The organism is Rhizobium sp. RU36D (genome assembly GCF_900176345.1).
Lineage (GTDB): Bacteria > Pseudomonadota > Alphaproteobacteria > Rhizobiales > Rhizobiaceae > Allorhizobium.
In genome coordinates, this window is the sequence record NZ_FWXU01000004.1 from 228,901 (window position 1) to 321,631 (window position 92,731).

The window sequence follows — 92,731 nt, forward strand, 5'->3', positions numbered from 1 at the left end:
GCGGCGACATCGAGGCGCGATAACGCGCCCGCGAGGTTGCGAGAGGTCAAATGCCCTGGTTGACGGTGTCGCGCGCCATGCGCACGCCGTTGATCACGAACTTGCCATCCGGCTGCCGAACCAGATCGTAAAATGCCGCCCAGCTGACGCCCTTGGGATCCGAGATCAGGACTTCCTGGAAGACGCGACTGCCATCGGCGGCGGACTGGTTGCGGCCGAAGGCATAATTGCCGGGCTTGTAGACCGGCCCATAGCTCTTCTTCACCATGCCGAAGAAGGTCTCCGCATCCGGAAAGCGTGACTTGATTTCCGGAGAGGCGAAGGCATAGGCCGCGCTGGCATCGTCCTTCAAGAAGGCGGCGATCTGGCCGGAGATGATTGTCTGGGCCTCGCGGACCGCATCACCGGCCTGGGCTGCAAATGGCATGAACAGTGTCACGAGAACGCAAACGACGAAACGTGGAAAGCGCATCAAGGATCCTCCTGTAGGATTTGCTAAACAAGAGTAGCGCATGTGGGGCGTTAGGGAAGGGGCCGGCAACAAACTTTCCCGTGACGACAGTTCTAACCCTAGGCGCAGCGGCTTGCGCGTAACCTGCGACTATGCGAGGCATCCCTATCACGCGTCGCATGCACGAATCTCCCGGCGACCCTCATCCTGTGAAACCTGATGCCGCTCCTGCTCTCGCCAGCCTTGCTGTTTTTCTGCAATGCGCTGTTGTTTATCTCCATGTTCACGCGGCTGCCGCAGCTCAGGGAAGGGCTGGGCATCGACAAGGCGACCCTGGGAACGGCCTTGCTTGGTTTCGCGCTGGGAACGCTGTTGGCGTTGCCCGTCGCGGGAAAGCTGACGAACAGACTGAGCCCAAGGCTCGCCGCCACCATATCGCTTGCCATCTATGCCGTACTCACACCTGCCGTCGCCGTCCTGCCCCTTTGGGGTGTCGTGGCGATCTTTATCGCCATCGGCTTCGTCAGGACGATCTTGGACGTGGCTGAAAACATGGTGGCAACGGGCATAGAAAGCCGCAGCGGCGTCAAGGTCCTGTCGCGCAGCCATGGTTTCTGGTCGGTCGGCCTACTGGCCGGCGCTGTAGCGTCAGGCTGGATGGCCAGGGAAGGCATCACGCCGGCCACGCATCTCTCGATCGCGGCACTGGTCGTTCTGGCATTGTGTGCCGTTGTCTGGCGGGTCACGCCGAAAGACGCGGCCTTGAGCCAGAGCGTGTCCGGGGCGAGGGCGCCGGTCTTCGTCATCCCCGACAGGCCGATCGTGCTGATTGCGGTGATGGTGATCGGCATCGGCATCTGCGAGGGCGCCATCTATGACTGGGGCATCTTCTTCCTGCGGGAGCGCATCGTGGCGGATGAAGCCATCGCTGGCGTGCTATACGCATGCTTCACGATCGGCATGGGGATCACACGCCTGGTGGGTGACCGGCTACGGGAACTGTTTGCGCCCGTCGCCTTGGTCCGGGCTTCGGCGCTGAGTGTCGCAACCGGTCTTGTGGTGCTTCTGCTGGCAGACGGAAGCATCATGGCGGCGGTCGGTCTGACGCTGATCGGAGCCGGTGTGGCGCTCAACATGCCGATCGCGGTAGCGACCACGATCCAGTTGACAGGGAACCGCAGTCCAGCCGAAAATCTGGCGGCGCTGTCTTTGACCATGCTGCTCTCGACCATGGGGGTGCCGCCCTTGCTGGGCTTTGTCGCCGATCACTGGGGTATTGCCGCCAGCTTCGTTGCGGTGCTGCCGTTGACAGCGCTGACATTTTTGATGGCGCCGGTGGCTGCCGGAAAACCGGTGGCCTTCTGGCGCAGGAAGTCCTGAATGATCCCGCCTGACGACGAAAACCCGGACGTCTTGCCAACACCGAGGATGCTTGCCTGGGCGCGCAATTCGGCTGCATACCGGTTGTCCCGCAAGATGATGACCGAGCGTGAACTCGCAACGGCCATCGAGCGAAAGGCGCGGCAGAAGTTCGAGGGGATATCGGCCAGCCAACTCGCGGCGCTGTCGGCTGCCGCCATCGATTTCGGCCGACAGATGCTTGTTCTGGATGACAACACCTATGCGGAGGTGAAGGTGCGCTCCGCCGTCTCCAGCGGCAGGTCGAAACGGGTGATCGCCCAGAAGTTGGCGCAAAAGGGTGTCGCGCGCGACATCGTCGAAGAGAAGCTCGCCGACACGGACGATCTGCGGGCGGCCCTGATCTTTGCCCGCAAACGCGCTTTCGGACCGTTTGCCCGCAAGGTGGTCGATGATATCAGCCGAAACAAGGCGCTGGCGGCCTTCGCGCGTCAGGGCTTTGGCTTCTCGCTCGGCGCCCGGGTCATGGCGATGGACCTTGAAGAGGCCCAAGCCGTGCTCGAAGAAACGGGCGGTTCCGGCGGCTGGTTCTGAGCGACGACGAAGGAAATCGGGGACGACAAAACACGCGCCCCCGAAAGCAAAGTCCGATCACATAAGATAGATTATGGAACTAAAACTGATGCCGGACTGACTGGAGCGCCTTGGACCGGCTCAGGCATCCGTTGACAGCTTCATCATGACAAGACCCGATACAATCAGTACCGCCGCCGCAATCCGCATCGGCGTTGCCTGTTCGCCCAGGACGACGATGCCGACGACGAATGCGCCGATCGCGCCGATGCCGGTCCAGATCGTGTAAGCGGTGCCAAGCGGTAGCGTGCGCATCGAGATCGACAGCAGCACGACACTGGCAATCATGGTGACGATGGTGATGCCGGCAGGAACGATGCGGGTGAAGCCTTCCGACTGCTTCATCGTAAATGCCCAAATGACTTCAAGAATGCCGGCGGTGACGAGATAGACCCAGGCCATGAGAAACTCCGTATCTGCTCCGGGTCGTCCCGGCCATGGGAATCGTGTCGAGGTCGTCCTCAGCCACGTATTCTATCCACGAACTCACCTAAGGCAAAATATATTATATAATACTAATTTATATAGTATAAATCAGTGAGTTGCGGGTGTTCCTGAAATCTCGTCGGCGACCTCGATCTCGATGACCATCTGATCATAGGCCGGTTCAACATGGTCAGGCGTCTCGGCCTGAACCGTCGCATAATCCAAGGGCGTGTGCATATGCGTGAGCACAGCGCGTTTCGGAGCGAAGCGTTCAATCCATCCCAGCGCTTGTTCCAGAGAGAGATGGCTGGGATGGAATTTGTACTGCAGCGCGTCGATGATCAGCAGATCAAGGCCGGAAAGCTTGTCTACGGTCGCCGCGGGAAAATCACTGACGTCGCAGCAATAGGCAATGTCGCCGATCCGCAGGCCAAGTGACCTGATATCGCCGTGCTGCTGGACCAACGGCTGCAGCGAGATGGGACCACCCGGCCCTGTTATCACGATCGGCGCTTCCAGATCGGCGATCACATGGGGCTCGACGATTGGCGGATAATTGCTGCCAGGCGGTGTCTCAAGGCAATAGCCGAAACCCTGTCGGATGCGCTCCATGGTCAGGTCATCGGCGAAAATCGGAACCCGCGCCCGCTGCGTGACAAAATATCCGCGGAGATCATCGATGCCATGGAGATGGTCGGCATGGGCATGGGTGTAGATGACCGCGTCTACACGCTCGACCGCAGAGCGCACCATCTGCTCGCGAAAGTCGGGCCCGGTATCCACTACCACGGTCGTCACGCCGCCATCCGGACCGATCTGCTGGATCAAGAACGAGGCGCGGCTGCGCCTGTTCTTCGGATTGGCAGGATCGCAGGCGCCCCAGTCGCCATTGATGCGCGGCACGCCCGGAGACGATGCGCAGCCAAGGATGGTGAAGCGACGGCGATAGCCCATGGCTCAAAGCCTCGGCATTTTGGAAAAACAGCGGAATGCATTGGCCGTTGTGATCTCGGCCATCTCAGCGTAGCTCACGCCCTTCACGTCAGCCAGAACCTCGGCGGTGTTGACCACATAAGACGGTTCGTTGCGCTTTCCGCGCCAGCGTTTCGGCGCCAGATACGGGGCATCCGTCTCGACCAGCAGGCGGTCCAAGGGCACATCCCGGGCGATATCCCGCAACTCGGTGGATTTCGGAAAGGTCAAGATGCCGGAGAAAGAGATGTAGCCGCCAAGTTCGACACCCGTCCTGGCCAGCGCCTCGCCGGAGGAAAAGCAATGGAGAATAAAGGGGAAAGCCCCCTTCCCCATTTCCTCCCGCAGGATCGCCGCCATATCGTCATCCGCACTGCGGCTGTGGATCACCAGCGGCAGCTGTGTCTGGCGCGCGGCCTCGATATGCACGCGGAACCCGGCCTGCTGATCGGCGGGCGTTTGCGTATCGTAGAAGTAGTCTAGTCCCGCTTCGCCGATCGCCACGATCTTGCCGTGTGCCTCGGCAAGCCGCACCAGATCCGCCGCCGTCACATCGAGTTCGTCGCCGGCATTGTTTGGATGCGTACCGACAGAGCAAAACACGTTCGGATAGCGCTCCGTCAGGGCCAGCAACGTATCCAGCTTCTTCACCCGCGTGGAGATCGTTACCATCTGCTTGACGCCGGCCGCACGGGCGCGCTCGATCAGTTCGTCGCGCTCCGCGTCAAAATCGGCGAAGTCGAGATGGCAATGGGTATCGATCAACATCCACTCAAGCCTTAGCCGTTTCCGGCGCAACATAGCGTGGGAAGACCGGCGAAGGGGCCTCCAATTCGGTGCCGGGCGACAGGCGACCTGCCTCGCCCAGGAAGGCAAAGCTGCGCCGGTCGGCGGGTACCGCCACGAGATCCAGGAGCTTGGCCGCGGAATCCGGCATGACAGGCTGCAGCAGGATGGCGATCTGGCGCACCACGTCGGCGGTCACATACAAGACCGTGGCCATGCGCGCGACATCGGTCTTGCGCAGGACCCAGGGCTCCTGGGCGGCGAAATAGCGGTCGGCCTCGGAGACTACGTTGATGATTGCGGCGACAGCCTTGTGGATCATCACGCGGTTCATTTCTTCCCGGCAGATGTCAATGGCAGCGTCGGCGGTCGCCAGCATGGCCTTGTCAGCCTCTGTCAGCGCACCAGGTTCCGGAATTTTGCCATCGCAATTCTTCACGATCATGGAGAGCGACCGGCTCGCCAGATTGCCGATGCCGTTGGCGAGGTCCGCATTGATGCGGGTCGCGATCCCCTCTTCCGAATAGCTGCCGTCCTGTCCGAACGACACTTCGCGCAGCAGGAAGAAGCGCACCTGGTCCAGCCCGAAATGGCTGACGAGATCGAACGGATCTACGACGTTGCCGACCGACTTCGACATCTTCTCGCCCTTGTTGAGCAGGAAGCCGTGGGCGAAAACCTTTTTCGGCAGCGGCAAGCCGGCCGAAAGCAGGAAAGCCGGCCAATAGACCGCGTGGAAGCGGATAATGTCCTTGCCGATCATGTGGATGTCCGCCGGCCAGTACTTGGCGCGGGGGCCATTCTGGTCCTCCACATATCCGGTCGCGGTGATGTAGTTGGTCAGCGCGTCGACCCAGACATACATCACGTGCTTCGGATCATCCGGCACCTTGATGCCCCAGTCGAAGGTCGTGCGCGAAATCGAGAGATCCTTGAGGCCCGACTTGACGAAGGAGATCACCTCGTTGCGGCGCTCATTCGGGCCGATAAAGTCTGGCTGATCTTCGTAAAGCTTCAGAAGCCGCTCTTCATAGGCGGAGAGGCGGAAGAAATAGCTCTCCTCCTCGACCCACTCGACCGGTGTGCCCTGGGGACCGTAGCGCACGCCGTCGGCGCGTACTTGCGTTTCCTCTTCCTGATAATAGGCTTCGTCGCGCACGGAGTACCAGCCGGCATAGCTGTCCTTGTAGATATCGCCGTTTGCGGCCATCCGCTTCCAGACAGCCTGAACGGTCTGATGGTGGCGAGCCTCCGTCGTGCGGATGAAATCGTCGTTCGATGCATTGAGCAGCTTGCCCATGTCGCGGAAGGCATCCGAATTGCGCTTGGCCAGTTCTTCCGGGGTGATTCCTTCGGCGCGCGCCGTCTGCTGCATCTTCTGGCCGTGCTCGTCCGTACCGGTGAGGAAGAACACGTCCTTCCCGTCGAGCCGCTGGAACCGCGCCATGGCATCGGTCGCGATGAGCTCGTAGGCGTGACCGATATGCGGCCTGCCATTGGGATAGGAAATGGCTGTCGTGATGTAGAAGGTTTCGCTCATGGCCGGCCCTGTGTCCGTTTCCGGTATTTGGATTGAAAAGTCTTGGCCGCTCTTAGCGCAAGTTCCCGCTTTGCGAAACACCAAGTTTCGCCGCCGGTGTTTTTGCGGCGACAACCACGCGCCAGGCGCTATAGCTCGGCGAGGTCCGTGAAGAGATCAAGGATCGTTTGCTTGCGGTCCAGGTTGTAAGCCGAACTGATCGTCAGGCGCTCGGCAATCCCCGAGGAAAAGCGGGCCAGCCGATCCGCTTCATCAAGGGCGCCGGCATGCGCGGCAAGGCGCGCCCTCTCCATCAGGTGTCCGCCCAGATGGTCCATGAAGAAGCCGAAGGCGACGTCGCTATCCTTGCCGCTCAGCACATCGGCGAGACGATGGGTAGCCTTGCGAGCCGCCGGCCCTTTCTCTCTCAGCGCCTCCTCAAAGGCCGCGATGATGTCGAGCCCGCCGTAATTCAGCACCTTCAGCGCCTGGGAAACGCTGCCGCCTGATATCTTCAGGAGGTCGGCGGCTTTCTCAGGGTCCATGCGCAGGCCGAGATGGGCGAGGGTCTGGCTCATGGCTGCATCATCCAATGCGGTCAGGCGCAAGGTCTGGCAGCGAGAGCGGATGGTCGGCAACAAGCGGCCGGGCGCGTGGGAAAGCACCAGGAACATGGCGCGTTTCGGCGGCTCCTCCAGGAGCTTGAGAATGGCGTTTGCGGCATTGCGGTTGAGATCATCGGCCGGATCGATGATGACGATCCGCCAATTCCCCGTCCCCGACGTGGTCCCGAAGAAATAGCCCGCCTTGCGCACCTCATCAATCGTGATCGCGGACTTCACCTTGCCCGATTTTTCGTCCACCGGCCGCGTCAGATAGAGCAGGTTATGGCTGGCGCCGGACGCAAGCTGACGGCTGACTAGCGACTTCGGGTCGGGATCCTGAAGATGGTCGGGTGCGCTCAACGGATCGGGATGGCTCAGCACATGATTGGCAAAGCGAAAGGCCAGCGTCGCCTTGCCTATGCCCTCAGGCCCCTCGACGAGAATGGCATGGTGCCCCTTGCCGGATCGATAGGCCTGGGCCAGGAAGTCCTCCGCTGCCTCGTGACCGAAAAGACGCGTATTCAGTTCGGGTGCGATTGCCCCGTCCAGCAAGCCGTAGCGTTCGTCTGTCATTGGGCGATGACCGGGCGGCGCCGGACGCCAAAAAGGCCGGATTTTGCCAGGGGTTCCACCAGTTTTATCACAGCGGCAGAAACGGCATCCTCGTCCATCATGGCATCGATGACCTTGCAGCGCTGCGGCTCGGCGGCGGCAATATCCAGAAAGGCCTGGCGGCGCTTTTCGTGGGTCTCGACCTCTTCCTTCTCGAACCTGTCGGGCGTTTGTGCGGAGCGTCCGCGTTTCGACGGTTCTGCGCCACCGCGGCGACGGTTGGCCCGTTCCAGCCCCTTGGCAGCGGGCAGATCAAAGATCAGGGTGAGATCGGGTCTGACGCCCTCGACAGCGACCCGCTCGAGCGCGTCGATAAAATCCGACGAGAGATTGCCGGTCACCCCTTGATAGACCCGCGAGGAATCCATGAATCGATCGCATAACACGATCGAGCCCTTTTTCAGGGCCGGCAAAATGACGGTTCGGACATGATCGTTGCGCGCGGCCGCAAACAGGATGGCCTCCATCCTGACGCCAAAGGCTTCTGCTGCTCCCGACAGAAGAACGTGCCTGAGCGCTTCGGCGCCCGGCGAACCGCCAGGCTCGCGCGTGGTGACGACCTGATAGCCCTGCTGGTTCAGGCGATCGGCAAGCCGGTTGATCTGGGTCGACTTTCCAGCCCCCTCGCCGCCTTCGAAACTTATGAAGAGCCCTGATCCGATAGACACTATCACTTTCCCTGCGCCCGACCGATGCTTGGCCGGATCACCTGTTTATCCCAAGTTCAACCCGCGCGAAACTGGATTGCCGGGCGCTTGGTTCGCTGTTCGCTGCTAATTCCGGCGGATTAATGCCTGAATGCAATGGTTACAGCCAGAAAAACATCAGTTCCAGCAAGGCATCGGTGGCGCGCTGACGCAATGTTCCGACCTCGACCGAACTCGCCGTCGCCAAGGGCACCTCTCGCAACAGCGATTCGCCCGAGAAAATCCTCAGAGTGCCGACTTGGCTGCCGCTTTCGACCGGTGCCCGCAGCGGCCATTGATAGACGATGCGCGCCGACAGCCGTTCCGGGTTGCCGATCGGCACGAACACCGAGACCGGTGCCTTCGCCACCAGGTCGACACTGCCGGTCGCCCCGCCATAGATGCTGGCCGCGCCGATCACCTCGCCTGCATCGAAGAGCTTCAGGCTCTCGAATGCGGTCTGCCCCCAACCCAGCACCCGCGCCGTCTCCTCGGTACGCTCCTTGTCGGTCGCAATCCCGCTTAATGCAACGAAAAGCCGCGTGCCATCTTTCAGGCCCGAGGCGACGATACCAAAACCGCCCTCCTCGGAATAACCCGAGGCGAGACCATCGATCCCGAGATCGAAGGACAGCAGCGGATTCCGGTTGCGCTGAAAGATCTTGTTCCACTCGAATTCAGGAATCCGGTAATACTGATAGAGCGTCGGATAGGTGGCCTCGATATGCCGGGCCAATTTGACGAGGTCCTTCAGCGTGGTGCGTGCATCCGGATGCGGCAAGCCGGTCGAATTGGCAAAATGCGATCCGGTCAGGCCAAGCACCTTGGCCCGCTCATTCATCCGCTCGGTGAAGGCTGCCTCCGACCCTGCCATGCCCTCTGCAAGGATAATACATCCGTCATTGGCCATCTGCACCATGACGCCCTTCAGGAGGTCGTCGACCCTGATTCGCGACTTGAGCGCCGCGAACATGGTGGAGGTCCGCGATGGAGCGCCGCCGGTGCGCCAGGCATATTCGGACACCGCATATTCCGTGTCGAGCGTGATCTCGCCGCGTGTAAGCGCGTCGAGCACCAGTTCCACCGTCATCAGCTTGGCAAGTGAGGCGGGCGGAAAGGGTTTGTCGGCCGCCTTGGAGAGCAGCACGGTTCCGGTCGATGCCTCGATCATCAGTGCCTGGGCTGCCTTCGTCTCGAACCCGACCGGTGGGGTCTGTGCCGAAGCGGCAGAGATCGCGCCAAGCAGCATGATGAGGAATGTGACGATCTGCTTGAACATCAGCGCTTCGCGTAGTCCTTGGGAAGATGGCGGGAGGAGAAGAAACGGCGCAACAGCGCCGACCCGTCGTTTGCGGTCGACGGTTCATTGTATCCCGATTCGGAGCCATGTCATCGGCTTGGCCTGAGGTTTGCCGGCGGGTACCCCTCGCTCAGGGTTTCGACTGGGTCCCAGCCCGCCGCGCGGCAAAGGCCTCGATCGCCTCGGGCGTGAGGCCATCATTGCGAACCAGGATGGCATCAAAGACCATTGCGCTGTCATTCGATCCGACAACCGCATAGGCAGACGCGAAGCTGCCACGGAGCTTCGGCGCGCTCGATGGTAAGGGACGCTCGATCAGGTGTGGCCCGTACTGCGGGAGCATCAGGAACTGCTCTAAAGCAGCAGCGGCTGGAGCGGTCGTATCAAACGAACCGTTGGGCGTCGGTCCGCTGAGGCTGGTCTGGATCGCCGGCGCGGGCGGCGGCACGCGCAAGGTTTGTGGTTGTGATTGCGGGGCTGCCATGGGCTCAGCCGAGGCCACCATCACGCCACTGGCAATCTGCCCTTCCGGGTTGATCCGTGGGAAGCGATCGCCCTTCTGCGAGAAAGACGCCATGAGGAATGGCATGTCATGGCCATCCATACGTGCTGGACCGACATATTGCACCCGGACTTTTCCGGTACCGCTATGGGACATGTCGAGCAGATCGGCCGTCTTGTTCGAGAGGTCGATGATGCGGCCGGCATGGAACGGCCCGCGATCATTGACACGCACGATGACCGAACTGCCATTTTCGAGATTAGTCACGCGAGCATAGCTTGGCAGCGGAAGCGTCGGATGGGCAGCCGAAAGATGATACTGGTCATAGAGTTCGCCATTGGCGGTCTGACGACCGTGAAATGCGGAACCATACCACGAGGCAATGCCGACCTTGTCGTAATTGGGATTGTCTTTGGGCACATAGACCTGGCCTTTGACCGTATACGGCCGGCCCACCATGTAGCGACCGCCGCCCTTGGGCACCGGGCCGCTATGCACGAGCCGAGGACTTGCCTTGACGCCGTATTCCGACTCCGCGAAGTATTCCTTGCTCTTGTTGGTGCGCTTCTTGCCGTTGCCGCCGCTCGTCGCGCAAGACGCAACGCCAACACACAGAAGCGACAGTGCAAGCCACTTGGCGGCCATCCCCATCGCCGGTGCGCAATTCAGTAACTTCATGTGCCCCACGTAACGCCAGAACAACTCCGCGGCCAAACACACCGACCACGTCCAAAAGTCAGAAACCCGCCCGGTTTCCTCCCGTTAATACCACGGAAACTATCGCCGTCACAACATGGCGAAAGTTGGTTGCAGTTCAACTTGTTTCCCACCATTGACTGATCTTGGTTCAGTAATGGTTAATTTCCGTCGCATCGCCCCGTTGTTGCGGCCCTGAATTTGTACTTGCGCGCTGCCGAAGACCACGCGTAGCACGTTGACGTGCCGATCAAAGCTGCTAAAAGCCGTCACGGAACGATGGTTTGCTGCTGTCGAGCCCTTGGGAAGAGTGTCCGAGTGGTTTAAGGAACCGGTCTTGAAAACCGGCGTGCGTGAAAGCGTACCGTGGGTTCGAATCCCACCTCTTCCGCCAGATATTTTTAGCGAATTCTGTGATCGCCCATCCCCCGCGCCGTGTCCAACGAGTAAACCTCGCTCCGCGCATTACCAATATTTCACTGTCTTTTCAGCTGCATATGTGTGAGCGTCCGGCGAAATGGGATGTGCGCGCGAACCTGTCTTGATCGAAGTCAAGCAGGTTGAGTGCTACCTATTGCATGAAACATCAGACGCGAACTCCAGGGCTGACGAGGTCATGACGAATAAAGACGACAAGTTGGGATCTTTGGGCGCTGCAGCCAGCGCGGATCTTGCGGCCGTGCTGGCGACGGCATCGACGCGAAAATCCGGTTGGCGCTGGCTGTGGAGGCTGGTCGTGGTCGCCGCGCTCGCAGGCGGCGGTTATGGCTACTATCTCTATTCGCGCGACAACAGCGCGCCGAGTTATGTCACAACGACAGCAAAGACCGGTGACCTCACAGTGATCGTCACAGCGACCGGGTCGGTGGAACCGACTGTTCAGGTCGATGTGTCGAGCGAGCAATCGGGCACGGTGCGTGAGGTACTGGCCGACTTCAACAGCCAGGTGCGCAAGGGCGAGGTCATTGCCCGGCTGGACACAGCCAAGCTGGAAGCTGATGTCAAGAATGCCGAGGCCAAGCTGCAATCTGCAAAGGCGACCGTCGCCAAGACTGATGCCGATCTGAAGGCCGCCGGAGCGAGCCTTGAACGTCTCAAGACGCTATCGGCAAATCGGGTCTCGACCCAACAGGATCTCGATGAGGCGCAGTATAAGTATGACGCTGCAATAGCCACCAAGGAGAGCGCTGAGGCAGATGTCCTTTCCGCCGAGGCCTCCCTTCAATTGTCGCGACTGAGCCTGTCCAAGGCGACGATCATCTCGCCGATCGATGGCATTGTGCTGTCGCGCGACGTGGATCCGGGAGCAACCGTCGCGGCGTCGCTGGAGGCGCCGACGCTGTTTAAGATTGCCGGTGATCTGCGCCAGATGGAATTGCAGGTAGCGATCGACGAGGCCGATGTCGGACAGATCGCGGTTGGCCAGAAGGCCAGCTTTACCGTCGATGCCTTTCCGGACAAGCAGTTTCCGGCTGAAATCACCGCGGTCCGCTACGCGTCGAAGACGGTCAACGATGTCGTGACCTACCTGGGGATCCTTGCGGTTCGCAATGACGAGATGCTGCTGCGCCAGGGCATGACGGCGACCGCCGACATCACGGTTCAGGCCATCAACGGGGCGCTTCTGGTGCCCAACGCCGCCCTGCGTTACACCCCGCCACAAACGGCGGCAGCTCCAAGCAGCGGCGGCGGCATGTTCAGCCTGTTTCGGCCGCCACGCATGGGCTCCCTCACCGCTCCGGAGCCGGTTGGCAAGGAGCGAACGGTGTGGGTGCTCAAGGGCGGCGTGCCTGCCGCCGTCAATATCGAGATTGGCGCCACGGATGGTCAGAACACCGTGGTCACGAAAGGCGACATCGCGCCCGGCGCCCTGCTGATCACCGATACCCAAACCAAGCGAAATTGAGGGCCGTCGGATGAGCAGCCCTCCCCTCATCGCCTTCAGCAAGGTGTCGAAGACCTATGGGTCCGGCGAGGCCCGGATAAAGGCGCTTGACGCGGTGGATCTGACGATCGACCGCCATGAATTTGTTGCGATCATGGGGCCGTCGGGCTCGGGAAAATCGACGGCGATGAACATCCTGGGCTGCCTCGATGTGCCGAGTGCCGGAGACTATCTGTTCCAGGGAATACCAACGTCAAGCCTGAACCGCGCCCAGCACACGTTGCTGCGGCGGCACATGCTGGGCTTCGTTTTCCAAGGCTTCAATCTCCTCGCCCGAACCTCCGCGCTGGAAAACGTGGAACTGCCGCTGATCTATCGCGGCATGGAGACGCGCGAGCGACGGCGGCTTGCACAGATCGCCCTGTCGCAGGTCGGGCTGGCGGGCCGCGAGAACCACACGACACAGCAATTGTCGGGCGGCCAGCAGCAACGTGTGGCCATTGCGCGTGCCATCGTCACCAATCCCGCCGTGCTGCTGGCGGATGAACCCACCGGCAATCTCGATACCCGGACGAGCGTCGAGATCATGGACCTCATCACCGGTCTCAATCGCGATCACGGCATCACCGTCATCATGGTCACCCACGAAAATGATATCGCCGCCTATGCAAAGCGGATCATCCGCTTTGTTGACGGACGTATCGACAGTGACAGGCTGAACAGCGAGGGCCGGGCCGATGTTCTTTGAAACCCTCAAGCTGGCACTCCGGGCCATCAGCCGCAACATGCTCCGCTCGTTCCTGACGGTGCTTGGCGTCGTCATCGGTGTCGCGGCCGTCATCGCCATGGTGACGATCGGCAATGGCACGACGGCACAGGTGAGCGCCGAGATCTCCAAGCTCGGCACCAATCTCCTGTTCGTCCGCCCCGGCCAGTTCGGGCCGGGCCGGGCAAGCGCCGACGCCAAGAAATTTACGGAGAAGGACGTCGAGGCCATCCGGACGCAGGTGACAGGCCTTCGCGCGGTGGCCGGCGTCAACCAGTCCCAGCAGACGATCATTTTCGGTGGCCAAAACCACAGTTCCAGCGTCATCGGCTCGATCGGCGACTACCTCGTTGCCCAGAACTGGGAGATCTCAGAGGGCCGCAGCTTTTCCGGATCGGAGGAGCGTGGCGGGCAGACGGTCTGCATTATCGGCGAAACCCTGCGCAAGGAATTGTTCGGTTCCACGCCCGCGATCGATCAGAAAATCCGCGTTGGCGGCCTGTCCTGCGATGTGATCGGCACGCTTGCGAAAAAGGGCCAGAGCGGCATGGGCACCGACCAGGACGATATCGTCATCATGCCGCTTAAGGTCTTCCAGCGCCGTATCGGCGGGTCGAACGACGTGTCCAGCCTAGTGCTGTCGGCCCACGATGGTGTGTCGACCTCCAAGGTGCAGGCCGATGTGGAACGGCTGCTGCGGGAGCGGCGCAAGATCGTCGGCGGCAAGCAGGATGATTTCACGGTCAACGACATGTCGCAGATGGCCGCAACCCTGACCGGCACCACCACGCTGATGACCGGCTTGCTGGGCGCTGTCGCGGCGGTCAGCCTGCTGGTCGGCGGCATCGGCATCATGAACATCATGCTGGTTTCGGTGACGGAGCGGACCCGCGAGATCGGCATCCGGCTTGCGATCGGTGCCCTGGAGCAGCAGGTGCTCACCCAGTTCCTGGTGGAGGCTATCACGCTCTCGGTCTTCGGCGGCATCGTGGGTATTCTGACCGGGCTCGGACTTGCCTATGCGGCCGTGAGCTTCATGAACGTGCCGTTCGTGACAAGCCCGTCGATCATCGCCCTTGCCTTCTTCTTTTCGGCGGCAATCGGCATGGTCTTCGGCTATTTCCCGGCCCGGCGCGCGGCACAGCTCAACCCGATCGAGGCGCTCCGGCACGAATGACAAGGGGCGCCGCAGCGCCCCGAACGAAGTCTTGTCGATCTGTAGTGCTCAGACGGCGGGCAGTACCGGACGGCTGGCCAAGGCCTTCTCGATGATCGCGGCGACACGGGCGCGGTGTTCGCCCTCAAGCGGTAGGCGCGGCTCGCGCACGCGGTCGTTGGAATGGATGGCGAAGACTTCGGCGAGCTTGATCTGCTGCACCAGGAAGGTCGATACATCAAGGTCGAGCAGCGGTCGGAACCAGCGATAGATCTCGAGCGCTTCGGCGATCCGGCCGGCCTTGGCGAGGCGGTAGATGGCAACGGTCTCCTTCGGGAAGGCGACGACCAGGCCGGCTACCCAGCCATCCGCACCCATGACAAGGCTCTCCAGCGCCAGGTTGTCCACCCCGGTAAACACATCGAAGCGTGTGCCGAAGGCATTGATCACGTCGGTCACGCGGCGAATGTCGTCGGTCGATTCCTTCATCGCGACGATCAGGTCGTTCTTGGCCAGCTCCTCGAACATCGGCACGGTGACATCGACGCCGTAGCCGATCGGATTGTTATAGACCATGACCGGCAGCCCGCCGGCAGCAGCGACGGATTGGATGTGGTTCAGCGTCTCGGCCGGTGCGGACTTATAAGGCACGCCGGGAAGGATCATGAAACCATCGGCACCGGCCTGGGCAGCGGCTACGGCTGCCTTGCGGCCACGGGCGGTGGCGCTTTCGCAGATGGTCATGAGCACAGGCTTGCCCGCCGCAACGGATTTGGCAATGCGCAGGATTTCCAGCTTCTCTTCCGGCTCCAGCGCCATGTTCTCGCCGAGCGAGCCGCACACGATCATGCCGTCTACGCCGGCTTCGAATTGCAGCGCAAAGCAGCGCTCCATTTCGGCCTTATCAAGTCCTCCGTCCTGGGTGAACTTGGTCGTTACGGCGGGAAATACGCCCTTCCACATGATAGCCTCCATAGCTGATATATCAGTGGAGCTTGCCATCTTGTTCGCGACATGTCAATCTCTGATATATCAGGAGAGCAAATATGCCCGGATTGGACACCTCGCTTAGCCACCTCGCCTATCTTGAGCTGGAACGGATGATCGTCACCCTGCAGCTCAAGCCCGGGGCCATGGTTACGGAAAAGCAGCTGATCGATAGTGCCGGCCAGGGCCGCACGCCAGTGCGCGAGGCCATTCAGAAACTCGCCTGGCAGGGGCTGATCTTGGTTCGTCCGAGGGTGGGCATGCAGATCGCCGAGATCGGTCCTGACGATCACCAGCACATCATGGCCGTGCGGCTGCGCCTGGAGCCTCTTGCAGCGGCTCTGATGGCGGAACATGCGGGAGAAGAAGTGCGCCAGGATCTGCTGGCCTGCGCTGCGGCCATGACGTCTGCAGCCGTCAGCGGCGATATCCTGGCGTTCCTGGCCGCTGACAAGCAGTTTGACGACATCGTTGAGGCGGCCTGCCCCAATCGCTTCGTGACCTCATCCCTGTCTCCCCTGCAGACCCATTCGCGGCGGCTGTGGTTTTCAACGGCCACGCCGGAAAAGATGGATCGATCGGTGTCGCTGCATGTCGCGGTCATCAGGGGTATCCAGAAGAGCGATCCCCAGCAAACGGAGAAGGCAATGGCCGCGTTGATCAACGCGCTCGCGGAGCGGTAATAGGAACCGCCAGGGCGTCCGAGCGCCGGTGATCCCACAGAAATGCCACAAAACTTTAAGCTATGTCGGCAAATGCCTATCGGCCCCCTCGATTCCCGCCCTTCGCCTCACGTCCACCCCTCCAGAACCTCCAGCAAGAGAGCACCCATGGCACAGCCGCAGCCGAACGAACGCATCCAATATGTCGTGGAGGGAGGCTTCAGGCTGCAGGGCCGAATCGAACCGAGCGGCAACAAGAATGCGGCCTTGCCGATCGTCGCCGCAGCACTCCTGACCAGCGAGAAGGTGGTGCTTAGCAATGTTCCGCGGATCCGGGATGTGGAGGCACTGGTGGAACTCATCCAGTCCGTCGGTGCGCAGGCCCGCTGGCTCGATCGCAATACGCTGGAAATCGAGGCACGGGAATTGCGGCCGGCAGACCTTGATCCCGAGCTGTGTTCCCGCATTCGTGCGTCCATTCTCCTGGCGGGGCCGATGCTGGCGCGGTGCGGAGAGGTGACGCTTCCGCCACCGGGAGGTGACGTCATCGGCCGGCGCCGTGTCGACACCCATTTTCTGGTGCTGCGGCAGCTTGGCGCCGACATCGAGGTCGACGGCTCCTATCGATTCCGGGCGGACAAGCTGACGGGCGCCGATGTATTCTTCGACGAGCCCTCGGTTACGGCCACCGAAAATGCGCTTTGTGCGGCGGTCGCAGCACAAGGGGTCACGATCCTGCGCAACTGCGCGTCGGAGCCCCATGTGCAGGATCTCGCGAGATTCCTGATTGCCATGGGGGCCGAGATCGAGGGGATCGGCACGAACACGATGACCGTGCGAGGCGGGCGACCACTGCGCGGCGCCCATCACCGGATAGGGCCTGACCATATCGAGGTCGGTTCGCTGATTGGTCTCGCCGCCGTCACCCGGTCGGAAATCATCATTGCCAATGCCGGCGTCGAGCATCTGCGCTCCACGCTCATGAACTTCGAGCGGCTCGGCATCAGCTGTCGTATCGAAGGCGACGACCTGATCGTGCCGTCCGAACAGAGCCTGAAAATCCAGGCGGATTTCGGCGGCCATGTGCCGAAGATCGAGGATCAGCCTTGGCCGGCCTTCCCGGCGGACACCATGTCGATTGCGATCGTCACGGCGACCCAATGCGATGGGATGGTGCTGATGTTCGAGAAGATGTTCGAAAGCCGCATGTTCTTTGTCGACAAGCTGATCGCCATGGGCGCGCGCATCGTCTTGTGCGATCCCCACCGGGCGGTGGTGTCAGGTCCTGCAAAGCTCACCGGCGCGCGGGTCGAGAGCCCCGACATTCGCGCCGGCATGGCGATGCTCATCGCCGCCATGTGCGCTGATGGTCGCAGCGTCATCGAAAACGCCCAGCAGATCGAACGTGGCTATGAGCGGATTGATGAGCGGCTGAATGCCCTCGGTGCCAGAATCACGCGCATTCCGCCGCGGTCATAAGCGGCATCGCTCGTGCTGAAACGAAAACATCCGCCGCAGACCCTGCGACGGATGTTTGACGATACCGACGAAAAGCTGCGTCCGCCGATCAGCCGACGAAGGCGCGCTCGATGACGAATTCGGCCGGCTTGTTGTTGGCGCCCTCCGTCAGGCCAGCCTTTTCGAGCTGCGCCTTGGTGTCCTTCAGCATGGCAGCCGAACCGCAGATCATGCCGCGATCAACGGCCGGATCAAGCGGCGGCACGCCGAGATCGGTGAAGATCTTGCCATTTTCCAGGAGGTCGGTGATCCGGCCCTGGAACGGGTAGTCCTCGCGGGTCACGGTGGCGTAATGCTTCAGCTTGTCACCGACGATTTCGCTCAGCATCTCGTCATTGCGGATTTCCTCGATCAGGTCGAAACCGTATTTCAGTTCCGCCACCTCGCGGCAGGTATGGGTGAGGATCACTTCCTCGAACTTCTCATAGGTTTCCGGATCGCGGATCAGGCTCGCAAACGGTGCGATCCCGGTCCCGGTCGAGAACATGTAAAGCCGCTTGCCGGGCGTTAGCGCATCGAGCACCAGCGTGCCGGTCGGCTTCTTGCGCATCAGCACCTGGTCGCCAGGCTGGATCCTCTGGAGATGCTGCGTCAACGGGCCATTCGGCACCTTGATCGAGAAGAATTCAAGCTCCTCATCCCAGGCCGGGCTTGCGATCGAATAGGCACGGTAAATCGGCTTGCCCTCGACCATCAGGCCGATCATCGCGAATTCGCCCGAGCGAAAGCGAAAGCCGGCGGGGCGGGTCATGCGGAAGCGGAAGAGGTGGTCGGTATAGTGTGTGACGCTGAGCACCGTCTCGGCATAGACGCCGTCGGGCACGACCGCAGCCGGCGCCGGAGCGGCGGAAGCGTTGGCCTCTAGAACATCGGTCTTGGCTGGAGCATTCATGCGCTGTCGTTCCTGTAATCTCGTCTGTTGTGGGGCTTATACGAAAAGCGGCATGTCTGAAAAGCCAGCAAGACAAATTTGTCTTGCCGGCTCAGGACAGCCACATTGCGCCCAAAGCCTTGATGTCTCAATGGCCGAACCGTGGATGCAGCGATTTGACACGTCTCGTCCAGGCCTCCTGCGGCGTTAGCCGCGCCCGATCCGGCGCCAGCTATATCCCTCGACCGCGTTGTCCTGCGCGGCCGCCGGCTGGTAGTGCTGGGGAATGCCCGGCAGCCGCCCTTCCCCGAGCCGCTTCAGCGCGGTCGCATTCGTAACCGCGAAGCTGTCGAAGCCGGTCCGCAGCATCAGGGGAATCTGGTCGATCAGCACGTCGCCCACCGCCCTGACCTCGCCCTTGAAGCCCAGGCGGCTGCGCAACAGCGATGCATGGCTAAAGGCACGCCCGTCATTAAAGGCCGGAAACGCCAGCGCCACGACCGCGATCCGGTCGAGATGCGGCTCAAGCGTCCTGACATCGTCGGCGGGCGCGATCAGCACGCCAAAATCGCCTTCATTGCTTTCTGTGGCGGCTTCGAGGAACGCCTTGAGCGGCAGAAGCGCACGCTCGCCCTCGCCTGCCTTGCGGTCCTCGGTTTCGATAACCCAGCTGTCGCCCTCGACGAAGCCGGTTTCTTTCCAGATGCGGGTCATCACAAATCCTCAGGCCGCTTCGGCCGCTGTGCCATAGAGAGCGGCCTTGAAAGGCTGCGGTCCCACGCGGCGATAGGCTTGAAGGAAAGTCTCGTCCTTGGACAAGCGCAGGCCGAGGTAGGTGTCGACGATGGTTTCCACTGCATCGGTGACCTTCTCGGGCTCGAAGCCACGGCCGATGATCTCGCCGATCGAGGCATTCTCGTCGCCAGAACCGCCGAGCGTGATCTGGTAAAGCTCAGCACCCTTCTTCTCCACGCCCAGCAAGCCGATATGGCCCACATGGTGGTGACCGCATGCATTGATGCAGCCGGAGATCTTGATCTTCAGTTCGCCGATTTCCGCCTGCCGGGCCTGGGAGCCGAACCGCTCCGAGATCGCCTGGGCGACGGGAATGGAACGGGCATTGGCGAGCGCACAATAGTCGAGCCCGGGACAGACGATCATGTCGGTGATCAGGCCGGCATTGGCCGTCGCCAGCTTCGCCGGAAGCAGTGCGTTGTACAGCGCCTCAAGGTCCGCGCGGGCCACATGCGGGAAAATCAGGTTCTGCTCGTGGCTGACCCGGATCTCGTCAAAGGCGAAGCGTTCTGCCAGATCGGCGACCAGATCCATCTGCTCATCCGAGGCGTCGCCGGCAATCCCACCGATCGGCTTCAGGGAAATCGTAACGGTGGCGTAGTCGGGATGATGGTGCGCACCGACATTGCGCTGCACCCAGTCCGAAAAACCGGCATCCGCCTTGCGGGCTCGGGTCAGTTCGGCCCAGCCCTCCGGCCGCTCGGGCAGTGCCGGCGGCGCGAAATAGGTTTCGATGGCGCGGATATCCTGCTCCGGCAGCTTCAATTCGCTATCCCGCAGGTGAGCGAATTCCGCCTCGATCTGACGGGTCAGTTCCTCGACGCCTGTCTCGTGTACCAGGATCTTGATGCGCGCCTTGTACTTGTTGTCACGGCGGCCGTGGAGATTATAGACGCGCACGATCGCGGTCACGTAGGACAGAAGGTCCTGCTCCGGCAGGAAATCCCGCACCTTCTTGGCGATCAGCGGCGTGCGGCCCTGCCCGCCGCCAACATAAACGGCAAAGCCCAACTGACCATTGTCATCCTTCTTCAGATGCAGGCCGATGTCGTGGACCTGGATGGCGGCACGATCCGCCGGCGCCCCGGTCACGGCGATCTTGAACTTGCGCGGCAGGAACGAGAATTCCGGATGTACCGAAGACCACTGCCGTAGAATTTCAGCGTAGGGCCTGGGATCGGCCACTTCATCGGCGGCAGCGCCGGCAAAATGATCGGCCGTCACGTTGCGAATGCAATTGCCCGATGTCTGCAGCGCATGCATCTCGACGCTGGCAAGTTCGTCGAGGATCGCCGGCATGTCTGACAGTTTCGGCCAGTTGAACTGAATGTTCTGCCGCGTCGTGAAATGGCCGTAGCCACGGTCATAGGTGCGTGCCACATGCGCCAGCATCCGCATCTGCCGGGAATTCAGGGTGCCGTAGGGAATGGCCACGCGCAGCATGTAGGCGTGAAGCTGCAGATAGACGCCGTTCATCAGCCGCAGAGGCTTGAAGGCATCCTCGCTGATCTCGCCTGCCAGGCGCCGCGCGACCTGGTCGCGAAATTGCTCGACGCGGTTGGAAACGAAGGCGTGATCGAATTCATCGTAACGATACATAGGTGTCCTCAGGCTGCAATGAAGTCGGGATCGGCAAAGCCATGGCCCTCGGCATAGGCCATCGTCGGTCCGCCGGCGCGAATGCGCTCGCGCAGCCTCAGCGGCCACAGGATGCCATCGCGCTCCTCGATCTCGATGACATTGACGTCGACGACGAGGTTGTCGGCATAAGCCTTCTTGCCTGTCGCTTCAAGGGCAGCCACTGCTTCGGCATGACGGGCCACGAAAGCCTGCTGCAGGTTTTCGTTCCAGGTGCCGGCGGCATCGAGCCATACGGCGATCCCGTCGCTGAGCCTGTTGGCGGTCAAAACCTTGTCAACCATTGTCACGTCCTCGCAAGCATGTCGGCGTCGACGGATACGTCGTGCAACGCCTGTGAATGTTCAAAGCTGGCCCCAGCCACCGCATCGCCGATGATCACCATGACGGGTCCTGTTAGGGAGACCATTTGTTCCAGTCGGGGCAGTTGAGCAAGCGTGCCGTGCATCAGCCGCCGCTCTGCCCGTCCCGCATTTTCCACCACGGCTACGGTGGTGTCCTCCGCCAGGCCCGCGCGGATCAACCGCCCAGCCACAGCCGCTGCATTCGAGCGGCCCATATAGACGGCGACGGTTGCGCCAGACAAGGCAAGGCGTGCCCAATCCGGAAGGCTGTCGCCATGCAGGTCATGGCCTGTCGTAAACACCATGGAAGAAGCAACGCCACGCAGTGTCAGCGGCAATTCGAAGTCCGCGGCAGCCGCTAGCGCCGAGGTGATGCCGGGGATGATCTCATAAGCGACACCGGCGGCACGCAGCGCCGCCATCTCTTCCCCGGCCCGCCCGAACACCAGCGGATCACCAGATTTCAGCCGCACGACACGCTTGCCTTCGCGGCCAAGCTCGACCAGGAGATCGTTGATTTCGTCCTGGGTCTTGGAATGGCAACCCTTGCGCTTCCCCACGGAAATGCGATGCGCATCACGCCGGCCCATGTCAACGATTGCCTGTGGCACCAGGGCGTCGAACACAATGACGTCGGCTTCCATCAGCACGCGATGGGCGCGAAGCGTAAGCAGGTCTTCAGCGCCGGGCCCTGCACCCACCAGGAAAATCCGACCCTCGGCTGCCTGACGTGCACCCTTCAGAAGACGCGTTGCCTCCCGGCGGGCCTGGCTGAGATCACCGGCCTCGACCGCGTCAGCCACCCGCCCCTTGAAGAACGAACGCCAGTACAGGCGACGGGCAACGCCGCGCGGCACAAGCTTTTCGACGGCGCTGCGATAGCTCTCCGCCAGCCGGCCGAGACGCCCCAGCGAGCGCGGCAGCAGGCGATCGATGTCCGCCCGGATCATCTGCGCCAGAACCGGTCCTACGCCTTCCGTACCGATCGCCACGGCAACGGGCGCGCGGTTGATCAGGGCGGGCGTGAAGAAATCGCAGTAGTCCGGCTGATCCACGGCATTTGCGGGAATCCGCAACGCCCGCGCCGCCGTGACGATGGCGCGATCCTGCGCGGCATCACCGGTCGCGGCGAAGACAAGCCGCGCTCCATCCAATTGCGCCGGATCAAAAGGGGCGGCGACAACCGGGATAGCCTTCTCCAGCAGAAACGCGCGATAGTCAGGTTCGGCATCTTCCGCATAGGCGGTGATGCAGGCCTTGGTGTTTGAAAGAAGGCGCGCCTTGGCGAAGGCCTCGTCGCCAGAACCGAACACAGCCACACCCTCTCCCGCCACGCGGAAAAAGGCTGGGAAAACCCCAAGCTGCTGTTCATTGATGTCCATAAGCCGATCCTGATGCCAAGCCCGCCCAATATCCGGTTTTCTCATCAAAAAATGAAGGAACAGGAATCCGATCACTGTCGCCGCATGATATTTCTGTTCTAGGTGAGCCTTTATCCAGAGCAAATCTCACCGGAAACCCGCTTACCGTTCTGTCTTGGTCCCCGTAACATCGTCGAATCTTACGGTCACCCCGTTCTCATCCCTGTGATTTACAAGCCTGGAGGTCACCGCTACGGTCGCAGCCTAAATCCCCGCTATTTCCAAGGTGTCGTCTTGTCCCAAAAGCCTCTCGTTTCCCGCCTGCTTGACGTCATGGAGCAGGATATCCTTCCATTGACAGCCAAGGGCGTTTCAGCCGGGAACAAGGTCTTCGGCGCGGCGATCCTGCGCAAATCGGACCTCTCGCTCGTTATCGCCGAAACCAACAACGAACTGGAAAATCCGCTCTGGCATGGCGAGGTCCACACCCTTAAGCGGTTTTACGAACTTGGCGAGCGACCCGCGACCTCGGATCTGATTTTCCTTTCCACCCATGAGCCCTGCACCATGTGCATGTCGGCGATCACCTGGGCCGGGTTTGACAACTTCTATTACTTCTTCAGCCATGAGGATAGCCGCGATGCCTTTGCCATTCCCCACGACCTGAAGATCCTGAAAGAGGTATTCGGCCTGGAGCCCGGCGGCTATCGCCGGTCCAACAGCTTCTGGAACTCTTTCTGGACCGCGGACCTGATTGCCGTCAGCGAGGCACCGTTGAAACAGCAGTTGCTCGCCCAGTCCGACCGCATCAAGAGTGTGTATGCCGCACTTTCGGACAGGTATCAGTCGACGAAGTCTGATAACGACATTCCGCTGAACTGACATTAGGGGCGCTTGCCCTTCATCGGGAACCACGGCCATGGAAGCTTCCAAGGATATTTCGCGCCTGATCGAGATCATGGCGGCGCTGCGCGATCCTGACACTGGCTGCCCATGGGATATCGAGCAGTCCTTCGAGACCATCAAGCCCTACACGATCGAGGAAGCCTATGAAGTGGCAGACGCGATTGAGCGAAACGATCCCGACGACCTGTGCGAGGAACTGGGCGATCTTTTGCTGCAAGTCGTATTCCACGCCAGGATTGCCGAGGAGGCAAAACTCTTCTCCTTCGGCGACGTCGTCGAGGCGATCACCCGCAAGATGATCCGCCGCCACCCCCATGTATTTGCCCGTTCCGACGCCGATACGCCCGAAGCCGTGAAGGCGCAGTGGAGCGAGATCAAGGCAGTCGAAAAGGCCGAACGCGCCGCACGCAGAACGGCCCGAGGCGTGACGGAGGATTTCAAAGCGGGCTATCTCGGCGACGTCCAGCGTTCATTCCCTGCCCTTACGGAAGCTCTCAAACTTCAGGAAAGGGCTGCCAAAGTCGGCTTCGACTGGTCGGATGCAGAGCCGATCCTGGACAAGATAGAAGAAGAGATCGGGGAACTGAGGGAAGCGCTGGCGGCAGGTCGACGCGAAAAGGTCGCTGACGAATTGGGCGATCTGATTTTCGCTCTGGTCAATATCGGTCGCCACGTCGGTTCAGAGCCGGAACAGGCGCTTCGCGGCACCAACACCAAGTTTCGGCGCCGTTTCGGATTCATCGAAAATTCGCTGAAGGCCAGTTCACAGACACTGGAGGGCGCAAGCCTGGAGCAGATGGAAGAATTGTGGCAGGCCGCTAAGGCGACCGAGCGGTAGGGTCTAGGCGCTTACTCCCGCTCCATTTAGAGCCTCGATCGGTGCAGGCCTCGCCAGCAAATAGCCCTGCCCCAAACGCACCCCGAGCCCTTGAAGGGTCAGCAACTCCTGCTCTGTCTCGATGCCTTCGGCGACGATCTGGCAGCTGACATGGCCGCCGAAACTCACGATCGCCGCAGCCAGGGCCTGCCGCACCGGGTCCATGTCGATGGAGCGCGTCAGGCTCACATCCAATTTGATGATATCGGGCCGGATGCTGAGGACGTGACGGAGGCTCGCATAGCCCGAGCCGGCATCATCGACGGCGATCCGCAAGCCCTTGGAGCGAAGCCCAGCGAGCGCCTTCATCAACGGCTCGTAGTCCTCCACCTGTTCATGCTCTGTTAGCTCAAGCACGATGCGTTCCAGGGGATAGCCAGCGAACACCTCCGCGAGATCGCTTTCGATCACGGTCTGCGGCGAGAGGTTGAGTGCGAGATAGGCGCCGTCTCCCCAGAGCGGCTTGTATCCCTCAAGCGCCTTCCGCACCGCCGCGATTTCCATCGCCAGGCGCATGCCGACCGTCGCGGCATCGGCAAACCAGCGATCCGGTCCTTGCTGCGGCGGCCCTGAAAAGCGGGACAAGGCTTCGCATCCGGCACGCGTCATGCCGTCGAGCCGCATGATCGGTTGGTAGACGATGTCAGGCTGGCCGCGTGCCATGGCGCCCGAGATGCGGTCGCTGAGAGTGTCCCGCTCGCGCCTGACGGCAACTTTCTGCTCCACCTGCCGCCCCAGCAGATCGGCAACGGCGCGCATCGTCTGCAAGTCGCGCGTGCGCAACGAGGTGTCTGGAAAGGAACTGAAGCAGCAGAGCGTCCCGTAAACACTGCCGTCGGTCAGTCGGATCGGCACGCTGATATGCGAGCCGATCGGCAACAAGCTCGTCTCGGGAATGCCAAGCGCGGCGGGGATGAGAGAGGTATCGGGAATGAGCTCCGGCAATTCGCCCGAAACGACCTTCCGACAATAGCCGCTGTCCATCGACAGGCGCTGGCCTTGGAAGAGAGGCGGCTTGGCGAGGATACTATCGACGCGGCGAAAGATGCGCTCTTCTCCCTGAAACTCCGACACAAACCCGACCTCCATCCCCAGATGGGAACGGACAGCCTTCAAGGCGTTTTCGATATCATGATCAGGAATATCGGCGACTTGTGCCTCGTTTGACTGCAACAATAGTGCATCTGCCAATGGGGATTCGAACCGCATCAACGCCTCCGTGACGAAGCAGCACTATATGAGAACGAGTTTAGATTTGGCAAATGTCATGCAACAAGAAATTGAGCATATTGCATTCTGATGCCCGTTCACGCAGCAGCCATGGCCTTGGAAAGACGATCGTAGATTGTTTGGTCCATCATGAAGCCGACATTGAAGCGCATGAAGTTAGTCGCAGTCTGCGCTGAACTGAAGACATTTCCAGGGGCCAGGACGAGCCCTTCCGCCAGTGCCGCCTGAGCAACCCGGCCTGAATCGAGGTTCCCAGGAAGCCTGCACCAGAGATAGAAGCCACCCCGCGGCTGTATCCAGGGCTCGATGTCCAGCCTCGAAAGGCGCTCGGTGACATCGCGGCGCGCCCGCGCCAGCTTGCGGCGCAGGTCCTCCATATGCTTGCGATAGCTTCCACCGGACAGGATTTCCGACAGCAACTCGGCCGCCAGCGGGCTCGGTCCGCCGAAATTGGTGGCGACCTGCAAGTCCACCAGCCCTTCGATCCAGTTACTCTTGGCTGCGATATAGCCGCATCTGACCGATGCGGATAGCGTTTTTGAGAAACTGCCGATTCGAATGACCCGTTGAAGCCCGTCGAAGGTCGCCAGACGCGATGACGGTTCCGGTTCGAAATCGGCGAAGATATCATCTTCGACAATGGTGAGGTCATGCCGGGCGGCAGAGCTGAGCAATCGATGCAACGACTGCGGCGATGGCGTTGCTCCGGTCGGATTGTGAAGACCGGTATTAGTCAGATAAAGCTTTGGCCTCTCGGCCGCCAGGAGCGCCTCGAAGGCTGCGGTGTCAGGGCCTGATGGCGTGTAGGGCACCGAGACAAGGCGGACCTGGTGCACCTTGAGCATGGCCTGGAAGTTGAAGTAGCAGGGGTCATCGACAACAACCACATCGCCCGGCCTTAGTAGGAAGCGGCAGACCAGATCCAGGGCCTGGGTGCCCGTGTTGGTGAGCATCAGGTTGTCGGGCTCGGCTTCCAGACCCTCCTCGGCCAGACGAGCCAGCAACAGCCGTCGCAGCGTCACCGAGCCCTTCGTCGATCCGTAAAAGGACAGCAGCTCGTCGCCGCTCCGTGCCGCATGCCGCAAAGCGCGGCGCATCGCATCATTCGGCATCCAGTCCGCCGGCAGCCAACCGCATCCCGGCTTGGGCATATCGGGTTCCGCATCGAGCGACAGCCGCGAAACCCAGAACGGATCAATGGCCCGCGCCTGCGGGGTTGACGCCTGCGTGAGCGTCAACGGCGGCAATGCCTGGCCGGAAACATAGAAGCCAGAACCTGGTCGCGCCTTGATCAGTCCCTCGGCCGCCATCAGGTCGTAGGCACTGACAACGGTGGAGGGTGACACGCCGAGCGTCGACGCAAGGCTGCGGATGGACGGGAGCCGGTCGCCCTCAACAAGAGCTCGACTGCCGATCCGCCCCTTGATTGCCCTGATAACGCTGTCGGTGCGGGTTTCCTTCAAGTCACCAGTCATCATTCCGCCGATCGTACTGCTCAACGTATCCATACAGATTGTCGAGATTGTATGGCTTTGTGTCTGTCATTGCCAGCCCCCGAAGAGTAATTCTGGCGCATCGACATCATCGTGCCGCCGGATCTTGTGGCGCGCGGCCAGCGAGGCATCATGAAATCTTCCCTTGAAGGCTGGGGCAGCGGACTGCTCGGCGTGATCATTTTCAGCGGCTCACTTCCTGCCACGCGCGTCGCGGTGACGGATTTCTCGCCGCTCTTCCTCACCTCCGCGCGCGCCGTCATAGCCGCGACCCTGGCATCTGCCTTGCTGTTTGCGCTTCGTCAGCAACGGCCCCACGGCTCCGACATGCGCTCGCTGGCCATCGTGGCGCTCGGTGTCGTGGTGGGCTTTCCGCTGCTGACGGCTCTGGCCCTGCAATCCATTTCGGCCGCGCGATCGATCGTCTTCATCGGCATGCTGCCGCTTGCGACCGCGATCTTTGCCGTTCTGCGCGGTGGCGAGCGGCCAAAGCCCCTGTTCTGGCTTTTCTCCGTCGCCGGCAGCACCATCGTCGCTGGCTATGCGCTTGGCGCAGGCACACATGCTGATCTGCTCGGCGATGGCCTTATGGTCGCGGCGGTGATCGTCTGCGGCCTTGGTTATGCGGAGGGAGCAACGCTGTCACGCAAGCTGGGTGGTTGGCAGGTCATTTCCTGGGCGCTGCTTTTCTCCCTGCCGGTCATGGCCGCCATCGCCATCTGGACCTTGCCGGAAACATGGACAGGGATCGCCATGTCCTCATGGATCGGACTTGGCTATGTCTCCCTGTTTAGCATGCTGATTGGTTTCGTCTTCTGGTACCGAGGACTGGCGATCGGGGGCATCGCGAGTGTTGGCCAATTGCAACTGCTGCAGCCCTTTCTCGGGCTTTTGCTTGCGGCACTGTTGCTGCATGAAACGGTGAGCCCGTTGATGGCCGTAACGACCCTGGCCGTCGTGGCGTGTGTAGCCGGCGCGCGGAAATTCGCGCGCTAGGCTGGAGGCGGTAAGTATGACGACCTACCGCTCCCAGTCTTCCTTGTCCCGCTTGCCGCCGCCAAGGCGCCGCTCCAACTCGTCGGCCTGCCGCGCCGTCAGGCGCACATCCAGGCTGACGGAGCCGTCTTCATGGTCTTCGCGCCCAGTCACCACGGCGTTTTCATAGGCCCAAGAAATGAGCGCATGCTTGTCGGGCGGAAGTGTGACCGTCGCCTCCGTCAAAACACCGGACAGCCGTCCGGATATAACGTCAAGAAGCCTGTCCACACCCTCCCCCGACGCGGCGGAAACGGGAATGACGTTCTCACGCGCCGAGGCCTTCTGGATGATGGCATCATGAGCCTCAGGCTCCAGAAGATCGATCTTGTTCCAGACCTCGATGATCCGCTCTTCCCGCTCCTTCTCGTCGATCCCGAGATCGGTCAGGATGCGCAGCACATCACCGGCCTGCGCGCTGTTGTCAGGATCGGCCAGATCGCGAACATGCAGAATAAGGTCGGCTTCCAGCACCTCTTCCAGCGTCGCGCGGAAGGCGGCAACAAGGTGCGTCGGTAGATTGGAGATGAAACCAACCGTATCGGACAAGATCACGGTGCGGCCATGCGGCAGCTTCATCCGCCGAAGCGTGGGGTCGAGCGTGGCAAACAGCATGTCTTCGGCCAGAACACCAGCACCGGTAATCCGGTTGAACAGCGTGGACTTTCCGGCATTGGTATAGCCGACAAGCGCAACGATTGGATGGGGCACCTTGCGGCGCTTGGCCCGATGCAACTGCCGGGTCCGCACCACCTGTTCCAGTTCTTTCTCCAGCCGGACGATACGATCCTGGAGAAGGCGGCGGTCGGCTTCGATCTGGGTTTCGCCGGGGCCGCCCATGAAGCCCGCGCCGCCGCGCTGCCGCTCAAGGTGCGTCCAGCTTCGAACCAGCCGGCCCTTCTGATAGTTCAGATGCGCCAGTTCGACCTGCAGCGTGCCCTCCTTCGTGGAGGCGCGGCGACCGAAAATCTCCAGGATCAGACCAGTACGGTCTATAACCTTGGCGTTCCATTCCTTCTCGAGATTTCGCTGTTGAACCGGAGTCAGCGGATGATCGACGATCACAAGTCCCGCGTCATGCTCGTCGAGCAATGCCGTGATCTCGGCCATCTTGCCGGTACCGAGCAGCGTCGCGGGCCGTGGCTGGCTCACCTGAACGATCATGCCCTGCACGATGGTTAGATCGATGGCGCGCGCGAGGCCAACGGCCTCTTCAAGACGGCTCTCGTTGGAGCGGCTGGACTGCGGAGTTTCGCTCGGTGCCGCCTTGCCCTGCTGCTTGAGGACCGGCACGATCACCAGCGCCCGCATGTCATCGCGGCGCTTGGTCAGCTCCGGGATGATGGAATCATTCGTTGTGTCACGTGTCGTGATTTCAGTCTGTCCTATCAGGGCCTTCGTTACGAGGCGCTTTCCTCGGTCTCGAACATCTGCATCGGCTGACCCGGCATGATGGTCGAAATGGCGTGCTTGTAAACAAGCTGCGAATGTCCGTCACGACGCAGAAGCACGCAGAAATTGTCAAAAGAGGTCACGACGCCCGTCAATTTGACGCCGTTGATCAAAAAAATTGTCAGGGAAATCTTTTGCTTGCGAACCGTATTGAGAAATAAGTCCTGCAGGTTCTGAGAACGTTCCGCCATCGCGCCGCTTCTTTCTTATTTGCCGGCCTACCCGCCGGTGGAATTGTATTGTGAATATAGGAAGTGAGTCGGATTGCCCCAAGATACCCCGCCCCCGAAGCTTGGTATCAAATCGCAGTCTTTTCCGCAATGTCGAAAAAGTGACCGCGGATCTTCTCGGAAACGCCGCCGGGATGGCCGTTGGCGATGGTCTCGCCATCGATCATGACGACCGGAAAGCAGATGCTTGTCGCCGCCGTTATGAACACCTCGCGTGCCTCCAGCATCTCCTGCCGGGAGAAGCGCCGTTCAGCGGTGGGTATACCAAGTCTTTCAGTGACATCGAGCAGGGTTGTGCGGGTGATGCCGCGCAGGATGCCGTGCTCCGCCGGCCGCGTGACCAGAACGCCGTCCTTGTCGACGATCCAGACATTGGTCGCCGCCCCCTCAGTCACCATGCCCTCGGCATCGATATAGATGGCCTCCTGAGCGCCGGCTTCCTTGGCTTGCTGCCGCGCCATCGCGTTCGGAAGCAGTCCAACGGTCTTGATGTCCACGCGGTCCCAGCGATTGTCCGGCAGGGTCACGGCCCGAATGCCGAGGGCGTTCTTGCGCGCGATGATCGAGGGGTCGGTGCTCTTGGCCGTGATGACGAGGCTCGGCGTCACGGAAGCGTCGGGGAACACATGGTCACGGCGAGCAACGCCTCTCGTGACCTGCATATAGAACAGCCCGTTGCGGACGTGGTTTCGCCGCAGCACCTGGCGGATCACCTGGATGAGAGCGGGCCTTCCCATCGGTTGGGCGATGCGCAGTTCCGAAAGCGACCGGTCGAGACGGTTGAGATGGCGCGTCAGGTCCACGATCATCCCGTGGCGGACTTCGCACACCTCATAGACGCCATCAGCAAACTGGTAGCCGCGATCCTCGATATGGACGGCTGCGTCCCCATGAGGGAGATACCGTCCGTTGACATAGGCTATCCTGGGCATGGGCGCACCGCAAATCTGGAAAATGAATGGTCTGGGCTGAGATAGGATTAGAAGTACTGGATCGACACGCGGAACATCTGCTCGACATCGCGCACGGCCGCCGATGTGACAAATAAAACGACGCGGTCCTTCGCCTTGATCTTGGTATTGCCATTGGGCCGCAGGACCGTCTTGTCCCGATAGATCGCGCCGATCCGAATGCCCTCGGGCAGCTTCAGGTCGCGGAATGGAATGCCAACCAGCGGCGAGGTTTCGAGCGCCTCCGCCTCGATGACTTCCGCCGTGCCCTTCTGCACCGCGTAAACAGAGCGAATTCGACCTTTTCGCACATGCTGGAGCACGCGGGATATGGTCACCGCCCGCGGATTGATATGCGCATCGATGCCGATCGAAGCCGTCAACTCCTGGTAGGAGGGGTTGTTGACCAGCGCCATAGCCGATTTGCAGCCGAGGCGCTTGGCCATGGCGGCGCTGAGGATGTTGGTCTGGTCGTTATTGGTCAGCGTCACCATCAGGTCTGCATCCTGGATGTCGACCTGGCTCAGAATGTTCTGATCCAGGGCCGAGCCGTGCAGCACGATGGTATTGCTGAGCTGGTCGGAAATGCTTGCAGCCCGCGTCCGGTCCGCCTCGAGAATCTTGATGCGCGTCTTGGGTTGAACCTGCTCGATGGCGCGGGCGACGAAGTATCCGATATTGCCACCGCCGGCGATCACAATCCGGGCCGCCTCCTGCTCCTCGTGTCCGAAAAGACCAAGGGTGCGGCGTGTGTGGTCACGCTGGCAGATGACATAGGCGAGGTCACCGGGCAGCAATTGATCGCTTGAGCGCGCCACATAGAGTTTGCCGTTGCGATAGATTCCCGTCACCGTCGCCATGAGATCGGGGAATAACTCGCTCAGCTGATGCAGCGGCGTGTTGAGAACGGGGCAGTCTTCCATGCATTCGATCGCGACCATGGCGATGTGGTCCTCGGCAAACCGCACGATATCGGTGGCGCCGGGGAAGGAAATCCGGCGCAGGACCATCTTGCCCACCTCGATCTCGGGCGAAATCGCCACGTCGATCGGCAGGTTCTCTCGGCTGAACAGGTCGGAATACTCAGGCAAAAGATAGTTCTGTGCCCGAATGCGCGCAATCTTGGTCGGCACGGCAAACAGCGAATGAGCCACCTGGCACGCGATCATATTGATTTCATCATACAACGTCACCGCAATGATCATGTCGGCCTGGTCCGCCCCGGCCTTGGCCAGCACATCGGGATGGGCGCCGTGGCCGACATAGCCGCGCACATCGAGCGTGTCCATGATATGCGCGATCAGCGAGGCTGACGTGTCGATCACGGATACATCGGCATCTTCCTGCGCCAGCTTCTCGGCAATACCGTAGCCGACCTGTCCCGCCCCGCAGATAATGACTTTCATTTCGGTTCTTTCGTGCGATGGAAATCGGCGGTGCCGATTGAGCCGCGAGTGAGATCGAAGTCGCCTAGACCCCGAGCGACTTCAGTTTGCGATGCAGCGCCGAACGTTCCATGCCGACGAATTCCGCGGTACGCGAAATATTGCCGCCAAACCGATTGATCTGCGCAATCAGATAATCGCGCTCGAACATTTCGCGAGCCTCGCGTAGCGGCAGCGTCATGATATGGCTGTCATTGCGGGTAGAAACCTTTGGCAGCATGTCGCTCAGGTCAGTCGGCAGCATCTCGGCCGAGATCGGCGCTTCCGGACCATCCGCGCGGCTCAAGATCATCAGCCGCTCGATATTGTTGCGCAATTGCCTGATATTGCCAGGCCAATCATGTGCCTGAAGCACCGCCATGGCGTCATCGCCGATCTTGCGCTGGCGAATGCCAGCCTGCTCGGAAATCTGCCGCATGAACATATCGATCAGGAATGGAATATCCTCGCGCCGCTCGGCCAGGGCCGGGACGCGAACCGGCACGACCGCCAGGCGATGATACAGGTCCTCGCGGAATCGTCCCTCGGCGATCTGGCTCTCCAGGTTGTAGGCGCTCGATGAGATGATGCGCACATCCACCTTGACGCGCTTGCTGCCGCCAACCCGCTCGAACTGCTGGTCCACCAGAACCCGCAAGATCTTGTTCTGGGTTTCGCGCGGCATCTCGCCGATTTCGTCCAGGTAGAGAATACCGCGATGGGCTTCCTCCAGGGCTCCGATCTTGCGGGCCTGTCCGGGCGATCCTTCGGTGCCAAAAAGCGCGATTTCCATGCGCTCCGGCGTGATCGTCGCTGCATTCAATGTCACAAACGGACCGCCAGCCCGGCTCGACCGCTTGTGGATCATGCGGGCCACCAGTTCCTTGCCCGATCCCGAAGGACCGACGATCATCACGCGGCTATTGGTCGGAGCAACCTTTTCGATGGTTTGCCGCAACTGGGAGACGGCAACCGACGTCCCGATCAGTTCCACGGCGTCGCCGGTGCGCTTCTTGAGTTCGCTGACCTCGCGCCGCAGTTTGGAGTTTTCCAGGGCCCGTTCGGCAATCAGCAGCAACCGGTCGGACTTGAACGGCTTCTCGATGAAGTCGAAGGCGCCGCGCTTGATCGCCGAGACCGCTGTCTCGACATTGCCGTGACCTGAAATCATGACAACGGGCAGATCGGCATGCCGGCTCTTGATTTCATCAAGCAGGGCCAGCCCGTCCAACCGGCTTCCCTGCATCCAGATGTCCAGGAAGACCAGACGTGGCACGCGGTCGGAAATTGCCGCAAGCGCGCTGTCGGCATCATGGGCGGTCCGGGTCTCATGCCCCTCGTCGCTCAGGATGCCGGAGACGATCTCTCGAATATCCTGCTCGTCGTCCACCACCAGAATGTCAGAAGCCATAGGCCATTTCCTTGTCATTTTCAGTGGCGGCGCCAGAACCGATATCGGCGCGCGGTAGGGCAATTCTGATCATTGCCCCCTTGCCCCTGTCGAATTCAGCTGGCGCGTCATGCAGTTCCAACTGCCCGCCATGTTCTTCTATGATCTTCTTGACGATCGCCAGGCCGAGACCGGTGCCCTTCTCGCGCATCGTCATATAGGGTTCCAGAATGCGGTGCCGGTTTTCAACCGGTAGCCCCTTGCCGTTGTCGATCACGTCAACGACGTAGCGATCGCTTGCAGCATCGAAGCCGGCGCGCACCAGAACCTTGCCCTTGGGCGGACGTTCGTCGGCCGGCACAGCCTCGATGGCTTCCACGGCATTCTTGATCAGGTTGGCGAAGGCCTGTCCCAGCATGCGCGCATCGAACTGGCCAACCAGAGGCTCATTGCCAAATTCCCGCAGGAATTCGATCTCGGCGCCCGCCATCTCCCGCAGGAACACGGCGTCGCGCAGGATGTCGCGCAGATCGGACGATTGCTTCGATGGCTTTGGCATCCGCGCAAAGGCCGAGAACTCGTCGACCATCCGGCCGATATCGCCCACCTGACGCACGATCGTATCCGTGCACTGATCGAACACTGCCCGGTCACCCTCGTCGATCTGCTTGCCATAGCGGCGCTTGAGACGCTCTGCCGACAACTGGATCGGGGTCAGCGGGTTCTTGATTTCGTGCGCGATGCGCCGTGCAACGTCAGCCCAGGCGGTAGAGCGTTGGGCGATGACGAGGTCTGTGATGTCATCGAGCGTGATGACGTAGGAATCGCTGGAATTGGTGGTTTCCTCCCGCGTCACCTGGACATTGAGCGCCCGCTCCTTGCCGCCCCGCACGAGATTGATCTGCTTACGGTAATCGTTCCTGTGCCGCGACGATGCCTCCGTCAGGACCTGGTCGATCTCCGGCGCAATCTTGCTCAGCTTCTCGCCCATCAGCTTTTCCGCCGGGAGGTTCAGGAAAAGCTCGGCGGAGGGATTGACGATGGTGATGGCGCGATCTTCTTCCACACCTATGACGGCCGCGGTCACGCCCGACAGCACTGCCTCGATGAAGCGGCGCCGGTCGTCGACTTCGTCCTTGGCCTCCAGGATCTGGTCCCGCTGCGTTCGGATCTCGGAAATCATCTTGTTGAAGGTGCGTGACAGCGATGCCACGTCGCCATCTGCGGCGCGTACGGGAACGACCACGTCCATATTGCCCGAAGCGACGCTATCGGCCGCACTGATCAGCAGGCGGATCGGCCGTACCAGCCGGTCCGCAACCGCAATGGCCGTCCAGATCGCCGCCAGCAGGACGATCAGCGTGAAGCCGAGATAGAGCACGGCAAAGGCGAGTTGCAGCGGCCCTCGCCCGGCCTCCATGGCCTTATAGGCCGCGGTGTTTTCCTCCATCAGCCGCATGGCCGACATGACTTTCGGATCGACAGCGCGGATGGTGTAGAGAAACCCGCCGGATATTGAATCCAGCTTGATGATGGCGCCAACCAGATTCGTGACACCAGGCGGGATCAATGTTGGTGTGCCGGCGGCAGCGCTTTCCAGGGCATCGGTGGGGATGGCCGGAAGCGGCTTGTCCGTCGAGATATCGGCTTGCGTCATCACCGACCCGTCGTCACGGACGATGAAGGCGCCGAGCATGCCGCGCCCCTTGGCCTGGCGGGTCAGCAAATGCACGAAACCGGTGCGATCCAGGTAGTAGAGCGCCCGGTTGCGGTCGAGGTCGTTGGCCATGGAAATCGTCTGGCCCTGCAGATAGCTGGCATTTTCCAGCATATAGGCCTGCGCGACGTTCATGGACGAACTGACGATCGACTGCGTTCGTAGCGAGAACCATCGGTCCAGACCGACATTCAACGTGATCGACGCGAAGATGGCGACCAGGATCGCGGGCGAAATCGCCACAATGGAAAACAGCACGACGATCCGCACGTGAAGACGCGCGGCCGCTCTGCCTCGGGTACGGGCCTTGATCAGGCGCGACACCTCGCGGCCGATGAGAACTAGAAGCCCGACAACAAACAGCGAGTTGATAACGGCCGACGCAATGACGACGTTCGACGTCGGCTCGATCGATGTCAGGCCAAGCAGGATCGGCAATGTCAGGACGGCACTTGCAAGTGCGCCACCCGCCAAGACGAGGCCGGGCAAGGCAAAGGACGCCCGCCGGTCTTGCGCCGATGCGGACATGTCGTCCGCCACCTGCGCTACTCGTTGCCTCGCCATTCCGATGTCACTCCTTGACCGACCGCGTTGGGCCGTCGTCTCGTCCTAGTCGTTGCGCACCGGTTGCTACCGCCCGCAAGCGTTCGTCATGTCGCGTGAAAACCCGTCTGCTGCTGTGGCAAGCAGACAAGCAACGCGGCCCGAAAACGCCTCGTGGCTTTTGAGCAACGCATTGTGGCGAAATTGCAACGCGAAGCCCGGAGTGTCAAGCAGAACGGGAACTGCGATAAACCGAAACGCCCAGTTCACGGATTTTCTTGCGCAGCGTATTGCGGTTGAGGCCGAGAAGATCCGCTGCCTTGATCTGGTTTCCACGGGTTGCGGTGAGGGCGGCAAGAATCAGGGGATATTCCATTTCCGCCAAAACCCGCTCATACAGGCCTGATGGCGGCAGCCCGTCGCCGAAGCTCGCAAAATAGCTTCGCATGTTTTCCTCGACCGCCTGCGCGATCGTCATCGAGCCCGAGGCCACGCCGACCTTCGTGATCGGACTGTCACTGATGTCGGCCCGCAATTCCTGCTCGACAATCTCTCGCGAAATCACGTCCTGTGGATAGAGCGCCATCAGGCGGCGCACGACGTTTTCCAGTTCGCGGACATTGCCCGGCCAGGCATAGGCCTTCATTACCTCAAGCCCTTCATTGTCGAAGCGCTTCGGATCCAGTCCCTCCTTTTCGCCCTGCTGGATGAAGTGGCGCACCAGGTCGGGAATGTCTTCCGCACGGTCACGCAGAGGCGGAAGCCGCAGCGGAACGACGTTCAGGCGGTAATATAGATCCTCGCGGAACAGGCCCTGGTTGATGGATGTCTTGAGATCCTTATTGGTGGCAGCGACGATGCGCACATCGGTGCGGATCGGAGTGCGTCCGCCGACCGTGGTATACTCGCCCTGCTGCAGCACGCGCAAAAGGCGGGTCTGGGCATCCATCGGCATGTCGCCGATTTCGTCGAGAAACAGGGTTCCGCCTTCCGCCTGCTCGAAGCGTCCCGTCGAGCGGGTCTGGGCGCCGGTGAATGCGCCCTTCTCGTGACCGAACAGCTCTGATTCGATCAGATCCCTAGGGATGGCCGCCATATTGATGGCGACGAACGGGCCGTTACGGCGCTTGCCATAGTCGTGCAGCGCGCGGGCAACCAGCTCCTTGCCGGTGCCCGATTCGCCGGTGATCATCAGCGTCAGGTCGGTCTGCATCAGACGCGCCAGAACCCGGTAGATTTCTTGCATGGCGGCGGAGCGGCCGACCAGCGGCATGCCGTCTTGCATGTCGTCGTCAAGGCGCGCCGGGCGGCGTTTCGGCTCGGCAAGCGCCCGTCCGATGATCGCGATCAGCTCGGTCAGGTCGAAGGGCTTCGGCAGGTAGTCATAGGCTCCCTTTTCGGACGCCTTGATCGCCGTCATGAAGGTGTTCTGCGCGCTCATGACCAGCACCGGCAGATCCGGCCGCGCCTTCTTGATCCGAGGCAGCAGGTCAAATGCATTTTCGTCGGGCATGACGACATCGGTGACAACAAGGTCGCCCTCGCCGGCCGAGATCCAGCGCCAGAGGGTCGCGGCATTCGACGTGATGCGCACGTCGTAGCCGGCACGGCTGAGGGCCTGGTTCAAGACGGTACGAATGGCTGCATCGTCGTCTGCGACAAGGATCGTGGCAGTCATCAATTGCTTCCTGTGGATTGCGCCGGATATCGGTCGTCCTGTGCGATGTCCTTGGAGACGGGCATCAGCACGCGAAATGTGGTGCGGCTGGCCTGGCTGTCACATTCGACAATGCCGCCATGCCCGCCGATGATCTTGGCAACGAGGGCAAGGCCGAGGCCGGAACCGTTGGTCTTGGTGGTAATGAACGGATCGAAGAGATGCGGAAGAAGGTCCGAGGGCACCCCCGGTCCATTGTCGTGCACGCAGAATTCCAGGGGTAGTGAGATCTTTTCCCGCGACCCGGCCACCGACAACCGGATGCCCGGTCGATACGCCGTCGTCAGCTGGATTTCACCATCCACCTTGTCGCCGACCGCCTCTGCCGCATTCTTGATCAGGTTGAGAAACACCTGCACCAGCTGGTCACGGTTGGCATAGACAGGCGGCAGCGATGGGTCGTAGCTTTCGACAATCTTGATGTTGCGGGCAAAACCCGCCTTGGCGATCGCCTTGACGTGATCCAGCACCGAATGGATGTTCAGCGCCGCCCGGTCCACCGGCCGCTCATCCGAGAAGACTTCCATCCGATCGACAAGCGACACGATCCGGTCGGTCTCGTCGCAAATCAGCCGCGTCAGGGCCCTGTCTTCATCTTCCACCGAGGTTTCGAGCAGCTGGGCAGCGCCGCGAATACCGGAGAGCGGGTTCTTGATTTCGTGGGCCAGCATGGAAGCGAGACCCGTCACTGAACGGGCAGCAGCGCGATGCGTCAACTGACGATCGATCTTGTCGGCCATGGAGCGTTCCTGGAAAACGACCACGACCGAACCCGGTTCGCTCAACACGGGCGCGACATAGAGATCGACGAGCTTGTCCTGGCCGAGACGCGGAGAGCTCAGGTCCACCCGGTACTCATTGACCGGTGCCTTGCGCTCCCGAACCTGGTCGATCAATGCCAGCAGCGGACTGCCGAAGGGAATGAAAGTGGAGACGCGGTAGCGCGCCAGATGGCTGGCGCTGGCGCCAAAAAAGGCTTCCGCCTCCCAATTGGCGAAGGCGATGTGACCGGCGGCATCCACGAGGATAACCGGGTTCTGGATGGCGTTGAGAACGGCCATGGCAAGCGCATTGCCACTGCCGAGAGTTCCGGAGCTCATGCCGCCTCCTTGCTATTGGTCGTCCATGCGCCGTCCAGATGTCGCCGCAGCGCCTCGGCCACAAACCGAGAATCTCTGGAGGTCATGATGGCTGCTTTGTCTTCAACCGCCAGATTCGGCACAAACCGTTCCAGATACCAGCCGACATGTTTGCGGGCATGGCGCACGCCGACCTCTGGTCCATAATGCTCAAGCATCATTTCGTAGTGTTCGGCGGCGATAGAGCCAAAGCTTGCCGGTGGCGGCGCCTTGGCGCCGGCAAGCACGCCCGGATGCCATGGCCGGCCCTGGGCCGCACGTCCCAGCATTACCGCATCGGCACCGGAGCGCCGCAGGATCTCCTGCGCATCCTCTTTCGTCTCGACATCGCCATTGGCGATCAGCGGAATGCGGATCACGTCACGAACAGCAGCAATGGCATCCCAATCCGCCCGCCCCTCGTAAAACTGCATGCGGGTGCGGCCATGAACAGTGATCAGCTGCACCCCCGCCTGCTCGGCGCGTTTTGCGATATCAGGCGCGTTGATGGACTTCTCGTCCCAGCCAAGCCGCATCTTGACCGTGACCGGCACCGACACCGCCTTCACCACCGCCTCGATCAGCGACAGCGCATGATCAGGTTCCCGCATCAATGCGGAGCCGGCATAGCCGCCGATCACTTTCTTTGCCGGACAGCCCATATTGATGTCGATGATATCTGCGCCATTGTCAGCAGCAATCCGTGCGGCTTCCGCCAGCCAATGCGCTTCGCGGCCTGCCAACTGCACCATGTGCGGCTGGAAGCCGGCGGTCTTCAATCGGCTCCATGATTCGGCCGCATTGAGCACCAGTTCACGGCTGGCGACCATCTCCGTCACGACCAGCCCGGCGCCATAGCGCATCGCCAGTTTCCGGAACGGCAAATCGGTCACGCCGGACATGGGCGCAAGCACCACGCGGTTGGCGACAGCGATCGGCCCGATGGAAAAAGGCGTATGAAGTGCGGCGGACTGCAACTGATTATCTTTCGGGCACATGGGATTTCTGCACTATTTTTAGACAGTGTTTTACGCCTTGCCAAGTGGATTCCGTTGGCAAAGGCAAATTATCGCGCGACTGCTGGAAAATCTCTGGTTCTGCGGTTAGACCCTGCTCCCATGGCTCCACTGTCTGGGATTTTCTGTGCAGATGCAACATAGCAAGGCAACAACCACAGCCATTCTGATCGTTGCCGCCGGCCGCGGGGAACGGGCCGGTGTCTCGGTCGAAGGACCCAAGCAGTACCGCATGATTGGCGGCAAGCCTTTGATCGCCCACACACTTCAGGCCTTCGCGACGCATTCGAAGACATGGCCGATCGTCGTGGTGATTCACCGGGATGACGAACAACTCTTCGAAAAGGCATTGGCCTATCTGCCTGACAGGCACCGCGTCACCGTCACCCATGGAGGCGCCACGCGGCAGGAATCCGTTCTTGCCGGGCTGAAGGCGCTGCAGGCCTTCCATCCTGATTACGTATTGATCCAGGATGCCGTCCGACCGTTCTGCGACGCACCATTGATCGACCGCGTGCTGCAATGCCTTGATACCGGCCCCCAAGGCGTCCTGCCCGCCATGCCCGTGACTGATACGCTGAAGCGCGCGGAAACTAACGGCAAAGTGGCAGCGACTGTGTCGCGCCAAGGCTTGTTTGCGGCCCAGACCCCCCAGGGCTTTGCCTTCGCACCCATCCTAGCAGCGCATGAAGCAGCGGCGGCCAGCGGCAGGACCGATTTCACCGATGACGCCTCAATTGCGGAATGGGCTGGATTGACCGTTGAACTGGTCGAAGGCTCGCCCGATAATGTGAAACTCACCGTACAACGGGATATCGCCATGGCCGATGCCAAACTGTCCGCCGCCCTTCCCGATGTCCGCACAGGCAACGGTTATGACGTTCATCAGCTTGAACCGGGTGACGGCGTCACGCTCTGCGGCATCTTCATTGCCCATGACCAGGCGCTGAAGGGGCATTCCGATGCCGATGTCGCCTTGCATGCCCTGACGGACGCGCTGCTGGCCACCTGCGGCGCCGGCGATATCGGCGATCATTTCCCGCCTTCTGATCCGCAATGGCGGGGCGCTGCCTCCCGGATCTTCCTGGAGCACGCCGCCAAAATCGTTCGCGATGCCGGTGGCACGATCATGAATGCGGACATTTCCCTGATCGCCGAAGCACCGAAGATCGGCCCACACCGCCAGGCCATGCGGGAAAAACTGTCGGAAATCCTGGGGATCTCGCTTGACCGTTGCTCCGTGAAAGCCACAACCAACGAGAAGATCGGCTTCGTCGGCCGGCGCGAAGGAATTGCGGCAATCGCAACGGCAACCGTCGTCTTTGCGGGAGTTCGCCCATGAGCCTGTTTCCAGCCGAAATCGAAAAGCTGGCCGCACAGGTCATCCAGGCCTATTCCATCAGGAATTTCACCATATCGACCGCCGAATCCTGCACCGGCGGGCTCATTTCAGGTGCCTTGACGGAGATCGCCGGCTCCTCGCAGGTGGTGGATCGCGGCTTCGTGACCTATTCGAACCAGGCGAAGATGACCCTGCTCGACGTGAAGCTTGATACGCTCACGCGCCATGGTGCCGTTTCGCGCGAAACCGCAGTCGAAATGGTAAGTGGTGCCTTGCTGAAATCCGGCACGACGCACGCCGTCGCCGTCACGGGCATTGCTGGCCCCGGTGGTGGTTCAGCGGAAAAACCGGTGGGGTTGGTACACCTGGCGGCTCAGTCGCAGGATGGCAGATTTCTCCACCGGGAGATGCGCTACGGAGACCTTGGCCGCACGGACATCCGGCTGGCCACGGTGAAGACAGCGCTGGAAATGCTGCTTCAACTCACGGAATAGCCGCAAGCGGCTGCTCACCCATAAACCTTGTCGGCCCTAGCCTCGAAGGCTTCGGCAAACATGCGGAAGGCGCGGTCGAACATCGACCCCATGAGGGCGCCGAGGATGCGGCTCTTGAACTCATAGTCGATAAAGAAGTGAACCGAGCAGCCACCGTCGGCTGACGGTTCGAAACGCCAGCGATTGTCGAGATATTTGAACGGCCCTTCGATGTATTTAACATCGATCACCCGTTCGGCCTCGTTCAGCAGCACCTGGGTGGTGAATGTCTCGCGGATCGCCTTGTAGCCGACCGTCATGTCGGCCACCAGCAGCACCTTTCCATCGCGCTCCTTGCGCGAACGCACGTTGAGCGCCTCGCAGAGCGGCAGGAATTCAGGATAGCGCTCGACATCGGCAACGAGGTCGTACATCCGGTCTGGAGAGTGCTTGACGGGGCGGCGGGTTTCAAATTGCGGCATAGGCCGGACTTAAGCAGGCAGGCCGGCAAGATCAAGGAGTTTGCGGGCTTGCCTGCGTGATTTCATCACGAAAACCGGCACATCTGGCCCATGTTTGTCCAATCCGGCAATGATGCGCGGTGTCTGCACGGCTTCGAACGTCCATATATATCGGAGGAACTGCCATTCCAGCCGTTCCGGACAACCCGGCGCCATATCGGGTCGCGAGCGTCTGGCATATTTGAACCGACGACTGATCACGCCCCACAGACACAGCCAGCGCGGCATCCGCACCCAGATCACCAGATCAGCCCGTGGCAGTCTGAGGTCGAAGGACGAGGTGCTGGTGCCATCGGTAATCCACCGTTCTCCCTTCACCGCCTCGGCAATCAGTTCCCGCCGCTCGCTCGCCGGGCGTTCCTTCCAGCCTGGCAGCCAGATGACATCACGATCGAAGGACACGTATTTCAATTTGAAATGCGCGGCGATCTTCTGCGCCAGGGTACTTTTCCCGCCACCGGAACAACCGATCACAACGATTCGGCGCGCCTCGCGAAGCGTTTCCCCAGCGGTGGCGATATCAATATGGGAGGGCATGGCTGGCTCCATGAAAAAAGCCACCCATACCGCCGCGATGACGAAAACTCTATGACGCCGGAACGAAAAGCTTGCGCTCCCGCGCCGCCTTAAGCCGGGCAAAATCATCCCCGGCATGATGTGAGGAGCGTGTGAGCGGGCTGGACGACACCATCAGGAAGCCCTTGGCATAGGCGACCGTCTCGTAGGACTTGAACTCGTCAGGTGTGACGAAGCGGTCGACCTTATGGTGCTTGCGGGTCGGCTGCAGATATTGGCCAATAGTCAGAAAGTCGACATCCGCCGTGCGCAGGTCGTCCATCAGTTGCAGCACTTCGTTGCGCTCCTCGCCCAGGCCCACCATGATGCCGGACTTGGTGAACATGGTTGGGTCGAGTTCCTTGACCCGCTGCAGCAGCCGCAGCGAATGGAAGTAGCGCGCGCCGGGACGGACCGTCAGGTAATTGCCAGGTACCGTCTCCATATTGTGGTTGAAGACGTCGGGCTTGGCAGCAACGACCCGCTCCAGGGCGCCCGGCTTCTTCAGGAAGTCGGGCGTCAGGATCTCGATAGTGGTGGAAGGCGAAGCGGCACGGATCGCCCAGATCACCTTCTCGAAATGCTCCGCGCCACCATCGTCCAGATCGTCGCGGTCGACCGACGTGATGACTACGTGGCTGAGACCCATTTCCCGCACGGCCTTGGCCACGTTTTCGGGCTCTGCCATGTCGAGCGCATTCGGCTTGCCGGTCGCGACGTTGCAGAAGGCGCAGGCCCGGGTACAGATCTCGCCCATGATCATGAAGGTGGCGTGCTTCTTGTCCCAGCACTCGCCGATATTCGGGCAGCCGGCTTCCTCGCAGACGGTGACGAGCTTGTGCTCCTTCACGATCGAGCGTGTTTCGGCATAGCCTTTCGACGTCGGAGCCTTGACGCGAATCCACTCCGGCTTGCGCAACACCTCGGTGTCGGGCTTGTGCGCCTTTTCCGGGTGGCGGACACGCTTTTCGTCCAGATTGGTCCTGTCGAGGATCGTTACCATGATGCCTAATCCGATTGGGCCGCGTCTCGCGACCTGTTTATCGCCGTACGAGCTTCACGACGAAGAGAAGAATGGACGAGCCGATGAAACTGGTGATCAGATAGCCCAGCCAGTCGCCTTCAACGCCGATACCGAGCCTACGGAAGATCGCGGCCGCCATCACCGCGCCAACGATGCCGATGATGATGTTCATGACGATGCCGAACCGCATGTTCATGAACTTGCCGGCCAGCCAGCCGGCAAGGCCGCCCACCACGATCGTCACGAACCAGCCAATCTCAAATCCGCTCATCTTTATCTCCGCACGACACGTCCCGCACGCCTATATAAGCCGCGGGACTGGCTCTCACAACGGCTCAGGCGTTGAGCACCCGGCCATAGGCGTCCAGCACGCTTTCCTTCATCGACTCCGAAATGGTCGGATGCGGGAAGATCGTGTGGATCAGGTCTTCTTCCGTCGTCTCAAGGTTCATGGCGACGACGAAGCCCTGGATCAGTTCGGTCACCTCGGCGCCAACCATGTGAGCTCCAAGCAGCTCGCCCGTCTTCTTGTCGAAGATGGTCTTCACCAGGCCCTGGTCCTCGCCGAGCGCCACGGCCTTGCCGTTGGCCGCAAACGAGAAGCGGCCGACCCTGATGTCGCGGCCTTCGGCCTTGGCCTTGGCTTCCGTGAGGCCCACCGACGCGACCTGCGGATGGCAATAGGTGCAGCCAGGAATCTTGGCCTTGTCCATCGGATGGACGTTCGGAAGTCCGGCAATCTTCTCTACGCAGATCACGGCCTCATGCTCGGCCTTGTGCGCCAGAAGCGGCGGACCGGCGACGTCGCCGATCGCGTAGATGCCGGGAACGCTGGTCTTGCCATAGCCATCGATGACGATGAAGCCGCGATCGGTCTTGACGCCGACGCTCTCCAGGCCGATGCCCTCGATATTGGCCTGGACACCGACAGCCGAGATCATCCGGTCGGCGGTGATCTTCTCGACCGTGCCGTCCTTCTTCTCGACATGGGCGGTGATGGAATTGGCAGCCTTTTCGACCTTGGCGACTTTGGCTTCCAGCAGGATCTTCATGCCCTGCTTTTCAAACTGCTTCTTGGCGAGCGCCGAGATCTCCGCGTCCTCGACCGGCATCACCTGACTCATAACCTCGACGACGGTCACATCGACGCCCATGGTGCGGTAGAAGGAGGCGAATTCGATGCCGATGGCGCCCGACCCCATGACGAGCAGCGACTTCGGCATTTCCTCGGGCTTCATTGCCTCGAAATAGGTCCAGATCAGCTTGCCATCCGGCTCCAGGCCCGGCAGCGCACGGGGACGCGCACCGGTCGCGACGATGATGTGCTTGGCTGTATAGGTGCCCTCGCCCAGCGTGTTCTTCGGCACAGGCCCCATTGGCTCGACGGGCTTCTTGGTGGTCTTGCCGACGACGATCTCGCCCGGCTTGGTGATTTTGGCTTCACCCCAGATGATGTCGACCTTGTTCTTCTTGAACAGGAAGCCGACGCCGTTGTTCATCCGGTGCGCGATGCCGCGCGAGCGGGCGACGATTGCCTTGACGTCGGGCTTGATGGTGCCCTCCAGCGTCAGGCCGTAGTCTTTGGCATGGGTGGCGGTGTGCATCACATCGGCCGAGCGCAGCAGCGCCTTGGTGGGGATGCAGCCCCAGTTGGAGCAGATGCCGGCCAGATGCTCGCGCTCGACGACGGCAACCTTCATGCCAAGCTGTGATGCCCTGATGGCGGCGATGTAGCCGCCGGGCCCGGAACCGATTACGATGACGTCATATGCGTTTGACACTGGTCTTCATCTCCTCTTGGTCGGTTGAGGTCCCCGGTCAAGGGGACCCGTCCCGGCGGGATGGAGACGGATGGGTCACGCCCGCGTCAGCATCCCGTAAATTTCGTCCTTCAGAACCATTCGCTGCTTGCGCATGTTTTCCATATGCGCGTCGCCAACCGGCTCCACATCCGTTTCCGCACGATGAATGGCCCGGTTCACATCGTGGTATTCGTCAAAGAGCCTGGCGAAGCGGGCATCCCCGGTCTTCAAAGCGTGCATCTTGTCCAGATGCTCGGGAAATTCCTGCGCCAGTTCGTGGGGCGTGTTCGACATCCGATATCTCCTCTATGGTCGGTTGATATCGTCAATCTAGTCCGCGAACGCCCCTTCTCCTTGATCTCAATCAACAATCCGGCCTTCAAAGGCCGAGCATCATCCGCACCACCGGCTCCAGCCCGCGTCCCACCGCCCGGGTATTCTCTGCATCCAGATGGATGCCGTCGAGCGGCGTGGTCTTGGCAACCGAGCCGGCATCGAAAAAGCCGCAGCCGAGTTCATCCGCCAGATCGCGATACATGCTGGCCAGCATGACCGATTCCTCGACAGCACCGCGAAACATCGCGGCGAAGAAGGCATTGGCCGTTTCGCAGGCGGGTGGCGGGGACACGATCAGGATTTCGGGTCCCTCGAACTCGAAACCCCAGTCGTGACTGCGCACCAACCGCACCAGTCGCTTCATGCCACTCATGGCGAGGATCGCAGAGCCTGCGATCCCGCGTTTCATGTCGTTGGTCCCGAGCATGATGATCACGAGGTCGAGCGGCTTGTGGCTTTCCAGCACACTCGGCAACAGCTTGACCCCGTTGCGCTCGCAATCCGCGAGATGGTCGTCATAGGCCGTGGTGCGCCCGTTCAGGCCTTCCGGAATCACCCGGACCCCGTGTCCGAGCGCCTTCTGCAATACACTCGTCCAGCGATCCTCATAGGCATGACGACCCAGGTTCACCGGGTCGTATCCCCATGTCAGGCTGTCACCGAAGGCTAGAACGGACTTCATGCGACCGCCCCTCGGTTAGACCAGCATGCCCATCGGATTCTGGATATGCCGCTGGAAGGCCGAGGCCAGTTCGGCACCCAGCGCCCCGTCGATCACGCGATGGTCGAAGGCGAAGGTCGCCGTCATCACGGTGCCGATCTCGATCTTGCCGTTGCGGACAACGGGCTTTTCGACACCGGCGCCGATCGAGACGATCGAGGCCTGCGGCAGGTTGATGATCGAGGTGAAGTTGGACACGCCGAACATGCCGAGGTTCGACACGGAGGTCGTGCCGCCCTGGTATTCCTCCGGCTTCAACTTCTTGTCGCGCGCGCGCTTCGCCATATCCTTCACCTCGTTGGAGATGGTGGACAGCGTCTTGGTCTCGGCCTTGCGCACGATCGGGGTGATCAGCCCGTCCGGAATGGAAACAGCCACGCCGACATCCGACTGCTTGTGCAGAACACGCGCAGTCGAGGTCCAGGAGGCATTGGCCATTGGCACGTCCCGCAGGGCCAGCGCCATCGCCTTGATAATAAAGTCGTTGACGGAGAGCTTGAAGGCCGGAACCTCGCCCTTGTCGGTCTTCTTCATGGGCGCCGACGCATTGATCTCGGCACGCAGCCTCATCAGCGCGTCGAGTTCGCAGTCCATGGAGATGAAGTAGGACGGTACCGTCTGGCTCGACTCGGTCAGGCGGGAAGCAATGGTCTTGCGCATGCCGTCATGCGGCAGCAGCTCGTATGAGCCTTCGGGGAAGAGCTTCAGCACGGCATCGTCGGATGCACCCTTGGCCATGGCAGGCGCTGGCGCAGCCGCGGCAGATGCGGGAGCAGCAGACGGAGCCGGGGCAGCATTACCCGTACCCCCGGCAACGGCCTTTTCGATATCGCTCTTGACCACGCGACCATGCGGGCCGGAACCAGACACCGCCGAGAGGTCGATACCCGCGTCCTTGGCGATACGACGCGCCAGCGGCGAGGCAAAGACCCGCTCGCCGGATTTCGCAACCGGAGCCGGCGTAGACGGCGCGGGTGCCTTGTCCGCAACAGGTGCTGCTGCGGCCGGTGCGGCTTCGGATTTCGCGGGCGCTACCTCGGCCTTGGCCGGCGCAGCCGCGCCGCCACCGCTTGCGGCAGCGGAAACGTCCTCACCGTCAGCTGCGAGAATCGCGATCAGCGCATTGACCTTGACCGCTTCGGTGCCTGCCGGCACCACGATCTTAGCAACCGTGCCTTCGTCAACGGCTTCGACTTCCATCGTCGCCTTGTCGGTCTCGATCTCGGCGATCACATCGCCTGACTTGACCTTGTCGCCTTCCTTGACCAGCCACTTGGAGAGATTGCCCTCTTCCATGGTCGGGGAAAGTGCCGGCATCGTAATGTTGATCGGCATGACTACGACCTCCCGTTACTTGTAGCAGACGGTTTTAACCGCCTCGACCACTTCGCCGACATTCGGCAGGGCCAGCTTTTCGAGGTTCGCCGCGTAGGGCATCGGAACGTCCTTGCCGGCAATCGTCAGGATCGGCGCGTCGAGATAATCGAAGGCCTGCTGCATGACCCGCGTGGCGATTTCCGTGCCAACGGAAGACTGCGGATAGCCCTCTTCAACCGTTACGAGGCGGCCGGTCTTCTTGACCGATTCGATCACGGTCGGCAGGTCCATCGGCCGGATGGTGCGCAGGTCGATCAGTTCGACATCGATCCCGAGCTTGGCCAGTTCATCGACAGCCTTGACCGAATAGGTCATGCCGATGCCCCAGGACACGATGGTCGCGTCCTTGCCGGTCTTGTGGATGCGCGCCTTGCCGATCGGCAGCACAAAATCGTCCATCTTCGGCACTTCGAATGAATGACCGTAGAGGATTTCGTTTTCCAGGAAGATGATCGGGTTCGGATCGCGGATAGCAGCCTTCAGCAGACCCTTGGCATCAGCCGCCGTATACGGCTGGATAACCTTGAGGCCCGGAATATGGCTGTACCAGGCCGCATAATCCTGGCTGTGCTGGGCGGCAACGCGTGCAGCCGCGCCATTGGGGCCACGGAACACGATTGGCGCTCCCATCTGGCCGCCGGACATATAGAGCGTCTTGGCAGCGGAGTTGATGATCTGGTCGATCGCCTGCATGGCGAAGTTGAAGGTCATGAACTCAACAATCGGCCGCAGGCCGGCCATGGCGGCACCCACACCGATACCGGCAAAGCCGTGTTCGGTGATCGGTGTATCGACAACGCGAGCAGCGCCGAATTCCTGCAGAAGGCCCTGCGTGATCTTGTAAGCGCCCTGGTATTCAGCGACTTCCTCACCCATGATGAAGACATCGGAGTTGGCCCGCATTTCCTCTGCCATGGCTTCGCGCAGCGCTTCACGCACCGTCATCGTCACCATCTCGGTGCCTGCAGGAATATCGGGATCGGAGGCAACCTCGACCTTGGGCGCAGCCGGAACACTGGCGGCATCCTTGGTCGCGGTGGGCTCGGCAGCTGCTTCGCGCGCCTTGCCACCGGCAGCATCAGAGGCTGCAGGTGCGGCCGGAGCGGCGGCCTTGACGTCGGACGCGCTCTCGCCATCCTGCAGCAGGATCGCGATCGGCGTATTGACCTTCACGTTCTCAGTGCCGGCGGCGATCAACAGCTTGCCAAGCACGCCCTCATCGACGGCTTCGACTTCCATCGTCGCCTTATCGGTTTCGATTTCGGCGATCACATCGCCTGATTTGACCGTATCGCCTTCTTTCTTGACCCATTTGGAGAGGGTGCCCTCCTCCATCGTCGGGGAAAGGGCCGGCATCAGAATTTCAATGGACATTGGCTTCGCCTCCCCCAATCAAAGCAGGATATCGGTGTAGAGCTCGGATACGTCAGGCTCCGGATCGGCCTGGGCGAAATCGGCGCTGTCGGCGACGATATCGCGGACATCCTTGTCGATCGCCTTCAACTCGTCCTCGGAAGCCCAGCCCTTTTCGAGAAGCCGTGCGCGCACCTGCTCGATCGGGTCGTGCTCGGAACGCATCTTCTGCACTTCATCCTTGGAGCGATACTTGGCCGGATCGGACATGGAGTGACCACGATAGCGATAGGTCAGCATTTCCAGGATGATCGGGCCCTTGCCGCTGCGGCAATGCTCAACGGCCTGCTCGGCTGCGGCCTTGACGGCGCGCACATCCATGCCGTCAACCTGAAGGCCGGGAATGTTGAAGGACACACCGCGCTGCGAGAAATTCGTCTGGGCGGAGGCGCGGCTAACGGCCGTGCCCATGGCGTAGCGGTTGTTCTCGATCACGTAGATCACCGGAAGCTTCCACAGCTGCGCCATGTTGAAGCTTTCATAGACCTGGCCCTGGTTGGCCGCACCGTCGCCGAAATAGGCAACGGAGACATTGTCATTGCCGCGATAGCGATTGGCGAAGGCAAGGCCCGTGCCGAGCGACACCTGGGCACCGACGATGCCGTGGCCGCCATAGAAATTCTTTTCCTTGGAGAACATGTGCATCGAGCCGCCCTTGCCCTTGGACAAGCCGCCCCGACGCCCGGTCAGTTCTGCCATAACGCCGCGGGCACTCATGCCGCAGGCCAGCATGTGGCCGTGGTCGCGATAGCCTGTGATGACCTGGTCGCCATCCTTGAGGGCCATCTGCATGCCGACAACGACAGCTTCCTGGCCGATATAGAGGTGACAGAAGCCACCGATGAAGCCCATGCCGTAGAGCTGGCCGGCCTTTTCCTCGAAGCGCCGAATCAACAGCATTTCGCGGTAGGATTTAAGCTCGGACTCGCGATCGAACTCGGCGATCAAGCCTTCGGTCAGATCTTTTTTTGTAGCAGCAGGTTTGGCTGAAGTCTTGCGGCCGGCAACAGACGCGGATTTTCGCGGCGCCATTCGTTCCTCCCCGTGGGTTCGCTTCGTCAATCGTCGGGCGTCAGGATAAGCAAGAAACGCCCACCCCGCAATGCCAATTATGCATGGCTAACATTCCTATTAATCAACTGATAATTAACAGGAAAACGGCATTAACCTGATTTCGGTTAATTCGTTTGTGTGTTGAAAATGACGATCTCGTCAGGGCGCGAAAGATTGAGCTGATAGCGCGCCTTCTCATCGAGCATGTCGCGCTCAAGAGAACCATCGCTCAGCAACTGAACCTGTTTTTCCAGTTTTTCACGCTGCGCCACGAGCCGCGCCAACTCCGCACTCCGCTCGAATCTCTGGCGCTCGAATCCCTCCGCAGCCTTCAGTCCGAAATCCCCCTCAAGGGAATGGTAGCTGAAATAGGAGAGAAAGGCGACGGTCAAAGAGGGAAGAATGAAGCGGCCGAATTTTCGCTTTTTATGGTGCCTGGTCCACATCAGGGGCATCGCCTTCACACGCAGTACTGTATGTCTCAAGTTAGAGCCTATTGCTTAACCAAGCGTTGACCTTGCCCCACCCGCATAAAAAATGCCCGCCGCCAGGTTTCCCCGGCGGCGGGCTAGAGATCTCTGTGCGCGAGCCTACTTAGGCGCGCAGGATCGAGGTGCCGGCGTAGCGCGCCTGCGGGCCAAGGCCCTCCTCGATGCGGATCAGCTGGTTGTACTTCGCGGTGCGGTCGGAGCGGGCCAGCGAGCCGGTCTTGATCTGTCCGCAATTGGTAGCAACGGCGAGGTCCGAAATCGTCGAGTCCTCGGTTTCGCCCGAGCGATGCGACATGACGGCGGTATAGGCTGCGCGGTTGGCGGTCGAAACGGCATCGAGCGTTTCCGACAGCGAACCGATCTGATTGACCTTGACCAGGATCGAGTTGGCGACACCCTGCTTGATGCCATCACGCAGGCGGGCCGAGTTGGTGACGAACAGATCGTCGCCGACCAACTGAACCTTCTTGCCGATCTTGTCGGTCAGCGACTTCCAGCCGGCCCAATCGTCTTCGGCCATGCCGTCCTCGATCGAGAAGATCGGGTATTTCGAGGCAAGCTCGGCTAGGTAATCGGCCATAGCTTCGGGCTCGAGCGTGCGGCCCTCGCCTTCCAGTACGTATTTGCCGTCCTTGAAGAATTCGGTCGAGGCGCAGTCGAGCGCGATATGCATGTCCTCGCCCGGACGATAGCCGGCCTTCTCGATCGACTTCATGATGAAGTCGAGTGCGGCAGGAGCCGATGCGAGTCCCGGCGCAAAGCCGCCTTCATCGCCGACATTGGTGTTGTGGCCATCGGCCGCAAGCTGCTTCTTCAGCGTGTGGAACACTTCCGAACCCATGCGCACGGCGTCGCGGATGGTGTCGGCGCCGACCGGCACGATCATGAATTCCTGGAAATCGATCGGATTGTCGGCATGTGCACCGCCGTTGATGATGTTCATCATCGGAACCGGCAGCACATGGGCGTTCGGGCCGCCGATATAGCGGTAGAGCGGCAGGCCGGAAGCCTCAGCAGCAGCCTTGGCCACGGCCAGCGAGACGCCGAGGATGGCATTGGCGCCGAGCCGTGACTTGTTCGCCGTGCCGTCAAGCTCGATCATGATCTGGTCGATCTGGATCTGGTTTTCGGCTTCGAGCCCGCCGATCGCATCGAAGATCTCGGTGTTCACGGCTTCGACGGCCTTTTCGACGCCCTTGCCCAGATAGCGCTTGCCGCCATCACGCAATTCAACGGCCTCATGCGCACCCGTCGAAGCGCCCGAGGGAACCGCCGCGCGGCCCATGCTGCCGTCTTCGAGATAGACATCAACCTCAACGGTCGGATTGCCGCGGCTGTCGAGAATTTCGCGGCCGATAATGTCGGTAATGGCAGTCATGTTCGCTTCCTGATGGCTTGAACGATTGGAACCTTCACCGCCCTCTCATAATCCAAGGGACAGAAAATACAATGGCAGCTTCATGAAAGTGGCAGAGCCGGCAGGGAGCAGAGCAGCTGCCGGGTACGTGCACCTTCAAATTTAGTAGCACTGGATTAATCTATTTTAAATCATTGGTAACCTTGCGCCTTGTAGGCTGCAAAGACATTCAGCCGGCCAAAATGCGCGGCGCTTCATTGGTTTGGGGGACATATGAAGATCAGCATATCGCAGAGCATTACGTTGTTCGGCTGCGTCGTGGGCGCCGGCATCTTCCTCGCAGTAGGGAGCAACCAGTATACGCTGCGTGAGTTACAGGTGAACGGCCCAGCCTACCAACAGATCGTTTACGGCAAAGACCTTATCGCCGATATCCTGCCGCCGCCACTTTTTGTTATCGAGGCTTATCTGCTGGCCACCGAGGGCGCCTATCATTCAGAACTGGCGCAACCCAACCTTGAAAAGATCCGCGCCCTGAAGGCCTCCTACGACCAACGTCGCGACTTCTGGGATGCATCCAATCTGGCGCCTGCGCTGCGGGGGAGCCTCAAGAAGAATGCCATCGAGACTGCCGATCGACTATGGGTGATGATCGAGACCCAATATGCGGGTGCCGTGCAATCGAGTGATCCGGACGTCAAGATGGCGGCGCTCGACAGTATGATGGATGCCTACAGAGCCCATCGCGATGCCGTAACCGTCCTCGTCAACGAGGCAAATACCTTCCTGGCCAACGCCGAACAGGATACTGCGACCAAATCCGAGCGGTTGACCCTGATTTCAGGCGCCTTGGCGGGACTGTTGGGCATCATTCTGGTGGGTGGTCTCTTGGTGCTTCGCCGCCGTGCTGTCACGCCGCTGAACGCGATGAAAGCCTATATGAGCAACCTCGCCCGTGGAGATTACTCAAAACCCGTCCCCTACGTAGACCGAAGCGACGAAATCGGCCAGATGGCCTCCTCGGTCCAGGTCTTCCGTTCGGCCGCGATGGAACGCAAGGCAATCCGTGAGCGTCAGGAAGCCGCGCAGACTTTGACAATCGAGCGCGAACGCGCCGAGATGGAGGCGCGGGCGGCCGAGGACCAGCAGCGTGCACGCGTTATCGACAGCATCAGTAAGGGGCTGGAACGGCTTGCGGCGGGCGATCTTACTGCAGAAATCGCTGATCCCTTCGCCCCGGATTACGAAAAGCTCAGGGTCGAGTTCAATTCGAGCATCCGATCCCTGGCACAAACCATGGCTGAGATATCCGGAACGGTTGGTAGCGTGCGTTCTGGCACGGACAACATTGCCAGCGGCACCGACGACCTTGCAAAACGGACCGAAACGCAGGCGGCCATGCTCGAAGAGGCGGCATCTGCTCTCGACGAGATCACCGCGACGGTTCGGACTTCTGCCGAGCGGGCGCGCGAAGCCAACGCGATGATGACGCGGACGAAAGAAAGTGCAGAAGTCTCGGCAGCTGTTGTCCGCGACGCTGTCATGGCGATGGCGAAGATCCAGGAGTCCTCGGCCCAGATCGGCCAGATCATCTCGGTGATCGACGACATCGCATTCCAAACCAATCTTCTGGCTCTCAACGCCGGGGTCGAGGCGGCGCGTGCCGGGGAAAGCGGCAAGGGGTTTGCCGTGGTCGCGCAGGAAGTACGTGAACTGGCCGGACGATCAGCCAGTGCCGCAAAGGAAATCAAAGCGCTGGTGGATGCTTCCTCGACACAAGTGGGAGCCGGCGTTTCGCTGGTCAACCGTACCGGCGATGCCCTAACGACGATAGACCAGCAGGTTCAACAAGTACACAAGCTGATCCATGCCATCGAAATGTCGGCGGCAGAACAATCTGGCGCGCTTGCCGAGGTCAACGAGGCGGTCAACCGGATGGACCAGGTCACGCAGCAGAACGCTGCCATGGCGGAAGAAGCAAACGCAGCCTGTCGCGAGTTGAACGGGGAAGCAGAGAACCTCGGACGCATGCTCGTTCGCTTCGTACTCACCGGACGATCATCAGCGCGGATCCACACGCCCGCGCCCGAATACCGTCAGGCTTCCTGATCCATCACCACGCGCTGCCGTCAGGCCGCCTTGGCGATATCATCGAAAGCCATCAGCTTTTCCAGCAAGGCCGGCATGCGATCCAGCGGCACCATGTTCGGACCGTCGGATGGCGCGTTATCAGGATCCTGATGCGTCTCGATGAACAGACCCGCCACCCCGACCGCAACGGCCGCCCGCGACAGGGTCTCAACGAAGCGCCGGTCGCCACCCGTCGATCCGCCCTGCCCGCCGGGCTGCTGCACCGAATGGGTGGCGTCGAACACGATCGGTGCCCCGGTTTCGGCCATGATCGGCAGCGAGCGCATGTCGGAGACAAGCGTGTTATAGCCGAAGGAGGCACCGCGCTCGCACAGAAGCACGTTCGGATTGCCCGAGCCGGTGATCTTGTCCAGCACGTTCTTCATGTCCCAGGGCGCCAGGAACTGCCCCTTCTTGACGTTGATCGCCCGCCCGGTCTTGGCCGCGGCAATCAGAAGATCGGTCTGGCGGCAGAGAAAGGCCGGGATCTGCAGCATGTCGACGACAGGTGCCACGGCGGCGCATTGCTCTTCGGTATGGATATCGGTGATGACGGGAAAGCCGAATTCCGCCTTGAGATCGGAAAACACATCCAGCGCCTTGTCGAGGCCAATCCCGCGTTTACCCGTCAGCGACGTCCGGTTGGCCTTGTCGAAGGACGACTTGTAGACGAGACCGATGCCAAGCTCGCGGCAGATCTCCACCAACCGCCCCGCCATCATGAAGGCATGATCGCGGCTCTCCATCTGGCAGGGGCCGGCGATCAGCGAAAAACGGGCGGAATTAGAGAAAACGACGGCGTTGGCACCCTCGCCGACACTCACGGTGGAATTGGTGGTCATGCTCTTGCTGCCTCCTCGAAGGCGAAAGCCACGCCCTGTCCGCGCCCCGGCGCGACGACGAGCCGGCCCGCCACATTGCTGTATGCCACGCCTCTATCAGCAAGGCGCTTTTCTGTCACGCCGAGATCTGTGACGGAAAACACGACTGCCCGACCGCACAATCCGCGTCCGGCCGTGCCAGCGTCGATCCCATAGAAACCCTTCAATCCCGCTGATGTCAGTACCTCGACTCGGCAATTGGAAGAGGTGAGTTCAATGCCGAAGGAATGCGCCCTGACATCCCGTTGCTCGAACACCACCTCCAGCAGATATTGAAAATCCGACGGATTTTCCTCGCCCAGCACGACGGCCGAAATTCCTGTCACACCGTTTGCGTGGCGGGTCAGCGCCGCCCGGTCAACAGGTGGCATCGACACCCGCTGACAGCTGAACAGGAAGAAATCCGGGGACCGCAGGTCGGCGGCGAAAGCAAGCGCAAAACTGGCCTCCGCAGACGATCCGTCGGACATCAGCATCGGCCGCGAGAAAGACAGCATATCGCCTGCCGAAAAGCCTGCTTCGCGAAAACGGTTATGATCGACGCTCGCATGCTCACTGCCCACGACGATCGCCGACAATCCCTCTTCGCCGCAGCGAAACCGGAAGGCCTGGTCCCGGGCAACGAAGACGTTGCCTTGCCGTGCGGCCGCGTCGCATTCCTCTCGACTGGCCACGGCCAGGGGCTCGAGATAGCTACCGTTCTCAAAGAAAACGCAGGCATTTTCCGTGCCGAACGGGTGCTTGGCATCTGCTGCAACGGTGAAGCCGAGGTCTACCAGCCGCTCCCGCGCGCTTGAAAGGTCCGCTACTGGCAAAACAAGGTGATCGAGAGGCCGAGGCGCGGGCAGGCTGTCAGTCATGTCTTGGGCTCCCTGAAAATGCTTAGCGGTATGTGCGTCATGGCGGCCTCAAAGACAAGCTACACGGCGCAGGCGTCCCTGATGCCAGGCTTATTCTTTTTGTCCGATGATGGTCACTTCACGGAAATTTAAGGCCTTGCGGAACACAAATGGAACAGATAGTGTCTGTTCTTGATTTGTTTCAGGGCACGGGGTCGAGCGACATGCTGACGCGCAAACAACAGGAATTGCTTCTGTTCATACATGAACGGATGAAAGAATCGGGTGTGCCTCCCTCGTTCGACGAGATGAAGGATGCCCTGGACCTTGCTTCAAAGTCCGGCATTCACCGACTGATCACCGCGCTCGAAGAGCGTGGCTTCATCCGCCGCCTGCCGAACCGGGCGAGAGCGCTGGAGGTCATCAAGCTGCCGGAAGCCTATACGCCCAGCCTGCAGCCGCGGCGAGGTTTTTCACCAAGTGTCATCGAGGGCAGCCTGGGAAAGCCGCCCGCACCTGTCCAGGCGCCGAAGCCTGTGGCCGAGGTGACAAGTTCGGTGTCCGTGCCGGTCATGGGCCGTATCGCCGCTGGCGTTCCGATTTCCGCCATTCAGAACAACACCCATGACATCACAGTGCCCGCCGAAATGATCGGTTCGGGAGAGCATTACGCCCTTGAGGTCAAGGGCGATTCGATGATTGACGCCGGCATTCTCGATGGCGACACCGTGATCATCCGCAATGCATCCAATGCCAATCCCGGCGATATCGTCGTGGCATTGGTAGACGATGAAGAGGCGACGCTGAAGCGGTTTCGTCGTCGCGGCGCCTCGATTGCGCTGGAGGCGGCAAACCCTGCCTATGAGACGCGCATCTTCGGACCGGACCGGGTCAAGATCCAGGGCAAGCTCGTCGGTCTTATCCGCCGCTATCACTAAGGTCTGTGACCGGTGCATCCGGCCCGGTGTCTGCAAAGGTGTTGCTGCGCCAGTCATAAAGCCGGTGGCGCATCCAGGGTCGTTGTGGATTGGAAAACGCCGTTCGTTCCTTGATGTCGCCTTTTAGGTGATCTCCGAGTGCCAGTTCCATAGAGCCGGTTCGCCGCAGCAGGTCTGAGGTAATCAAGCGTGCCCCGGAGCGACAGGCTTTAAGGCTGGTGCGCCGTGGCGTCACTACGATGTCGGCCGTATCGCACCCCGCGCCGAGCAGAGCCGGCTCCTCGATTGCGGCAATCCGCCAGCCGGAGTCGAGCCTGATGGCACACCACAGGCCATCGGCGCATAAAAAACGTGCTGAATTGCCCATCTTAAGCGCCTTCTGCATTGCGGCTTTGGCCTCGGCGATTTGTTGCGGGGTCAGTTTTTGCTTCGGTCCCGCATTCGGCGGTTTGGGACCGACCGCTTCGGTGGCGGCCGCCGGGAGGACCAGCGGCGGCACGTGCGTGTCGATCTGCAATGCCTGTTCCCACTGCCTGTAGATAAACGCTGTGGGCCTTCGGCGATTGGTGGCAAGCTCGCCGTTCCCGACGAATGCGCCGATCAACTGCCCATCTTCGGAAATCAGGATATTGCCCGGCGGCAGGGATGGCGTGAGCGCCTCGATTGCAAGCGCAGCGGCCATGATGAGCGTGCCGAGATGCCGCAGCCAGCTGCCGAGCAGCGTCAGCAGCACGAAACCCAAGGCCATGACCGGCAGGAACCAGGCGCTCAGCCGTGAAAAGCCGAAACCCTCGCCCCATCCGGCAACCATGAAGGCGATATCCGCCACGAGTTCCAGACCCCAACCCATCAACTGGAGAAAAGGAGCATCCAGTCCGAGCGGCATGGTGAGCATAGCCGCCAGGCCGGCAGGCATGACCCAGAGCGAAATCACCGGCATGGCCAGCAGGTTTGCCTCAAGGCTATGGGGCGCTAGGCGATGAAAATGCGTGACGGCAAAAACCGCCGTCGATACACCGCCGATCAGCGAGGTCATTACTGTGCCCCAGGTGAAGCTCCAGACCAGATTGACCACAGCGGCGCCCGGAAAGGCCTGCGGCAATGGAGGCGAAGCGGGTCGCTCGCGCCAGGCAGCGTATCCGGCTATCAGCGCCGCGGTTGCCGCAAACGACATCTGGAAGCTCGGACCCATGATTTCCGAAGGCGCGACGGCAAGAATGACCAGGGCAGCTATGGCGAGATTGCGCAGGCTGATGGCGGGCCGATCGAACAGCACCGCGACCAGCATGACCGCCGTCATCAGAAATGCCCTGACCGCAGAGACCTGATAGCCTGATATAAGGAGATAGCAGAGCGCACCGGCGAGAGCCCCCGTCGCGGCAAATTTCTTGACGGGATAGCTTTGCACCAGCGCGGGAGACAGGCTGAACAACAGCCGGAGGCCGACGAAGAAGATGCCGGCGGCGAGCGCCATGTTCAGTCCTGAGATGGCCGTGATGTGGGCAAGACCCGAGAGCCTCAGAGCTTCCGTCAACTCGTTCGACATGGAGCGCCGCTCACCGGTGATGATCGATGCCGCGAAGGCCCCTGCATCGCCTGGTATGACGGTCCGGATACGGGTCGAAATCTGGTCGCGCAGGCTGAACAGCCAGCGGTCGGCCCGATCGATCCAGGTGTCTGCAGGCTGGACGACAGGCGTTGTCGGACGCGTCGGCGCGCCGAGGAAATAGCCGACAGCGCCGATCCCATTGTAATAGCTCGCGAAAGCGAAGTCGTTGAGCCCCGGCAATGCAGGACCCGATGGCGGCGACAGGCGAACGCGACCGGTAATCGCTTCTCCCAGCGCAAATGGCGCATGGCGTGCGCGTGCCAAAACCGAGATGCGCTGCGGCGGGCGCTTGATCTGCGGGTCGGAGGTGCCATGCACCAAGACGATATAGCGCCACTCCCCGCGGCTTCCGGCCTCACGCCGTTCCACCTGCCCGGTGACCATGGCCGTCACCGGACTGTCGATGACGACTGTGTCCCACAGTCTCGTCTCGGCATCGGCAAACAGCATGCCGGCCACCAGCAGAGCGAGGCCCGTGCTCACCGGATAGAGCAGCGGTGCCCCGTGCCTGAGGAGAAGAGCCGCAGCCACTAGCATGGCCAGCATCACGGCTAGAACCGGAGCAGCGGGCGGAGCATCCAGCGAGAACCAGAGGGCCGCACCAACGCCCAGCAGAACGGCCGAGAACAACAGGCCCCGTCCCCGCGATATTTCCAGCACGACCGCGTTTCCGATTCGCTGCGATAGTGCACCCACATGGGTCGAAAGTATGAGACCGACGCCTGCTTTGCGGCTGGTGGAGCGCACCGGCAAGGGGGACGTCTCGGCCGGTCGGACGACCGCTACCCCCTCCTCCCTTGGCTTGACTGCAAGTTGCAGACCGTCGTTCACCCCAGGCTCCCCAGCCCCGACAAAGGCTCCGGAGACCCGTTTATCCCGGGACCCAAGCCTGAGGGCAGGCTAACAAGCATAACGTGCAAAGGAAAGAGCGGATCATGGCGCTGGCCTTGATTAGACTGTGCCGTAAAATGACCTAAAAAGGGCAGCCGCTATTGCAATGCACAATTTGCCCTTCGGATAGCTTGGCATTAACTTCTGTATCATATAGCTACATCGAAACGCTTACCCTGTGGCGCCGAGGCGCCGCCCGCCAATCTCGGAGGATCAGCATGACGGACCAAAGCGCACTCTTGAATCTCGGTGACAAGAAGGTGGACCTGACCGTCCGAAAGGGAACGATCGGACCTGACGTGGTCGACATCGGCGCCCTTTACAAGCACACCGGCGCCTTCACCTACGATCCGGGCTTCACCTCGACGGCCTCTTGCGAGTCCAAGATCACCTATATCGATGGCGACGAGGGTGTTCTGCTGCATCGCGGCTACCCGATCGAGCAGCTCGCCGACCAGGGCGACTTTCTGGAAGTCTGCTATCTGCTTCTGTACGGCGAATTGCCGACGGCTGCCCAGAAGAAGGACTTCGACTACCGCGTCACGCACCACACCATGGTGCATGAGCAGATGAGCCGCTTCTTCACCGGCTTCCGCCGCGACGCCCACCCGATGGCCGTCATGGTCGGCACCGTCGGCGCTCTCTCGGCCTTCTATCACGACTCGACCGACATCACCGATCCGCATCAGCGCATGGTTGCCTCGCTGCGCATGATCGCGAAGATGCCGACGATCGCCGCCATGGCCTACAAGTACCATATCGGCCAGCCGTTCGTTTATCCGAAGAACGACCTGGACTACGCCGCGAACTTCCTGCGCATGTGCTTTGCCGTGCCCTGCGAGGAGTATCAGGTCAGTCCGGTTCTGGCCCGCGCCATGGACCGCATTTTCATCCTGCACGCCGACCACGAGCAGAACGCATCGACCTCGACTGTCCGCCTAGCGGGTTCGTCGGGCGCAAACCCCTTCGCCTGCATCGCCGCCGGCATCGCCTGCCTCTGGGGTCCTGCCCATGGCGGCGCCAATGAAGCCGCCCTCAACATGCTGATGGAAATCGGCTCTGTTGATCGTATCCCTGAATACATTGCCCGCGCCAAGGACAAGAACGATCCGTTCCGCCTGATGGGCTTCGGTCACCGCGTCTACAAGAACTACGATCCGCGCGCCAAGATCATGCAGAAGACCATGTATGAGGTGCTGGAAGCGACTGGCCATTCGGACGACCCGCTGATGCAGGTTGCTCTCGAACTCGAGAAGATCGCGCTGAACGATCCCTATTTCATCGAGAAGAAGCTCTACCCGAACGTCGATTTCTATTCCGGCATCACGCTACGCGCGCTCGGCTTCCCCACGACCATGTTCACCGTACTGTTTGCACTGGCCCGCACCGTCGGCTGGATCGCGCAGTGGAACGAAATGATCGAGGATCCGCAGCAGCGCATCGGTCGCCCGCGTCAGCTCTACACGGGCGAGCCGCAGCGCGACTACCTGCCGGTATCCAAGCGCTAAGCGACGACAGTTATTGCAAGACAAGACCGGCGGGTTCTCTCCCGCCGGTTTTTTGTTGGGTTGTCAGCCGCGCTGACGGTTGGCCCAGAGTTTGCCCAGTTCGCTAACCAGCAGAACGCTTGCGGCGATCACCAGGAGTTCCGTCCATTCTGTCAGCGTTATAGGCGCAATGCCCAGGAGCGTGTTGAGCCCGGGAACATACATCGCGCCCAGATGCAGCGTCTGCGCGCCAATCACGCCGGCAAGCAGGAATGGGTTGGAAAGCAGGGGTTGGCGAAACACCGAGCGGCGCTCCGAGCGGCTGTTGAAGCACTGGAAGTTCTCAAACAGCACGAACAGCACTAGCAGCAGGTTGCGCGCCTCGACCTCCCCCATGCCGCCTTGAAGCATGAGATAGAAGGCAGCAAAGCCGCCAATCCCCATGGTCAGCGTCGATGCCACAAGCCTTTGCATCATCGTCAGGTCGAAGATCGGTTCGCCCGGCTGCCGGGCGGGTCGGGCCAGTTCGTCACCTTCCGCCGGTTCCGTCACAAGAGCCACGTCCTGAATGCCGTTCGTGACCAGGTTCAACCATAGAAGTTGCACGGCCGTCAGCGGTAGGGGCGTGCCGAACAGCATACCGAGCAGAAACAGCATGACCTCCGCCGCACCGGTCGAGACCAGCATATAGATGACCTTGCGGATATTGGCATAGGCGACGCGCCCTTCCCGGATCCCGGCGACGATCGAGGCAAAGTTGTCATCCCTCAGAATGATATCGGCGCTTTCCTTGGCGACTTCAGTGCCACCCATGCCCATCGCCACGCCCACATGGGCATGCTTAAGCGCCGGCGCGTCGTTGACGCCGTCCCCGGTCACGGCAACGAAGTGCCCGTTGCGCGCGAGCGACCGGACGATGGCGAGCTTCTGCTCCGGCTTGACGCGTGCATAGATGCGCGTGCGCTTCGTCAGGGCATCCAGCGCGCCCTCGCCTGCCGTCACGGCGTCGAGCACCTGCGCTCCCGTCGCAATCTGCTCTTCGCGCACGTCAAGACCGGCATGTCTCGCAATCACGGAGGCAGTCTTCGGGTCATCCCCGGTGATGACCACCACCGAAATCCCGGCGGACCCGCAGGCCTCAAGTGCTGCCGGTACCTCGGGGCGTATGGGATCGCGCATGCCGACCATGCCCAGGAAATTGAGACCCGACAGCATGTGGCTGGCATAGCCCGCGGCATCCATGTCCATTTCGCCTTCGGCAAAGGCCAGCACGCGCAGCCCGTCCCCCGCCATGGCGTCGTGCTGGGCCATGATGCGCGGGCGGTCGAGCGGGATAGACCCTTCGCGCGTTTCCATGGTGTCGCACATCGACAGCAGCATTTCCGGCGCGCCCTTCACGAACAGTCGGATGCGCTCGGCGGATTCGTGAAACGAGGCGGAATATTTCTGCTCCGGCTCATAGGGGATCAGGCTGGCAAGAGGATACTGCGCCATCAGCGCCGGTTTGCTCATGCCGGCCTTGTGCGCCGCTGCCAGCAGCGCCACGTCGACCGTATCGCCGATCGGCGTCCAGTGACTTTCATCGAGGTCGATCTGCGCCTCGTTGGGCAGGCTTGCCGCCAGCAACAGCTTATGGACCTGAGGGCTTGGGCCTGTCTCCACCCCGTTATTGTCGCGGATATTGCCATGGGTCGGATGGCGACCGGTTTCGCAGATCCAATGGCTGTCATCTGGCAGACGGATATCCGTCACCGTCAGTTCGTTGAGTGTGAGCGTGCCGGTCTTGTCGGTAGCGATCATGGTGCAGGAGCCGAGCGATTCCACCGCCGGCAGGTTTCTGACGATCACATTGACCCTCGCCATCCGGCGCATGCTGATCGCAAGCGCCACCGTGATGGCGATCGGAAGGCCTTCGGGAATGGCACTGACGGCAAGGCCAATCGACATCGACAGCAGGCTTTCAAGCGGCATGTCGCGCAACAGGCCAGCCACGAACAGCAGGAGGATTGCAACCCCAACGGCAATCGCGATGTTGCGGGTGAATTGCTCCATGCGGATCAGCAGCGGCGGCTTGGCCGTTGCCCGCTCATGGATCGCGTCGGCAATCCGGCCAAGTTCCGTGCGTGCACCCGTCGCCATGACCACGCCTGCCGCACGCCCCCGCGTCGCGACAGTACCGGCGAAGACCATGTCTCCCTGCTGCTTGCCGACAGCCTTGGATTCGCCTGTATGGGCCGCCTCGTCGACCTGCATCGACACGGCCTCGGTGAGCCTGACATCGGCGGGCACGCGCTGTCCGGACTCAAGCTGCACTAGATCGCCTGACACAAGCTGCACCGCATCGATCTCCTGGCGCATACCATCGCGCACCACGGTGGCACGCGGCTCTTCCAGCGCCCGCAGCGCATCGGCGGACCGGCCAGCCTGATACTCCTGCACCGCGCCAATCAGCCCGTTGACCGCGAGCACCACGCCTATGAAGAGCGCATCTGTGACATCGCTCATGAAGGCTGACACAACGGCCGAGGCGATTAGGATATAGATCAGCGGACTGAGAAACTGCCGCAAAAGGAGTTCTAGAAAGGAAGCACTGCGGGCGACCGGCAACCTGTTGGGACCATGACGCCTTAGAAGCTCCTCAGCCTCGCGCGTGCTCAGGCCAGTACCCGCTCCGGTTATTTCGGGCTCGAGGCCTGTCCTCAGTGCCAAATTCGTCATGTCGCCAAATTCCTTCAACTATCGACGCTTCACACGCCGCCATCTTTGGCACCTCGCCCGAAGACGCATTGACGAACATCAATCCAACACGGGAATTGTCCCTGATCGGCCCACAAACATGTCAGCGGCACCTGCATGCCTTTTCGGCAATCATGCCTTCATTTCCGCGACGCTTTGATTTATGGATCGTCAACCACTTCGCTGGCGGATCAACCCGCCGGCGTGGAAACGTCATGAGGTATGCCTGTCTATGCTCGTCTTCCTGAGAAAACTCGCCCGTACTTGGGCCGCGAAACTGCTTCTCCTGTTGCTCGTCGCGTCCTTTGCCGTCTGGGGCGTTTCCGCCTCCCTGTTCTCTTCGGCAAGCGATACGGTTGTGACGGTCGGCGATCAGCAGGTGTCCGCGAATGAGTTCGCGCTGGCCTATCAGCGCCAGATCTCGGATTTGAGCCGCCGCTTCGGCACCCAGCTCACGACCGAACAGGCGCGCGCATTCGGCATCGAAAACCAGGTCTATGCCCAGCTCTCGGCCGGAGCAGCGCTCGATCAGCTATCGCAAGACATGGAGCTAGGTCTGTCGAAGGATCGTCTGGCCGGCTTGATCGCCGAAGATCCAGCGTTTCACGGCTCCAACGGACAATTCGATCGCCAGCTGTTTTCGGCGCGGCTTCGCAATTCCGGCCTGAGAGAAACTGACTATATCGAGGAACGCTCCAAGGTTGCCGTCCGCAGCCAGCTGGTGGAGGCTGTGGCCGATGGCTTCAAGGCTCCCCAGGTGCTCGTGGACGCGCTGAAGCTCTACCGCAATGAGAGCCGCACCATCGACTATCTGCTTCTGACCAATGCCAATATCGATCCGATTGCTGCACCGTCTGACGATGTACTGAAGGCCTGGTTCGAGACGGTCAAGTCCTCCTATCGCGCCCCGGAATATCGCGGCTTTTCCTATGTCAAGCTGGAGCCGGCCGACATCGCTGATATCTCGACGATCGGCGATGATGCGGTTCGCGAGGATTATGAGCGCCGCAAGGCAAGCTTCCAGATCCCGGGCAGCCGCACCATCGAACAACTCGCCTTCGCGGACAAGGCTGCCGCCGAGGCAGCGCAGGCGAAGCTCTCCTCCGGCACAACTTTCGACGCGCTGGTGGTCGAACAGGGCAAGACCGCGACCGATACGCTGCTTGGCGATTTCACCCGCGATCAGTTGCCGGATCCGGCTTTGGCCGAGGCAGCTTTTGCCGTCACGACAGATGGCGCGACAACGCCGGTGATCGAAGGTGCCTTCGGCCCCGTGATCCTGCGCATCACCAATATCAAGCCGGACCGCACCCGCAGCCTGGATGAAGTGAAGGACGAAATCCGTCTGGCGCTGGCCACCAACGCCGCCGTTCAGGACATCTTGACGGTGCACGACAAGTTCGAGGACCTGCGTGCCTCCGGTTCGTCGCTTGAGGAAGCCGCCACCGAACTGAAGCTGACCCCGCGTAAAGTCCAAGCGGTCGATCGCCGCGGCCTCGACATGGCTGAAAAGCCTGTCGCCGACCTGCCGGAAAGCCAGCGCCTGATCGCAGAGGTGTTTCAGACCGAACCCGGCGTCGAAGCCCTGCCGGTCAATATCGGCCGTGACGGCTATGTCTGGTTTGATGTGACCAACATCACGCCCGAGCGCGATCGTGCCTTGGACGAGGTTCGCGATGCCGCTATCGCCAACTGGACGGCGGAACAACAGAAAACGGCGCTGGCGGCGAAGGCTGAAGCCTTGAAGCAGCGCGCTGTGGCAGGCGAGAGCCTGGCTGATATCGCAACCTCGTTGTCCATCGCGGTGGAAACGAAATCCGGCCTGACCCGCAGCACCGATGATCCGGTCCTTGGCGGTGCTGCCGTCTCGGCAGCCTTCGGCGGCGCGGTGGGCTTGGTTGCCTCGGCGACCGGCGCTGATCCCGCAACGCAGATCCTTCTGAAGGTGACGGCGGTGGATCCCGAAGCCTCAGGCAACCCCCTGAACAACGAGGAGCAACAGATCAACGCCATCGCGACCGCTGCCGGCGACGATATCCTCGACCAGATGGTGTCGCAGTTGCAGAAGGACTACGGGGTATCGATCAACCAGACGCTCGCCCAGCAGGCGATGGTCCGCCAATAATGGTCCTGGGGGGAAAGATATGACCGGGCTGAAGCCATACATCGCCAAGGTTGCCGCCCGACAGGCTCTGACGCGTGACGAGGCGAGCGAGGCCTTCGACATCCTCATGTCCGGCGAGGCAAGTCCCGCCCAGATCGGCGGCTTCCTGATGGCACTCAGGGTCCGCGGTGAAACAGTGCCGGAGATTGCCGGCGCCGTTGCCACCATGCGCGCCAAGATGCTGACCGTGGAGGCGCCTGCCGATGCCGTCGACATCGTCGGTACCGGCGGAGATGGCACCGGTACCTACAACATCTCCACGCTCGCCTCGCTGATCGTGGCCGGCGCCGGCGTGCCGGTCGCCAAGCATGGCAACCGTGCACTGAGTTCGAAATCCGGCGCCGCCGACAGCCTGTCAGCGCTTGGCGTGAAACTTGATATCGACCCCGAGGCGATCTCCCGCTGCATTTCGGAGGCCGGGATCGGCTTCATGTTTGCGCAGCAGCATCACTCCGCCATGCGCCATGTCGGCCCGGCCCGTGTCGAGCTTGGCACGCGCACGATCTTCAACCTGCTCGGCCCGTTGTCGAACCCTGCTGGCGTCAAGCGGCAGTTGCTCGGCGTGTTTTCGCCGGAATGGGTCCAGCCGCTGGCCGAAGTCCTCCGCGACCTCGGCGCGACCAGCGTCTGGGTGGTTCATGGCAGCGGTCTCGACGAGATCACCACGACGGGTCCGACGCAGGTGGCGGCTCTGGAAAACGGGGAGATCCGCAGTTTTGAGCTGACGCCTGCCGATTTTGGCGTTGAAACGGTCGGACTCGACGCCCTGAAGGGTGGCGACGGCATTGCCAATGCGGCAGCGCTGAAGGCCGTTCTGGACGGCGCGCGCAATGCCTATCGCGACGTGTCGCTCTGCAATGCGGCCGCGGCCCTGGTCGTTGCCGGCAGATGCAGCTCCATTTCCGAGGGCATGGCGATTGCCACCCAATCACTCGACGGCGGTGGAGCCGCCGCCGCCCTGGATCGGCTGATTGCCGTTTCCAACATGACGTAACGGGATAGGGTCTGGCCATGACGGACATTCTGCAGCGTATCGAGGCCTATAAGCGCGAGGAAATCGCCGCCGCCAAGTCGGCGGTACCGCTTGAAGACCTCAAGGCCATGGCGCGCGACCAGTCGGCGCCGCGCGGTTTTTACCGTGCCCTTTTGGAGCGTCAGCGCCAGGGGCAGTTCGGCCTGATCGCCGAAATCAAAAAGGCGAGCCCGTCCAAGGGCTTGATACGACCTGACTTCGATCCTCCTGTTCTGGCCAAGGCCTATGAAGCCGGCGGTGCTGCCTGCCTGTCGGTCCTCACCGACAAGCCGAGCTTCCAGGGTGCGCCGGAATTTCTCTCCGCGGCACGCGCGGCTTGTTCGCTGCCGGCGCTGCGCAAGGACTTCATGTTCGACACCTATCAGGTGCATGAAGCCCGTGCCTGGGGTGCGGACTGCATCCTGCTGATCATGGCATCCCTGGATGACGATACCGCCAAGGCGCTGGAAGACGCAGCCATGGAGACCGGCATGGACGTCCTGATCGAGGTCCACGACGAGGCCGAAACCGAACGCGCGCTAAAACTCGCCTCGCCGATGCTCGGCGTCAACAACCGCAACCTCCGGACCTTCGAAGTCAGCCTGTCCACCAGCGAGCGGCTGGCAAAGCTTGTGCCTGACGATCGGCTGCTGGTCGGCGAGAGCGGTGTGTTCACCCATGCGGACTGCCTGCGGCTGCAGAAGGTCGGCATCACCACATTCCTCGTCGGCGAAAGCCTGATGCGGCAGGACGATGTCACCGCTGCGACCAAAACTCTGTTGACCGGAGTTTCCGACAGCATGGCGGCCGAATGAGCGACCAGCCTGGCCTCACGCATATAGGTGCCTCGGGCGAAGCCCATATGGTGGATGTCGGACACAAGGATGCGACCGTGCGCATCGCGGTTGCCGAAGGCCATATAACGATGGCAGCCGAGACCCTCGAACTGATCCGCCAGGGCAATGCCAAGAAGGGCGATGTGATCGGAACGGCCCGGATCGCCGGCATCATGGCAGCCAAGCAGACGTCCAATCTGATCCCTCTCTGCCATCCCTTGCAACTGTCCAAGGTCACGGTGGATATTGCGGAGGATCCGGCTCTGCCGGGCTTGAGGGTTCAGGCGACCGTCAAGCTGACGGGACAGACCGGCGTCGAGATGGAGGCATTGACAGCCGTGTCCGTCACCTGCCTGACGATCTATGACATGGCCAAGGCGGCAGACAAGATGATGGAAATCGGCGGCATCAGGCTTCTGGAAAAGTCCGGTGGCAAGTCAGGTCCGTTCCGTCATCCGGATGCGGTGTGATCATGTCGCTTCTTCCCGTCGCAGAGGCTCAGGAACGGCTGCTGTCAAGCACCCGGGCGATCACGGAGACTGAGACCGTGCCTTTGACCCAGGCCGGCGGCCGCATGCTGGCAGGCGACCTGGTGGCGCGGATGACCCAGCCGCCGTTCAACGCATCCGCCATGGACGGCTATGCGCTGCGCAGTGCCGACGCGCCAGAGCCAGGCGCCGTTCTTACCGTGATCGGCACCTCGTCCGCCGGACACGGATTTGGCCGATCTGTCGGCCCGGGCCAGGCCGTCCGGATTTTCACCGGTGCCCCGGTCCCGGATGGCGCGGATGCCGTGCTGATCCAGGAGGATGCGGAGCGACGTGAAGACGGCAGCCTGGTCACGAAATTTCCCGTAACCTTAGGACGTCATATCCGCCCGCGCGGCCAGGATTTTGCCGAAGGCGAGGCGGTGCTGACGGATGGCACGAGGCTCGATTTCGGTCGGCTGACGCTCGCCGCGGCAACAAACCATGCCGAATTGACGGCTTACCGCCGCCCAAGGGTGGCGATCCTGGCAACCGGCGACGAACTGGTCAGCCCTGGTGGTGCCCCGGGACCGGACCAGATCATCGGTTCCAACAGTTTTGGGATAGCTACGCTCGCCAGGGATTGCGGCGCCGACATCATCGACCTTGGAATCGTCGGGGACGACAGGGCACTGATTGCCGCTCAGGTGGAGCGCGCAAGAGCAGCTAGGGCTGATATCTTGGTGACGCTCGGCGGAGCGTCGGTTGGCGACCACGATCTCGTCCAGGAGACCCTGAAATCGGTCGGAATGGTGCTGGATTTCTGGCGCATCGCCATGCGTCCCGGCAAGCCGCTGATGGTGGGCAGCCTTGATGACATGCACGTGCTGGGGCTACCGGGCAATCCCGTCTCCAGCATGGTCTGTGCCTTGCTGTTCCTTGAGCCAATGCTGCTGAAGATGACGCGCCAGCCGACATTGTCGCGGGTTAGCGAGGCCGTCACGGGAATCGATCTTCCGGCAAACGACAAGCGCCAGGATTATCTGAGGGCCCAGCTGTCGCGTGCTCCAGACGGACGGCTCGTGGTAACAAGTTTCGGCAAGCAGGATTCGTCGATGATGAAGATCTTTGCCGGCTCGGACTGCCTGATCATCCGGCCGGCCGAAGCGCCGGCCCTGAAAAAGGGGCAGCCCTGCCCGATCCTGCTACTGCGTCCGTTCGAAGGCTGATCCGCCCTGCCCCTCAAACCGCACACGCGGGCCATTCGGCAATGTCGGCGCCTCGCCCAGTTCGGCAGCGAAGTGATCGCAGAGATGCTGCAGCACCCTGCGGGCCGCCGCGACATCTTCGGGTGGCAAGCCGGCCAAGGCTTCGTTGGTGATACCAGAGGCGATGCATTCGAGCGAATCGACCGTCTTTGCACCGGCATCGGTCAGGCGGATTTCCTTGGCGCGGCGGTCACGACCTTCCTCGCATCGCAGCACCAGCCCGCCCTGTTCAAGATTGTCCAGGAGCCGCACGATGGATGACCCGTCCAGCGAAAGGGCTGCCGCCAGTTCCTTCTGCCGTAGCGGGCCTTGGCTGCTGGCAATGTGCAGGAGCGGCAACCACGTCGCCTCCGTCAGACCATGTGGCAACAGTCTCTGATCCGCCACCCGCCGCCAAAGGCGCGCCGCCTGGCCCAGCAGTTTTCCGAAGGCTCTTGGCTCGCAAGGTTTTTCGTCCGACATGTCACCCCTCCTCGTGCTCCAAATTCATTGCACATCCCTCGCACCCAGGCAATCTGCGATGGTGCAAGGATTTTGAAACCGGCTTGTCGCGCCGCCCCGTAAAGCGTCACAAAACATAGAATTTTAACATTCCTATAAAGTCGAATGTAATGGTTTGCCTTTAGAAGCATCGCGGTATGCAACTCTTTTGGCAGGCGGCACGCATGGATAAGTTACGCGCATGTGTAAGGTTCCGTTCATTTCCTGAAATGATGACATGCACCGAGGGTAACTTCGGGATCATCACTGCGTTGCTTATCCCGTTGCTGCTGGTTGCCGCCGGTGGCGCGGTGGACGTTAACAGAGCTTTCAGTGAGAAGGATCGACTGCAGGGTCTGCTCGACAGCGCCATGCTGGCCGCCGCCCACAAGACCACCCCCGAAGATCGCCTCAAGCAGGCAAAGAGCTTTCTTGCCACCGCGAGCACCGAAGAAGCCGTGGATTTCGAAAAGCGCTTGCAGATTGCACAGAATGCCGATGGCAGCATCACCGGCAATTTCACCGGCTCGATCTCCACGCCGTTTCTCAATCTCATAGGGATCAGCAACTACGATATCGCCGTGAAATCGACCGCGATTGCCAGCACGGGAACAGAGAGCAGCGGTGCCTGCATCTATGTCCTGGGTAGCAAGGGCCAGGATGTACTGATCAATTCCGGCGCCAATGTCTATTCCAAGGAATGCGGCGTGCATGTGCATTCGACCGCCAATCCCGCCTTCATCATGAATGCCGGGGCCAAGATCGACACGCCGGAATTTTGCGTGAAGGGCACGAAATACATCAAGAACGGCGGGACCCTGACCAATCTCGCAACCAATTGCGCCGTTGATCCAGACCCCTATGCCGGCAAACTGCCGGAACCGACGGTACCCTCGATCTGCACGACTAGTGGTTGGAAGGATGGCCAGTCGATCACGCTGAAGCCCGGCCTGCATTGCGAGACCGGCTTTAACGGCAGCCCGACGATCACCTTTGAACCGGGCCTGCATATCATCAAGGGCCGGATGATCATCAACAGCAATGCGACCGTGAAAGCTGAGGGCGTTACCTTCTACTTTGCTGACGTCAACAGCGAGATCCGTATCAATGGTGGGGTCAAGTTCACCGGAACGGCGCCGACCAGCGGCACCTACAAGGGCATCTTGATGTTTGAGAACACCTCGAACGCGGCCAATGCGGCAAACAAGCAGCAGTATATCTTCAACGGCTCGCTGGGCGAGGTTCTGCAAGGCATCATCTACCTGCCGAACCGCGATGTGACCTATAACTCAACGACCAATCAGGTGAGCGAGATATCGCTGGTGGTCAACACCATCATTATGAACTCGGCGAATTGGCTGGTCGAACCCTATACCGGAAATAGCGGCAACAGCAGTGCGGCGACCGGCGTGCGCCTGCTGAACTGAAAAAATAATAAAGGCGGTCGAGATGCGATTGCAGCTTCTCGACCGCCATAGTCAATTCGCTTAGCTGGCCGGCTGCAGCGTTACAGATGTGCCCGTCGCGGCGAGGTTGAGGCCGATCTGGCCCTGGACGCTCACAGTCTGCAGATGGATGGAGCCGCTGGTTCCACCGACCAGAACATTGGCTCCGACCCCGGCACCAACGCTCGCCTCCACCGTGGCGCCCTGATAGAGCCCGCCGAGCGATCCCTCGTGATAGCCAGCGGTCGGCGCGAACACCGCCCAGACCAGCTTGCCCCGCGTGGTGAAGCCGACATCCACGCCCATCTTGCGCACGACGCCGGTATAGCGGTCCAGCGCTTCGCCTTCCATGGATGACGAAAACACGCAATCGGCGGTCTTGGCGGAGCCCAGGACATAGCCGACGCCACCGCCAATATCGCAGGTGAGATAGCCGATCCTGACGCCGCCGATCCGATCGTCGCTATGGGGCACCGGCGCGGAACCACGCGGCGTGACGTCAGCCGCAAGCGCGCCACCGGCACTGGTCATCATGGTCAGGGCTGCAATCGATGCGGCGAGGATCTTGTTCATGGTCATCTCCTTGTTTCAGTCGTTGCGCTTTTGTGGTCTTGGCCTGCGCAATCGCTTCATCAACGAGGAAGATGGCGGAATGATCCTTGAAAGCAGCTCACATTATGTCGCGGTGAGGAAGAGATTGTGAGACGCTGGCTGCGCTCAATCGGTCGGGCCGATCTCAATGGACAGGCCCTCGCGGGTGCAGGTCTGCACGGTGGTCGGGCCGAGCGGACGCCCGTCACGATCCAACCCGCCATCCTCAACGGAAAACTTGGTGCGGGTGCGACAATCGAAGCCGCTGGTATCCACCCGCTTCTTCTCCTGGGGAAGCTCCGGCACGGCGGGCGCGGTAAACTGTCCCGCCTTGCCCCAATCGATGGCTTGGCTGCCACTAGCGAGCGAAGGCGCCAGCGCAACGCCGACCAACAGCGAAACAACTGCCTTGCGCATCTCAGCCTCCTCCAGACAACAATCGACCGCCAGACCTCAAAAAGATCCCGCGGTCAAAATATATCAAACCAGGCGGCTCTGTTCCAGCGCCGCTTCCACGAAGCTTGCAAACAGCGGATGCGGGTCGAGCGGCCTGCTCTTCAGTTCCGGATGATACTGAACGCCGATGAACCAGGGGTGGTCGGCATATTCGATCGTCTCGGGCAGCAGTCCATCGGGGGACATGCCGGAGAAAGTCAGGCCGCAAGCCTCCAGCTTCTCCTTGTAGTCGACATTGACCTCATAGCGGTGGCGGTGGCGCTCGGAGATCTCAGTCGATCCATAGATCTCGGAAATCTTCGTGCCCTTCTTGAGCGCTGCCTTGTAGGCACCGAGCCGCATCGTGCCGCCGAGATCGCCGGAAGCTGCGCGCTTTTCGAGCTGGTTGCCCTTCATCCACTCGGTCATCAGGCCGACAACCGGCTCGGACGTTGCGCCGAACTCGGTGGAAGACGCCTTTTCGACACCGGCCAGGTGACGCGCGGCTTCAACGACAGCCATCTGCATGCCAAAGCAGATGCCGAAATACGGCACCTTGTGCTCACGGGCGAACTGCGCCGCCAGGATCTTGCCTTCCGACCCACGCTCACCGAAACCGCCGGGAACCAGGATCGCATTGACCTTTTCCAGATAAGGCGTGGGATCTTCCTTTTCGAAGATTTCCGACTCGATCCACTCGAGCTTGACCTTGACCCGGTTGGCAATGCCACCGTGATAGAGCGCCTCGATCAGCGACTTATAGGCATCCTTGAGCCCGGTATATTTGCCCACGATCGCGATCGTCACTTCGCCTTCCGGCGTGCGGATGCGGTTGCAGACCTCTTCCCAGTGCTCAAGCCGCGGCTTCGGTGCCGGCTCGATGCCAAAGGCAGCCAGAACCTCGTTGTCGAGGCCTTCCTTATGATAGGCAATCGGCACGTCATAGATATTCGCAACGTCAAGGGCCTGGATCACGGCGGAGGGGCGCACGTTACAGAACAGCGACAGCTTGCGACGTTCGGCTTCTGGAATTTCGCGGTCCGCCCGCACCAGCAGGATGTCGGGATGGATGCCCAGCGCCTGCAATTCCTTGACCGAATGCTGGGTCGGCTTGGTCTTCAGCTCGCCGGCCGCCGGGATATAGGGCATCAGCGTCAAATGCAGATAGACGGCCGTATTGCGCGGCAATTCGTTGCCAAGCTGGCGGATCGCTTCCACGAAAGGCATGGCCTCGATATCGCCGACCGTGCCGCCGATCTCGCAGATCACGAAATCATAGTCGTCATTGCCCTCGACGATGAAATCCTTGATCTCATTGGTGACGTGCGGAATGACCTGCACGGTCGCGCCGAGATAATCGCCGCGGCGTTCCTTGTCGATGATGTTCTTGTAGATCCGGCCTGTCGTGATGTTGTCGGTCTTGGTAGCCGAGCGCCCGGTAAAGCGTTCGTAGTGACCAAGGTCGAGGTCCGTTTCCGCGCCGTCGTCGGTCACAAAGACCTCGCCGTGCTGCGTCGGGCTCATGGTGCCCGGATCGACATTGAGATAGGGGTCCAGCTTGCGCAGCCGAACGCGATAACCGCGTGCCTGCAACAAAGCTCCGAGTGCCGCGGCCGCAATTCCCTTACCAAGTGAAGAAACCACGCCGCCAGTGATGAATACATATCGCGCCATGGGCTTCACCGACTACCGTTTTGAATTTGATTCCGCCAGCCCAAAATTGGACCGTCCAACGATTTTTATTGAGCGGGCGGAATAGGCACAAAAGAAAACCGGCGGACCCTGGAGCCCGCCGGAGCGAAGAGAAATGCGATCCGATCAGTTATTCGGGACAGCGTTCGGATCGGCCGGCGGCGTCGCAGGCTGAGCCGGGGCCGGTGCGGCGCCCGGAAGCTGATCGAGAACATTGGTGCCGACGCCGGGCGTCGTCTGGATCCGGTCCAGAATATCGTTCGGCGTATCGCCATGCTGCGCCACAAGGCTGAGCGACAGCGAGGTGATGAAAAACAGCGTCGCCAGGATCGCCGTGGTCCGCGTCAACGCGTTGGCACTGCCGCGCGCCGACATGAAACCGGAGCCGCCGCCGATGCCCAGTCCGCCGCCTTCCGACCGCTGGATCAGCACGACGCCGACCAGCGCAATAACGATCATGAGGTGAATGACGATCAGGATCGTCTGAATGTGCTCTTGCATGGATGATCATCCTGCCCGACCGCAGCCGGGTAAAAAAATGCGTTTCGGCGGCTGTCTACACGAGGATGCCTTCCAATGAAAGCCCCCCGAAAAGCGTGATGCCCGTTTTCAGGCAAGCAGCTCGTTGTAGACGCCGTATATGGCCAGGAAGTCGCTGGCTTTCAAGCTGGCACCGCCGATCAGCGCGCCATCGACATTGGCGATCGCCATCAGCTCGGCCGCATTCGAAGGCTTTACCGAGCCACCATAGAGGATGCGCATGCCAGCACCCTCGTTACCGAACCGCTTCACCAGTTCCTCGCGCATGAAGGCATGGGCCTCCGCCACGTCGGCGGAAGTGGGGGTGAGACCCGTGCCGATGGCCCAGACGGGCTCATAGGCAATAACGGTATTGGCCGCGGTCGCGGCGTCCGGCACGGAGCCGGCAAGCTGCCGCTTGAGGATATCGAGCGTCTGCCCGCCCTTGCGCTCGTCCGCCGTCTCGCCGATGCAGATGATCGCCGTCAGGTCCGCGGCATAGGCGGCTTCCGCCTTGGCCCGCACCAGATGGTCGGTTTCGGCATGATCGGTGCGGCGTTCGGAATGGCCAACGATCACATGCGTGCCGAAGCAGTCCGCGATCATCTCGGCGGAAATGTCGCCGGTGTGAGCGCCCGAGGCTTTCTGATGGCAATCCTGGGCACCGATCAGCAGCGGGCTGTCGTCGCAAAGGGCCGTCGCGACATAAAGCAGCGTTGCCGGCGGGCAGATCAGCGCCTCGACCTTTTCCGACAGCGGTGACTTAACACCCTCGGCGATTGCCTTGATCTGGTCGAGTGAGGCGCGCGTGCCGTTCATCTTCCAGTTTCCGGCTACAAGCGGCTGAACATCCGGCGTCATAAGGTTACCCATTTCGTTGGCGTCTAGCCCGAACTAGCAAAAGCATGTGCCAAAGGGAAGCTTGCTGCCCGTCAATGGGCCGCAAATCCGCCGATATGGTGAAAATCGGAGCGGCCAATGCCGTAAAATGCCTGATATGACGTTCACGTTCGCGTCAACAGCCAGTTCAGCATCTCGCGCCAGTCCGACATCCTGACCGGCGTTCCATGCCCGCCCGTCTGGAAAACCGTGAGCCGCACTGGATAGCCGGCCTTGCGCCAGCGGCTGTAGAGCGCCTCTTGGTCCCCAGATTTGTAGACCTTGTCGGCACTGCCATGGGTCATGAACAACGGAAGTTTGCGGGCATAGGCCGGGGTGCCGGCATAGTCCGGATCCGGCGCCCCACCCAGGATCGCCATGCCCGCCAACTGGGACACCGCCTGCTTGTCACGGCTGATGCCGGAGCAGATGAAGCTGCCCATCGAGGCGCAGGCGAGGATGACGGGCCTTCCCGGAGCCCGTTTGGCGGCATGGTCCACAAGCGCGGCGATGGCCGCGACTCCACTAGAATCGAAGCTCGGAACGCTCGGGACATAATAGGTGCCGCCATTTCGGACAGCGAGGTTCTTCAGGCGGTTGAAGTTGCCGCCAAAGGAAAAGTCGTTGGCACCGAGACGGCGATCCCCTCCCCGGCCATGGATGAAGATCACGGTAAACCTGCCATTGTTAGCGGGACCCACGCGTGTGACCGGCAGCTTGAGCGGGCCGAAGCCGAGCGTCTCATTTACCTGCTGGCTGCGCACCGATGTGTCGACATAATCGGATTTGACGCGCCGTTCCGGCTCGCGGTCGCGGCCGTTGATATCGCGCATCTCGTCATAGTCGATGATCTTGAAATCGCCGCCATCGCGGCTCTCCAGCACTGTCTGCGCTGAAAACAGCTCGTCCTTGAATGGCGCAAGCGGACCGTCCGAAGCGGATGCAAGAGCCGGCGTCACAAGGCCTGCAAGCAAAAGCGGCGCGATTTTGAGGAAATGAATTGTGGACATCGGCATTGCAGCGCACACTCCTTCTTGCTTGTCCCTTGCGCTGCCGGCTGCATAGACGCAATTTGCGGCGCATATGCGGGCAGACCAGCAGCACCAAGTCGCACTTGCCGCGTCTTTCTGGCAGTATCGAGCCGATTCGCAAGACGGACATCATACGCGGCGGCATGGGGCTGGCGTGAGCCGCTTCCCAACGGATATCTAATGACCGACTCCATGGACGATAACAACGATCTCTTTTCGCTGGCACCGGCCGCCGCCCCGGCGCCGGAGCGCGCGCCCTCCGCCGCCCCGAAGGCTACAGCCGAAAAGCCGCGCCCGGCGCCGGCCGCCTCCAATAGCGACAATTACGACGCCTCCTCGATCCGCGTTCTGGAAGGCCTGGAACCCGTGCGGATGCGGCCGGGCATGTATATCGGCGGTACCGACGAGAAGGCGCTGCACCACCTCTTTGCCGAAGTCATCGACAACTCGATGGACGAAGCCGTCGCCGGTCACGCCGACTTTATCGATGTCTATCTCGATGCCGAGGGCTACCTGACCGTGACGGATAACGGCCGCGGCATTCCCGTAGACCTGCATCCGCAGGTGCCGGGCAAGTCCACGCTCGAAGTCATCATGACCAAGCTGCATGCCGGCGGCAAGTTTGACGGCAAGGCCTATGAAACCTCGGGCGGCCTGCACGGCGTCGGCGTGTCGGTCGTCAACGCCCTGTCGGATTTCCTCGAGGTCGAAGTGGCGCGCAACCGCAAGCTCTATCGTCAGACTTTTTCGCGCGGTGTGCCGCAAACCGGGCTGCAGGAACTCGGTGACGTCCACAATCGCCGCGGCACCCGCACGCGTTTCCATCCGGACCCGCAGATCTTCGGCGAACATGCCCGCTTCGATCCGGGCCGCATATTCCGTATGGCCCGTTCCAAGGCCTATCTCTTCGGCGGCGTCGAAATCCGCTGGAGCTGTGCGCCTGGCCTGGTGCCTGAGGGCGGCGATGTCCCGGCAAAGGCAGTCTTCCATTTCCCCGGCGGGCTGAAGGACTATCTCGCCGCGACGCTCGGCAAAGAATTCACCGTCACCCGCGAGATTTTCGCTGGCAAGACGGAAAAGACAGCAGGGCATGGCGCACTGGAATGGGCCATCACCTGGTATGGCGGCGATCCCGAACTGCATTCCTACTGCAACACCATCCCGACCCCGGAGGGCGGCACCCATGAGGCCGGCCTGCGCATCGCGCTCACCAAGGGCCTCAAGAACTATGCGGAACTGACGCAGAACAAGCGCGCCAAGGAAATCACCACTGATGACGTGATGATCTCGGCCATCGGCATGCTCTCGGTCTTCATCCGCGAGCCGGAATTCGTCGGCCAGACCAAGGACAAGCTCGCGACCGTCGAGGCGCAGCGCATTGTCGAAAACGCGCTCCGCGACCCGTTCGACCACTATCTCGCAGACAATCCCAACGAGGCGGCCAAGCTGCTCGACTGGGTGATCGAGCGCTCCGAGGAGCGTCTGCGGCGGCGCAAGGAAAAGGAAGTCAACCGCAAGAGCGCTGTGCGCAAGCTGCGCCTGCCCGGCAAGCTGGCGGACTGCTCGCAGAACACGGCCGAGGGTGCCGAACTCTTCATCGTCGAAGGTGACTCGGCCGGTGGCTCGGCCAAGCAGGCGAGAAACCGCGCGAACCAGGCGATCCTGCCGCTGCGCGGTAAGATCCTCAATGTCGGCAGCGCCAGCCGTGACAAGCTGATGGCCAACCAGCAGATCGCCGACCTGATCCAGGCGCTGGGCTGCGGGACGCGCACCAAATATCGCGAGGAAGACCTCCGCTACGAGCGCATCATCATCATGACCGATGCCGATGTCGACGGCGCCCATATCGCCTCGCTGCTGATTACCTTCTTCTACCAGGAAATGCCCGAACTGATCCGCGGCAACCATCTCTATCTGGCGGTGCCGCCGCTCTACGTCATCCGCCAGGGTGCCAAGAGCGTCTACGCCCGGGATGACGCCCACCGCGCCGAGCTGATGGAAACCATGTTCAAGGGCAAGAAGGTCGAGATCGGCCGCTTCAAAGGCCTCGGCGAGATGATGCCGGCGCAATTGAAGGAAACAACCATGGACCCAACACACCGCACTTTGCTGCGCGTCGAGATCGATGACGTCGATTTTGAGGGCACCCGTGGTGCGGTCGATGCGCTTATGGGCACGAAGCCGGAAGCCCGCTTCCGCTTCATCCAGGACCGGGCGGCCTTTGCCGAAAATCTCGATATCTGAGCTGATGAACTTCCTCAGATGTATATCGCGAGAGTATAACGGCCAAATCCTGCGATCCTGCCTACTGGCGGTCGTCCTCTCAGCGCCCGCCGTTCCCAGCCTTGCCCAGGACACCGTGCCCGATGCCTGGACGCGGGAGAAATGCGTGCGCTATGAACGCGCCTTCCGGCAATTGCTGCCGTCGGTCGCCCCCAAGGGCGTCACGGATAGCTTCATCAAGGGCAATGAGAGCTTCATCGCCGCCGGCTGCTCTGATGGTGCCGATGTCTGCCCCAAGTCGCCAGCGGATTTCGAACTCGCCAATGCGCTGACGATCGCGGCGATGAATTTCGGAACCGCAAGCACCTTCCTGCCATTCGTATGCCGTTAGCATTGAGCTGCTAAATCAAAGCCCGGTGGCCCGCCTGCGCCAAATCCTTGCATGGCGGGCGATAATGGCCCATATGCTGGGGCAGCGAACAGGGACTTCAAGGACTTGAGCAAGGCAGAGAGCAAGACGCGGCAGCCCGGACCCCGGTGGCTTGGGCCAACCACCCCCAGCCACACGGCATTGATCACACCGATTTCGGCGGCGCGATGGCTGCTGGTCCTGATCGTTATCGCCGGTATCTATTTCTTTCACGGCTTCGTCGTGCCGGTTCTGGCGGCGCTTGTCATCGCCTTCGCCAGTTGGCCGCTCTACCGTCGCCTGCTGCCGCAGGTCGGTGGAAACACCACGATCGGTGCCACATTGGCGCTTTTGGCCATCCTCGCCTTTCTTATCGTTCCGATCGGAATGGCGGCAACCTATGCCGTTGACGAATTGCGCCAGTGGATCGGTTGGACGCTGCAGGTCAACCGATTTGGTGCGCCCCCGCCGGCCTGGATCGTCGCGCTGCCGGGCGTTGGCGACTGGCTCGGAGACAAATGGGCCGTGCATGTCGGCCGGCCCGGCGCAATCGGCGAACTCATCCAGATCGTCAGCGGCGCCAATATCGGCAACATCTACCGCGCCCTGATCGCCGCTGGCGATGGCGTGTTCCATCTGTTCCTGACGCTGCTGTTCATGCTGATCGCGCTGTTCTTCGTTTATCGCGACGGCGCGTCTTTCACCCGCCAGCTCGATCTGTTGGGTGAACGCATCCTGCCGAACCGCTGGGAGAGGATCTCCCGCATTGTGCCTGCGACCATCAGCTCCACAGTCACGGGAATGACGCTCATCGCGATCGGTGAGGGTGTGGTGCTCGGTGTCGCCTATTGGCTGGCCGGGGTCCCCTCGCCCGTGACGCTTGGCGTCCTGACCGGTGTCATGGCCCTGGTGCCGGGCGGAGCCCCGTTAAGCTTTACCCTCGTGTCGATCTACCTCGTCGCCAGTGGCTCCCTGGTCGAAGGCATCGCCTTGTTTCTGTGGGGTAGCATCGAGCTCTTCATCGTCGACAAAACGGTCCGCCCGAAACTTGTCGGTGGACCGATCAAACTGCCCTTCCTGCCGACGTTTTTTGGCTTGATCGGCGGCGTCAAGACCATGGGGTTCCTCGGACTGTTCATCGGTCCGGTGCTGATGGCCCTGCTCGTCGCGATCTGGCGCGAATGGATGCGCGAGGTCGAGCTGTCGGAGACACCCGCTCCGGAGGGTGCGGCAGAGCCCAATCCTGATGGCTCCGATATGGCCATGATACGCAAGACGTCAAAAGTCTGACGCCTTGCGGCATGTTAGGCCGCCTTGCGGTTTGCCCAGCGCAGGTCTTCGGCGAGCCGCCCTGACGCAATATGGCTTTCCAGAGCCTTCAGGCGCATGAGCCGTGAATTGCGGAAATCGCCATCGCGGAAACCGGCGCGTTCCAGCCCCTCGCGCAGCCGTGCGATCGATTCGTCGAGCGTTACCTGCGGGACGAAGTCGGGCGCCAGTTCCTGGAACAGCGAGAAATCGACCTGATAGGACCGGCGATCCGGGGGCGCATCGGTGTTGATCGAAACCCGCGTTCCCGGCACGAGCCGTGCCACCGATTCCGCCAGTTCCTTGACCTGGTAATTGCATTCGTTCTTGCCGGCATTGACGGACAGGAAGGCGCCGCCATTCTCATGATCGCGGCTGATCGCCCAGAAGATCGCGCGGGCCATGTCTTCCACGTCGATCAGCGGCCGCCAGGGCGTGCCATCCGAGAGCACCGTGATCTCGCCGGTTGTCAGCGCGCAGGCGACAAAGTCATTGAGAACAAGATCTAGCCGCAGCCGGTCGGACATGCCGCAGGCCGTGGCAAAGCGCAGGCAGGTCACCGCCATGCCCGAGAGGTCCATCTGCTTCAGCTGCTGCTCGGTGCCGATCTTCGAGCGCGCGTAAGCGGTCAGCGGATTGGTCGGATCTGTCTCCTTGCGGGCGCCGCTTTCGGCGTAGCCATACATGCTGCAGCTGGATGCGAAGACGAAATTCTTCACGCCGGCCTTGGCTGCGAGTTCCGCGAGTCGAATGCTGGCCGCCTGGTTGATCTCCTCGGTCACCTTTTCGAAGCGGTTGCCCATTGGATCGTTGGAAACGGCAGCGAGATGCACCACCGCATCCACGCCTTCAAGAATCGCTTCGGGCAGATCGCGCGTATCACCGAAATACTGTCGATCCACATTGGCTTCCGGAAGCATGTCGGAACCGACGAGAGAATGGCCGAAGAAACCGGCGTCATAGCCAATGATTTCGGCGCCCGGCCGGTTCTGGCGCAGGAAGCGGGTCAATACCGGACCGACATAGCCCATATTGCCGGTGATCAGGATACGCATGTTCTTCCTCTCTCCCATTGTCGGACAGCCGGTATATCGTCTATTTCAAGTCATCGGAGCGATGACCCCGAGTGCATGCAGCCAACACGTTGCCCATAGCTTACGCATCGTTGCGGATGCTGCAGTTCTGGCAAAGGAAGCTTTCGGCAGGCTTGCGGCGGGTAACCGCCGCTTGGGCATCAGGGAGAGTGTATTGGACCGGTATTCAGTCGAGGCGGTGGTAATCGGTGCCGGTGTCGTCGGACTTGCCATGGCGCGGCGCCTCGCCATGGCCGGGCTAGAGACGCTGGTGATCGAGCGGCATGACGCCATCGGCATGGAAACCTCGTCACGAAACTCCGAGGTCATTCACGCCGGGCTTTATTACCCGAAGAATTCGATCAAGGCGGTGGCCTGCAAGCGCGGCCAGGAACTCCTCTATGCCTATTGCGCCGAGCGCGGGGTGCCACATCGCCGCTGCGGCAAATTGATGGTTGCCTCGCGAAAGGAGCAATTGCCGAAGCTCCAGGCGCTCTGGGATGCCGCGACCGATAATGGCATCCATGATCTGGCCTGGATTTCGGCAGACGAAGCTCGTGACCTCGAGCCGGACGTGCTCTGCATCAAAGGCTTCCTGTCGCCCAGCACCGGCATTATCGACAGCCACGGCCTCATGCTGGCCTATCAGGGCGATCTCGAAGCCCATGGCGGCCTGATCGCCTTCAACACCCCAGTGATTTCCGTCACTCCAACAGCAAGAGGCTTTGTGCTGACCACCGACGGGGATACACCGGCAGAAGTTGAAACGCGTCTTCTCGTCAACTGCGCCGGTCACGGGGCACCGAAGCTTGCGGCGGACATGCCGGCACTACCCGCGACATCACGACCGCAGCAATGGTATGCCAAGGGCAATTATTTTTCGCTTGCCGGCCGCCAGCCGTTTTCACGCCTGGTCTATCCCCTGCCGGAAGCTGCAGGCCTTGGGGTGCATGCCACGCTGGACCTTCAGGGTCGGTGCCGGTTCGGGCCTGACGTGGAATGGGTCGACCGCGAGGACGACCTGCAAGTCTCCACCACCCGAATCGAACGTTTCTACGAGGCCATCCGGGCCTATTGGCCCGGCCTGCCCGACGGCGCGCTTCAACCCGACTACGCCGGCATCCGTCCCAAGCTGCATGGTCCTGACAGCCCAATGCCGGATTTTCGAATTGACGGCCCCGCCGACCACGGACTTCATGGTCTGGTCAACATGTTCGGCATCGAAAGCCCCGGCTTGACAGCATCGATGGCCCTGGCGGACATCGCCGCACGCAAGCTCGCCTTACCGGAGATAGATCCCCTTGGGTAAGCATAGCTTCACATTCTCAAATTGAAGAGCCGATCAGATCGCTTGCGCCCCGAACTGGGCCTCGTAAAGACGGCTATAGGCGCCCTTGGCCTCGATCAGGTCCCGATGCGGCCCGACCTCGACAATCCCGGTCTGATCGACCACGACGATACGGGCGGCGTCGCGGATGGTGGCCAGCCGATGGGCAATCACCAGGGTCGTTCGTCCCACCGCCAGTTCGTTGAGCGACTGCTGGATCGCCCGCTCCGTCTCCGTATCGAGCGCCGAGGTCGCCTCGTCGAGGATGAGGATCGGCGGGTTCTTCAGGAACATGCGGGCGATCGACAGCCGCTGCTTTTGCCCGCCTGAGAGTTTCACACCGCGCTCGCCGATCACGGTATCGAGCCCATCGGGCATGGCGGCAATCACGCCGTCCAGCCTCGCCCTGCGTGCCGCCTCCATGATCTCGGCATCGGATGCCCCAAGCTTTCCATAGCCGATGTTTTCCCGGATCGTCCCACCGAACAGGAAGACATCCTGCTGCACGATGCCGATCTGCCGGCGCAGCGAGGCAAGTTTCATTGCCCTGATATCGATGCCATCCACCGTGATGGCACCCTCGGTGACATCGTAGAAGCGCGGCAGGAGCGAGCAAAGCGTCGTCTTGCCCGCCCCCGATGGCCCGACAAAGGCAACCGTCTCGCCGGCCCGGATCGTCAGGTCGATCGCGCGCAGCACCGGACGATCAGGCATGTAGCCAAAAGCCACCTTGCGGAACACGATGTCGCCCTTGAGCGGTGGTGCTTCCACGGCATCGGGCGCATCCTGGATATCAGGTGCCGTCTCCATCAGTTCCGTGAACCGGCGGAAGCCGGCAATGCCCTTGGGATAGGTTTCGATGACGGAATTGATCTTTTCGACCGGGCGGAAGAATACACCGACCAGCAGCAGGAAGCCGACGAATCCACCATTCGACAATTCGCCCGACAGCACGAAATAGGCGCCGCCCACCATCACGATCATCTGGATCAGCCGCATGCTCATATAGCTGAGCGATACGCTGGCGGCCATGATCTTGTAGGCCGCAAGCTTGGTCTTCCGATAGTTATGGTTGTCCTTTTCGAACAACGCTCGCTCATGGTCCTCGTTGGCAAAGGCCTGAACGACGCGGATGCCGCCGACATTTTCCTCGATCCGCACGTTGAAATCGCCGACCCGCCCGTAAAGCGCATGGGAATTGCGCGTCATGCGTCCGCCATAGCGGCTGGTGAGCCAGGCGCCGAGCGGCACGACGGCTGCCGTCAAAAGCGCCAGCTTCCAGTTGACCGATAACATCAAGGCAAAGGCGCCGATGAAGGTCATGACGGCGATGAACAGGTCCTCGGGACCGTGATGGGCTACCTCACCGATCTCCTCCAGGTCCTTGGTCAGGCGCCCCACCAGATGGCCGGTCTTCTGGTTGTCGAAGTAGCGGAATGACAGCTTCTGGATATGCTCAAACGCCAGGCGGCGCATGTCCGTCTCGATATTGATACCCAGCATATGCCCCCAATAGGTGACGGTCGCCATCAGCCCGGTATTGAGGAAGTAGACCGCGAGCAGGCCAATCGATGCGGCGAGGATCACCGGCCAGTCGCCACTGGGAAGGAGTTGGTCGACAAACAGCTTCACCGCCATGGGAAAGCCGAGTTCCAGCAATCCCGACAATACGGCGCAGCCGAAGTCCAGGTAGAAGAGACCCATATAGGGCTGGTAGAAGCTGAAAAACCGCCTGAGCATATCCGGGCCACTTCGAAAAAAAACCGCTCACACCAACTGCCGTGATGCCGCGCCGATAAAAAGCTGGCCCTTTTCTCATATTTGTTGGAGTGCACCAATATGGCCAAGGCAGGTTTCACCCCGGCGTGGCCGATAGGCCACGATGGCCGGCGAAGAGAACTGCCGCTTTTGCGATGCAGACAGTTGGGAACGCCTGCCGCTAAAGCCAAAAAGGTATAGAAATCAGAAGAAGCGTGACAAATCCTCCCCGATCCGCTTCATTCCATCCTGCGAGCGCAGCCTTGATCCCTGCCGCAGACTCACATCCTCCTCAAGGGCACCATGGCATTCACACTTCGACAGCTCCAGTATTTCGTTGCCGTGGCGGAGCAAGGCTCGGTGACGCGGGCCGCCCAAAACCTGTCGATCTCCCAATCCTCCATCACCGAATCGATCAAGGAACTCGAGGGAGACTTGGGCGTCGTGCTGTTCGAGCGCCATCCGCGCGGGTTGTCGATCACCCATAACGGCCACCAGTTTCTACGCCATGCAACGCGCATCCTGGCAACAGTTTCCGATGCGCGAAACTCGTTTTCGGAAACCCGCAACGACAGCGGCGGAACGCTGAATATCGGCGTGACATCGCTGGTCGCGGGCTATGTCCTCTCCGACCTGCTCGCCCGCTATCGCCGCGCCTGCCCCGGCGTCGAGGTCTCTGCCATCGAAGACAACGGCTCCTATCTCGAACATCTGCTGATCGGTGGCGAACTGGACGTCGCGGTCATGGTCATCTCCAACCTTCGCGACCGGCTGGCGCTGCAGGCCGAGATCCTTGAAACCTCGCCATACCGGCTGTGGCTGCCCATGGGCCATCCGCTGGTTTCGGCCGATATCATCTCGGTGCAGGACATTGCCCGCGAACCGCTGATCATGCTGACCGTGGACGAAATCGAGGAAAACACGGGAAAGCTTCTCTCCGCCCTCGGCGCCCGCCCGCATGTGGCCTTCCGCACCCGCTCGGTGGAGGCCGTCCGCAGCCTGGTGGCGACCGGCGCCGGCGTGGCGCTGCTGCCTGACCTCGTCTACCGCCCCTGGTCGCTGGAAGGCGACCGCATCGAAAGTCGCGACGTCTCCGGCGCGCTTCCCGTCGTGCAGGTCGGCATGGTCTGGCGCAAGGGCTCAAGCCTGCCCCAATCAGCCCGGGATTTCGTCGGCATCGCCGAGGCAAGCCGCAGTGGAAGGATCAGGTAGCTACTCAACTGGCAAACTGCGGCTCCCATCGGAAAAACCGATATCGGCGTTCTGACGAATGAATTTGCGAAAGCGCGGGATTCGAGCCACCTTCATCTTCGGGAACAAAATGCCGCGCAAAAGCGGCGCAACCGGGAGATAAAGAGCGATGAAATCCATCCTGAAATCCTGCACCGCGGCGACAGCCATGTTCAGCTTCGCCTTCACCGCCGTCGCACAGGAGCCGCTGAAGGCGCTGGGTCCGGGCGAAGGCCAGCTGTCGATCGTTGCTTGGGCCGGCTATATCGAGCGCGGCGAAACCGACAAGAACTACGACTGGGTCACCGAGTTCGAAAAGAAGACCGGCTGCATGGTCTCGGTCAAGACCGCCGCCACCTCGGATGAAATGGTCGCGCTGATGAACGAAGGCGGCTTCGACCTCGTCACCGCCTCAGGCGACGCGTCGCTCCGTCTCGTGGCCGGCAAGCGCGTGCAGCCGATCAATACGGCGCTCATCCCCTCCTGGAGCACGATTGACGAGCGCCTGCAGAACGCCCCCTGGCACACCAAGGACGGCGTCCACTACGGCACGCCTTACGTCTGGGGCCCGAACGTCCTGATGTACAATACCAAGGTCTTTGGCGACAAAGCTCCCGATAGCTGGAACGTCGTCTTCGAAGAGATGACGCTTGCCGACGGCAAGTCCAACAAGGGCCGGATCCAGGCCTATGACGGCCCGATCCATGTGGCAGATGCCGCCAACTACCTGATGTTCCACAAGCCTGAACTCGGCATCAAGGACCCCTACGAGCTGAACGAAGACCAGTACAAGGCAGCCCTCGATCTGCTTCGCGTCCAGCGAACCCTGGTCAGCCGCTACTGGCACGATGCCTTCATCCAGATCGACGACTTCAAGAACGAAGGCGTGGTCGCCTCCGGCTCCTGGCCCTTCCAGGTCAACCTCTTGAAGGCCGAACAGCCTGTCGCCTCTGTCTTCCCGAAGGAAGGCGTCACCGGTTGGGCCGACACGACCATGTTGCATGCCGAAAGCGAGCATCCGAACTGCGCCTATATGTGGATGGAGCATTCGCTCTCGCCCAAGGTCCAGGGCGACGTTTCCGCCTGGTTCGGCACGGTGCCGTCCGTTCCCGCAGCCTGCAAGGGCAATGCGCTCCTGACCGACGAAGGCTGCAAGACCAACGGCTACGAGAACTTCGAGAAGATCAAGTTCTGGAAGACCCCCGTCTCCAAATGCGCCAGCCAGGGCGAATGCGTGCCCTACCACCGCTGGGTCTCCGACTATATCGGCGTGATTGGCGGACGGTAACAGCCCACCTCCCCGTTGAGGGGGGAGGTCGCGCGGAACGCGCGGGTGGGGGTGATCTGTATTCACACGCAACAAAGAAGGTCACCCCGCCCCGGACCTTCGGTCCGACCCTCCCCATCAAGGGGAGGGTGTAGACCCAGGCTGGCATCTTGCCGGCACTCGTGAACATTCTGGAGTCCTTGATGACCGCAGCCGTCTCCTTCTCGAAGGTCTCGCGCCATTTCGGCAACGTGAAAGCCGTCGACGCCGTCGACCTGACCGTCGAGCCCGGCGAATTCTTCGCCATGCTCGGCCCGTCCGGCTCCGGCAAGACGACCTGCCTGCGCCTGATCGCCGGCTTCGAACAGCCGACCGCAGGCCATATCGAGATCTTCGGCGAAACCGCCGAGGGCGTTCCGCCCTATCGCCGCAACGTCAACACGGTCTTCCAGGACTATGCCCTCTTCCCGCACCTGAATATTCTCGACAACGTCGCCTATGGCCTGATGGTCAAGGGCGTCGGCAAGGCAGAACGCCACCGTCTGGCCGAGCAGGTGCTCGAATTGGTCAAGCTTCCCGGTTACGGCGCCCGCAAGCCTGGGCAGCTCTCCGGCGGCCAGCGGCAGCGCGTCGCTCTGGCCCGCGCACTCGTCAACAAGCCCAAGGTGCTGCTGCTTGACGAACCGCTGGGCGCGCTCGACTTGAAGCTACGCGAACAGATGCAGGAGGAGTTGAAGACGCTCCAGCGCTCGCTGGGGATCACCTTCGTCTTCGTGACCCATGACCAGGGCGAGGCTCTCTCCATGGCCGACCGCGTCGCCGTCTTCAACGATGGCAAGATCGTCCAGGCCGGCACCCCGCATGAGATCTACAACCGCCCCCGCACCCGCTTTGTCGCGGATTTCGTCGGCTCTTCGAATGTGATTGCACCCGAGGCGATGAAGGCGCTGGGCGGCGAGGCCCGCTGGACGAGCCTGCGTCCGGAAGCCATCCGCATCGTCTCCGAAGGCGGCGTCGAAGCGACGGTGCGCTCGGCGAGCTTCCTCGGCGCATCCACCAAACTCTTTGTCGAAACCGCGGTGACGGCGCTCACCCTCTCGCTGCCCGCCGGCCAGCCGGCACCGCAGGCCGGAGAAAGCATCCGGATCGCCTGGTCTCCCTCAGACCCGCACTACATGGAGGAGGCCGCATGACGGCGATCTCGGCATCCGCCATCATCCCTGGCCGTCAGGGCCTGTTGGGGCGGCTCTCGGATCTGTTCTGGCGGCGTCCCAACCTGCTGCTGATGCTGATGCTGGTGCCGCCCCTGCTCTGGCTCGGCATCATCTATGTCGGCTCGCTGGTGGCGCTCCTGCTGCAAAGCTTTTTCTCGATCGACGAATTCTCCGGCCTGATCAATTACGAATTCACGCTCGCGACCTACGGCCAGCTGCTGCAACCATCCAATTTCGACATCATCCTGCGCACGCTGCTGATGTCAGCCGCCGTCACGCTCGCCTCTGCCGTCATCGCCTTCCCGATCGCCTATTACGCCGCCCGTTACGCCCGGGGGCGCTGGAAGGCCGTCTTCTATCTCGGCATCATGCTGCCGCTCTGGTCGAGCTATCTGGTCAAGGTCTATGCCTGGAAGCTGATCCTGGCCAAGGAAGGCATCCTCACCTGGATCTTCGAGAAGCTGCATCTCACCTGGCTGCTTGATGGCATCCTTGCTATCCCGGTCATCGGCGGCAACTCCCTGTCGATCAGCTATCTCGGCACCTTCATCGTCTTCGTCTATGTCTGGCTGCCCTTCATGATCCTGCCGATTCAGGCAGCGCTTGAGCGCGTGCCCGGCAACCTGATCGAAGCCTCGGGGGATCTCGGCGCCGATCCGCGCCAGACCTTCCGCCATGTGCTCTTTCCACTGGCGCTTCCCGGCATTGTCGCCGGCTCGATCTTCACTTTTTCGCTGACCATGGGCGATTATATCATCCCGCAGATCGTCGGCACCTCCAGGCTCTTCATCGGCCAGGCCGTCTATGCCCAGCAGGGTACTGCCGGCAATATCCCGCTCGCTGCGGCCTTCTCGGTCGTGCCGATCGTCATCATGGGCATCTATCTCACCATCGCCAAACGCATGGGGGCCTTCGATGCGCTCTGACCGCTCCCAATCCGCAGGCCTGTCCTTGAAGATCGCCGCCGGCCTCGGGCTTGCCTTCCTGCACCTGCCGATCCTGCTGATCTTCGTCTATGCCTTCACCACGGAGGAAAAGAGCTTCCAGTGGCCACCACCGGGCTTCACCGCCAAATGGTTGGCCGTGGCCTGGAACCGCCCAGACATCTGGGAAGCACTCACCCTCTCGGTGAAGGTCGCGAGCATCGCCACCGTGATCGCGCTCGTCCTCGGCACGCTGGCCGCCGCCGCCGTCGCGCGAACAAAATTCTTCGGCCGCGAGGTGATCTCGCTGCTCGTGATCCTGCCGATCGCGCTACCCGGCATCATCACCGGCATTGCGTTGCGCTCGGCCTTTTCGATCGCCGACATCTCCTTTTCGTTCTGGACGATCATTCTCGGCCACGCCACCTTCTGCGTCGTGGTCGTCTACAACAATGCGGTCGCCCGCTTCCGTCGCACCTCGGGTTCGCTGATCGAGGCCTCGATGGATCTCGGCGCTGATGGATTCCAAACCTTCCGTTACGTGATCCTGCCGAACATTGCTACAGCACTTCTGGCTGGCGGCATGCTTGCCTTCGCGCTCTCCTTCGACGAGGTCATCGTCACCACTTTCACCGCCGGCCAGCAATCGACCCTGCCGATCTGGATGCTGGAAGAACTGATCCGCCCACGCCAGCGCCCGGTCACCAATGTGGTGGCGATGGTTGTCGTGCTCGTCACCTTCCTGCCGATCCTGGCGGCCTATTATCTGACCCGCGATACCGATACCGTCGCGGGCAGCGGCAAATGAACCACCGGCGGCGCCGCTTCGTCAGGGCGGCTGCCGCAAATGAAGTCTGAGAAAAGGGAGAACGACATGGACACCCAGATGCTGATCGGCGCCAAGTTCGAGGCCGGCACAGAGACGGACGAAAAGATCCTGAACCCCAAGACCGGCGATGTCATCGTCGATCTCCCCGAGGCGTCGCTCGCCCAGGTCGAGGCCGCCGTCGACGCTGCCGAAGGCGCCTTCGTGTCCTGGTCGCAGACCACGCCCGGCCAGCGCGCCGGCTATCTGCTGGCCATTGCCGATGCGATCGAAAAGGATGCCGCCGCCTTTGCTGCGCTTGAAAGCCTCAATTGCGGCAAGCCGATCAATGCCGTTCTGAACGATGAAATCCCTGCTATCGTCGACTGCTACCGTTTCTTCGCCGGCGCGATCCGCACGCTGCAGGCGCCGGTCTCGGGCGAATACCTCCCCGGCTTCACCTCGATGATCCGTCGTGATGCCGTCGGCGTCATCGGCTCGATCGCGCCCTGGAACTATCCGCTGATGATGATGGCCTGGAAGCTGGCACCGGCGCTGGCCGGCGGCAACACCGTGGTCTTCAAGCCTTCCGAGCAGACGCCGCTGACCGCCCTGAAGCTCGCCAAGGTCATGGCCGACATCCTGCCGGAGGGCGTGATCAATGTCGTGCTCGGCCGCGGCGAAAGTGTCGGCAATGCGCTGATCAACCACCCGAAAATCGCGATGGTCTCGATCACGGGCGATATCGCGACCGGTAAGAAGGTGCTGACCGCCGCCGCCAAGACCGTCAAGCGCACCCATCTGGAACTGGGCGGAAAGGCGCCGGTCATCATCCATGACGACGCCGATATCGATGCCGCCGTCTCGGCGATCCGCACCTTCGGCTATTACAATGCCGGCCAGGACTGCACCGCCGCCTGCCGCATCTACGCATCAGACAAGATCTACGACCGCTTCGTCGCCGATCTCGCAAGCGCCGTCTCGACCATCAAGTTCAACCAGGCCGACGACGCCGAAAACGAGATCGGCCCGCTGATCTCCAAGCGCCAGCGCGACCGCGTCGAAAGCTTCGTGACCCGGGCGGCCGAACACAAGCACATGGAAGTCGTGACCGGCGGCAAGCTTGGCTCCGACAAGGGCTTCTTCTACACGCCGACCGTGATTGCCGGCGCCACCCAGGACGACGAGATCGTCCGCCGCGAAGTCTTCGGCCCCGTCGTCTCCGTCACCCGCTTCACCGAAGCCGAACAGGCCGTCGCCTGGGCCAATGACAGCGACTACGGCCTTGCCTCCTCGGTCTGGACCAAGGACATCTCCCGCGCCATGCAGGCGGCCGCCAAGCTGCGCTACGGCTGCACCTGGATCAACACCCACTTCATGCTCTGTAACGAAATGCCCCACGGCGGCATGAAGCAATCCGGCTACGGCAAGGACATGTCGATGTATGCGCTGGAAGATTACACGACGGTACGCCATGTGATGATCGCGCATTGAGACGTTACAGATCGGGGTACTTCCGGCGCCCCGATCTTTGTTCTCTGAAAAAACAAAAAAATCGGAAAATACGGCGCGAATATCGCCATAAAACCACTTGGAATTGCGTCGCAAATAGTGATGATATCGTATCGGCTTTAATAAGCTAGAAAACCGTTTCGGGGAGGGTCGTTATGTCTCGTCGTAATTTGGCGTTTATGGCGATTCTGATTGCGTTGTGGTTACCTGGACTAGCAATAATATTTTATATTCTCGATATTCTTTCTCTAGGTAATTTTTTTCATGGGGACGATATTGCCATTGCAATTGTCCTGAGTGGACCAATCGTTACGGAGGATGCTTCGCTCATCGGTGAAGCCACGCCGTTCGCGGCTGCGGGGGCGCTTGTGCTTCTGGCTCCGAATAAGACCGAAACACGGGTAGTTTTCTATTCCGTATGTATTTCTGCCATAGGGTGGCTGATTTATCTGATGTTGTCGGTATTACTTAATGAAGGCCAATCAGGCTACGAAGCGATGCTGACGATTATCCAAGGAGCTACGGGATCCGAGAAGGGCATTTCAATTTTGCAGGCTTTCGCGACTGGATCGCGTGTCGTTTGCCTCGTGGTCGCAGCCAGTATGCTAGGGCTCAAATTCAGAAGGGGTAATTGAATGCAGATCGTCAGAACGAGCATCATCGTGCTATTGCTTATGATCATGGCTAATCAAGCAATTGCCGGCAGCGTTCGGATCGAACCGCCCTCGTCGCTGTTCTCACTGTCAGTGCGGATTAAAGACAGTCCACAAGACGGAAGCGACCCGCTTACGCCTGACAAACGCGGAATCTATACTTTCGAATTTGGACCAAAACTGTTCGAACGTAGCCCCTACATTCGCCGTATATTTGTGCTGACGTGGACTCCTCTGTCGGAGCACATACCGGCACGCGGCGTGCAGCCATTCAGCCTCGAGATACCTGTATTGTTGCGCTCTTGGCGAGTAGACGATGAATACACAATCCGGACTGATGGTTTCCAAGGAATAGGCGACCGCTGGTTATCAAAATACGAATTAATGACAAATCCGGAAGAGCAATGGCTGAGGCTCATTGCTTCGCTCCAGATCTCGGATCACTACTCCCAGCGCATTCGTCCAACGGTGCCAGAGGCCGGGCGGGCGCTGAACACAGCAATCGATAGTCTTATACCAACGAGCAATGACGCCGACTCGTGATGGGATTCCCAAATCAGAGGAATTCTGACTCATTATGCCAAACGGAGGTTTGGCATGACGAAG

Annotated in this window: 86 protein-coding genes, 1 tRNA gene and 1 pseudogene (1 of these 88 cut by a window edge); 36 read left to right on the top strand and 52 right to left on the bottom strand. The window is 61.1% G+C overall.

Features of this window, described 5'->3' with window-relative positions; all coding sequences use genetic code 11:
* Positions 1 to 23, top strand: partial view of a tRNA guanosine(34) transglycosylase Tgt gene (tgt, locus tag B9A97_RS07295; RefSeq protein WP_084364367.1) — the final stretch only. It extends 1,120 nt beyond the left edge of the window; the window shows 23 of its 1,143 coding nt (coding positions 1,121-1,143); its start codon lies off the left edge, out of view; it ends in the stop codon at positions 21 to 23.
* Positions 24 to 46: 23 nt separating this feature from the next.
* Here tgt and B9A97_RS07300 read toward each other — a convergent pair whose 3' ends face one another.
* On the bottom strand, positions 47 to 472 hold the full coding sequence (locus B9A97_RS07300; RefSeq protein WP_084364368.1) for a DUF4864 domain-containing protein: 426 nt from the start codon (positions 470 to 472) through the stop codon (positions 47 to 49).
* Positions 473 to 670: 198 nt separating this feature from the next.
* Between B9A97_RS07300 and B9A97_RS07305 the strand changes: the two genes are divergently transcribed.
* Together B9A97_RS07305 and B9A97_RS07310 are read left to right on the top strand one after the other, a co-directional pair.
* Positions 671 to 1,831 carry an MFS transporter gene (locus B9A97_RS07305; RefSeq protein WP_084364369.1) on the top strand — a complete coding sequence of 387 codons (1,161 nt, stop codon included), beginning with the start codon at positions 671 to 673 and terminating at the stop codon, positions 1,829 to 1,831.
* On the top strand, positions 1,832 to 2,404 hold the full coding sequence (locus B9A97_RS07310; protein WP_084364370.1) for a regulatory protein RecX: 573 nt from the start codon (positions 1,832 to 1,834) through the stop codon (positions 2,402 to 2,404).
* A 120-nt stretch (positions 2,405 to 2,524) separates the two neighbouring features.
* On the opposite strand, the gene B9A97_RS07315 is transcribed toward B9A97_RS07310, so the two are convergent.
* The 8 genes from B9A97_RS07315 to B9A97_RS07350 all read right to left on the bottom strand — a co-directional run bounded on the left by B9A97_RS07315 (position 2,525) and on the right by B9A97_RS07350 (position 10,529).
* A complete protein-coding gene (locus B9A97_RS07315) occupies positions 2,525 to 2,845 on the bottom strand; it encodes a DMT family transporter (protein ID WP_084364371.1) in 321 nt (106 codons plus the stop codon).
* Positions 2,846 to 2,977: 132 nt separating this feature from the next.
* Positions 2,978 to 3,823 carry an MBL fold metallo-hydrolase gene (locus B9A97_RS07320; protein WP_084364372.1) on the bottom strand — a complete coding sequence of 282 codons (846 nt, stop codon included), beginning with the start codon at positions 3,821 to 3,823 and terminating at the stop codon, positions 2,978 to 2,980.
* A gap of 3 nt (positions 3,824 to 3,826) precedes the next feature.
* Positions 3,827 to 4,609 carry a TatD family hydrolase gene (locus B9A97_RS07325; protein WP_084364373.1) on the bottom strand — a complete coding sequence of 261 codons (783 nt, stop codon included), beginning with the start codon at positions 4,607 to 4,609 and terminating at the stop codon, positions 3,827 to 3,829.
* Positions 4,610 to 4,613: 4 nt separating this feature from the next.
* Positions 4,614 to 6,167, bottom strand: a complete 1,554-nt coding sequence (gene metG, locus B9A97_RS07330) for a methionine--tRNA ligase (RefSeq protein ID WP_084364374.1) — start codon at positions 6,165 to 6,167, stop codon at positions 4,614 to 4,616.
* Positions 6,168 to 6,295: 128 nt separating this feature from the next.
* Positions 6,296 to 7,324, bottom strand: a complete 1,029-nt coding sequence (locus B9A97_RS07335) for a DNA polymerase III subunit delta' (RefSeq protein ID WP_084364375.1) — start codon at positions 7,322 to 7,324, stop codon at positions 6,296 to 6,298.
* A complete protein-coding gene (gene tmk / locus B9A97_RS07340) occupies positions 7,321 to 8,031 on the bottom strand; it encodes a dTMP kinase (protein WP_084364376.1) in 711 nt (236 codons plus the stop codon). Before tmk ends, B9A97_RS07335 begins: the two co-directional genes overlap by 4 nt.
* 139 nt (positions 8,032 to 8,170) lie before the next feature.
* Positions 8,171 to 9,298, bottom strand: coding sequence for a D-alanyl-D-alanine carboxypeptidase family protein (locus tag B9A97_RS07345; RefSeq protein WP_244564156.1), 1,128 nt, complete (start codon positions 9,296 to 9,298; stop codon positions 8,171 to 8,173).
* A 181-nt stretch (positions 9,299 to 9,479) separates the two neighbouring features.
* Positions 9,480 to 10,529, bottom strand: a complete 1,050-nt coding sequence (locus B9A97_RS07350; protein ID WP_084364378.1) for a septal ring lytic transglycosylase RlpA family protein — start codon at positions 10,527 to 10,529, stop codon at positions 9,480 to 9,482.
* 322 nt (positions 10,530 to 10,851) lie between these two features.
* Between B9A97_RS07350 and B9A97_RS07355 the strand changes: the two genes are divergently transcribed.
* The 4 genes from B9A97_RS07355 to B9A97_RS07370 all read left to right on the top strand — a co-directional run bounded on the left by B9A97_RS07355 (position 10,852) and on the right by B9A97_RS07370 (position 14,375).
* A tRNA-Ser gene (locus B9A97_RS07355) sits at positions 10,852 to 10,941 on the top strand.
* Positions 10,942 to 11,163: 222 nt separating this feature from the next.
* Positions 11,164 to 12,453, top strand: a complete 1,290-nt coding sequence (locus B9A97_RS07360; protein WP_084364379.1) for an efflux RND transporter periplasmic adaptor subunit — start codon at positions 11,164 to 11,166, stop codon at positions 12,451 to 12,453.
* 10 nt (positions 12,454 to 12,463) lie between these two features.
* Positions 12,464 to 13,180, top strand: coding sequence for an ABC transporter ATP-binding protein (locus tag B9A97_RS07365; protein ID WP_084364380.1), 717 nt, complete (start codon positions 12,464 to 12,466; stop codon positions 13,178 to 13,180).
* Entirely contained in the window at positions 13,170 to 14,375 is a 1,206-nt protein-coding gene (locus B9A97_RS07370) for an ABC transporter permease (RefSeq protein ID WP_084364381.1), read from the top strand. The genes B9A97_RS07365 and B9A97_RS07370 overlap by 11 nt, the downstream gene beginning before the upstream one ends.
* A 48-nt stretch (positions 14,376 to 14,423) precedes the next feature.
* Here B9A97_RS07370 and B9A97_RS07375 read toward each other — a convergent pair whose 3' ends face one another.
* Entirely contained in the window at positions 14,424 to 15,317 is an 894-nt protein-coding gene (locus B9A97_RS07375) for a dihydrodipicolinate synthase family protein (protein ID WP_084364382.1), read from the bottom strand.
* Positions 15,318 to 15,409: 92 nt separating this feature from the next.
* Between B9A97_RS07375 and B9A97_RS07380 the strand changes: the two genes are divergently transcribed.
* Complete coding sequence (locus B9A97_RS07380; RefSeq protein WP_084364462.1) at positions 15,410 to 16,024, top strand: GntR family transcriptional regulator; 615 nt, start codon at positions 15,410 to 15,412, stop codon at positions 16,022 to 16,024.
* Between the two features lie 147 nt (positions 16,025 to 16,171).
* On the top strand, positions 16,172 to 17,482 hold the full coding sequence (murA, locus tag B9A97_RS07385) for a UDP-N-acetylglucosamine 1-carboxyvinyltransferase (RefSeq protein ID WP_084364383.1): 1,311 nt from the start codon (positions 16,172 to 16,174) through the stop codon (positions 17,480 to 17,482).
* A gap of 88 nt (positions 17,483 to 17,570) precedes the next feature.
* Here the strand turns inward: murA and B9A97_RS07390 are convergent, their stop codons facing one another.
* From B9A97_RS07390 to cysG, 5 genes are all read right to left on the bottom strand, one after another.
* Positions 17,571 to 18,413, bottom strand: a complete 843-nt coding sequence (locus B9A97_RS07390; protein WP_084364384.1) for a ferredoxin--NADP reductase — start codon at positions 18,411 to 18,413, stop codon at positions 17,571 to 17,573.
* 186 nt (positions 18,414 to 18,599) lie between these two features.
* Positions 18,600 to 19,106 carry a DUF934 domain-containing protein gene (locus B9A97_RS07395; RefSeq protein ID WP_084364385.1) on the bottom strand — a complete coding sequence of 169 codons (507 nt, stop codon included), beginning with the start codon at positions 19,104 to 19,106 and terminating at the stop codon, positions 18,600 to 18,602.
* 9 nt (positions 19,107 to 19,115) lie between these two features.
* Positions 19,116 to 20,786, bottom strand: coding sequence for a nitrite/sulfite reductase (locus tag B9A97_RS07400; protein WP_084364386.1), 1,671 nt, complete (start codon positions 20,784 to 20,786; stop codon positions 19,116 to 19,118).
* A gap of 8 nt (positions 20,787 to 20,794) precedes the next feature.
* Positions 20,795 to 21,109, bottom strand: a complete 315-nt coding sequence (locus tag B9A97_RS07405) for a DUF2849 domain-containing protein (protein ID WP_084364387.1) — start codon at positions 21,107 to 21,109, stop codon at positions 20,795 to 20,797.
* Positions 21,110 to 21,111: 2 nt separating this feature from the next.
* Positions 21,112 to 22,551: a siroheme synthase CysG gene (gene cysG / locus B9A97_RS07410; protein WP_084364388.1), complete on the bottom strand. Its 1,440-nt coding sequence runs from the start codon at positions 22,549 to 22,551 to the stop codon at positions 21,112 to 21,114.
* A gap of 312 nt (positions 22,552 to 22,863) precedes the next feature.
* Here cysG and B9A97_RS07415 point away from each other — a divergent pair, with 312 nt between their 5' ends.
* Complete coding sequence (locus tag B9A97_RS07415; protein ID WP_084364389.1) at positions 22,864 to 23,412, top strand: deaminase; 549 nt, start codon at positions 22,864 to 22,866, stop codon at positions 23,410 to 23,412.
* A gap of 37 nt (positions 23,413 to 23,449) precedes the next feature.
* A complete protein-coding gene (gene mazG / locus B9A97_RS07420) occupies positions 23,450 to 24,274 on the top strand; it encodes a nucleoside triphosphate pyrophosphohydrolase (protein WP_084364390.1) in 825 nt (274 codons plus the stop codon).
* Between the two features lie 3 nt (positions 24,275 to 24,277).
* Here the strand turns inward: mazG and B9A97_RS07425 are convergent, their stop codons facing one another.
* Complete coding sequence (locus B9A97_RS07425; protein WP_084364391.1) at positions 24,278 to 25,522, bottom strand: sensor domain-containing phosphodiesterase; 1,245 nt, start codon at positions 25,520 to 25,522, stop codon at positions 24,278 to 24,280.
* Positions 25,523 to 25,620: 98 nt separating this feature from the next.
* Entirely contained in the window at positions 25,621 to 27,021 is a 1,401-nt protein-coding gene (locus B9A97_RS07430) for an aminotransferase-like domain-containing protein (RefSeq protein ID WP_244564152.1), read from the bottom strand.
* 147 nt (positions 27,022 to 27,168) lie between these two features.
* Here B9A97_RS07430 and B9A97_RS07435 point away from each other — a divergent pair, with 147 nt between their 5' ends.
* Positions 27,169 to 28,032, top strand: a complete 864-nt coding sequence (locus B9A97_RS07435) for a DMT family transporter (RefSeq protein ID WP_084364464.1) — start codon at positions 27,169 to 27,171, stop codon at positions 28,030 to 28,032.
* Positions 28,033 to 28,056: 24 nt separating this feature from the next.
* On the opposite strand, the gene hflX is transcribed toward B9A97_RS07435, so the two are convergent.
* The 9 genes from hflX to dusB all read right to left on the bottom strand — a co-directional run bounded on the left by hflX (position 28,057) and on the right by dusB (position 39,610).
* Positions 28,057 to 29,382: a GTPase HflX gene (gene hflX, locus B9A97_RS07440; RefSeq protein ID WP_084364392.1), complete on the bottom strand. Its 1,326-nt coding sequence runs from the start codon at positions 29,380 to 29,382 to the stop codon at positions 28,057 to 28,059.
* A gap of 89 nt (positions 29,383 to 29,471) precedes the next feature.
* A complete protein-coding gene (gene hfq, locus B9A97_RS07445; RefSeq protein WP_084364393.1) occupies positions 29,472 to 29,714 on the bottom strand; it encodes an RNA chaperone Hfq in 243 nt (80 codons plus the stop codon).
* Positions 29,715 to 29,821: 107 nt separating this feature from the next.
* Positions 29,822 to 30,685, bottom strand: coding sequence for a D-amino-acid transaminase (locus B9A97_RS07450; protein WP_084364394.1), 864 nt, complete (start codon positions 30,683 to 30,685; stop codon positions 29,822 to 29,824).
* A gap of 47 nt (positions 30,686 to 30,732) precedes the next feature.
* A complete protein-coding gene (trkA, locus tag B9A97_RS07455) occupies positions 30,733 to 32,109 on the bottom strand; it encodes a Trk system potassium transporter TrkA (protein WP_084364395.1) in 1,377 nt (458 codons plus the stop codon).
* 64 nt (positions 32,110 to 32,173) lie between these two features.
* Entirely contained in the window at positions 32,174 to 33,538 is a 1,365-nt protein-coding gene (locus B9A97_RS07460) for a nitrogen assimilation response regulator NtrX (protein WP_084364396.1), read from the bottom strand.
* Positions 33,528 to 35,798 carry a sensor histidine kinase NtrY-like gene (locus tag B9A97_RS07465; protein WP_084364397.1) on the bottom strand — a complete coding sequence of 757 codons (2,271 nt, stop codon included), beginning with the start codon at positions 35,796 to 35,798 and terminating at the stop codon, positions 33,528 to 33,530. Before B9A97_RS07465 ends, B9A97_RS07460 begins: the two co-directional genes overlap by 11 nt.
* A gap of 205 nt (positions 35,799 to 36,003) precedes the next feature.
* Positions 36,004 to 37,455, bottom strand: coding sequence for a nitrogen regulation protein NR(I) (gene ntrC, locus B9A97_RS07470; protein ID WP_084364398.1), 1,452 nt, complete (start codon positions 37,453 to 37,455; stop codon positions 36,004 to 36,006).
* A complete protein-coding gene (locus B9A97_RS07475) occupies positions 37,455 to 38,594 on the bottom strand; it encodes a two-component system sensor histidine kinase NtrB (RefSeq protein ID WP_084364399.1) in 1,140 nt (379 codons plus the stop codon). Before B9A97_RS07475 ends, ntrC begins: the two co-directional genes overlap by 1 nt.
* Positions 38,591 to 39,610 carry a tRNA dihydrouridine synthase DusB gene (gene dusB, locus B9A97_RS07480; RefSeq protein WP_084364400.1) on the bottom strand — a complete coding sequence of 340 codons (1,020 nt, stop codon included), beginning with the start codon at positions 39,608 to 39,610 and terminating at the stop codon, positions 38,591 to 38,593. The genes B9A97_RS07475 and dusB overlap by 4 nt, the downstream gene beginning before the upstream one ends.
* A gap of 151 nt (positions 39,611 to 39,761) precedes the next feature.
* On the opposite strand from dusB, the gene B9A97_RS07485 reads away from it, so the two are divergent.
* Entirely contained in the window at positions 39,762 to 40,970 is a 1,209-nt protein-coding gene (locus B9A97_RS07485; protein ID WP_084364401.1) for a bifunctional 2-C-methyl-D-erythritol 4-phosphate cytidylyltransferase/2-C-methyl-D-erythritol 2,4-cyclodiphosphate synthase, read from the top strand.
* A complete protein-coding gene (locus tag B9A97_RS07490) occupies positions 40,967 to 41,464 on the top strand; it encodes a CinA family protein (protein WP_084364402.1) in 498 nt (165 codons plus the stop codon). The genes B9A97_RS07485 and B9A97_RS07490 overlap by 4 nt, the downstream gene beginning before the upstream one ends.
* Before the next feature lie 14 nt (positions 41,465 to 41,478).
* Here B9A97_RS07490 and B9A97_RS07495 read toward each other — a convergent pair whose 3' ends face one another.
* The 12 genes from B9A97_RS07495 to eno form a co-directional block, all read right to left on the bottom strand.
* Positions 41,479 to 41,925, bottom strand: coding sequence for a type II toxin-antitoxin system RatA family toxin (locus tag B9A97_RS07495; RefSeq protein WP_084364403.1), 447 nt, complete (start codon positions 41,923 to 41,925; stop codon positions 41,479 to 41,481).
* A 9-nt stretch (positions 41,926 to 41,934) separates the two neighbouring features.
* Entirely contained in the window at positions 41,935 to 42,513 is a 579-nt protein-coding gene (locus B9A97_RS07500) for a P-loop NTPase family protein (RefSeq protein WP_084364404.1), read from the bottom strand.
* A 37-nt stretch (positions 42,514 to 42,550) separates the two neighbouring features.
* Positions 42,551 to 43,522, bottom strand: coding sequence for a lipoyl synthase (gene lipA / locus B9A97_RS07505; protein ID WP_084364405.1), 972 nt, complete (start codon positions 43,520 to 43,522; stop codon positions 42,551 to 42,553).
* A 37-nt stretch (positions 43,523 to 43,559) separates the two neighbouring features.
* Complete coding sequence (locus tag B9A97_RS07510; protein WP_084364406.1) at positions 43,560 to 43,814, bottom strand: GlsB/YeaQ/YmgE family stress response membrane protein; 255 nt, start codon at positions 43,812 to 43,814, stop codon at positions 43,560 to 43,562.
* 64 nt (positions 43,815 to 43,878) lie between these two features.
* On the bottom strand, positions 43,879 to 45,324 hold the full coding sequence (lpdA, locus tag B9A97_RS07515) for a dihydrolipoyl dehydrogenase (protein ID WP_084364407.1): 1,446 nt from the start codon (positions 45,322 to 45,324) through the stop codon (positions 43,879 to 43,881).
* A gap of 75 nt (positions 45,325 to 45,399) precedes the next feature.
* Positions 45,400 to 45,639 carry a YdcH family protein gene (locus B9A97_RS07520; protein ID WP_084364408.1) on the bottom strand — a complete coding sequence of 80 codons (240 nt, stop codon included), beginning with the start codon at positions 45,637 to 45,639 and terminating at the stop codon, positions 45,400 to 45,402.
* Positions 45,640 to 45,724: 85 nt separating this feature from the next.
* Positions 45,725 to 46,363, bottom strand: coding sequence for an SGNH/GDSL hydrolase family protein (locus B9A97_RS07525; RefSeq protein ID WP_084364409.1), 639 nt, complete (start codon positions 46,361 to 46,363; stop codon positions 45,725 to 45,727).
* Between the two features lie 15 nt (positions 46,364 to 46,378).
* Positions 46,379 to 47,737 carry a pyruvate dehydrogenase complex dihydrolipoamide acetyltransferase gene (locus B9A97_RS07530; protein WP_084364410.1) on the bottom strand — a complete coding sequence of 453 codons (1,359 nt, stop codon included), beginning with the start codon at positions 47,735 to 47,737 and terminating at the stop codon, positions 46,379 to 46,381.
* A gap of 15 nt (positions 47,738 to 47,752) precedes the next feature.
* Positions 47,753 to 49,153 (bottom strand): pyruvate dehydrogenase complex E1 component subunit beta, encoded by a 1,401-nt coding sequence (locus B9A97_RS07535; protein WP_084364411.1) that lies wholly within the window; start codon positions 49,151 to 49,153, stop codon positions 47,753 to 47,755.
* 18 nt (positions 49,154 to 49,171) lie between these two features.
* Positions 49,172 to 50,224, bottom strand: a complete 1,053-nt coding sequence (pdhA, locus tag B9A97_RS07540) for a pyruvate dehydrogenase (acetyl-transferring) E1 component subunit alpha (RefSeq protein WP_084364412.1) — start codon at positions 50,222 to 50,224, stop codon at positions 49,172 to 49,174.
* A 146-nt stretch (positions 50,225 to 50,370) separates the two neighbouring features.
* Positions 50,371 to 50,691 (bottom strand): FtsB family cell division protein, encoded by a 321-nt coding sequence (locus B9A97_RS07545; RefSeq protein WP_084364413.1) that lies wholly within the window; start codon positions 50,689 to 50,691, stop codon positions 50,371 to 50,373.
* A gap of 148 nt (positions 50,692 to 50,839) precedes the next feature.
* On the bottom strand, positions 50,840 to 52,114 hold the full coding sequence (eno, locus tag B9A97_RS07550; protein WP_084364414.1) for a phosphopyruvate hydratase: 1,275 nt from the start codon (positions 52,112 to 52,114) through the stop codon (positions 50,840 to 50,842).
* Positions 52,115 to 52,366: 252 nt separating this feature from the next.
* Between eno and B9A97_RS07555 the strand changes: the two genes are divergently transcribed.
* On the top strand, positions 52,367 to 54,202 hold the full coding sequence (locus B9A97_RS07555) for a methyl-accepting chemotaxis protein (protein ID WP_084364415.1): 1,836 nt from the start codon (positions 52,367 to 52,369) through the stop codon (positions 54,200 to 54,202).
* A 20-nt stretch (positions 54,203 to 54,222) separates the two neighbouring features.
* On the opposite strand, the gene kdsA is transcribed toward B9A97_RS07555, so the two are convergent.
* Positions 54,223 to 55,065: a 3-deoxy-8-phosphooctulonate synthase gene (gene kdsA / locus B9A97_RS07560; RefSeq protein ID WP_084364416.1), complete on the bottom strand. Its 843-nt coding sequence runs from the start codon at positions 55,063 to 55,065 to the stop codon at positions 54,223 to 54,225.
* Positions 55,062 to 55,964 carry a VOC family protein gene (locus B9A97_RS07565; protein ID WP_084364417.1) on the bottom strand — a complete coding sequence of 301 codons (903 nt, stop codon included), beginning with the start codon at positions 55,962 to 55,964 and terminating at the stop codon, positions 55,062 to 55,064. The genes kdsA and B9A97_RS07565 overlap by 4 nt, the downstream gene beginning before the upstream one ends.
* 203 nt (positions 55,965 to 56,167) lie before the next feature.
* Between B9A97_RS07565 and lexA the strand changes: the two genes are divergently transcribed.
* Positions 56,168 to 56,881, top strand: a complete 714-nt coding sequence (gene lexA, locus B9A97_RS07570; protein WP_084364465.1) for a transcriptional repressor LexA — start codon at positions 56,168 to 56,170, stop codon at positions 56,879 to 56,881.
* Here the strand turns inward: lexA and B9A97_RS07575 are convergent.
* Positions 56,862 to 59,321, bottom strand: a complete 2,460-nt coding sequence (locus B9A97_RS07575) for a ComEC/Rec2 family competence protein (protein ID WP_244564153.1) — start codon at positions 59,319 to 59,321, stop codon at positions 56,862 to 56,864. The genes lexA and B9A97_RS07575 overlap by 20 nt on opposite strands.
* 278 nt (positions 59,322 to 59,599) lie before the next feature.
* Here B9A97_RS07575 and gltA point away from each other — a divergent pair, with 278 nt between their 5' ends.
* Entirely contained in the window at positions 59,600 to 60,889 is a 1,290-nt protein-coding gene (gene gltA / locus B9A97_RS07580) for a citrate synthase (RefSeq protein ID WP_084364418.1), read from the top strand.
* Between the two features lie 63 nt (positions 60,890 to 60,952).
* Here gltA and B9A97_RS07585 read toward each other — a convergent pair whose 3' ends face one another.
* The gene (locus B9A97_RS07585) at positions 60,953 to 63,586 is read right to left on the bottom strand and encodes a cation-translocating P-type ATPase (RefSeq protein WP_084364467.1); all 2,634 of its coding nucleotides are present in this window, start codon (positions 63,584 to 63,586) and stop codon (positions 60,953 to 60,955) included.
* Between the two features lie 250 nt (positions 63,587 to 63,836).
* On the opposite strand from B9A97_RS07585, the gene B9A97_RS07590 reads away from it, so the two are divergent.
* From B9A97_RS07590 to glp, 5 genes are read left to right on the top strand one after another with little or no spacing between them, the layout of a single operon-like run.
* A complete protein-coding gene (locus B9A97_RS07590; protein ID WP_084364419.1) occupies positions 63,837 to 65,729 on the top strand; it encodes a peptidylprolyl isomerase in 1,893 nt (630 codons plus the stop codon).
* 19 nt (positions 65,730 to 65,748) lie between these two features.
* Positions 65,749 to 66,762 (top strand): anthranilate phosphoribosyltransferase, encoded by a 1,014-nt coding sequence (gene trpD / locus B9A97_RS07595; RefSeq protein ID WP_084364420.1) that lies wholly within the window; start codon positions 65,749 to 65,751, stop codon positions 66,760 to 66,762.
* A 17-nt stretch (positions 66,763 to 66,779) separates the two neighbouring features.
* Positions 66,780 to 67,595, top strand: a complete 816-nt coding sequence (gene trpC / locus B9A97_RS07600) for an indole-3-glycerol phosphate synthase TrpC (RefSeq protein ID WP_084364421.1) — start codon at positions 66,780 to 66,782, stop codon at positions 67,593 to 67,595.
* Positions 67,592 to 68,086 carry a cyclic pyranopterin monophosphate synthase MoaC gene (moaC, locus tag B9A97_RS07605; RefSeq protein ID WP_084364422.1) on the top strand — a complete coding sequence of 165 codons (495 nt, stop codon included), beginning with the start codon at positions 67,592 to 67,594 and terminating at the stop codon, positions 68,084 to 68,086. The genes trpC and moaC overlap by 4 nt, the downstream gene beginning before the upstream one ends.
* Positions 68,087 to 68,088: 2 nt before the next feature.
* Positions 68,089 to 69,312: a molybdopterin molybdotransferase MoeA gene (gene glp, locus B9A97_RS07610; RefSeq protein ID WP_084364423.1), complete on the top strand. Its 1,224-nt coding sequence runs from the start codon at positions 68,089 to 68,091 to the stop codon at positions 69,310 to 69,312.
* Here glp and B9A97_RS07615 read toward each other — a convergent pair.
* The gene (locus B9A97_RS07615; protein ID WP_084364424.1) at positions 69,289 to 69,813 is read right to left on the bottom strand and encodes a MarR family winged helix-turn-helix transcriptional regulator; all 525 of its coding nucleotides are present in this window, start codon (positions 69,811 to 69,813) and stop codon (positions 69,289 to 69,291) included. The two genes, glp and B9A97_RS07615, sit on opposite strands and share 24 nt — an antisense overlap.
* A gap of 251 nt (positions 69,814 to 70,064) precedes the next feature.
* Here B9A97_RS07615 and B9A97_RS07620 point away from each other — a divergent pair, with 251 nt between their 5' ends.
* Positions 70,065 to 71,258, top strand: coding sequence for a TadE/TadG family type IV pilus assembly protein (locus tag B9A97_RS07620; RefSeq protein WP_280164078.1), 1,194 nt, complete (start codon positions 70,065 to 70,067; stop codon positions 71,256 to 71,258).
* Positions 71,259 to 71,318: 60 nt separating this feature from the next.
* Here B9A97_RS07620 and B9A97_RS07625 read toward each other — a convergent pair whose 3' ends face one another.
* Positions 71,319 to 71,849, bottom strand: a complete 531-nt coding sequence (locus tag B9A97_RS07625; RefSeq protein ID WP_084364426.1) for a DUF992 domain-containing protein — start codon at positions 71,847 to 71,849, stop codon at positions 71,319 to 71,321.
* On the opposite strand from B9A97_RS07625, the gene B9A97_RS30345 reads away from it, so the two are divergent.
* Positions 71,848 to 71,979, top strand: a complete 132-nt coding sequence (locus B9A97_RS30345; protein WP_280164076.1) for a hypothetical protein — start codon at positions 71,848 to 71,850, stop codon at positions 71,977 to 71,979. The genes B9A97_RS07625 and B9A97_RS30345 overlap by 2 nt on opposite strands.
* Before the next feature lie 14 nt (positions 71,980 to 71,993).
* Here B9A97_RS30345 and B9A97_RS07630 read toward each other — a convergent pair whose 3' ends face one another.
* From B9A97_RS07630 to B9A97_RS07650, 5 genes and pseudogenes are all read right to left on the bottom strand, one after another.
* Complete coding sequence (locus B9A97_RS07630) at positions 71,994 to 72,284, bottom strand: hypothetical protein (protein WP_084364427.1); 291 nt, start codon at positions 72,282 to 72,284, stop codon at positions 71,994 to 71,996.
* Positions 72,285 to 72,347: 63 nt separating this feature from the next.
* Positions 72,348 to 73,976 (bottom strand): CTP synthase, encoded by a 1,629-nt coding sequence (locus tag B9A97_RS07635; RefSeq protein ID WP_084364428.1) that lies wholly within the window; start codon positions 73,974 to 73,976, stop codon positions 72,348 to 72,350.
* Positions 73,977 to 74,123: 147 nt separating this feature from the next.
* Positions 74,124 to 74,483: pseudogene (gene secG / locus B9A97_RS07640) on the bottom strand (preprotein translocase subunit SecG); the annotation flags it as partial.
* A 120-nt stretch (positions 74,484 to 74,603) separates the two neighbouring features.
* A complete protein-coding gene (gene tpiA, locus B9A97_RS07645; RefSeq protein WP_084364429.1) occupies positions 74,604 to 75,374 on the bottom strand; it encodes a triose-phosphate isomerase in 771 nt (256 codons plus the stop codon).
* 143 nt (positions 75,375 to 75,517) lie between these two features.
* Positions 75,518 to 76,408: an alpha/beta fold hydrolase gene (locus B9A97_RS07650; RefSeq protein ID WP_084364430.1), complete on the bottom strand. Its 891-nt coding sequence runs from the start codon at positions 76,406 to 76,408 to the stop codon at positions 75,518 to 75,520.
* Between the two features lie 207 nt (positions 76,409 to 76,615).
* Here B9A97_RS07650 and parE point away from each other — a divergent pair, with 207 nt between their 5' ends.
* The 3 genes from parE (at position 76,616) to B9A97_RS07665 (ending at position 80,345) form a co-directional block, all read left to right on the top strand.
* Positions 76,616 to 78,667 (top strand): DNA topoisomerase IV subunit B, encoded by a 2,052-nt coding sequence (gene parE / locus B9A97_RS07655; RefSeq protein ID WP_084364469.1) that lies wholly within the window; start codon positions 76,616 to 76,618, stop codon positions 78,665 to 78,667.
* Positions 78,668 to 78,812: 145 nt separating this feature from the next.
* Positions 78,813 to 79,037, top strand: a complete 225-nt coding sequence (locus tag B9A97_RS07660; RefSeq protein ID WP_084364431.1) for a hypothetical protein — start codon at positions 78,813 to 78,815, stop codon at positions 79,035 to 79,037.
* A gap of 105 nt (positions 79,038 to 79,142) precedes the next feature.
* Entirely contained in the window at positions 79,143 to 80,345 is a 1,203-nt protein-coding gene (locus tag B9A97_RS07665) for an AI-2E family transporter (RefSeq protein ID WP_143530363.1), read from the top strand.
* Positions 80,346 to 80,359: 14 nt separating this feature from the next.
* Here the strand turns inward: B9A97_RS07665 and B9A97_RS07670 are convergent, their stop codons facing one another.
* Positions 80,360 to 81,418, bottom strand: coding sequence for an NAD-dependent epimerase/dehydratase family protein (locus tag B9A97_RS07670; RefSeq protein ID WP_084364433.1), 1,059 nt, complete (start codon positions 81,416 to 81,418; stop codon positions 80,360 to 80,362).
* Between the two features lie 193 nt (positions 81,419 to 81,611).
* On the opposite strand from B9A97_RS07670, the gene B9A97_RS07675 reads away from it, so the two are divergent.
* Positions 81,612 to 82,745, top strand: coding sequence for an NAD(P)/FAD-dependent oxidoreductase (locus B9A97_RS07675; RefSeq protein WP_210189683.1), 1,134 nt, complete (start codon positions 81,612 to 81,614; stop codon positions 82,743 to 82,745).
* Between the two features lie 33 nt (positions 82,746 to 82,778).
* On the opposite strand, the gene B9A97_RS07680 is transcribed toward B9A97_RS07675, so the two are convergent.
* Positions 82,779 to 84,503, bottom strand: a complete 1,725-nt coding sequence (locus B9A97_RS07680; protein ID WP_084364434.1) for an ABC transporter ATP-binding protein — start codon at positions 84,501 to 84,503, stop codon at positions 82,779 to 82,781.
* A 321-nt stretch (positions 84,504 to 84,824) separates the two neighbouring features.
* On the opposite strand from B9A97_RS07680, the gene B9A97_RS07685 reads away from it, so the two are divergent.
* Entirely contained in the window at positions 84,825 to 85,733 is a 909-nt protein-coding gene (locus B9A97_RS07685) for a LysR family transcriptional regulator (RefSeq protein WP_084364435.1), read from the top strand.
* On the opposite strand, the gene B9A97_RS29745 is transcribed toward B9A97_RS07685, so the two are convergent.
* Complete coding sequence (locus tag B9A97_RS29745; protein WP_179145241.1) at positions 85,734 to 85,892, bottom strand: hypothetical protein; 159 nt, start codon at positions 85,890 to 85,892, stop codon at positions 85,734 to 85,736.
* On the opposite strand from B9A97_RS29745, the gene B9A97_RS07690 reads away from it, so the two are divergent.
* The 7 genes from B9A97_RS07690 (at position 85,882) to B9A97_RS07720 (ending at position 92,668) form a co-directional block, all read left to right on the top strand.
* On the top strand, positions 85,882 to 87,039 hold the full coding sequence (locus B9A97_RS07690; protein ID WP_084364436.1) for an ABC transporter substrate-binding protein: 1,158 nt from the start codon (positions 85,882 to 85,884) through the stop codon (positions 87,037 to 87,039). The two genes, B9A97_RS29745 and B9A97_RS07690, sit on opposite strands and share 11 nt — an antisense overlap.
* A 182-nt stretch (positions 87,040 to 87,221) precedes the next feature.
* Entirely contained in the window at positions 87,222 to 88,211 is a 990-nt protein-coding gene (locus B9A97_RS07695; RefSeq protein WP_084364437.1) for an ABC transporter ATP-binding protein, read from the top strand.
* Positions 88,208 to 89,158, top strand: a complete 951-nt coding sequence (locus tag B9A97_RS07700; RefSeq protein WP_084364438.1) for an ABC transporter permease — start codon at positions 88,208 to 88,210, stop codon at positions 89,156 to 89,158. The genes B9A97_RS07695 and B9A97_RS07700 overlap by 4 nt, the downstream gene beginning before the upstream one ends.
* The gene (locus B9A97_RS07705; protein ID WP_084364439.1) at positions 89,148 to 89,963 is read left to right on the top strand and encodes an ABC transporter permease; all 816 of its coding nucleotides are present in this window, start codon (positions 89,148 to 89,150) and stop codon (positions 89,961 to 89,963) included. The genes B9A97_RS07700 and B9A97_RS07705 overlap by 11 nt, the downstream gene beginning before the upstream one ends.
* Before the next feature lie 66 nt (positions 89,964 to 90,029).
* Positions 90,030 to 91,454 carry a gamma-aminobutyraldehyde dehydrogenase gene (locus B9A97_RS07710; RefSeq protein ID WP_084364440.1) on the top strand — a complete coding sequence of 475 codons (1,425 nt, stop codon included), beginning with the start codon at positions 90,030 to 90,032 and terminating at the stop codon, positions 91,452 to 91,454.
* A 173-nt stretch (positions 91,455 to 91,627) separates the two neighbouring features.
* Entirely contained in the window at positions 91,628 to 92,107 is a 480-nt protein-coding gene (locus tag B9A97_RS07715; RefSeq protein ID WP_084364441.1) for a hypothetical protein, read from the top strand.
* On the top strand, positions 92,108 to 92,668 hold the full coding sequence (locus tag B9A97_RS07720; RefSeq protein WP_084364442.1) for a hypothetical protein: 561 nt from the start codon (positions 92,108 to 92,110) through the stop codon (positions 92,666 to 92,668).
* Positions 92,669 to 92,731 lie beyond the last annotated feature (63 nt).

What these genes read in the sequence shown, in the direction of transcription:
- murA (WP_084364383.1), top strand. Translation starts at nt 16,172, where the DNA reads ATGGCACAGCCGCAGCCGAACGAACGCATCCAATATGTCGTGGAGGGA.
- trkA (WP_084364395.1), bottom strand. Translation starts at nt 32,109, where the DNA reads ATGAAAGTCATTATCTGCGGGGCGGGACAGGTCGGCTACGGTATTGCC.
- eno (WP_084364414.1), bottom strand. Translation starts at nt 52,114, where the DNA reads ATGACTGCCATTACCGACATTATCGGCCGCGAAATTCTCGACAGCCGC.
- B9A97_RS07495 (WP_084364403.1), bottom strand. Translation starts at nt 41,925, where the DNA reads ATGCCGCAATTTGAAACCCGCCGCCCCGTCAAGCACTCTCCAGACCGG.
- B9A97_RS07450 (WP_084364394.1), bottom strand. Translation starts at nt 30,685, where the DNA reads ATGCCCAGGATAGCCTATGTCAACGGACGGTATCTCCCTCATGGGGAC.
- pdhA (WP_084364412.1), bottom strand. Translation starts at nt 50,224, where the DNA reads ATGGCGCCGCGAAAATCCGCGTCTGTTGCCGGCCGCAAGACTTCAGCC.
- glp (WP_084364423.1), top strand. Translation starts at nt 68,089, where the DNA reads ATGTCGCTTCTTCCCGTCGCAGAGGCTCAGGAACGGCTGCTGTCAAGC.
- B9A97_RS07325 (WP_084364373.1), bottom strand. Translation starts at nt 4,609, where the DNA reads ATGTTGATCGATACCCATTGCCATCTCGACTTCGCCGATTTTGACGCG.
- B9A97_RS07500 (WP_084364404.1), bottom strand. Translation starts at nt 42,513, where the DNA reads ATGGAGCCAGCCATGCCCTCCCATATTGATATCGCCACCGCTGGGGAA.
- B9A97_RS07700 (WP_084364438.1), top strand. Translation starts at nt 88,208, where the DNA reads ATGACGGCGATCTCGGCATCCGCCATCATCCCTGGCCGTCAGGGCCTG.
- B9A97_RS07695 (WP_084364437.1), top strand. Translation starts at nt 87,222, where the DNA reads ATGACCGCAGCCGTCTCCTTCTCGAAGGTCTCGCGCCATTTCGGCAAC.
- B9A97_RS07520 (WP_084364408.1), bottom strand. Translation starts at nt 45,639, where the DNA reads ATGTCGAACACGCCCCACGAACTGGCGCAGGAATTTCCCGAGCATCTG.
- B9A97_RS07300 (WP_084364368.1), bottom strand. Translation starts at nt 472, where the DNA reads ATGCGCTTTCCACGTTTCGTCGTTTGCGTTCTCGTGACACTGTTCATG.
- kdsA (WP_084364416.1), bottom strand. Translation starts at nt 55,065, where the DNA reads ATGACCACCAATTCCACCGTGAGTGTCGGCGAGGGTGCCAACGCCGTC.
- B9A97_RS07530 (WP_084364410.1), bottom strand. Translation starts at nt 47,737, where the DNA reads ATGCCGATCAACATTACGATGCCGGCACTTTCCCCGACCATGGAAGAG.
- B9A97_RS07525 (WP_084364409.1), bottom strand. Translation starts at nt 46,363, where the DNA reads ATGAAGTCCGTTCTAGCCTTCGGTGACAGCCTGACATGGGGATACGAC.
- lipA (WP_084364405.1), bottom strand. Translation starts at nt 43,522, where the DNA reads ATGGTAACGATCCTCGACAGGACCAATCTGGACGAAAAGCGTGTCCGC.
- B9A97_RS07345 (WP_244564156.1), bottom strand. Translation starts at nt 9,298, where the DNA reads ATGCTGCTTGGCGCGATCTCTGCCGCTTCGGCACAGACCCCACCGGTC.
- B9A97_RS07565 (WP_084364417.1), bottom strand. Translation starts at nt 55,964, where the DNA reads ATGACTGACAGCCTGCCCGCGCCTCGGCCTCTCGATCACCTTGTTTTG.
- B9A97_RS07335 (WP_084364375.1), bottom strand. Translation starts at nt 7,324, where the DNA reads ATGACAGACGAACGCTACGGCTTGCTGGACGGGGCAATCGCACCCGAA.
- B9A97_RS07320 (WP_084364372.1), bottom strand. Translation starts at nt 3,823, where the DNA reads ATGGGCTATCGCCGTCGCTTCACCATCCTTGGCTGCGCATCGTCTCCG.
- lexA (WP_084364465.1), top strand. Translation starts at nt 56,168, where the DNA reads ATGCTGACGCGCAAACAACAGGAATTGCTTCTGTTCATACATGAACGG.
- B9A97_RS07650 (WP_084364430.1), bottom strand. Translation starts at nt 76,408, where the DNA reads ATGCCGATGTCCACAATTCATTTCCTCAAAATCGCGCCGCTTTTGCTT.
- metG (WP_084364374.1), bottom strand. Translation starts at nt 6,167, where the DNA reads ATGAGCGAAACCTTCTACATCACGACAGCCATTTCCTATCCCAATGGC.
- parE (WP_084364469.1), top strand. Translation starts at nt 76,616, where the DNA reads ATGGACGATAACAACGATCTCTTTTCGCTGGCACCGGCCGCCGCCCCG.
- B9A97_RS07305 (WP_084364369.1), top strand. Translation starts at nt 671, where the DNA reads ATGCCGCTCCTGCTCTCGCCAGCCTTGCTGTTTTTCTGCAATGCGCTG.
- B9A97_RS07360 (WP_084364379.1), top strand. Translation starts at nt 11,164, where the DNA reads ATGACGAATAAAGACGACAAGTTGGGATCTTTGGGCGCTGCAGCCAGC.
- B9A97_RS30345 (WP_280164076.1), top strand. Translation starts at nt 71,848, where the DNA reads ATGGTCATCTCCTTGTTTCAGTCGTTGCGCTTTTGTGGTCTTGGCCTG.
- B9A97_RS07555 (WP_084364415.1), top strand. Translation starts at nt 52,367, where the DNA reads ATGAAGATCAGCATATCGCAGAGCATTACGTTGTTCGGCTGCGTCGTG.
- B9A97_RS07710 (WP_084364440.1), top strand. Translation starts at nt 90,030, where the DNA reads ATGGACACCCAGATGCTGATCGGCGCCAAGTTCGAGGCCGGCACAGAG.
- B9A97_RS07315 (WP_084364371.1), bottom strand. Translation starts at nt 2,845, where the DNA reads ATGGCCTGGGTCTATCTCGTCACCGCCGGCATTCTTGAAGTCATTTGG.
- B9A97_RS07465 (WP_084364397.1), bottom strand. Translation starts at nt 35,798, where the DNA reads ATGGCGAGGCAACGAGTAGCGCAGGTGGCGGACGACATGTCCGCATCG.
- B9A97_RS07395 (WP_084364385.1), bottom strand. Translation starts at nt 19,106, where the DNA reads ATGACCCGCATCTGGAAAGAAACCGGCTTCGTCGAGGGCGACAGCTGG.
- ntrC (WP_084364398.1), bottom strand. Translation starts at nt 37,455, where the DNA reads ATGACTGCCACGATCCTTGTCGCAGACGACGATGCAGCCATTCGTACC.
- B9A97_RS07615 (WP_084364424.1), bottom strand. Translation starts at nt 69,813, where the DNA reads ATGTCGGACGAAAAACCTTGCGAGCCAAGAGCCTTCGGAAAACTGCTG.
- trpC (WP_084364421.1), top strand. Translation starts at nt 66,780, where the DNA reads ATGACGGACATTCTGCAGCGTATCGAGGCCTATAAGCGCGAGGAAATC.
- B9A97_RS07590 (WP_084364419.1), top strand. Translation starts at nt 63,837, where the DNA reads ATGCTCGTCTTCCTGAGAAAACTCGCCCGTACTTGGGCCGCGAAACTG.
- B9A97_RS07510 (WP_084364406.1), bottom strand. Translation starts at nt 43,814, where the DNA reads ATGAGCGGATTTGAGATTGGCTGGTTCGTGACGATCGTGGTGGGCGGC.
- B9A97_RS07370 (WP_084364381.1), top strand. Translation starts at nt 13,170, where the DNA reads ATGTTCTTTGAAACCCTCAAGCTGGCACTCCGGGCCATCAGCCGCAAC.
- B9A97_RS07405 (WP_084364387.1), bottom strand. Translation starts at nt 21,109, where the DNA reads ATGGTTGACAAGGTTTTGACCGCCAACAGGCTCAGCGACGGGATCGCC.
- B9A97_RS07365 (WP_084364380.1), top strand. Translation starts at nt 12,464, where the DNA reads ATGAGCAGCCCTCCCCTCATCGCCTTCAGCAAGGTGTCGAAGACCTAT.
- B9A97_RS07585 (WP_084364467.1), bottom strand. Translation starts at nt 63,586, where the DNA reads ATGACGAATTTGGCACTGAGGACAGGCCTCGAGCCCGAAATAACCGGA.
- gltA (WP_084364418.1), top strand. Translation starts at nt 59,600, where the DNA reads ATGACGGACCAAAGCGCACTCTTGAATCTCGGTGACAAGAAGGTGGAC.
- B9A97_RS07475 (WP_084364399.1), bottom strand. Translation starts at nt 38,594, where the DNA reads ATGAGCTCCGGAACTCTCGGCAGTGGCAATGCGCTTGCCATGGCCGTT.
- B9A97_RS07375 (WP_084364382.1), bottom strand. Translation starts at nt 15,317, where the DNA reads ATGTGGAAGGGCGTATTTCCCGCCGTAACGACCAAGTTCACCCAGGAC.
- B9A97_RS07400 (WP_084364386.1), bottom strand. Translation starts at nt 20,786, where the DNA reads ATGTATCGTTACGATGAATTCGATCACGCCTTCGTTTCCAACCGCGTC.
- B9A97_RS07690 (WP_084364436.1), top strand. Translation starts at nt 85,882, where the DNA reads ATGAAATCCATCCTGAAATCCTGCACCGCGGCGACAGCCATGTTCAGC.
- B9A97_RS07545 (WP_084364413.1), bottom strand. Translation starts at nt 50,691, where the DNA reads ATGTGGACCAGGCACCATAAAAAGCGAAAATTCGGCCGCTTCATTCTT.
- dusB (WP_084364400.1), bottom strand. Translation starts at nt 39,610, where the DNA reads ATGTGCCCGAAAGATAATCAGTTGCAGTCCGCCGCACTTCATACGCCT.
- B9A97_RS07460 (WP_084364396.1), bottom strand. Translation starts at nt 33,538, where the DNA reads ATGGCTTCTGACATTCTGGTGGTGGACGACGAGCAGGATATTCGAGAG.
- B9A97_RS07705 (WP_084364439.1), top strand. Translation starts at nt 89,148, where the DNA reads ATGCGCTCTGACCGCTCCCAATCCGCAGGCCTGTCCTTGAAGATCGCC.
- B9A97_RS07390 (WP_084364384.1), bottom strand. Translation starts at nt 18,413, where the DNA reads ATGAATGCTCCAGCCAAGACCGATGTTCTAGAGGCCAACGCTTCCGCC.
- B9A97_RS07350 (WP_084364378.1), bottom strand. Translation starts at nt 10,529, where the DNA reads ATGAAGTTACTGAATTGCGCACCGGCGATGGGGATGGCCGCCAAGTGG.
- B9A97_RS07425 (WP_084364391.1), bottom strand. Translation starts at nt 25,522, where the DNA reads ATGCGGTTCGAATCCCCATTGGCAGATGCACTATTGTTGCAGTCAAAC.
- B9A97_RS07415 (WP_084364389.1), top strand. Translation starts at nt 22,864, where the DNA reads ATGGAGCAGGATATCCTTCCATTGACAGCCAAGGGCGTTTCAGCCGGG.
- B9A97_RS07635 (WP_084364428.1), bottom strand. Translation starts at nt 73,976, where the DNA reads ATGGCGCGATATGTATTCATCACTGGCGGCGTGGTTTCTTCACTTGGT.
- tpiA (WP_084364429.1), bottom strand. Translation starts at nt 75,374, where the DNA reads ATGACGCCGGATGTTCAGCCGCTTGTAGCCGGAAACTGGAAGATGAAC.
- B9A97_RS07720 (WP_084364442.1), top strand. Translation starts at nt 92,108, where the DNA reads ATGCAGATCGTCAGAACGAGCATCATCGTGCTATTGCTTATGATCATG.
- B9A97_RS07535 (WP_084364411.1), bottom strand. Translation starts at nt 49,153, where the DNA reads ATGTCCATTGAAATTCTGATGCCGGCCCTTTCCCCGACGATGGAGGAG.
- B9A97_RS07310 (WP_084364370.1), top strand. Translation starts at nt 1,832, where the DNA reads ATGATCCCGCCTGACGACGAAAACCCGGACGTCTTGCCAACACCGAGG.
- mazG (WP_084364390.1), top strand. Translation starts at nt 23,450, where the DNA reads ATGGAAGCTTCCAAGGATATTTCGCGCCTGATCGAGATCATGGCGGCG.
- hflX (WP_084364392.1), bottom strand. Translation starts at nt 29,382, where the DNA reads ATGCGGGCGCTGGTGATCGTGCCGGTCCTCAAGCAGCAGGGCAAGGCG.
- cysG (WP_084364388.1), bottom strand. Translation starts at nt 22,551, where the DNA reads ATGGACATCAATGAACAGCAGCTTGGGGTTTTCCCAGCCTTTTTCCGC.
- trpD (WP_084364420.1), top strand. Translation starts at nt 65,749, where the DNA reads ATGACCGGGCTGAAGCCATACATCGCCAAGGTTGCCGCCCGACAGGCT.
- B9A97_RS07430 (WP_244564152.1), bottom strand. Translation starts at nt 27,021, where the DNA reads ATGATGACTGGTGACTTGAAGGAAACCCGCACCGACAGCGTTATCAGG.
- B9A97_RS07620 (WP_280164078.1), top strand. Translation starts at nt 70,065, where the DNA reads ATGACATGCACCGAGGGTAACTTCGGGATCATCACTGCGTTGCTTATC.
- B9A97_RS07625 (WP_084364426.1), bottom strand. Translation starts at nt 71,849, where the DNA reads ATGAACAAGATCCTCGCCGCATCGATTGCAGCCCTGACCATGATGACC.
- B9A97_RS07680 (WP_084364434.1), bottom strand. Translation starts at nt 84,503, where the DNA reads ATGCTCAGGCGGTTTTTCAGCTTCTACCAGCCCTATATGGGTCTCTTC.
- B9A97_RS07490 (WP_084364402.1), top strand. Translation starts at nt 40,967, where the DNA reads ATGAGCCTGTTTCCAGCCGAAATCGAAAAGCTGGCCGCACAGGTCATC.
- B9A97_RS07670 (WP_084364433.1), bottom strand. Translation starts at nt 81,418, where the DNA reads ATGCGTATCCTGATCACCGGCAATATGGGCTATGTCGGTCCGGTATTG.
- B9A97_RS29745 (WP_179145241.1), bottom strand. Translation starts at nt 85,892, where the DNA reads ATGGATTTCATCGCTCTTTATCTCCCGGTTGCGCCGCTTTTGCGCGGC.
- hfq (WP_084364393.1), bottom strand. Translation starts at nt 29,714, where the DNA reads ATGGCGGAACGTTCTCAGAACCTGCAGGACTTATTTCTCAATACGGTT.
- B9A97_RS07630 (WP_084364427.1), bottom strand. Translation starts at nt 72,284, where the DNA reads ATGCGCAAGGCAGTTGTTTCGCTGTTGGTCGGCGTTGCGCTGGCGCCT.
- B9A97_RS07685 (WP_084364435.1), top strand. Translation starts at nt 84,825, where the DNA reads ATGGCATTCACACTTCGACAGCTCCAGTATTTCGTTGCCGTGGCGGAG.
- moaC (WP_084364422.1), top strand. Translation starts at nt 67,592, where the DNA reads ATGAGCGACCAGCCTGGCCTCACGCATATAGGTGCCTCGGGCGAAGCC.
- B9A97_RS07435 (WP_084364464.1), top strand. Translation starts at nt 27,169, where the DNA reads ATGAAATCTTCCCTTGAAGGCTGGGGCAGCGGACTGCTCGGCGTGATC.
- B9A97_RS07485 (WP_084364401.1), top strand. Translation starts at nt 39,762, where the DNA reads ATGCAACATAGCAAGGCAACAACCACAGCCATTCTGATCGTTGCCGCC.
- B9A97_RS07715 (WP_084364441.1), top strand. Translation starts at nt 91,628, where the DNA reads ATGTCTCGTCGTAATTTGGCGTTTATGGCGATTCTGATTGCGTTGTGG.